The 90,051-nt window shown below is 41.3% G+C and carries 70 protein-coding genes; 32 read left to right on the top strand and 38 right to left on the bottom strand.

The genetic code is table 11. The annotated features are described in order from the left end of the window. Window positions 1–647: 647 nt before the first annotated feature. Window positions 648–974 carry a hypothetical protein gene (locus ACYQ28_RS16720; RefSeq protein ID WP_460052039.1) on the top strand — a complete coding sequence of 109 codons (327 nt, stop codon included), beginning with the start codon at window positions 648–650 and terminating at the stop codon, window positions 972–974. 65 nt (window positions 975–1,039) lie between these two features. Here ACYQ28_RS16720 and ACYQ28_RS16715 read toward each other — a convergent pair whose 3' ends face one another. Beyond that, on the bottom strand, window positions 1,040–1,366 hold the full coding sequence (locus ACYQ28_RS16715; RefSeq protein WP_460052037.1) for a hypothetical protein: 327 nt from the start codon (window positions 1,364–1,366) through the stop codon (window positions 1,040–1,042). 682 nt (window positions 1,367–2,048) lie between these two features. Then, window positions 2,049–2,696: a helix-turn-helix domain-containing protein gene (locus ACYQ28_RS16710; RefSeq protein ID WP_460052036.1), complete on the bottom strand. Its 648-nt coding sequence runs from the start codon at window positions 2,694–2,696 to the stop codon at window positions 2,049–2,051. Between the two features lie 121 nt (window positions 2,697–2,817). On the opposite strand from ACYQ28_RS16710, the gene ACYQ28_RS16705 reads away from it, so the two are divergent. After that, a complete protein-coding gene (locus ACYQ28_RS16705) occupies window positions 2,818–3,108 on the top strand; it encodes a YdaS family helix-turn-helix protein (RefSeq protein ID WP_460052035.1) in 291 nt (96 codons plus the stop codon). 86 nt (window positions 3,109–3,194) lie between these two features. On the opposite strand, the gene ACYQ28_RS16700 is transcribed toward ACYQ28_RS16705, so the two are convergent. Together ACYQ28_RS16700 and gltX are read right to left on the bottom strand one after the other, a co-directional pair. Beyond that, window positions 3,195–5,771 carry a type IV pilus assembly protein FimV gene (locus ACYQ28_RS16700; RefSeq protein WP_460052033.1) on the bottom strand — a complete coding sequence of 859 codons (2,577 nt, stop codon included), beginning with the start codon at window positions 5,769–5,771 and terminating at the stop codon, window positions 3,195–3,197. An 880-nt stretch (window positions 5,772–6,651) separates the two neighbouring features. Then, window positions 6,652–8,139, bottom strand: a complete 1,488-nt coding sequence (gene gltX / locus ACYQ28_RS16695) for a glutamate--tRNA ligase (RefSeq protein ID WP_460052032.1) — start codon at window positions 8,137–8,139, stop codon at window positions 6,652–6,654. Between the two features lie 358 nt (window positions 8,140–8,497). Between gltX and ACYQ28_RS16690 the strand changes: the two genes are divergently transcribed. Next, window positions 8,498–10,456 (top strand): VacB/RNase II family 3'-5' exoribonuclease, encoded by a 1,959-nt coding sequence (locus ACYQ28_RS16690; RefSeq protein ID WP_460052031.1) that lies wholly within the window; start codon window positions 8,498–8,500, stop codon window positions 10,454–10,456. Window positions 10,457–10,686: 230 nt separating this feature from the next. Next, a complete protein-coding gene (locus ACYQ28_RS16685; RefSeq protein WP_460052029.1) occupies window positions 10,687–11,742 on the top strand; it encodes an NAD-dependent epimerase/dehydratase family protein in 1,056 nt (351 codons plus the stop codon). Window positions 11,743–11,992: 250 nt separating this feature from the next. On the opposite strand, the gene ACYQ28_RS16680 is transcribed toward ACYQ28_RS16685, so the two are convergent. Both ACYQ28_RS16680 and ACYQ28_RS16675 read right to left on the bottom strand, forming a co-directional pair. Next, a complete protein-coding gene (locus ACYQ28_RS16680; protein WP_460052028.1) occupies window positions 11,993–12,709 on the bottom strand; it encodes a sensor histidine kinase in 717 nt (238 codons plus the stop codon). After that, window positions 12,709–14,355 (bottom strand): response regulator, encoded by a 1,647-nt coding sequence (locus ACYQ28_RS16675; RefSeq protein WP_460052026.1) that lies wholly within the window; start codon window positions 14,353–14,355, stop codon window positions 12,709–12,711. Before ACYQ28_RS16675 ends, ACYQ28_RS16680 begins: the two co-directional genes overlap by 1 nt. A gap of 177 nt (window positions 14,356–14,532) precedes the next feature. Here ACYQ28_RS16675 and cmoA point away from each other — a divergent pair, with 177 nt between their 5' ends. Both cmoA and cmoB read left to right on the top strand, forming a co-directional pair. Further along, on the top strand, window positions 14,533–15,306 hold the full coding sequence (gene cmoA, locus ACYQ28_RS16670) for a carboxy-S-adenosyl-L-methionine synthase CmoA (RefSeq protein ID WP_460052024.1): 774 nt from the start codon (window positions 14,533–14,535) through the stop codon (window positions 15,304–15,306). 9 nt (window positions 15,307–15,315) lie between these two features. Then, a complete protein-coding gene (gene cmoB, locus ACYQ28_RS16665; RefSeq protein ID WP_460052023.1) occupies window positions 15,316–16,287 on the top strand; it encodes a tRNA 5-methoxyuridine(34)/uridine 5-oxyacetic acid(34) synthase CmoB in 972 nt (323 codons plus the stop codon). A 306-nt stretch (window positions 16,288–16,593) separates the two neighbouring features. Here the strand turns inward: cmoB and ACYQ28_RS16660 are convergent, their stop codons facing one another. From ACYQ28_RS16660 to ACYQ28_RS16650, 3 genes are all read right to left on the bottom strand, one after another. After that, the gene (locus tag ACYQ28_RS16660; RefSeq protein ID WP_460052021.1) at window positions 16,594–18,486 is read right to left on the bottom strand and encodes a DUF885 domain-containing protein; all 1,893 of its coding nucleotides are present in this window, start codon (window positions 18,484–18,486) and stop codon (window positions 16,594–16,596) included. A 903-nt stretch (window positions 18,487–19,389) separates the two neighbouring features. Beyond that, window positions 19,390–19,869: a hypothetical protein gene (locus ACYQ28_RS16655; protein ID WP_460052019.1), complete on the bottom strand. Its 480-nt coding sequence runs from the start codon at window positions 19,867–19,869 to the stop codon at window positions 19,390–19,392. A gap of 984 nt (window positions 19,870–20,853) precedes the next feature. After that, complete coding sequence (locus ACYQ28_RS16650) at window positions 20,854–21,393, bottom strand: flavodoxin (RefSeq protein WP_460052017.1); 540 nt, start codon at window positions 21,391–21,393, stop codon at window positions 20,854–20,856. A gap of 349 nt (window positions 21,394–21,742) precedes the next feature. Between ACYQ28_RS16650 and ACYQ28_RS16645 the strand changes: the two genes are divergently transcribed. Beyond that, window positions 21,743–22,486: a response regulator transcription factor gene (locus ACYQ28_RS16645; RefSeq protein WP_460052016.1), complete on the top strand. Its 744-nt coding sequence runs from the start codon at window positions 21,743–21,745 to the stop codon at window positions 22,484–22,486. Beyond that, window positions 22,483–23,901, top strand: coding sequence for a sensor histidine kinase (locus ACYQ28_RS16640; RefSeq protein WP_460052015.1), 1,419 nt, complete (start codon window positions 22,483–22,485; stop codon window positions 23,899–23,901). The genes ACYQ28_RS16645 and ACYQ28_RS16640 overlap by 4 nt, the downstream gene beginning before the upstream one ends. A 26-nt stretch (window positions 23,902–23,927) precedes the next feature. Here ACYQ28_RS16640 and ACYQ28_RS16635 read toward each other — a convergent pair whose 3' ends face one another. Further along, complete coding sequence (locus ACYQ28_RS16635) at window positions 23,928–24,557, bottom strand: hypothetical protein (RefSeq protein WP_460052013.1); 630 nt, start codon at window positions 24,555–24,557, stop codon at window positions 23,928–23,930. Window positions 24,558–24,922: 365 nt separating this feature from the next. On the opposite strand from ACYQ28_RS16635, the gene ACYQ28_RS16630 reads away from it, so the two are divergent. Continuing rightward, window positions 24,923–25,819 (top strand): GGDEF domain-containing protein, encoded by an 897-nt coding sequence (locus ACYQ28_RS16630; RefSeq protein ID WP_460052012.1) that lies wholly within the window; start codon window positions 24,923–24,925, stop codon window positions 25,817–25,819. Window positions 25,820–25,935: 116 nt separating this feature from the next. On the opposite strand, the gene rluB is transcribed toward ACYQ28_RS16630, so the two are convergent. The 5 genes from rluB to ACYQ28_RS16605 form a co-directional block, all read right to left on the bottom strand. Then, window positions 25,936–26,763, bottom strand: coding sequence for a 23S rRNA pseudouridine(2605) synthase RluB (gene rluB, locus ACYQ28_RS16625; RefSeq protein ID WP_460052010.1), 828 nt, complete (start codon window positions 26,761–26,763; stop codon window positions 25,936–25,938). Between the two features lie 24 nt (window positions 26,764–26,787). After that, window positions 26,788–28,230, bottom strand: a complete 1,443-nt coding sequence (scpB, locus tag ACYQ28_RS16620; RefSeq protein ID WP_460052009.1) for an SMC-Scp complex subunit ScpB — start codon at window positions 28,228–28,230, stop codon at window positions 26,788–26,790. Window positions 28,231–28,232: 2 nt separating this feature from the next. After that, entirely contained in the window at window positions 28,233–29,162 is a 930-nt protein-coding gene (locus ACYQ28_RS16615) for a segregation and condensation protein A (RefSeq protein ID WP_460052008.1), read from the bottom strand. 137 nt (window positions 29,163–29,299) lie between these two features. After that, complete coding sequence (locus ACYQ28_RS16610) at window positions 29,300–29,923, bottom strand: L-threonylcarbamoyladenylate synthase (RefSeq protein WP_460052007.1); 624 nt, start codon at window positions 29,921–29,923, stop codon at window positions 29,300–29,302. 140 nt (window positions 29,924–30,063) lie between these two features. Further along, window positions 30,064–30,900 carry a PHP domain-containing protein gene (locus ACYQ28_RS16605; protein ID WP_460164732.1) on the bottom strand — a complete coding sequence of 279 codons (837 nt, stop codon included), beginning with the start codon at window positions 30,898–30,900 and terminating at the stop codon, window positions 30,064–30,066. Window positions 30,901–31,435: 535 nt separating this feature from the next. Between ACYQ28_RS16605 and ACYQ28_RS16600 the strand changes: the two genes are divergently transcribed. From ACYQ28_RS16600 to ACYQ28_RS16570, 7 genes are all read left to right on the top strand, one after another. Then, on the top strand, window positions 31,436–32,140 hold the full coding sequence (locus ACYQ28_RS16600) for a VC0807 family protein (RefSeq protein ID WP_460052003.1): 705 nt from the start codon (window positions 31,436–31,438) through the stop codon (window positions 32,138–32,140). A gap of 13 nt (window positions 32,141–32,153) precedes the next feature. After that, complete coding sequence (locus ACYQ28_RS16595) at window positions 32,154–32,453, top strand: YciI family protein (protein ID WP_460052001.1); 300 nt, start codon at window positions 32,154–32,156, stop codon at window positions 32,451–32,453. A gap of 111 nt (window positions 32,454–32,564) precedes the next feature. Then, window positions 32,565–33,257, top strand: coding sequence for a TIGR04211 family SH3 domain-containing protein (locus ACYQ28_RS16590; protein ID WP_460052000.1), 693 nt, complete (start codon window positions 32,565–32,567; stop codon window positions 33,255–33,257). Between the two features lie 47 nt (window positions 33,258–33,304). Beyond that, the gene (locus tag ACYQ28_RS16585; RefSeq protein WP_460051999.1) at window positions 33,305–34,003 is read left to right on the top strand and encodes a peptidylprolyl isomerase; all 699 of its coding nucleotides are present in this window, start codon (window positions 33,305–33,307) and stop codon (window positions 34,001–34,003) included. Window positions 34,004–34,034: 31 nt separating this feature from the next. Continuing rightward, entirely contained in the window at window positions 34,035–34,784 is a 750-nt protein-coding gene (locus ACYQ28_RS16580; protein WP_460052040.1) for a pyridoxine 5'-phosphate synthase, read from the top strand. A 62-nt stretch (window positions 34,785–34,846) separates the two neighbouring features. Next, complete coding sequence (locus tag ACYQ28_RS16575; protein WP_460051997.1) at window positions 34,847–35,722, top strand: Rossmann-like and DUF2520 domain-containing protein; 876 nt, start codon at window positions 34,847–34,849, stop codon at window positions 35,720–35,722. Further along, window positions 35,712–36,515, top strand: coding sequence for a TrmH family RNA methyltransferase (locus tag ACYQ28_RS16570; protein ID WP_460051996.1), 804 nt, complete (start codon window positions 35,712–35,714; stop codon window positions 36,513–36,515). Before ACYQ28_RS16575 ends, ACYQ28_RS16570 begins: the two co-directional genes overlap by 11 nt. Before the next feature lie 214 nt (window positions 36,516–36,729). Here ACYQ28_RS16570 and ACYQ28_RS16565 read toward each other — a convergent pair whose 3' ends face one another. Next, window positions 36,730–37,332, bottom strand: a complete 603-nt coding sequence (locus ACYQ28_RS16565; protein ID WP_460051994.1) for a glutathione S-transferase family protein — start codon at window positions 37,330–37,332, stop codon at window positions 36,730–36,732. Between the two features lie 211 nt (window positions 37,333–37,543). Continuing rightward, entirely contained in the window at window positions 37,544–38,749 is a 1,206-nt protein-coding gene (locus tag ACYQ28_RS16560; protein WP_460051993.1) for a benzoate/H(+) symporter BenE family transporter, read from the bottom strand. 1,311 nt (window positions 38,750–40,060) lie between these two features. Here ACYQ28_RS16560 and ACYQ28_RS16555 point away from each other — a divergent pair. The 5 genes from ACYQ28_RS16555 to ACYQ28_RS16535 all read left to right on the top strand — a co-directional run bounded on the left by ACYQ28_RS16555 (window position 40,061) and on the right by ACYQ28_RS16535 (window position 44,160). Next, a complete protein-coding gene (locus ACYQ28_RS16555; RefSeq protein ID WP_460051992.1) occupies window positions 40,061–40,960 on the top strand; it encodes a hypothetical protein in 900 nt (299 codons plus the stop codon). 19 nt (window positions 40,961–40,979) lie between these two features. Then, window positions 40,980–41,495 (top strand): GTP-binding protein, encoded by a 516-nt coding sequence (locus ACYQ28_RS16550; RefSeq protein WP_460051990.1) that lies wholly within the window; start codon window positions 40,980–40,982, stop codon window positions 41,493–41,495. A gap of 4 nt (window positions 41,496–41,499) precedes the next feature. Beyond that, window positions 41,500–41,898 (top strand): roadblock/LC7 domain-containing protein, encoded by a 399-nt coding sequence (locus tag ACYQ28_RS16545; RefSeq protein WP_460051989.1) that lies wholly within the window; start codon window positions 41,500–41,502, stop codon window positions 41,896–41,898. A 19-nt stretch (window positions 41,899–41,917) separates the two neighbouring features. Next, window positions 41,918–42,277, top strand: a complete 360-nt coding sequence (locus tag ACYQ28_RS16540; RefSeq protein WP_460051987.1) for a hypothetical protein — start codon at window positions 41,918–41,920, stop codon at window positions 42,275–42,277. A 551-nt stretch (window positions 42,278–42,828) separates the two neighbouring features. Beyond that, window positions 42,829–44,160 (top strand): amidohydrolase, encoded by a 1,332-nt coding sequence (locus ACYQ28_RS16535; protein WP_460051986.1) that lies wholly within the window; start codon window positions 42,829–42,831, stop codon window positions 44,158–44,160. A gap of 270 nt (window positions 44,161–44,430) precedes the next feature. On the opposite strand, the gene ACYQ28_RS16530 is transcribed toward ACYQ28_RS16535, so the two are convergent. The 3 genes from ACYQ28_RS16530 to purL form a co-directional block, all read right to left on the bottom strand. Beyond that, window positions 44,431–44,745 carry a DUF3144 domain-containing protein gene (locus ACYQ28_RS16530; protein WP_460051984.1) on the bottom strand — a complete coding sequence of 105 codons (315 nt, stop codon included), beginning with the start codon at window positions 44,743–44,745 and terminating at the stop codon, window positions 44,431–44,433. A gap of 282 nt (window positions 44,746–45,027) precedes the next feature. Then, window positions 45,028–45,648: an FKBP-type peptidyl-prolyl cis-trans isomerase gene (locus ACYQ28_RS16525; protein ID WP_460051983.1), complete on the bottom strand. Its 621-nt coding sequence runs from the start codon at window positions 45,646–45,648 to the stop codon at window positions 45,028–45,030. 225 nt (window positions 45,649–45,873) lie between these two features. Beyond that, window positions 45,874–49,764: a phosphoribosylformylglycinamidine synthase gene (gene purL / locus ACYQ28_RS16520; protein WP_460051981.1), complete on the bottom strand. Its 3,891-nt coding sequence runs from the start codon at window positions 49,762–49,764 to the stop codon at window positions 45,874–45,876. A 657-nt stretch (window positions 49,765–50,421) separates the two neighbouring features. Between purL and mltF the strand changes: the two genes are divergently transcribed. Beyond that, entirely contained in the window at window positions 50,422–51,906 is a 1,485-nt protein-coding gene (mltF, locus tag ACYQ28_RS16515) for a membrane-bound lytic murein transglycosylase MltF (RefSeq protein WP_460051980.1), read from the top strand. A 119-nt stretch (window positions 51,907–52,025) separates the two neighbouring features. Here mltF and tadA read toward each other — a convergent pair whose 3' ends face one another. From tadA to greB, 6 genes are all read right to left on the bottom strand, one after another. Next, entirely contained in the window at window positions 52,026–52,508 is a 483-nt protein-coding gene (tadA, locus tag ACYQ28_RS16510; RefSeq protein WP_460051978.1) for a tRNA adenosine(34) deaminase TadA, read from the bottom strand. 5 nt (window positions 52,509–52,513) lie between these two features. Beyond that, the gene (locus tag ACYQ28_RS16505; RefSeq protein ID WP_460051977.1) at window positions 52,514–53,389 is read right to left on the bottom strand and encodes a putative RNA methyltransferase; all 876 of its coding nucleotides are present in this window, start codon (window positions 53,387–53,389) and stop codon (window positions 52,514–52,516) included. Then, window positions 53,386–53,646, bottom strand: coding sequence for a DUF1653 domain-containing protein (locus tag ACYQ28_RS16500; protein ID WP_460051975.1), 261 nt, complete (start codon window positions 53,644–53,646; stop codon window positions 53,386–53,388). The genes ACYQ28_RS16505 and ACYQ28_RS16500 overlap by 4 nt, the downstream gene beginning before the upstream one ends. A 66-nt stretch (window positions 53,647–53,712) precedes the next feature. Beyond that, window positions 53,713–54,537, bottom strand: a complete 825-nt coding sequence (locus tag ACYQ28_RS16495) for a cobalamin-binding protein (RefSeq protein WP_460051974.1) — start codon at window positions 54,535–54,537, stop codon at window positions 53,713–53,715. 227 nt (window positions 54,538–54,764) lie between these two features. Continuing rightward, window positions 54,765–56,018 carry a multifunctional CCA addition/repair protein gene (locus tag ACYQ28_RS16490; protein WP_460051972.1) on the bottom strand — a complete coding sequence of 418 codons (1,254 nt, stop codon included), beginning with the start codon at window positions 56,016–56,018 and terminating at the stop codon, window positions 54,765–54,767. 250 nt (window positions 56,019–56,268) lie between these two features. Continuing rightward, window positions 56,269–56,745, bottom strand: a complete 477-nt coding sequence (gene greB / locus ACYQ28_RS16485) for a transcription elongation factor GreB (RefSeq protein WP_460051971.1) — start codon at window positions 56,743–56,745, stop codon at window positions 56,269–56,271. A gap of 389 nt (window positions 56,746–57,134) precedes the next feature. Here greB and ACYQ28_RS16480 point away from each other — a divergent pair, with 389 nt between their 5' ends. Further along, the gene (locus ACYQ28_RS16480) at window positions 57,135–57,746 is read left to right on the top strand and encodes a flavin reductase family protein (protein WP_460051969.1); all 612 of its coding nucleotides are present in this window, start codon (window positions 57,135–57,137) and stop codon (window positions 57,744–57,746) included. Between the two features lie 86 nt (window positions 57,747–57,832). On the opposite strand, the gene ACYQ28_RS16475 is transcribed toward ACYQ28_RS16480, so the two are convergent. Continuing rightward, complete coding sequence (locus ACYQ28_RS16475) at window positions 57,833–59,086, bottom strand: HD-GYP domain-containing protein (protein WP_460051968.1); 1,254 nt, start codon at window positions 59,084–59,086, stop codon at window positions 57,833–57,835. Between the two features lie 42 nt (window positions 59,087–59,128). Continuing rightward, window positions 59,129–60,325, bottom strand: coding sequence for an amino acid aminotransferase (locus tag ACYQ28_RS16470; RefSeq protein WP_460051966.1), 1,197 nt, complete (start codon window positions 60,323–60,325; stop codon window positions 59,129–59,131). Between the two features lie 229 nt (window positions 60,326–60,554). Between ACYQ28_RS16470 and ACYQ28_RS16465 the strand changes: the two genes are divergently transcribed. Next, window positions 60,555–61,025, top strand: a complete 471-nt coding sequence (locus tag ACYQ28_RS16465; protein WP_460051965.1) for an Lrp/AsnC family transcriptional regulator — start codon at window positions 60,555–60,557, stop codon at window positions 61,023–61,025. Window positions 61,026–61,367: 342 nt separating this feature from the next. Here the strand turns inward: ACYQ28_RS16465 and ACYQ28_RS16460 are convergent, their stop codons facing one another. Beyond that, complete coding sequence (locus ACYQ28_RS16460; RefSeq protein WP_460051963.1) at window positions 61,368–62,828, bottom strand: NAD-dependent succinate-semialdehyde dehydrogenase; 1,461 nt, start codon at window positions 62,826–62,828, stop codon at window positions 61,368–61,370. A gap of 254 nt (window positions 62,829–63,082) precedes the next feature. Further along, on the bottom strand, window positions 63,083–64,003 hold the full coding sequence (locus tag ACYQ28_RS16455) for a LysR family transcriptional regulator (RefSeq protein ID WP_460051961.1): 921 nt from the start codon (window positions 64,001–64,003) through the stop codon (window positions 63,083–63,085). Window positions 64,004–64,292: 289 nt separating this feature from the next. On the opposite strand from ACYQ28_RS16455, the gene ACYQ28_RS16450 reads away from it, so the two are divergent. The 4 genes from ACYQ28_RS16450 (at window position 64,293) to ACYQ28_RS16435 (ending at window position 69,029) form a co-directional block, all read left to right on the top strand. Then, window positions 64,293–64,994, top strand: coding sequence for a CoA transferase subunit A (locus tag ACYQ28_RS16450; protein WP_460051959.1), 702 nt, complete (start codon window positions 64,293–64,295; stop codon window positions 64,992–64,994). Between the two features lie 12 nt (window positions 64,995–65,006). Continuing rightward, window positions 65,007–65,669: a 3-oxoacid CoA-transferase subunit B gene (locus ACYQ28_RS16445; protein WP_460051958.1), complete on the top strand. Its 663-nt coding sequence runs from the start codon at window positions 65,007–65,009 to the stop codon at window positions 65,667–65,669. Between the two features lie 1,622 nt (window positions 65,670–67,291). Further along, the gene (locus ACYQ28_RS16440) at window positions 67,292–67,654 is read left to right on the top strand and encodes a group I truncated hemoglobin (RefSeq protein ID WP_460051956.1); all 363 of its coding nucleotides are present in this window, start codon (window positions 67,292–67,294) and stop codon (window positions 67,652–67,654) included. Between the two features lie 331 nt (window positions 67,655–67,985). Continuing rightward, a complete protein-coding gene (locus ACYQ28_RS16435; protein WP_460051955.1) occupies window positions 67,986–69,029 on the top strand; it encodes a 2Fe-2S iron-sulfur cluster-binding protein in 1,044 nt (347 codons plus the stop codon). A gap of 253 nt (window positions 69,030–69,282) precedes the next feature. On the opposite strand, the gene ACYQ28_RS16430 is transcribed toward ACYQ28_RS16435, so the two are convergent. Further along, complete coding sequence (locus tag ACYQ28_RS16430; RefSeq protein ID WP_460051953.1) at window positions 69,283–70,164, bottom strand: LysR family transcriptional regulator; 882 nt, start codon at window positions 70,162–70,164, stop codon at window positions 69,283–69,285. Window positions 70,165–70,266: 102 nt separating this feature from the next. Here ACYQ28_RS16430 and ACYQ28_RS16425 point away from each other — a divergent pair, with 102 nt between their 5' ends. Further along, window positions 70,267–71,028, top strand: coding sequence for an SDR family NAD(P)-dependent oxidoreductase (locus tag ACYQ28_RS16425; RefSeq protein WP_460051952.1), 762 nt, complete (start codon window positions 70,267–70,269; stop codon window positions 71,026–71,028). Window positions 71,029–71,180: 152 nt separating this feature from the next. On the opposite strand, the gene ACYQ28_RS16420 is transcribed toward ACYQ28_RS16425, so the two are convergent. The 5 genes from ACYQ28_RS16420 to ACYQ28_RS16400 form a co-directional block, all read right to left on the bottom strand. Next, window positions 71,181–71,867 carry a hypothetical protein gene (locus ACYQ28_RS16420; RefSeq protein WP_460051950.1) on the bottom strand — a complete coding sequence of 229 codons (687 nt, stop codon included), beginning with the start codon at window positions 71,865–71,867 and terminating at the stop codon, window positions 71,181–71,183. Between the two features lie 242 nt (window positions 71,868–72,109). Then, entirely contained in the window at window positions 72,110–73,855 is a 1,746-nt protein-coding gene (locus tag ACYQ28_RS16415; protein WP_460051949.1) for a sugar phosphorylase, read from the bottom strand. A gap of 322 nt (window positions 73,856–74,177) precedes the next feature. Then, window positions 74,178–75,401 carry a glycosyltransferase family protein gene (locus ACYQ28_RS16410; RefSeq protein WP_460051947.1) on the bottom strand — a complete coding sequence of 408 codons (1,224 nt, stop codon included), beginning with the start codon at window positions 75,399–75,401 and terminating at the stop codon, window positions 74,178–74,180. 17 nt (window positions 75,402–75,418) lie between these two features. After that, entirely contained in the window at window positions 75,419–76,291 is an 873-nt protein-coding gene (locus ACYQ28_RS16405) for an HAD-IIB family hydrolase (RefSeq protein WP_460051945.1), read from the bottom strand. Window positions 76,292–76,406: 115 nt separating this feature from the next. Then, window positions 76,407–77,342 (bottom strand): hypothetical protein, encoded by a 936-nt coding sequence (locus ACYQ28_RS16400; RefSeq protein WP_460051944.1) that lies wholly within the window; start codon window positions 77,340–77,342, stop codon window positions 76,407–76,409. Between the two features lie 2,099 nt (window positions 77,343–79,441). On the opposite strand from ACYQ28_RS16400, the gene ACYQ28_RS16395 reads away from it, so the two are divergent. The 3 genes from ACYQ28_RS16395 (at window position 79,442) to chrA (ending at window position 86,092) form a co-directional block, all read left to right on the top strand. Further along, window positions 79,442–80,803: a nucleobase:cation symporter-2 family protein gene (locus ACYQ28_RS16395; RefSeq protein WP_460051942.1), complete on the top strand. Its 1,362-nt coding sequence runs from the start codon at window positions 79,442–79,444 to the stop codon at window positions 80,801–80,803. An 864-nt stretch (window positions 80,804–81,667) separates the two neighbouring features. After that, window positions 81,668–84,121, top strand: a complete 2,454-nt coding sequence (locus ACYQ28_RS16390) for a TonB-dependent siderophore receptor (RefSeq protein ID WP_460051941.1) — start codon at window positions 81,668–81,670, stop codon at window positions 84,119–84,121. 759 nt (window positions 84,122–84,880) lie between these two features. Continuing rightward, window positions 84,881–86,092, top strand: coding sequence for a chromate efflux transporter (gene chrA / locus ACYQ28_RS16385; RefSeq protein ID WP_460164731.1), 1,212 nt, complete (start codon window positions 84,881–84,883; stop codon window positions 86,090–86,092). A gap of 297 nt (window positions 86,093–86,389) precedes the next feature. Here the strand turns inward: chrA and ACYQ28_RS16380 are convergent, their stop codons facing one another. Both ACYQ28_RS16380 and ACYQ28_RS16375 read right to left on the bottom strand, forming a co-directional pair. Then, complete coding sequence (locus ACYQ28_RS16380; protein WP_460051938.1) at window positions 86,390–86,890, bottom strand: hypothetical protein; 501 nt, start codon at window positions 86,888–86,890, stop codon at window positions 86,390–86,392. Between the two features lie 182 nt (window positions 86,891–87,072). Continuing rightward, on the bottom strand, window positions 87,073–88,689 hold the full coding sequence (locus ACYQ28_RS16375; RefSeq protein ID WP_460051937.1) for a vanadium-dependent haloperoxidase: 1,617 nt from the start codon (window positions 88,687–88,689) through the stop codon (window positions 87,073–87,075). Window positions 88,690–90,051 lie beyond the last annotated feature (1,362 nt).

The following is a 90,051-nucleotide window of genomic DNA, read 5'->3' as shown; positions in this document are numbered from 1 at the left end:
CCAGCTGAAGTTGAGAAAGCATTTAAATGATAAAAACCTCCTACAGGGTGGTATGAAAATAATTGACCACTACACAGTTAAAAGCTTCGTCGATAGGCTCGCGAAGCTTGTCTAACTTCTACAAACTTCCTTCTTAATTTCTTAATTCGCAATTTATCATAGACAATCCGTATAGCTAAAAGCCCACTGCATCAATGGAATAGATTCAGATTAAAAAAACACTCTTTAATTTATTGCTATTGTCATCAAAACCGATTAGCACTGATTACACCTTACGCTCGAACTCAATATCAAACATGTAAAATTACGAGCTAAAACCTGGGCACACAATGGCAACAATCACAGCACCAAAATAGATAAATGAATACAGGAAATTCTGATTAACCTAGAGTTTCCATTGAAAAAAGAATGTGTAGCCAACCTCAAGAAGTGTAAGCAATTAATATTGGCAAGAAACTTGAAATCGCATTTTCAATTTCTCCACTCGATTCAATCATGAATGAGTTAATCAGAGATTCCCATAGAAAGCATTCTTGTTCGAGCGGAGCAAACTTAACAAATAATTTCAGTTTAGTAAAACTTTAGTTGATGCCCAATAAACTTTATATTTGTTATATTTATGCATTTAATTCAACAGGAATTATCCGATGAAACATCTAGCTCTATTTTCTTTAATTTTTTTATCTATAAACGCTTTTGCTGGAGGTACAACGACGTCTACAATTGACTTCATCCAAATAAATTCCACTGGTAGTTTGCAAAATAGAGCATTTATTAAGCTTCATACACCTGCAACCAATCAACCCGCCTGTGCGACTGATAATCGTTTTACTGTTGATTTAACAACCGATGCAGGCAAATCTATTTTTAGTTCAGTAATCGCAGCTAAAGCGTCTGATCGAGAGATGTTTATCGGCGGAACTGGTGGTTGTACAGAAGGTTTTGAAAATGTTTCTTATGTTCGTTTTTTATGATAGTTACTAAGCGGGTAACACCCGCTTTATTTTCATTAACAATTGTAACCTTCCCCATAACAGAATCATTGAAAATGCCTTGTCGATAGGTAGTGATCCATATAATAAGATAAAGCAGCCAATATCATGTAGAAGTTGATATCGGTTTTGTCGAAGGCGCAGGACATTACCATTAACGTTGCAGCTATGTCGCCGTCGTCTTCTGGTGTTTTTTGCCAAGCTTCTTCAATAAGATCGGACATGGTTAGGTCGAAAAAATCACCTAAATGATTTCGCATTTTATTTTCAATCATTTTTAAGTTGTTCGACATGTCTCTGCTTAATTTAAGATATTCTTCAACCGCGCCTGAAACGTAAGTATCTGATTCAGAATTTTTACAAACTGTTTCCATTATAGGTTCCTATCTGTAATTTTATTAATGTATTGCATTTAAATAAGGGAAATACAAAGCAGAAAATAATGTCATTAAGCCAATAATTGTGGAGTAATCTTGGCTGAACACTTTGATAATTTCGACCTTTTGATCTGGGTAATCAATTCGTCAAGGTCTAAGCATTCAAAAAATAAATTTTAGGAAACTCTGATTAACCCAGAGTTTCCGGTGACACAAGGATGTGTCGCCAATTTCAAGAACGGTAAGTGATTGAAATTGTGAAGAAATTGGAAATCGCATTTTCAATTTCTGCGCTCTGATTAAATCATCGATGAGTTAATCAGAGGTTCCTTTATTTTAAATGTGGTCGATGTTTGTAAATCATAATTCGTGATCAATATTATTTGATATCAATGTCATTAATTGAAGCTTTAATTGTGTTAATAAATATACAAATACCGCTGCAAACTATTTTTCGGCATTCTTATAATTATCTATTTATGTGATTGTTAATACGCTTTGGTAAACACATGTAAAAAAGCGAGCCAAAACTAGATCGCAACACAATGACCACAAGACTTAACCTTATAACTCATAATGTGGTTGCAAATAAATCATACTCGTAACGTTTAGTCAAATAGAATGAACACAATTGCGGTTTTGCACACAATTCTGTCGCCTATTTCTACTTGTTATTGGCCTATCGGCCGATCGGTGTGACGATTCCGACAATTACGCCAAGTATTTTGTGGGTATAAGGATTGTATTCTTGCTGCTCATCGCGGCCGGTTGGATCATCTAACCATACCGATTGGCCGTTAGGTGCTAAGACTTTTACGGTCGGCCCTTTTTCAGGAGCCGATACAATGGCCAGCGATTCTAGAGGTGTTAGGAAAGGAAGGTTTTGCCACTGGTTTTCAATTTTTGCTTTTGAATAATCAACAACCAATATTTGGCGAATTCGCGCGCCAAGTGGTTCGTTAAAGCTAACGATTCCGTTTGACGGCAAACCGAGTAATGAGCGCCCTTCTAGTAAATATTCCTGCAAATAGGACTCAATTTCGACAGAGTTACCGGCAATGAAGGCATCGATTTGATTCCAACGAATAATGGGAACACGTTCGTTACCATACTCACGTTTAGTCTCCGGCTCGCCTTTGCCGAGCGCCAACCATTCGGGATCAACGGATAATGATGACGCCAAGCTAAAGGTCGCACCTGAAACGCCGCGCTTGCAGCTTTCCATGGAGGAAATAGCTTGTTGAGAGACACCCGATTTGTCGGATAACTCATATTGAGATAATCCGCGCAGTTTTCGAGCGTATTTGAGTCGTTCGCCGTAGTTCATCGGCGTAATGTACTACTTTTAGAGTAATTCGACCAACCCTTAGTTAGCTTGACCTTTAAACTACAATATGGGTATTCTTATTCAATACTGTAACGTTTAAGAATCACACCAGGGAGGGTCAATGAGCAGATATGCTTTGGAAACAGCCATTTTAAAGGCTGGAGGCCAAACTCAATTGGCAAGAAAGATAAATCTTGCCATTGATTTAATGATTAAAAACGGTTGTTACAAAGACGAGCGACCACCGCTTAAAGTCAAACAAAATAATATATGGAAATGGTTAAACGATTACAAAGGACCCATTCCACCCGCCGAGTATGTTGTACCTATAGAATTTGCTGTGGGTATACCGCGAGAGAAACTTAGAAAAGATTTATATTTAACGATCATCGACACCAAGATAAAGTATTAATTTCACATCATTATTTACCCAAATTGTGGGAATAATATCTATTGAATACCGTATTTTATGACCAGTTATATTACTGAGTATTTTTATTAGCTGCCAAAACGTTGATCAAACTGAAGCAGCCTAACCCCTAACTGATCAATATCATCGCCTTGGTATTGCTCCAGCAATAGTTCGTAAAGGGTTTGTGCTTTATCCCGTTTATTAATGGCTAAATAAAAATCGATTTCTTTCATTAGAGCAGTTTTTACCTTGTCACTCAATGAATCTCCATCAATCTCAAGCAAGTCATTTTCTGGAGAAATATCGTCACCAAAAGAATAAAATTCGTTAGCTTTTTTATCTTCTACGCGTATAGCGTTTTTTTCGCTACAAATGAGTTGATCTAAATCATCGAGGCCTTCCGGCGATTCAGAACAGTCTAAATGCTCTGCAATCATGTCGGAATCATCGAGGTATTTAATCGTTAAATTGTCATCGATAGTTAATTCCGCTGTTTCCTTTATTTCTTTTAAGTCCTGCCTATCTTTTGATGAAGGTTTTGCTTCTTGACCGGCTAACGCCAGTTCATCCAACAGTTCTTGATCAAGTTGAAACTCTGGGCAGTCGACCTCTTCCAAATTCATTAAATTTTTGGGTAGAGAATCTGCATTAATGATCAACTCTTCTTCGGGAAGAAGCGCTTCTAGCTCATCGAGGTTTGTATCAATTGTATCGACGACATTGTCTTTAAATGTGCTCGCGTTGGCTTTTTTCCTTTGTGATTCTTCATCCAACTTCTGCTTTTTGATGAAATCTCTGGTAACGTTGATTTTTTGCAGAGGATCATAATCGTTAAAAACATCTGCTGGAAACTTTTCGGAGTGAAATGGAATCAGCTTTTCGGCAGATACCGCTTCTATCTCACCCAAGTTATAATTGCCTGATAATTTTTCAGCTCGCGTTTTTTCCGAAGTTTTATCTGCAAAAAAAGTATTGCCAACAAAGCTTGTATTGTTCGCCATTGAGGATTTTTCAAAAGTATCCTTTGGTGTCGTCTGAGTATTATCACTCGCCTGCTTAGATTCTATGCAGTTCAAATTTGCATGAGGCGTGTCGGAAGTCGGCGAATTTTTTCCGTAATGCTCTGCCTGCTCGGTATATTTTTTTTCCTCTGTAATTGAAGTCGAATTTTCCAAATTCGCTAAATTAATGCCAATGTCTGAATGACTAATTTCTTCTATTATTGGGTTTTGTGCATCTGAGTTGTTGTCTTGTGCAATTTCAGCCGGGCGCTTCCTTTTTAAAAATAATATTGCCGACAACATAAACACCAGAGAAGCCACGGCAAAAAAATACCAACCCGATAAATACCATTGATTTTGTTCGCTCTCGGTCACTGAGCCGTTATTGTTTGCGGGTAAATTCAACCTATTTAATGTTGACGAACTTTCTGTTTGCACGTTATTAGCTACAGATATTGCATCTTCACTAGAAACACTTGTATCAACAGTCGCCCTTTGCTGCAAACTTGCTATTTGTTGCTCTTGTAATGCTAAAACCCGTTCCAGCAATTCTTTCATACCGCCATTTTCAATGAGTTCAATACGTTGACGATAATAATCGTTTTCCCGTTTTAGTCGGGCAATTTCTTCTGCGGCAGAATCTATTTGGCTTTGTAAACGCAAAATTCGTTCGGCGGTGGACTCTGAGTTATTTGTGTTCAGCCTCGAATCTTTATCTTCAATTAACGCATAAACATCTTGCTCGCTTTTGGCCGATAATCTTACCCGAGATTCAATAGCGGAAGTATTAAGTGCTGCGATATCAGTATTATTATTCTCTTGCGAGACTATTTTTTTGGCAGCTTGAGTTTCAACTATCGAACGTCGAGTTAGGCCAGCAACGTCTTTTTGACCAGATGCGTGAATATCAACTGGATAAAAATATTCAAGCTTTGGCAAATTAAGTGTTGTACCAACAGACAATGTTGATGGATCGCCATTAATAAAAGCTTGTGGATTGTTCTCTATCAGCCATTGGCTTGCACGTAAGGTTAAACTTTGGCTGGATTTTTCAGTGTAACGCCCCCAATTGCGAGCAATTAAGCTAACAGTATCACCGGGACGAACAACGTAACTATCTTGAAAATCCGAATAATTCTCGGTGTTTTTTGTATCATTAATTTTCGATGAATTATTGCCAGTATTAGCCGTTTTATCGCTTTGGATTTCAGCGGTGTTGTTTGCAAGATTAGTTTCTATCGATACGTTAGGTGTCTCGGGTAATACCGTGTAAACGCGATAGACATTGCCATTGGGCCAAGCCAACTCTATGGCAAATTCTATGAAAGGTTCACGAATAATTTGTTTGGATTGTAAATAAACCTCAACCGAATTGATATTAGATTTTAATTCTACCGACAAAGGAAAATACTGATAGATTTCGGACAAACCCAGTTGCTGCGTTTCTCTGAGCGTTAGTTGCCTGACTTGTATATCATCAATATCAACGTCATTACCAATTAATGTAATAGAAGCTTGTAACGATTCGCCAAGTTCCGCTTTGGCATTTATATCACCTAAGCCTAATGCATAAACCTGTGAACTGCCAGCGAGTGTCGCATACACCAATAAGCGTTTACTTATAGAAATAGCCTCTAATGTTAGCTCATTAGCAGACTTCAATTTTTTTTCGTTTACAGTTAAATCATATTGTGTTGAAGCTCTCTGTTTTTCTGTCAGGAAATACGTTTTTATAAAATGCGCTATCACTTGCTTTAGAAACACCAATAAAAAACCTTTGCTATGTCGATCAATCATTATTCGGAATGTATTTTTACGAAAAACTCTCTCAACCTGAACTGAGGGTAACGCAAGGTTATATGGCTTAGAACCGAGCTTAATCAGGACTTGCTGTATTATTAACAATAGCAAAAGCTCTAAAAATAGCCGGACCAACAAAGGTAAATTCTGTTTAGATCAATAGAATTTTGAATATAGAAATAAGTGTTATTGAAATTGGAAATTAAAACGACAGAAATACAGATTTTTAGGAATTTTATGTATAGGAAACCCTGATTAACTTAGAGTTTCTCGCGACACAAGGATGTGTCGCCAATTTCAAGAACGGTAAGTGATTGAAATTTTGAAGAAATTGGAAATCGCATTTTCAATTTCTGCCCTCTGATTAAATCATGGATGAGTTAATCAGAGGTTCCTATAGGTAACTCCAATTAACCTAGAGTACCCAGTAACGCAGAGAAGCGTCACCAAATTCAAGAACTGCTCGTGATTGAAATTGCGAAAAAATTGCAAATCACATCTTTAACTTCTGTCTTATGATTGAATCGTCGATGAGTTCATCAAAGATTTCTATTGATAGGAATTGGTGATAGGAATTGGTGATAGGAATTGGTGATAGGAATTGGTGATAGGAATTAGCGATAGGAACCGGCGAGTGATGAGAAGTTACAAAAGAAAAGTGGTTATAAAAACGCCGCCACAGCGGCAAGTTGGTCACTGTGGCGGCGATGCATTTTGTGTAGGTAATCGTTAAAACATTAGGTTACGGCAATGTGGCGTATTCTTTTTCGAGTTTTTTCAGTTGTTTTTTACCCAGTTCACCAGCAACAACATTAAGTGCATGTCGTAACCTTGCGCGCGACATGTCTGGACCAAGCAGAGTCATAGAATCAAACACCGAGAAAGACGCGGTGGTACCTGCGATGGCAATAAACAAAGGCGCTAAAAAGTCCTTCATTTTTATACCCATGGCATCGGCTAAACCTTTTAAGGTATTAAACAGTTCATCGCGTTCCCAAACACGCAGAGCCTCAAGCTTCCATAAGGCAAATTGCAATACGCGTTTTAGATCGTCTTCTTCAAGTTTTAATTCTTTAAAACTGTCACTGGTAATGGTCAATTGACCCGATGCCAAAAACGCGACCAGCGGTATAAAGTCGCTGAGGGTATTCATGCGTGTTTGCGCGTGTGGCAATACCTTTAATAGATTGTCTTGGTTTAACGCCCACTGTTGTATACGTGATGCCAATTGCTCGGTTGAGAAGTTTTCGCGAATCCAAAGGCCGTTTAACCAGCTTAATTTGTCTACGTCGAAAATTGGCCCCCCCAAAGAAACGCGCGTTAAATCGAAGGCTTCCATCATTTCAGACAGGCTGAATTTTTCACGCTCATCGGGCATAGACCAGCCCATACGACCCAAATAATTCAGTAACGCTTCTGGTAAATATCCCATGCGTTGGTAATACCAAATGCTGGTTGGATTTTTACGCTTACTGAGTTTTGATTTATCGGGGTTACGCAATAGCGGTAAATGGCACAACGTTGGCATTTCCCAACCGAAGTATTGGTATAACAACTTATGTTTGGGTGCTGAGTTAATCCACTCTTCGCCACGGATAACGTGGGTAATTTCCATTAGATGGTCATCAACCACATTTGCCAAGTGATAAGTTGGTAAGCCGTCAGACTTCAACAAAACTTGGGCGTCGATTTGGCCCCAGTCTAACTCGATGGTGCCGCGCAACATGTCGTCGATTGGACATGGGCCGGTACCTTCTGGAACCATCATTCGCACCACATAGGGCATGCCTTCAGCTTCGCGACGTTGTACTTCTTCGTCGGATAGTTTCAGCTCGCTGGGTTTCAGTGCCGCAAAACCACCGGCGGCACGTCGTGCTTCTCGCAGTTCGTCTAATTCTTCTGGGGTTCGGTAACAGCGAAACGCGTGTCCGGAGTCCAATAATTGTTGGGCGTATTTTTGATAAATTTCGCGACGTTCACTTTGACGATACGGGCCATGTGGGCCACCAACGTCTGGACCTTCATCCCAATCTAGACCCAACCAGCGTAGGCTATCAAATATTGCCTGTTCAGATTCTGAGGTTGAGCGAACCTGATCGGTGTCTTCAATACGCAGCAAAAATTGGCCGCCGTGGCTGCGAGCGAAACACAGATTGAATAGGGCGATGTAAGCGGTACCTACGTGCGGATCGCCGGTAGGAGAAGGTGCTATGCGAGTACGAACGGTCATGGAATAAGGGTTTCCTGAAACTCTAAACAGAATGAAATCAGTGATTATACGGGTGTCGTCAGAGAAGATTAAAGTGTGATCTGAACTTTCGTAAATTTGCCGTAAATTTAATCGGTTTATGACACTTTTACGAACGTCTTTTGCACAATTATTAAAGCGACTGTGTTTTGCATGGATTGTATTAATCTTCAGCAATTCGAGCTGATTTTAGTAAAGATTCGCTAAACCTGAGTTATTAACCGGGCGAAACGCCCTGTTTTCATGCTTCGATTTTGGTATTATGCGCGCAAAATTTAACGCCAGAGAATATGCCCCAGCGCTATAACTCCTTATTTCACCTCAACGAAAAGCAATCCCAATGTTAAATTCCGATGCTCTTAATCAACTGTCTCAACTAAAGCACAGTATTCGCGCCGCTAAAAACCTGGCTCAAGGTACTGTAAGAGGAACAAAAGGCCGATACGGATTTGTTGTACTTGATGACGAACGCGAAGCCTTCCTCGACCCAGACCAAATGAACCGTGTCTTCCCCGGTGACCGAGTAGAAGTTGATTTAAGCACCAATGATAAAGACCAATTGGAAGCACAGCTTGAGAAGTTGATTAAGTCGGAGTTAAAAGAGTTTGTTGGTACTTATTTAGAAAAAGGTAAAGGCCATTTTGTTGTACCCGATGTGCCCTTCTTCAGCCGTTGGGTGTTCTTACCGCCGAAAGGTCGCGGTAAAGCTAAAAACGACGATTACGTGCGCTGTAAAATTACTCACCACCCATTTGAGGATGGTAAAGCACAGGCCAAGGTTATCGAACATATTGGCAGTCGTGACGACCAAAGTATTGAACGAACTTACATTATTAATAAGTTTCAATTGCGTGACACTTGGAACGAAGCCCACCTTAAACAGTTAGAAAGTCTAAAAGAAAACCCGCAACCATTTGATTTGCAAGAGCCACAACGCGTAGATTTAACGCACATTCCATTTGTTACCATCGATTCTGAATCTACCAAAGACATGGACGATGCGCTATTTGCAGAAACTACGGAATCCGGTTGGAAGCTGGTGGTTGCTATTGCTGATCCGAGTTCGGGTATCAATTTGGAGAGTCCACTGGGCCAAGAAGCCTTAGCGCGTGGGCAAACCATTTATTTCCCCGGTAATTCGGCGCCGATGATTCCCAACGAATTATCAGAAGACAGTTATTCGCTGGTAGCTCAAGAAAATCGTCCAGCACTGGTAATTACTTTGGCCATTAATTCCGACGGCAGTGTCGATAATTACGAATTCGCTGTAGCAACCATTCGCTCACACGCAAAGCTCAGTTATGACTTTGTCAGTAGCATTTTGGACGGCGCTGAAGAAGCGAACGACCTTAGCGATGAAGTTAAAGTATCTTTATCTCTTCTAAAGTCAGTTGCGAATGCTCGATTTGAATATCGCCAAAAAAATGCCTTAGTCATGGAAGAGCGCCCAGACTACGAATACAAATTAAATGAAGCTGGAAAAATAAGCGATATTATTCGTGTCGATCGCAACAGCGCACAAAAAGTGGTTGAAGAGGCCATGTTGGTGACCAACGTTGTAGCTGGACAATATTTAGAACAACACAACCTTGCTGGGCTGTTCTCAACACACGCAGGTTTTAGAGAAGATCGTCTACAACAAGTGAATAAGCTGTTGGCTTCAGATCTGGGCGAAGATGCAGACATTGGCGATATTCAATCGCTTGCAAGCTACCAAAAATTAATCTCTGATTTGCAACATCAAGACGACAAATCCACCTTGTTAGCTGTGTTAAAGCGTCAATTGCGTCCGAGCGAATTAAGCTTTGAAGTTAAACCGCACCTAGGTTTAGGTTTTAGCCACTACGCCAATATTACTTCGCCTATTCGTCGTTTTAACGATCTATACAACCACATCATTATTAAGAACTCCTTAGGTTTCTATAAAGCCGAGTCCATCAACGAAGCGCAATTAACAACCCTAAAAGAACAAAACAGCGAAGGTCGCTATGCTTGTCGTCAACTAGAGCAATGGTTAATTTGCCAATACATGAACAATTTTGTCGGCCAAGAATTTGAAGGACAAGTATCTATGATCACCAGCCAAGGTGTTGGTGTTCGACTGAACAAAAATGGTGTTGAAACATTTGTACAATTGCGCGATCGCAAAGACAAAGAACAAAAAATAGAATTTAATCCCGATCGTCTAACATTAAAAGTTGAAGATCAAGAATTTGTATTTGATCAGTTAATTACTGTAAAAATTACTAACGTCGATGTAGAGCGTCGCCAAATTGCCAGCACTCTCGTTACTGCGTAATCAAATAACTGAATACTAAAGGGCCTTACGGCCCTTTTTTTATTGTACGGAATAATATCTCTAGTAAACTCCAATTGGTTTATGCCTAATGAGATCGACGGCCAGATATTAAAGGTACGTTTTTTTAAGTTCTCTATAATTTCAATAAAAGAGAACTCTGATTAAATCGTGGATGAGTTAATCAGAGCGTCCAAACGTCTGCCAGTACTATTCAATAAACGAGACCTGCCATGACACACATTAATAATAACAGCCCTATTCTTGTCACTGGCGCTACCGGATATGTTGCCGGGCATCTAGTAAAAAAACTACTAGCAAAAGGACACACCGTTCATGCAGCCGTTAGAGATCCAGAAAACCTAGAGAAGCTTAAATACCTTAACGAAATTGCCGCACAAACCAGCGGCAACATTGTGTATTTTAAAGCAGATTTATTAAAGCCGGGATCTTATGCTCAGGCTATGAAAGGCTGCGAACTGGTGTATCACACAGCCTCGCCTTTTATGTTGAAAGTTAACAATCCCAAACGGGATCTTATCGAACCGGCATTATTAGGAACACGTAATGTTTTAGAAGAAGCCAATTACACAGAAAGTGTAAAACGCGTTGTTGTTACCAGCAGTTGCGCGGCTATTTACGGTGATAATATCGATTTACAAACCATTCCCAACAAAACACTCACCGAAGAACATTGGAATACCACGGCATCAGAATCTCATAATCCTTACGCCTACTCAAAAACACTGGCAGAGCGAGAAGCGTGGAAAATTGCCAAGGCTCAATCGCGCTGGGATTTGATAACCGTTAATCCGTCGTTAGTTATTGGCCCAGGAATAAATCCGAATGCCACTTCAGAAAGTTTTAATATCATCAAACAACTGGGTGCCGGTAAATTAAAATCCGGTGCGCCCAAGTGGGGTTTGGGTTTGATCGACGTTAGAGATGTTGCCGAAATTCACCTTCAAGCCGGCTTCACGCCATCAGCTCATGGACGTTACATCGCTTGCGCCTACAGCACCGACACCTACGCCATGACACGATTATTACTGGAGAAATACGGTACACGTTATCCAATTCCAAAATCGTGTTTACCAAAATGGTTATTATGGTTAGTTGGGCCACTGGTGGATAACACATTAACGCGAGAAATGATCAGTAAAAATGTAGATTATCCTTGGCAGGCGGATAACAGCAAGGCTACAAAGGCTTTTAACATGAATTATCGCGATCTAAAAACATCGCTGGAAGAATTTTTTCAACAAGCCATTGATAGTAAGCTTTTCTGAGGGTATGAAATTGCTATTAAACCGGATTTATCATCCTCGCAAGGCAGTGTTGTAAATCAAGCTCTAACAATATTATGGAAACTCTGATTAACCTAGAGTTTCCCACGACACAAGCATGTATCGTCAATTTTAAGAACGGTAGGTGATTGAAATTGTAAAGATATTGGAAATCGCACTGTCAATTTCTGTCGTCGGATCAAATCATGGATGAGTTAATCAGAGGCTCTCTTAAATATATTGCGTATAAAACCTACATAGGCAAATACAACGAAAATAATCCGCCGCTGAGCATTTCGCTGTTGGTTAATTTAATATAGCCAGCACTCCCATTGTGACGGTGCATAGCGGCAATTTTCTCGGCAAAATAAATCCCTAAATGGGTACGATCAAGAGAATCCTTTTCGAAAACGTTTTCACGATCACTGTGCAATAGCTTTTCGGGAAATCCTGAACCGTTATCGGCAACGTAAATGTGCAAATAGCCTTGAATGGCTTCGGCGCCAACCAAAATTTCATTTTTTGTGTATCGACATGCATTGATCAGTGCATCGTTGATAATACTTGCCACCAGATCAACATCTAAAAAACCTGTTAAATCTGCTTCGCACACTATTTGAGCGTGTATGTTTTCGGAATCAATTAAATTTTGATTTCTAAGAACTTGTTCCTCTAATAATTCAGCAATAAAGCAATTATCAATGTGTATTGGTAAGCGATTATGCTGCAACCGATACACTGACAATATTTTCACCAAATCTACATTAATTCTTGAGGCTTCGTATTGCACGGTTGCGAGTTGTTTTTTTAACTCCACGGGTAATGTCTGCTTATCGTAAGAAAAAATTTCATCTAACGACGCCATCAACATTCCCATGGAATTTTTCATATCATGCACACTGACTGCAAGCGCTAATGAAAAATCTGCCTCTGTGCTGGCATCAGCGTTGGCCTTTACATTCATAGTCATTAAACCGGTTTTTTATCGAATAAACGTAACTGATGAATTTCGTTTTCTAAGGCTCTTAAGCGATCAAATTGAGCGTCAGATTTAGAGATCCGAGTTCTAACTTTAGATAACGATTTTTCAATATCTTCTACGTATTCTTGACGCACACCATGATGCTTTACATCTTCAACCATAACCTGAATTAGGTTGAGATTTACACCGATATGATTGGGTGATAAACGTCGAGCTTGCAAAAATTGTTGAATAGCAGTGGGATATTCTTTTGCTTGATAAGCTTCGATGCCGCGACGGTTAATTTCAGCGATGTAGCGAGTATTTTTCTTGCTAACAGGGTCATCCAACAAGTCATCAATTTTTGCGAGAGCGTCGTCGTCTTTCGCGTATTTTTTCACAAGAAAATTAAGTTTCTCAGTTGCTTTTTGTTTTTCAGAAGTTGCTTTTAACGCTCGAACATACTCAAGTTCAAAGTCTAGTGAAACATCTTCTTCTGCCACTGTTGCAATTAACATTTCAGACTCTTGAACCAAATTATTTGCCTCAGTCATCTTATTTTGGGCGCTATTTAATTGTGCCAACACACAATTGGTAGTGGCGTGTTGAAGATTATCAATTTTTAATTGACCAATTTTATTCATTAAATATTTTTGCGAATCTTCACAAAAATCTTCGCTAGATTCTGTTACTTGTTGTGCGTATTTCACCGCATTTTGAGAATACAAAACAAATTGATTTAAATCTGAATAAACCGAATTTTGCGCTAATCGCACCACGCGTTTACCCGTTTGAGCGGCAACCAGATAATCATGATTGTCGGATGCAACCTCTAATAATTTATGCTGCCGCAATAACGCCAGTGGTGATATCTGTACAGCTTTTTGCAAAACTTCTTGTTGCTTAAGAAATTGCTCTTGCGATTCATAAAGGTTGGATAAAAAATCGTAACCTCGCATAAAGAAAGGATTGACCTGTAAAAAATCGCCAATCTTTTTCTCGGCGATATCACCCTCACCTTTGGCCATATTCACTTTACTTAAGCCTAATATGGCCCAGTCTAACTCTCTTTGCGCCAACACGGATTGGTAGAGATGATGAGCCTCATCTAAATCTCCAGCGTTGATTAAAGCTTCACCCAACATTTTTTGGCAAATGGGCGAATACGGGCCTTTTTTGCGAATATGTTCCTTACAAAACTCAATGACCGCTGACGAATCTTCCGACTCAAGCGCTTGATACAACGGCGATAGCAAAAATCGTTGCTGTAATATTTTACTGAGCCGTTGTTGCAGGCTCTTGGCGGTAACGGGCTTAGTAAGGTACGCATCAGGCTCAACATCGGCTGCGGCTAAGACAACATTTTTGGTATTTTCGGCCGAGACCAGCATAAAAGCCTGCTGATGATGCAGAATTTTATGAAAACGCAGGGCCTCCAACACTTGCAAACCGGTTTTCCCGGCACCTAAATTGTAATCGGCGATAATCGCTTTGTAGTTACGTGAACGGCACATGCGAATGGCACTTTCACCGGTATTAGCGGTGTCAATTTGCGCAGCTCCCAAGCTATCGAGCATACGCATCAACGCAAAGCGGAATCCCTCGAAGTCATCAACGATCAAAATATCAAGCGGGCCGTCGGATTTTATTGGCATATCAATACAGTCTAAGCAAATAGGTTTCAGTACAAGTTTAGTCTCGACTTAACAATTCGGTAGAATTCAATCACGCTAGAATGACAACCGGTTCACATGCCACTGGCGAGCGGATGTCTAAAACATTAGAATTCCGCCATTTATTAACTCAGACAGACATAATTGCACTGGAAATCAATGCCAAACGATCACGTTCAAGATCCCGACAATCGCGCGAACACAGATACCGTTTTCGCCAATCCGATGGCGGCTATCGATAAGTTTGCGTTCAATAAGGCTGTTGTTGACGTATTTCCTGACATGATCAAGCGCTCAGTACCTGGTTATTTAACAATTATCGGCATGATTGGCGATCTCACCAGTCGATATGTGCAAGCAAATTCAAATTGCTACGATCTGGGTTGTTCTCTAGCGGCAGCCACGTTGGCCATGCGACAAAATATTGGTGAGCGGGGCTGCGAAATTATCGCTGTCGATAATTCACAAGCGATGATTGAACGTGCCCAAAAGATGATGGCCAGAGACCACAGTGCTACGCCTGTGACATTGGTGTGTGACGATATTAATGGTATCGAAATAAAAAACGCGTCGATCGTTGTTTTGAACTTTACCTTGCAATTTATTCCGGTACAGCAGCGCGATAAATTGCTCGCCAACATTTATCAGGGTTTAAATCCCGGTGGCGTATTAATTTTATCGGAAAAAATTGCCTTTGAAGATCAGCGTCACAACCAGTTGATGATTGATCTATACCACGATTTTAAACGCGCTAATGGTTACAGCGATTTAGAAATTTCTCAAAAACGCGAGGCGCTGGAAAACGTATTAATTCCTGAGACATTAAGCCAACATCGCCAACGACTTAAAAGCTCGGGCTTTGATGATGCTGACGTTTGGTTTCAGTGTTTTAACTTTGCCTCAATGATTGCACAAAAAACGACTCATTTATAAACACGACTCATGCTTGAACACTACCAAGATTTAATTAACGAACTGCAAAATACAGAACTGCAAGCTTGGGCCGATGTAATTGCCGAACAAGTTGCCAGCGGCTTAAGTGAACAACGTTTTGGTGATCTCACTGAATGGAAAAAGGCTTTGTACGCCTTACCAAAAGTTAGTAGTGAATTTACTGATTTAAAAAACGGTGTATTTATTGGTGAAAATGGTGATTGCTCGCCAGAAATTCAACAAGAGATTCACGATCGTTTAGCGGATTTAATTCCTTGGCGTAAAGGCCCTTTTCACGTCCACGGTACGCACATAGATACAGAATGGCGCTCTGATTGGAAGTGGGATCGTGTATTGCCACACATATTACCATTGAAGAATAAAACGGTGTTGGATGTGGGCTGTGGCAGCGGTTATCACTGTTGGCGAATGTATGGCGAGGGCGCAAAACGTGTCATTGGCATTGATCCCTCACCGCGATTTGTGGTGCAGTTTGAAATGATCAAACATTTTATCGGCAAAGTTCCTGTACATGTTTTACCCATACCCATGGAAGCTGTACCCAGTGAATTAAATGCGTTTGACACCGTATTTAGTATGGGTGTTTTATATCATCGCCGATCACCCTTCGATCATATAAAAGAATTACGAGATGCATTAAAAAACGGCGGGCAATTGGTTCTAGAAACATTAGTGGTTGATGGCAAATTCGGTTATAGCCTTGTGCCAGAAAAACGCTACGCCATGATGAACAATGTGTGGTTTATTCCCACACCCGAAACCCTAGCCTCTTGGTTAAAGAAAATGGGCTTTAATTCAATTGAGCTGGTGGATTTGAATGAAACCAGTTTTGAAGAGCAACGCCAAACGCCGTGGATGAAATTCCATTCTTTGGAACAATTTTTAGACCCGAATGATCACAGTAAAACTGCAGAAGGACACCCTCGACCTAAAAGAGCGGTTTTTACGGCAATTAAATAGCGTTAAAAAGACTCTGAATTAGTTAAAGGAAACTCTGATTAACCTAGAGTTTCTCGCGACACAAGGATGTGTCGTCAATTTCAAGAACTGTAAGTGATTGAAATTGTGAAGAAATTGGAAATCACATTTTCAATTTCTGTCCTCTGATTAAATCAAGGATGAGTTAATCAGAGGTTCCTAAAGTCGCCTTAACGAATTTTATATAAAAAAACCTCCAATTAACTTATTGGAGGTTTGAACTCTCAATGCTTTTTATAGGAATCGTTAAGCATTGAGAATTTTCATGTTAACAATTAAGAATAAAACCTAGGCTTTTTTCTGAGTTTCAATCCAAGTATCAACAATGTGCTCAAGTACCGATAAAGGTACCGCGCCCCCGCCTAAAACAACATCGTGAAACGCTTTAATATCGAATTTATCGCCTAACTCTGATTCGGCTTTGGCTCTAAGTTCTTGGATTTTTAACATACCAATTTTATAGCTGGTGGCTTGTCCGGGAATGACCAGATAACGGCGAACTTCCGATACGGCTTGTGCCTCTGTAATAGCGGAATTTGCCTTGAAATAATCAATGGCTTGTTGCTCTGTCCAGCCTTTCGCGTGTAATCCGGTATCAACAACCAATCGAATAGCACGCCACATTTCTGAGCCAATACGGCCAAAATTAGACAAGGCATCGGCGTAGGTGCCGGGCATTTCGGTGGCTAATTTCTCAGAGTACAGTGCCCAGCCTTCGGTGTAGGCGGTAAAGCCGGTTTGAGTTCTAAACACTGGAATATCGGTAAGCTCTTGGGCAATGGCAATTTGCATATGATGGCCCGGTAAGCCTTCGTGATAAGCAATAACTTCAAGCTCGCGTTTTGGCATTGCGGTCATATCGGATAAATGCGCGTAATAAACACCTGGGCGGCTACCGTCTGGCGTTGGTGGGAAATAATGCTGAGCAGCACCGTCTTTTTCGCGGAAAGATTCCACACGTTTTACTACCATATCGGCTTTTGGCAGAATGCCAAAGTATTCTGGCAGTAACGATTTTATATTGTTGATGGCAGCGGTCGCGTCGTCTAGATAACCTTGGCGGCCTTCATCTGTGTTTGGGTAATAAAGTCGTTCGTCGTCTTTATTGGTGCGAAGAAATACAAAGAATTCGGCAAGAGAACCTTCAAAGCCAAATTCAGCTTTAACTTGTTCCATTTCTCCACGTAAACGTGCAACTTCTTTCAAGCCAATTTCGTGAATTTCATCAGACGTTAGATTGGTGGTTGTTTGGTTGGCCAATCGCTCGTTGTAGTAGGCTTTACCGTTGGGTAATGCACCAACGCCGTGGGCTTTTTCGCTGGCATTCACTCGATCTTTTTTCTGCCACGCAATTAAACGCTCGTAGGCAGGTTTAAAATCGTTGATCAGGTGTTGTTTGGCTTTTTCGGTTAATGAATCGGCAGTTTTTTGATCAATTTTTCCGTCTTCTAACAATTTATTAATGTTTGATTTAGCACTCGCCCAAACATCACTATCTTCGCCTTCGGTGAAAGGTGCGCCGGTAATAATCGCGGTAGATTCTTCAATAACAGCATCAAAGGCAAAATACGGTGGACGAACGCCTTTTTTCGCAACCTTCATTGAAAAATCGACTAACTGATTTAACGCACGACCCGTTTCTTTTATTCGCGATACGTAGTTTTCCATATCTTCTTGCGATTGAACGGACTGGAAAGAAATCAAAATTTGCGGAAACAATGTATGAATGGCATTCATCTGTTCAAAGACATAGCTGTTGTCTGAGAACTTATCTTGAGCTAGGTTTTGCTCGGCTTGATACACCCAAATATCGTAAGAAACCTTGGCATCTGAACTTAATTTGTTGTAATCAAAGCTTGATTTAAGCTCAGCCAGATTGGCTTTGACTAGCTCTAGATTTTCTTCGAAAGCGGCCTCAGAGAAATCGTCGATCTCACCTTGTCTTTCAGAGCGACCTAAAAAGGTCAGTCCAATTGGGCTACGGAGTATATTTTGCTCGAATTTTTCATCAAACCACGCGTTAAGACGCTCACTCTCTTTTTTAATGACTTCGGCGTCATAAACTTGCGCTACTGCGGAACTGCTGTAATCGGTAGCGGCACTCTTGTCGGGTGCGCCAGCACCTAGGGTGCAACCCATGAGAGATAACGTGGTTAACGCTGCTAATACACTGTATCGCATAAAATTTCCTATATTTTTTTGTCTGAACAGCACTTTATTGGAGAAAACTGAATCAATCAGAACCTCTTGCCGTGCTTTACAATAATCAATTGTTGTCGCTTGCGACTACCAAGACGAGTTATCTTGCGATTAGCCCAAATTACGGGCCAATACTAAGTAACATAACGCGCCATAAAAAATAGATACCTACAGATTTAAAGAAAGCTCTGATTAACTCAGAGATTCCAGCGATACAAAAATCTGACGCCCATACCAAGAACTGTAAGCAACTGAAACCACGAAGTAATTGGAAATCGTACTTTCAATGTCTATCTTCTGCTTGAATCACGGATGATTTTATTAAAACCACCGCTATGACGAGAGTTTGAGAGAAATGGTTTATTCTAATAACATTAATTTACAATACTTTTTGGCCGCTATGACTTTCTGAAAACTGTGACTTTGCGAAAATAATGCACACAAGAGTGCGTAGAAATGACAATTTGGCAATAGAGATTTATATAAGCGCCTAATTTTTCCCACCTTCAGATGCGTATCATGAATAGTGTTTCTGTTTATTTTGGCTCAAATAACGTACTGCAAACCTTTGAACGTATTCTATGAGCAACTCCGATTAATCCCGAGTTTCAGCGGCACGCGAATGCATTGCCCATTCTTAGAATTGTAGGTAACTACAATTACCATGATCGAATCTTGGAGGCGTTAACCAGAAACACCCATAGAACTTGTAAGCCCGTTATTGAATTTCGGCACTGGAATTAAATGATCAACGCAATAAAGAAGATTTTATGTTTTTAGCAGAGCAGAAAATATTCCTCTCCTAAATTATGCATTTGATAGGTAATCAACACTTGCAACTCATTATTTTTAGCTGCATTTAAAAATGAGAAAGGAATAAATAATTTATGGATAAATATCGGGCTTTAAATACGACTCTAATCCCGTTTGTGGAAGAACTTGAAATTGCTTGAGCTTTTCCAAGCGTTCAGTCAGATTTTCGCAGGGTTTCATGTTAACGGCTTTTAGCTTTAGTACATAAGCACCTAGGCTGTTAAAAATCTCGTAATCGTCGATATGATTACTGGCAAATTGCCAATTAGGATAAACGCCGTAATAGACGGCCTCTAACCCATTGCTTTTAGTACGGCAATATAAGGGTAGATTCGGAACGGTTTTAATAAATAAGCTTGCTTTTTCTGGACTTTCAAAGGCCGCTAATTGAATGGTATAGACTTCATCATAATAAGAGGCGTGTGCGCTGAAACTCAATAAGGTTGCAATCATGCATAAAAAGATTAAAACCGATTTTTTTGCCCGTTCAGACAAAGGTAACCACCAAGACCTGAATCTGCGGTGATTAAAAATCGGATTTTTATCAAACATAACCCTTCCCGAGCGACTATATTCAGCTAATTTCTTAAAATCGAACAAATAGATAAAATTTATATCAACTTATAACACAATACAAAAGCTGTGAACTTTATTAGTAATAAGAAATTTCAATAAGTGGAATTATGCGATATACGTATTTGTTTTGATTCATTCTATTTGAGCCAGTTACGGCGCCTTACTGGGTTGTTACCAGGCTGTTTTCGGTAATCATTCCCCTACTGTGCACTTAACGAAGATTACGCAATAAACCATAGTTTTTAAATCGTTAAAGCATAGAATCACAAATTAAACTATAGGAACCGCTGATTAACTCATCCCTGATTTAATCAGAGGACAGAAATTGAAAATGCGATTTCCAATTTCTTCGCAATTTCAATCACTTACCACTCTTGAAATTGGCGACACATCCTTATGTCGCTGGAAACTCTAGGTTAATCAGAGTTTCCTATAGATTCACGAGTTAAATCAGCCAAGTGCATTCAATAAAGGGTGCACTATGGTTTGGCTGATCTACGAATACGGCCGGTTTCTGAAACGTTCAGGAGCTCCAACCATCGGGGAAAATTATCCCGAAAACAGTTGTTTTTCATCTAAGAGAAAAGATCTATTTCAACGCTGGTATTGAGGTGAAATAGCAAAAGAAATCCGTACGTTAAAAAAATATCTGTAGAGAACCTTAATGAAAACCTTGGTAGAAGGCTCCGGTTCACTCAGATATCTTCAATAGCATGCACGCATGCCATCAATTTCAATCATGATCGGTTGTTGAAATTGCGAAGCCTTATATAGCAAACTCTGGCAAACCTAGAATTTCCAGTGACACGGAGATGTGCCGCCAATTTCAAAAATGATAAGTGATTGAAATTGTGAAGAAATTGAAAATCGTATTGTCAATTTCTGACCTCTGATTAAATCATGGCTGAGTTAATCAGAGGTTCTTGCAGGTAATTGATTTAGCCATAATCTAGATTAGTATCAACTCAAAAGATGTAAAGGACCTTTTAATTGAAAGTGATCGGCAATAATTGCACACCAACGGTTAATACGATCGTTGGTTAGTTCTTCCTGCTGATCTTCGTCAATGGCTAAGCCAACAAATAAGTTTTGACCACTGATCTCAGCTTTAGAAGCATCAAATTCATAACCCTCAGTTGGCCATGAACCCACAATATCAGCGCCATGCTCAACGATCACGTCGTGTAGCATACCCATAGCGTCTAAAAAGTAGTCGCCATAACCAAATTGATCGCCCAAACCAAATAAAGCAACAGTTTTACCCGAAAAATCAATGGCTTCGAGATCAGACCAAAATTCTTCCCAATCGGATTGAATCTGACCAAAGTCCCAGGTGGAAATACCTAAGATTAGAAATGGATATTCTGCGAAATCTAACTGAGTAACATCGGCAATGTCGTGCACATCTACATTATCGATGCCCAGGCACTGCTGAATACGGTAAGCAACGTTTTCGGTGTTACCCTCGTCACTGCCAAAAAAAAGGCCAATTTTTGCCATCAAGTCCTCTCTGGGTAAAAACAGTTTTCGTCCGTTAAAGTCTACAGAAATGAAATAAATCAAAAACGGAGGAAGAATTATACGAAACTTTTAGAGTATTCAGCCACAGCCGCTAAACTTAGTATTAATAAAACGAAAATTAACTTGAATTTTTGATCACAATTGTCTTTTAAAAAAGGTACTGATAAAACTGACATCTCAGATACTTTTTTGATATATTCAATAGCTGAAATATAATTTTTTTATATTAAAAATCACTGTTTTCATACGATTTTGTGAGCCAGTGTTAAAATATGTTCATCAAATGTTACCTGGCGCTGTAAATAACTCAGCATCTAGGGCAAAATAGGTGACAAAAGGAATTAGTAAACTTGACGAAGTGATACGCACCATGAACTCAATACTACTTGTCGATGACGACACGGATCTTTGTAATCTTTTAGAAGAGTACCTCACTGAAGAGGGATTTAAAGTCACAACCGCTAACGATGGCGCTGCTGGACTGGCTTTAGCCAAGCAGCACAAGTTTGATGCTATTGTTTTGGATGTGATGTTACCCATTCACAGCGGCTTTGAAGTTCTTAACAAAGTACGCGATTTCTCCTCAGTTCCCATTTTAATGTTAACTGCCAAAGGCGACTCTATTGATCGCATTGTTGGTTTAGACATGGGTGCCGACGATTATCTACCTAAACCGTGCAATCCACGTGAGTTGGTTGCTCGCATAAATGCGGTCTTGCGTCGTTTAGACAAAAAGCAAGATGGTAATCAAAACCCAGATTTTATTCAGGTGAACGGTATTGTCCTCAATCGAGGCAATCGCAGCTGTTCCTATCAAGGTAAAGCCTTAAACATCACCGGTGCAGAGTTTTCTATTCTCGACCAGTTGATGTCAAAGGCTGGCAGCATTCTCAGCAAAGAGCTACTTACTGAACGCGCGCTCAGTCGTAAACTAACGCCATACGATCGCAGCATTGATGTCCATGTCAGCAATATACGGAAAAAGCTTTCGTCTATTGGCGTCGATAAAGACCAGATCATCAATGTTCGTGGTGCAGGTTATATGTTTACCGTTACTGAGCCAGCAGAATGACAAAACTCTACCTAAAAATATTTCTTTATTTTTGGGCGTTGTGTGGCCTGATCTTGTTTTCAGGCCTTGTCTACGACAGTACACACAATCGTACGCCCTTATCTATTTTCTCGTCTGAAAAGAAAACGGTTTCTCCGGCAATGAAATTGTCCGATGACCTTCTTTCTACCGTGGCAGCTCACGACATGGAGTCTTTGTGCATTGCTATGCGCATGAGTCCAGATCGTGTCACACAGCATATTTTCTTAATTGATGAAAATAACGAAGATCTTTTAGCGCGCCCTATTCCCCAGTCACTTGTGCCGATGGTGAGTATGCTGGGTGAAGATATGCGTACCGCGCAAATGGGTTTAAACGTTGGTCGCATGGTCACCTTGACCGATGGCACACAATTAAAAGCCATTACTCATATTCAGGATGAATCCAGCGTTTTCTTTAAGGTGTATTTCCTAAACGCGGTGCCGTGGTTTATTTCAGGCCTGCTTTTAAGTGCAATCGCTTGTTATTTATTTGCTCGCAAGCTTTCAAGCGATGTAAGTAAGTTGAAAAAAGCCACGCGCAGCATTGCCAGCGGTAATTTATCAACACGCATTTCTCCTCAATTTAGAAGCCGCAACAACGAATTCAGTGATCTTGCACGTGATTTTGACCACATGGTTGAACGTTTAGAAATTGCCATGTTGCAACAAAAACGTTTGATTAAAGACGTATCGCATGAACTTCGATCACCGCTCGCGCGTTTGCAAGTTGCCCTAGAGTTAGCCTTCCAACGCAGTAAAGGCACTGTCGATAAAGAACTTACCAACATCAAAAATGCGACCGAGTCTTTAGAAGAAATCATTACCCAAATTTTGTCGATGCCAGTAACCGAGCGCGACACTTTTGAAATGAGCGATACCATTGACTTAGGTGGATTGTTAACCGACTTGGTGAGCAATTGCCAAACAGATGCCAATAACAAGTCTGTACAAATCGTCCAAAAATATTGTTGCGAAGAAATTTTAGTTCAAACTCGCTCGAATATTTTGACCAGTGTTTTTGAGAATATTTTGCGTAACGCTGTGCGCTATACCTATGAAGGCTCAAAAATATTTGTGAAATTGGAGTGTGTTCACAATGGCAAGTGCGCCGCGGTTACCATCACCGATCAAGGCCCAGGTGTTCCCGATGGCGACCTAGAGAAGATTTTCCAACCGTTTTATCGCTCCGACAGCGCTCGTTCACGTGATAAAGGTGGCTATGGTCTTGGACTAGCAATTGCCGAGCGTACCGTGCGTTTACATCGCGGCCAAATTATCGCTGCTAACGCCTCTGACGGTGGATTATCGGTTCAGGTTATTTTGCCAATGACTCAAATCGAAGAACCTGAAGATATTCCGCAAGAATCACCCACTTTTGTTGTTGGCCACGCCTAAACGACTAAACGTTACTTAGGCAGACCTCAGTCGCCTAGGTAACGTTTGTCATCGTAAGACTTTACCAAATCCGGCCACAACACGGTAATCGTCGAAATTGTTGCGCCATTAATAAATCCTTCTGGGAACAGCGACATTCCGTAAAGCCAAAAGTGATCCTCTAAAATAACTTCTAAGCTCCACGCATTAAATATCCAAAATATGGCGTAAGCATTAATCACCGTAAAAATTACTGTGAAGACAGCGCCAAAAAATCCGCCTCCAAGTATAAAAACAAATAAATTGTTAAAAGGAATTCTAGTCACAACCTGCAGTGCAATAATGGCTCCAAACACTGGGTAAGCAACAGACAATAAAAAATTTAAACCCAAGTTATGGAGATCAATGGCCATAACCAGCTGCACGGCAACCAATCCAAAAACACCGGCAATAATCGCTAATGGCAGGCCAAATAAAAATACCGCCGCAGACATCATAGAAAGATGCACGGCTATTACCGCACTCAGTTCAACTTTCAACAACCACACGAATCCCATGATCGAGGAGTACGCAAGCCAAAGCAGCACTCGATGACTGACGGAGAAGAAAGACCGCCAAGGTGCAAATATAAGCGCAGCAAGAACAATGACAGCTGAGGCAATAAACCCGAACCACATCAATGTTATTCCGGGTGAAATAAGAACAAACACGCACAAAACCCAGCGAATCGAATCGCAATAACTATGATAAATACACTCACAAATTCACAATCGGCAAAAATCGACCGCTCTGATCGAGAAGACCGTGTAACTACCTAAAATCGCCGAAAAAATTTGGAGTGAGTTGTCAAAACTTTGTCGAATATTCCAGCACACAGCTTTTGATCGCTGTAAGCCTATGTTTTTAAAGAACTTTATAAAATAGATGTTTGTGGCATAAATCTCGCTCTTAGGCTCTGAAACGACACGATTCTTTATCATTTGCCAAAAACATAACAGTAAATGCGGCAATAAAGGGTCACAGAGAGAACAAGGAAAGATATATGCTATCTTCGACAAATACATCTACAGGCTATAAAAAACGCAACATAACGGCTTTGGTACGCAAATCCGAACAGGCCAGAACAGGAAAAGTGTTGGAGCTTGTTCAAAAGTTGCAGTCGAGCCTCGAAGTCGAAGCCATTTTACCGCATTTATTAGAGTATCTCCGAAATTACATTCCAGATTGCCGACTCTCTTATCGCTACGATGAATTTGAATTTAATCTTGAATTCGAAGGACCCAATCTCGTTCACCAATGCTTTTACCAGCTCAATGTAGACGATATTAATCTGGGTGAGATTCGTGTAACCAACTCAAAAGAGTTTTCTGAGTTCGAATTACAGATTATCGAAGAGACTCTCACTCACCTTTACTTTCCGTTGCGAAATGCGCTTTTGTATCAGCAAGCCATTCGCAACGCTCGCTTGGATGCATTGACCGGTGTGAATAATCGCTTTGCATTTAGTCGGGCGTTTGAAAGAGAGTTGAAGCTTGCACATCGTTACAATAACGATCTGTCGTTATTGATTTTGGACATCGATCATTTCAAATCTGTAAACGATCACTACGGTCATCTTTGTGGGGATATCGTACTGAGAGACGTTGCACAAACAATCAAGGCGGCAATGCGCGAGACGGATATGATTTTTCGCTACGGCGGCGAAGAATTTACCGCAATTCTCCCGAAAACCGACCATCAAGGCGCCCTTGTGATTGCAGAACGAATTCGCAAAGAAGTGGAAGGACTGATCATTAATGCCGACAATAAACCCGTTTCGGTCACCGTCAGCATTGGCATTGGCAGCCTTAAAAATGTTGAATCCAGTGATCAGCTATTTATTCAGGCCGATGAGCATCTGTATTCGGCGAAAAGAAACGGTCGTAACCGTGTTTGCTAATTGATTTGATCACAGTAGACGGAGATGCTCTCGCTGGCTTGAAGGTAAAAATTCAAGCTGCGAGAAGAGAGCTTACCCAAAGATTGAGTGTTTACGGAACAACTCAATCAAAGCAATTAATGACGTTGGCCTTTTGAGCGTAATTTACGACTGTGGCGCAAGTAAGCTTCTTTTTCTTTTGTTGCCAGCGGCTTATAGCGTGGTGGCTCAATGCCAGCGGTCAAACATAAGTCTGCAACTTCTTTCGGTAAAAGCTCGATCCACTGACCAACACGAACGTGTGACGGAATAAAAATATTACCGTAACGCACACGCTTTAGACGGCTGACTTTCACACCTTGAGATTCCCAAAGTCGTCTTACTTCGCGGTTGCGGCCTTCCATGACCACACAGTAAAACCAGCGGTTTCGGCCTTCGCCGGCACCATCGACAACATCGGTAAACTTAGCGACACCGTCGTCCAGCAGCACACCTGAAAGTAAGCGTGCCTTCATGTCATCATCGACATCACCTTGTATGCGAACAAGGTATTCACGATCTATCACCGATGAAGGATGCATCAGTTTATTGGCCAATTCGCCATCATTAGTAAACAACAGCAGTCCGCTGGTATTAAAGTCCAAGCGCCCAACCGAAATCCAACGACCTTGTGATAGACGCGGCAAGCGATCATAAACAGTTCGTCTGCCTTCGGGGTCTGACTTGGAGCAAATTTCGCCTTCGGGTTTGTTGTACAAAAGTACCCGCAGCGGAGATTTTTCGTTATTGGAGGAAACAAGCTTGCCACGAAATTGGAGCTTGTCACTATCACTGACACGATCACCCAATTGTGCTGGACGGCCATTTACCGTGACCAAACCATCTACGATTGCACGTTCCATCTCACGACGGGAACCTAAGCCTGCTCGCGCTAAGACTTTTTGTATTTTTTCGCCTTCTGCCATTGGGATGATCAGTAGTCCTTAAAATTAAGAAGCATCAAATAAAGATTTAACCGGGGGTTTTTCCGGCGCTGATTCCAATTCACCAGAGGATTCATCACTGTCTTGAGTAACAGTGTCTCCGGCGCTATTGGTTTCTGAGTCTTCAAGCTGCGCATCATCGGCATCTTCTGCGGATTCTGCGGATTCTGCTACAAGCTCATCGTTATCTTGTTCGGTTGAAATAACGGTATCGGCTGAATCTTGATCTACCTCTACCACGGTATCTGAATCGTCGCCAAATAGTGACGATGATGCACGGTTGACTGCGTAACCGCTCAAATTATTTTCGTCAGACTCTAAATCGGTTGGTTCGTCATCGAAACACTTATCTTCTGGGTCTGGTTCGGCAAGGTCTGGGCCTGGCTCCGCAAAGTCTGTGTTTGGTTCTGCAAAGTATTCGTCTGAAACCGACTCAGATTCATCCGGTAACTCATCAAGCTGAGAATCATCGGATTCAACCTCGACATCCTCAGAGTTTTCGTCCTCCTCACGGAGGTTTTCGGCTCCGATGGAAGTATCGGAATCATCAAGCTGCTCAAGATTTTCTTCAGCAACAGCGGTGGTATCGTCGATGACTTCATCCGAATAATCAGACTCGCGCTCTTCTAGCGAATCGTCGGCGAAATCACCTGCAAATTCAAATTCAGCAGCTGCAACGTCGTTTATCTCTGAATCTAGATCTTGCGATGGTGCTTGAACATCGGAATCGGATTCAAGTTCTGCATCTGAGCCAAGCTCTGCGTCTGAATTTTTCTGCTCACCATCAACATCTACTTCAGGTACTGCGTTCGCATCAGAAGTCGAGTCGTCGGATTGATCAGCGTCATCATTGTCAATGTTTTGCAACTCTGCATTTAAATCCAATTCGGGATTTAAATGATCGATATCGGCCAATTCACCCAGACTCGGTAATTCTTCTAAGCTACTTAAATTAAAGTAGTCCAAGAATGCTCGGGTTGTCGCGTACAACGACGGTCTTCCGGGAACATCTCTGTGCCCAACAACCTTAACCCACTCGCGTTCGGTCAATGTTTTAATAATGTGAGAGCTCACAGCAACACCGCGAATCTCTTCGATATCACCACGAGTAATGGGTTGTCGGTAAGCGATCAGCGCTAGGGTTTCTAGCAAAGCACGAGAGTATTTCTGCGGCTTTTCTTCCCACAAGCGATTCACCCATGGAGCCGTTTCTTCACGGACCTGAAATCGCCAGCCGCTACCAACCTGCTTAAGTTCAAAGCCACGACCTTCACATTCTAGCGTAATCAGGTCGATGACTTTTTTAATGTCTTCTATTGTGACGTCTGCCGAATCAACATCTTCGGCTTCGGCACTTTCAAATAATGACAACAAGCGCTTTTCGTCTAGCGGTTGTCCGGCGGCGAGTAAAGCGCCTTCAATAATTTTTTTAAGTTGCAATTCTTCCAACGTTATTGCGCTCGCGACTTAACATGTATGGGCCCAAACGGCTCATTTTGAATGATTTCAACTAAGGATTCTTTAATTAGCTCCATTACCGCCAAAAAAGTCACCACAACACCCAACCGACCTTCGCGAACGTTAAATAAACTCACAAACGGCATAAATTGGTTGTGCGAAAGTCTGTCCAAAACCTGAGCCATGCGTTCTCGGGTTGATAGCTTTTCTTTCTCAACCTGATGGCTGGTAAACATATCGGCACGACGCAGAACTTCAGACAAAGCCAATAAAAGCTCTTTCATTTCGACATCGGGCTCAGGACGTGTCAAATCTTTGCTCGGCCCAGAAGCTTTGGCAATATGCACTTCACGACCAATACGCGGCAACGCGTCAATATCTTCAGCCGCCTGTTTAAATCGTTCGTATTCTTGCAATCGACGAATAAGCTGCGCCCGAGGATCTTCTTCCTCCTCTTCCTCAATCGGAGGTCGTGGCAATAGCATTCTCGATTTGATTTCTGCAAGCATTGCTGCCATCACCAAGTATTCCGCGGCCAGCTCAAACTGCAATGCGCTCATCATTTGAACATAAACGATGTACTGACGAGTGATCTCAGCTACGTTGATTTCGAGTATATCGATATTTTGCTTACGTATGAGATACAGCAATAAATCGAGCGGCCCCTCAAAAATTTCAAGGATGATTTCTAACGCATCCGGCGGAATGTAGAGATCTTTGGGAACTTCGGTCAGTGCTTTACCGGCAACGATAGCGAAAGGCATCTCACCTTGAGCAGGATGTGCTTCAACTGTGGCTACAGCCTCTGCAACGCTATTAACCTCTAGCGCGTCCTGACCAGAATCGTCTTCGTTGGTGGGTTCTGATTCTGGTTTCTCGGACTGCGAAGCTGGGTGACCAAACAAATCTGGATCTTCAGTCACAATAGGCCTTTTACGTTGGAAAGTTGCAAGCTGTACCTTGAGGATTTCTAAGAAATTCGGCCGTGCATTATAGCGAGTTCACAGATGTCATCAAACATTGAATGATTGTCCCACCGAAATCCACTCAAAATTGTGGCTTAAAGATCAAAACCCGAGATATCCCCTAAACCTTGTCGCACTAACTTGGGATCATCTTCGGTAAAGTCGATTACGGTTGTAGGCTCCAAACCACAGAAACCGCCATCAATCACCAACTCCAATTGATGTTCTAAAAGCTCACGAATATCGTATGGATCGGTTAACGGCAACTCATCGTTGGGCATAATGAGCGTACTGCTCATCAACGGCTCGCCAAGTTCATTCATTAACGCCAACGCGATTGGATTGTCCGGCACACGCATACCAATGGTTTTGCGCTTTGGGTGCAATAAACGGCGCGGCACCTCAGAAGTGGCCGAAAGAATAAAGGTATAAGGTCCCGGCGTATGAGCTTTAATCGCGCGAAACACCTGATTATTTACCCGCGAATAGGTAGCAAGTTCGGAAAGATCGCGACACATTAAGGTGAAGTTATGATCTTTGCCCAGTTGACGAATTGCACGAATACGATCCAAAGCCATCTTGTCACCAATATGGCAACCCAATGCGTAGGCTGAATCGGTTGGATAAACGACGAGACCACCTTTGCGAATAATGTCTACCGCCTGACTAATCAGACGTGCTTGTGGGTTTTCTGGATGGATCTGAAAAAATTGAGCCATCGACTCCCTCCTAAAATACGGTATCGAACTAATTTTTAAGCTGCTTTAATCGTCCAGATTAATAAGCTACTCACTAAATTTGGGGCTAATTGCGGTTAACGTCGGTGAAAAACACAACCTAAAGCAGAATTTGCAGTAACTCAGCGCCAAGCATTCCACACAGGTTCACAGCCCAGCGGAATGTGTGACGCCACACCGAGTTCTTGCCAGGGCGCACCAGGAGCATGGAAATCACTGCCGGAGGAGCCTAAAAGCTCAAAGCGGTTGGCTAAATCAGCCATGTCACGAGTTTCAATATTACTTTGATGACCGCCACTGACGATTTCAATTGCTCCACCACCGTGACACTTAAATTCATCGCACAATTCACGCAACTTGGTGCGTGTCATCTTATATTTCAAAGGATGAGCAATCACCGCAACACCACCAGCTCGAGTAATCCAATCAACAACAACCGCAACCTCAGGCCAAACTTGCTTAACATCGCCGGGTTTACCCGAGCCAAGATAACGCTTGAATGCCTGAGCTATATTTTTTGCATGCCCTGCCTCAACCAAAAACTGAGCAAAATGCGGGCGGCCCAACTGCTCGCTGGGTGCGTATTTTCGAGCGGCTTCTAAAGAGCCGTTAATCCCAAGTTTGCTAAGCTTTTCAGAGATTTCAACGGCACGTTTTTCTCGCTGCAGAGACATGTATTGCTCTGCCTCTTTAATAACCAGTGATTGAGGATCGATATTTAAACCAACGATATGAATGCCTCGCCCACGCCACTGGCTGGAAAACTCGATACCGGCAATTAACGACACCCCTAAAAGATCGGCTGTTACCTGCGCGGCTGAAAAAGCCAAACAATTGTCGTGATCGGTAATTGCAAGACCAGTAACCTTATTGTCAAAGGCACGTTGCACAAGATCCTCTGGCGATAACACGCCGTCAGAATACGTTGTATGACAATGCAGATCGAAACGACAATTCAAACCTAACCCCAAGACTGGTATACCAATGTGTATTACATCATAAACTGCTAAATATGGATAACTGAGAATGATGATCGACACGCACAATCAGTCTTTCTAAGTGTGGATGAACAAAAAATTACCTAGACGATACTGTTTAAAAGTATGAACTTATTGCACAGCGAGTCGTTCTTAACAGAAAATTTCTGCGCAATAAGTAACGAAATGATTCTGCAATCCTATAAATTTGAACAAGCGACCAGAGCATATATGGGCTAAAAGATAATTCCTTGCTGATTGCGCCAATAAAAACCTTTAAAATACCGGTAATTGATCGTTCTTCGAGCGGTTACTCAGCTGCCCATGTGGATATTTAACGCCACAAAGTAGGATAACCAAGAGAACAACTCGCAGAGATGTTCCAGTATAAAGTTGTGACAACAGTTGCACGACTCCATGTAAAAGTGTTGGATACGCTGCACTGTTAACACAACGCTATAAATTTAAGCGTGTTAATAAAACACCTAATAATGATTGTAATGACCGGATTACCTGAATGAGTGACGCCTCACCCCAGCCCAAAAAAGAAAATATGCTAGTCAACCTAGCATTCAATATCATTTTACCGACGTTTATTCTAATAAAACTCAGTAAAGAACAATATCTAGGCCCAACTTTGGGTTTAGTTTTAGCCTTAGCTTTCCCAATTGTTTACGGAATTTGGGATTATGTAACTCGCAGTAAATTTAACCTGTTTTCGGCCATCGGTATCGTCAGTATTTTGCTCACCGGCGGTATAAGTCTACTGGAGCTCGACCCTAAATACATTGCTATAAAAGAAGCGTCAATTCCGGGAATTTTGGCAATCATTGCTCTGGTTTCAGCGTTTACGCCCTATCCTTTTATCAGGACTATTTTCTTTAACGAAACCGTTGTACAAGTCGATAAAATTAAAAACGCCCTAGCAGAACGTAACAACGAAGCCGAATTCGATAAAACCCTCAAAAACGCAACCTTTCTCGTAGCACTTTCTTTTGTTGTCTCTTCGGTATTGAATTATCTGTTGGCCAAATGGATTGTCATCAGCCCACCCGGCACTGAAGAATACAATTCACAACTGGGTAAAATGCAAATTTTAAGTTATCCCGTCATTGTGCTACCGGCAACAGTAATTCTTATAGTTGCCATGTATTATTTATTTAGAAACGTAACTCGCCTTACCGGTCTTACCTTAGAAGACCTTTTCGCTCAATCCAACTAAGCTTAATTTGAATATGTGGTATACAATTATTTGTGAAGACAAACCTAACACTCTTGATAAACGCTTACAGGCACGGCCTGATCACTTAGCGCGTTTGAATAGCTTAAAAGATTTAGGTCGACTTTTAATTGCTGGTCCCAACCCTGCGATCGACAGTGAAGACCCTGGCACCGCCGGTTTCAGCGGTAGTGTAATTATTGCTGAGTTTTCTTCTCTGGAAGAAGCCAAACTCTGGGCGAGTGAAGACCCTTACTTAAAAGCAGGTGTTTACGAATCAGTATCGGTAAAACCTTTTAAAAAGGTGCTGCCTTAAGCTTACTTGCCGGTCAAACTCAAATTCTGAATTTGACCGGTTTTCTAAAACTAGCATGCAGCCCAAAAATAACCGCGCTGGTATTTTGCTTAATAACCTATTTAAAACCGTATGTTCGTAAACAAAACTATTTATTCGTGTATTTTATCTCTCTTAATTACAACAGCATTTTGCCACTCTGTTTCCGCCGAAACCGTTTACATCACCGATGTCCTCTATATTCCGATGCGCAGTGGTAAGGGCAACGAATACCGCATCATTGAATCTCGACTAAAATCTGGCACTGCCCTTGAGGTATTAGAAACTGATAATGGCGACGGTTGGACAAAGATTCGAACACCCAACAACCAAGAAGGTTATGTTCGCACTCAATACCTTTCTCGCGAAAAGACCGCCAAACTGCAACTCGATAAACTGGAACAAGAGCTAAATCGTCAGAAGTCTGAAAATGCCCGCCTGGAAAAATCACTGAAAGATGTCAGCCAAGCTCAAGATCAGTTAAATACGGCACTTAATGCCTCCCATGACAGCAATCGCTCAACTCTCAGCGAGTTAGAAGAAATCAAACGAGTGTCAGCAAACGCCCTAGAGCTGAACAAACGTCATCAAGATCTTCTTAACCAACATCAAATGCTACAAACACAAATTGACATTTTAAAGGCCGAGAATGCGCGCCTAAAAAGCGATGATAAACAAACATGGTTTATGTACGGTGCCGCAGCGGTATTACTCGGTGTTATCATCTCTGTCTTAGTGCCGGTCGTAAAAAGACCTAAAAACCGTTCCGGCTGGAAAGAATACTAATCATAACAAGAACTGACATCAGGCTAATTTATTAAGGAAGATTTTCAATGTACGGCTCCAACTACAAACAGGTTGCGTCTAAATACCTTACCTCTGTTTTATTTTCGGCGTTTATGGCGTTTGGCCAGAGTGTATTTGCTCAAGAAGAGTCAACTTCTGCCAGCACCGGTGGCGGCTCAGTTCAAGACTCTGAAGTACTGGTTATGCTGGAAACAGACGCAGGTGAAATTGCCCTACAGTTATTTCCAGAATACGCACCCAAAACGGTAGAAAACTTTTTACAGTACGTTGATAGCGGTTTTTACAATGGCACTATTTTTCATCGCGTCATCAAAGATTTTATGGTTCAAGGTGGCGGTTTAACCTTTGATTATTTAGAAAAAGAAACTCTCGACCCGGTAGTTAATGAATCCAATAACGGTTTAAGAAACCTACCCGGCACGGTTGCCATGGCGCGATTCTCCGACCCTAACAGCGCAAACTCGCAGTTTTTTATTAATCTTCGCGCCAATCCACATCTCGATGCTTCTGCAACTCAACCCGGCTACACCGTGTTTGGTCGAGTGGTAGAGGGTCGAAATGCGGTATTTGCAATTGTGGATGAACCGCAGGGTTTGATTCGAAAATACCCAAATGCACCCAATACCCCCGTGCGTATTCTAAAATCCTATCGAATTTCTCCTGATGATCTTGAAGCAATATCGGCTAAAAAAGCTGCCGAAGAACAAAAGACAAAAGCTCAGTAGACACATCTATTGGGCAGCCAACAGAGAGTAAATCATGGCTTTTGCACTGAGCATTAATTTAAATAAGATCGCCTTACTGAGAAACTCTCGCGAAGGCAACTATCCATCGGTCATCGAGCACGCCAAACTCTGCCTCGAAAACGGCGTCGATGGTATCACCGTGCATCCAAGACCTGATCAGCGACATATTCGTCCGAGCGACTGCCTAGAGCTAAAAACCCTGTTAGCCGATAAACCGCAAGAATTTAATATTGAAGGCAATCCCTTTGAAGCAAAACATGGCACTTATCCGGGTTTTATAGAAATTATTCGCGAATGCAAACCAGAACAAGCGACACTGGTTCCTGATCAAGGCAGTCAACTTACCTCCGATCACGGCTTTGATTTAAACGTTTCCGGCCAACCGTTGGAATCCATCGTAAATAAGCTAAAAAGCTGGAACATTCGCGTTAGCCTGTTTATGGACCCCGATAGAGAACAAATACGATTAGCCAAAGAATTGGGTGCCGATCGCATCGAGCTCTACACAGGCCCCTTTGCTCACGCGTATTCGCTTAATGATGCCGACGATATTTTCAAAAAACACTGCGAAGCCGCTCAATACGCAACTGAGATCGGCCTCGGTGTTAATGCTGGTCACGATTTAAATCTAGACAACATGAAGCTGTACAAAACCTTACCAGGTCTTCTTGAAGTATCGATTGGTCACGCGTTTACCGTCGATTCACTCCAATACGGTATGAAGTCAACCATAGAACGTTATTTAGAGTTGTGTCGCTAACAGCGCAAGCGTTTTAACTTACTACCTAAACAGTCTTAATTTTTTAAAGCATGGGTGATTTGTTGAAACCAACACTATCAATTATTGGCGCAGGAAAACTCGGTCAAACCCTTGGAAAATTATGGTTTGATCGAGATTGCGCCACTATCAATCAAGTCATTAACCAAAGCTTAGAATCGAGCCTTGCCGCCATTCAATTTATAGGGGCTGGAACGGCCGAAGATTCGATATATCACCTAGAACCTTGTAACTATGTGTTGATCGCAACACCCGATGCGCACATCAGTCAGATTGCCGAAGAATTAGCCGAACTGCCCTACCCATGGCATGGCACCACCGTATTTCATTGCAGCGGCGCACTAAGCGCCAAAGTACTTAAGCCTTTGGATGTGTTAGGCGCAAAGACAGCAAGTGTTCACCCGATTCATAGCTTTGCAGAACCCCAAAACAGCTTAACTCAACTGCCCGGAAGCTACTGTTGTGCCGAAGGAGCAGTTTCGGCGTTAAACACTCTTAAATCGCTTTTTGAAGCTTTAGAAATGAAATGGCAATTAATTGATGCCGATAAAAAAACGCTCTATCACGCAAGCTTCGTTATTGCCTGCAATTTTTTACCAGCACTTGTCGATTCCGCTTTACAGTGCTTGTCTGAAGCAAATATCGATGAAAACACCGCTAAAAAAATGCTGCAGCCACTCATGCAAGACACCCTCGCCAACATATTTAGAACCTCTGCAAATCAGGCGCTCACCGGCCCAATTGCACGCGGTGATCTAGAAACTGTAGCCCGCCAATTGGCGGCGCTTGAAACGCAGTTACCGAATATTAAATCACTTTATTCAAGTTTAAGCCGAAGCACACTCGACGTTGCCAAACACGAACAGCAACACCCCGACCTATTTACAGAATTTAAAAACCTATTAAAACATGACCAATAAAAGCTCACAGAAAACCGATACGCCGGAATATTTAAAGAAAAAAGCCTTTTTTCAGTCGGTATTAACCATATACGGTCGCAAACCCGTACTCGAAGCATTACAAGACCCAAGCGCAAAACCTTTAAAACTGCATTTGGCCGACTCCAATAAAGATTCCGAAGCAATTACGCAACTCAAAGAGTTAGCGTTAAAAAAAGGCGCCGAAATTGTTTATCACAGTAAAAATGAGTTATCGAGAATTTCAAAAAACGCCAAGCAAGATCAGGGCGTTTGCGTTGATATTAAATGTGACCAATATGTCTCGGAAGATACTTTTTTTGAAGAGCATTTGAAAAAAAATCGTGCGTTGGAGTTTATTGCCCTAGACGGCATCACAAATCCGCAAAACCTAGGCATGATTATTCGATCGGCAGCGGCAGGATTTATCGACGGAATTATTTTGCCAGAAAAAGGCTGCGCTCAAATAGATCCACTAGTCATAAAAGCCAGCGCTGGAGCAGTTTTTAAAGCAAAGATTATTCGCTGTAAAGACTTACACAGATTTTTAAAACGTTTTAAAGAAACGGCATCGGTGAGCATAATTACTTTGGATTTAAACGCATCCTTAGAGTTTTCAACATTAAATACGCTTGAAGGAAATAAAGTATTCGTACTTGGCAATGAGACCAAAGGAATATCGTCTGAAACCAGTGCCTTGAGCGATTACGCAACAAAAATTCCCATGAACAACAATATCGAATCACTCAACGTCGCAATAACCGCTGCATTAATATCTTTTAGAAAACAACTCTAAAAGCGCCGAATAACCTCTGATTTAAATCGCGAAAGATTAATCAGAGGTTTCTCAAACTATTGGAACCTCTGATTAACTCATCCATGATTTAATCAGAGGACAGAAATTGAAAATGCGATTTCCAATTTCTTCACAATTTCAATCACTTACCGTTCTTGAAATTGGCGACACATCCTTGTGTCGCGAGAAACTCTAGGTTAATCAGAGTTTCCTATCAGTCAAGCATTCCTAAATAACCATCCAAAGCTTTAATACGATTTATCCAGCCTTGCACAGCCGGATAATTCGCCAAATCAAAACCACCTTCGTGTGCAACGTGCGTATACGCGTACAAAGAGATATCTGCAATTGTAGGACCGTCACCAACAAAAAATGACTTGTCGCTGAGATGCTTTTCCATCACGTCTAAGGCTTTGTAACCACCAGCTAATTTCGATTTATATTCTGCCAGTCTGTCTTCGGGAAGATTTAAATAAAACTGAATAAATCGCGCTACGGCAATGTATGGCTCGTGGCTGTATTGTTCAAAAAACTGCCACTGTAACACCAGTGCTCGCAAGTAATTATCACTGGGTAAGTACGAAGTACCGTTAGCCAAATAATTTAATATAGCATTGGATTCTGCCAAAATTGAACCATTGTCTAATTCCAAAATGGGAATTTTTCCATTCGGATTTTTCCGAATAAAATCGTCAGTCTGAGTTTCTTTTTTTAAGATATCTACATCAATCCACTGGTGGTTGATATTGAGCAATGCGCACAACAATTTAAGTTTGTAACAGTTCCCAGAATTCAGGTCACCATAGATTTTAAACATAGACATCTACCTCTATTCACATTAAAGACTCTTTCTGTTAAACGCCCAACGCATTAACAGAAAGACATCGCACAAATCAAACACACCGTTAGGCTCGACTAAAATCGAGCAACCCGGAAATCTTTTTTGTAAATTTCCGCGCCATTTGAGCAAGACTCAAATTAATCTAACTCTCTAAAAGAACACCAACTGAATAGAATTAATTAGACGCTTAATTTCGTTTTAGACTTACATAGCGGTGACACAACAGATAAAGAGATCCGATAATAATGGCCCAAAATGCCGAGCCGATTCCCCAATAGGAAAATCCCGACGCGGTAACAAGGAAGGTAACAACTGCTGCCTCGCGAGTTGGCTCGTTACTTAATGCCGTGTTCAAACTATTAGCAATGGTGCCAACCAAAGCCAAACCTGCAATCGCTAAAATAAGCGCCTTTGGTAAAGTTTCGAGCAATCCAACCACAAAAACCGCAAAAGTACCGGCAAATAAATAAAAAATACCCGCCCAAATTGCTGCCCAAAAACGTGTTTTAGGATCAGGATCAGCCTCTTTCGATAAACAAATTGCCGCGGTAATTGCCGCCAAATTAAAAGCAAAACCGCCAAACGGCGCCAAAATTAAACCCGTTAAACCGGTCGCCGAAATTAACGGCGATGATGGTGTTGTGTATCCATTAGCTCTGATTACAGCAATGCCAGGCATATTTTGCGAAGCCATGGTTACCAAAAATAAAGGAATACCAACTCCGATAATGGCGCTTAGAGAAAAACTTGGCGCGGTAAAGACAGGGGTGGCAAATTCAAAGGCTACCGATTGAAAATTAAGTTGACCAAGAAAAAACGCTACCGAAAAACCCACTAATAAAGTCAGAGGCACAACATAGCGAGCACTGAGGGGTTTAACGAGAAAAAAAACGGCAAGCATGCTAACAACTAAAATAGTGTTTGATTCAAGCGAGGTAAAAATATCGACACCAAACTTAAATAAGACACCGGCGAGCATAGCTGCGGCCAGCTGAATAGGAATAACTCTTGTCAAACGATCAAAAATACCCGTAATTCCACAGATAAAAATTAACGCAGAACTGAATAAAAAAACCCCAACTGCTTGAGACATGCTCAAACCTTCAAGGCCTACCACAAGAATCGCGGCTCCGGGTGTTGACCACGCGGTAACAACGGGTTGTTTAAAAAGGTAAGAAAGACCTATACAGGTTATACCCAAGCCAATACCAAGCGACCAAAACCACGAAGAAATAAGCTCCGAAGAAGCTCCCAGTGTAGATACCGCTTGAAACACTATCGCGGCAGAACTTGCGTAGCCCACTAAAACGGCAATAAAACCCGCACTAGCGCGGGATAAACTTAATAACGGCATAGAGCACATCCAATTTAATACAAACTGGAGTGTAAACATTAGGCCGTGAAAAGAGAACCACACAAAAACGATTAAAATTTCACCTAAGAATAGTAACGCAGGAAAAGTGCTTAAGAAATGAATCAAACATGAGACAGTTTTTTAGGTAGTGTTAATAAAATTCAATCTAGATCAATCTGCATAATAATATTCCGATTTATTTATGTGTTAATTCAACTAAGGTTTTAAAAACTTAAACACCTAAACAGGTTTTGATGAAAAAACATAAATAAAGACCCCGTATAAATATTTTATCTATTCATTATCAAGATGATTTTTGGACAGATTCTCGGAAAAATAAAAATCGGTTAAACTCAAAAATGTGATCTGGTAGTCATGACAGTTTCGTAGGTGTAGAAAAAAAATAACAATTCAAACTTTATGCAGACACATTCTAATAATCAGATATTTAGTAATGTCTCGATCAAACAGTGCCATTGGACAGCAATCAGTATTTGAGCAATTTTGTAAGCAATACAATAAGTTGTAACAAAAGTAACAAGTAAAGCTACGACTGTCTTTATGTATGCCTCAGGGTTTAGGTTAATACCTTAAACTCATGCTCAAAAATTATTCACCAGATTATCTTTGCGGATTTAAAGCCCCACACACCAACCTTAGCCATATGCGTATAAAAATAGGTCTCTCTAAGAACAATAAATCTTAAAAAAAGAATTTTCAGGATTTTTTTAAAAAATTAAAACCAAAAAATTATAAATAACGTACAAGATTGAAGATTAAATAAGACAACGGCTATCACGCTAAATAAATTTAAAGAATAATCTGTGCAACAAATTTTTGACCATTATTACCATTTGGAAAGAAATAAAAAATTTTCAGACAAAAAAATGGCCGAATTAAAATAATTTAAAAAAAGTATTTTTTCTTGGAGTTTTAACTTTAGTTGGCACTGTTATTTCAAAAGAAATTCTTTGTGTAGGCAACTAAAACAAAATATTTGAAGTAAAGTCGCGGATAGTAGTTATACTGCGCAGCCAAAATTAAGAACGTAAAGATTGTGGGTATTCAAAATGAAGGCGATTTTTACGCGAGAAAATGAGAACCATTTTCAAGTAAAATTAAACGTTATTAAATTCCCGTTTTAAACGCAGAATTAAACAAATTTATAAGAGCAATTTTAATTAAATTTTTGACTTTTTACATTTAGTTACATTCTAGACACATCTTTTTTTAAGAATTGCTTTTATACTGATGCCCAAGGTTGTGTAAGCTTATTATTCCAAATATAAGCCAACCAATTTAGGGATAACTCCGGTCACGGATATATTGACTTAACGAAAGCACCTGACGATGTATTCAATTAAGAGCTACGGCTTCGGCCCGCAAGAATCAGACGTAATTAAAAAGCAAGTTCGCTTGATCAGCTCTCGGACTGATTTACCTTGGGTTTATGAGGGCGAAGGACTTGACGGAAATATCGTGCTCGCAAAGCAGCACGTTGATGTATTGCCAGGTGCTAAATTAGTTATTGTCGGAACAGTCTCGCCTGCGGATGCAAAAGCCTGCGCAGCCGTATTAGAATACCCAATTCGCATTATGAAATTTCTTGAGTTGCTCGAGAAATTCGCTCCTAAATCAGCTCTGTCTACAGCCCAAGCTGTTGCTAAAATCTTAGAAGACCGTAACGCACCAGATCTTGTCTTGTTGTGCAATCAAGTTCTGGTGTGCTTTAAAAACGGAAATTCAAAAGTCTACATTGAAAAAGGTGGTAAAAAAGACATTATCGAAGCTGTATCCAAGACTTCGGCCAGTGCAATTACCCCTAAAAATAAGATTCCGGTGAAAGACACCTTTTCGTGGTCTAGCTGCATTTCGTCAAAAACCTTGCTGTGGAGCCTAGCGCGTCGAGAAATTGGCTATGCCAAAAGCAATTGGAGCACCGACAAGCCCTACAAACTCGCCAGCTGGCCTCAAGTGAACGAATGGGAACCCAACCCACAAATATTTAAGCTAGCAACATTATACTCTCGACAATCTGTGACTGTTTCTGAAGCCGCTAAAGCCTGCCAGCTTGAAGAAGATCAAGTTAAATCTTTCTTGCATGCTTGCGCTACCTGCGGGATCTCGGTAAAAGCTTCTGAAGTTCATGAAACCGCCTTAAAAGGTGTGAGAGAGCTGCAAAACAAACAATCACTTAATTGGTTGCGCAAGAAGATCAATTCGTATTTCGGTTTAGTTAATGGCAATTAAAGTAATTTTCGTAGGACCGATGGGAGCGGGTAAAACCACTGCCATCGCAGCAATCAGTGATATCCCTCCCGTTGCCACCGAAGCTAGAAACCACGATAAAACCATGCACGTAAAGGCAACAACCACCGTTGCTATGGATTATGGTGAATTGAGCCTCGATGACGGCAATAAGCTTTCCCTTTACGGCATTCCCGGACAAAGACAATTCAGTTTCATTTGGCCTATCGTCTCTAAAGGTGCCTTGGGCGGTATCTTGTTGTTAGATTGCAGTATGAGTGACTGGGCCGAGCAATTTAAATTTTACATTGACTCCTTTCGGTCATTAGCCAATTCCGGGGCTATGGTTGTAGGTCTAAATCGTGTCGAAGAAGACGACAAAGAAACGGTCTCAGGAGTCATCCAAGACTGTTGTGAAAACTTAGAACTAGCACTCCCCTACTTCTTTATGGATCCACGAGATCCACAAGATGTGAATTTATTATTAGAAGCATTAGTGATCAACGCAGAACTCGATCACATACTCCAAGGGGAATAACAACGTGATTCTTCCAGCTGCAACGATTGAAAAAATCAAAGAAATACTAAATTACTCCACTGATATTCGTGATGAAATCGAAAGTCTACTATTATGTACTTCGGATGGTCACGAAATTGCTTGCGCCAGCTATCGAGGCTTAAAAATCGAAGAGGCCAAAGTTTCTGCTATGGCAGCTTCTTTTGCGGGCTTAAGCTTAACAATTGCCGATTGTTGCAATAAGCAAGATGCTTTAGGCGGTATTGTTGAGACGAAAGAAGGCTTAATTATTTGTGGTCTTATTAAAACTCCAGAGGTTGACTTAGTATTGCTTGGAGTATTCGCCAAAGGTGTTCAACACGGACTTGCGCTTTGGAATTTCCGAAATCAACTAAATAAGTTTCGATCTCTACTAAAATCATAAAAAACAGTGGTAATTAATTATGGCAAAAATTGACGAAACCCTAAGACAACTCCTGCAAGTCGATGGCGCAATGGCTGCGGCAGTCGTAGACTACAACAGCGGAATGCTGCTTGGAGGCGCAGGCTCTGGCTTAGACCTAGATATTGCCGCTGGCGGCAACACCGAAGTTGTTAGATCTAAAATGAAAACCATGGCTATGCTTGGTCTTGATTCGCAGATTCAAGATATTCTTATCACGCTAAGTGATCAGCTGCACTTAATTCGCCCTACTCACAAATTAGATGGGCTATTTATTTATTTTGTGCTCGATGCCAAAAAAGCCAACTTAGCATTAGCCCGTATTCAACTTAAAAATGTGGAAGAAAAGTTAGAAATCTAAAACATCTTTTAGATTTTCTACAGCGCACAGTCTCTTGGTACAACTACTTAAGTTGATTTGTGCGCACTCCTATACCTATAACTCCTATACCTATAACTCCTATACTTATATAAGAACCGCTGATTAATTCGGCTCTGATTTAATCAGAAGACAAAAACTGGAAACCCTAAGTTAATCTTGACTTAGTCACATCCTTGTTTACGTTCTATATCCGATAAATTGCGGCCAGAGAGAACAAGTCTTAGCCATTATTTTCGCTATGCTGCAATTTTAATGTCTCAACAACATTCGTTGATTTAATCCAGCAAACATCAAACTGGAAAAAGTAATTACAAATTTTCTTTTTATGATAATTTACTTTCCATTGTATTCACGTCGAATCTTTTGATTAATACTCAATTTCCTTCTTTTATTTCGCCTGCAACTCTACCTGTATACGTCAAAACTCAACAAATTGGGATTTCATTGAAAATCCGGGCATGCTCATCATGTTCGTCTTACCTAGAGTTTAAAAATAAATCTGTTAGATCAACTCATTAGGCCCAGTGATCATGAAGACTATGAAGAATTTGATGACAGCCGTTGCATTGGTAACCGCAGCGACTGCAAGTGTGACACAAGCTGAAAGTCAGCTGTCTACAACCATCCAAAAAGATTATGACTCCTATTTAGACCCACTGTTTAAGCATTTTCACGCCAATCCAGAATTAAGCTTGGTTGAGAACGAAACCTCTGATCGTGTCGCTAAAGAGCTGAAAAAGGCTGGGTTCAAAGTCACTAAAGGCGTGGGCGGAACAGGTTTAGTTGCCATCATGGAAAATGGCAAAGGCCCTCTGGTTATGATGCGTGCCGACATGGACGGCTTGCCGGTTGAGGAAAAGTCCGGCTTACCTTATTCATCTAAGGCCACACAAAAAGATCCCATTACTGGGAATGAAGTACCTGTAATGCATGCCTGTGGTCATGATATGCACATTACCAGCTTGATTGGCACCGCGCGTAGAATGCAAGCCTTGAAAGATCAATGGTCTGGCACCTTAATGCTCGTGGGACAACCAGCTGAAGAACGTATTCTCGGCGCTCGCGCCATGATGGACGACGGTATTTGGGAGAAATTTGGCGTACCCGATTACGCGCTTGCACTGCATGTAGCTGCGGGTTTAGAGGCCGGTAAAATTAACGTGGTAGAAGGCAGCCCTTACGCCGGCTCCGATTCCGTCGATATTATCATTCACGGCGTTGGCGCCCACGGTGCGAGTCCACACGCCGGTAAAGACCCGATTGTCTTGGGCTCACAAATTGTTCTGGCGCTACAAACTTTGGTTTCTAGAGAATTATCACCGCGCCAACCCGGTGTTGTGACGGTGGGTTCTTTCCACAGCGGCACCAAACACAACATTATTTCAGACGAGGCTCACCTACAGTTAACCGTGCGCAATACTAATCCAGAAACTCGTGAGCTTTTATTGTCAGGCATTAAACGTATTGCCGAAAATATGGGGCGTGTTGCGGGTCTTCCTGAAGATAAGTTACCGGAAGTTATTTTCTCTAAAGAAAGCGTACCACCAACGGTTAATAACATCGATTTAGCCAAGCGCCTTAAGAATGTTTGGACGGCAGAAATGGGTGAGACTTCGGTTTCGAGTCTATTGCCTCAAGGCATGGGCGCTGAAGATTTCCCTATGTTCACTACCGAACCCTATATTCCAAGCGTCTACTTTACCGTTGGCGGAACACCTGCGGAAGATTTAGCCGCCGCCGCAGCCGGTGGTCCAGCAGTTGCCAGTCATCATTCACCGTTATTTAAAATTTCACCGGAACCTTCGGTAACAGCGGGCGTAGAAGCTACCGTACTTGCACTTTTGGATTTAATGAAAAAATAAATTAATCAGAGATTTCAGCAACACAAGGACGTGTTGCCAACAGCCAAATGAAAAAAGATTAACATTGTGAAACAGTTAATCAGCGGCTTTTTAAACACTACCAGCTTTGACTTTTACGGATAAATTTGGAAAAAAATAACTAAGGACTTTACTGGTACAAATTTACACGCCCTTTTTTGAAATTTATTTTTAATGGCACGTTAAAAACAGAGAGATTAGAGCAATGATAAAAACCTAAATATTTTTATTATTGTAAATTCAGACTGCTAATTAAGATTCCGAAGCGTCTTTATCACCCACGTAATGCTTAAAGTTTTCGCGATACTCGTCGAAGTTTTCGTGCAAAAACGATCGAAACTGATCGAGATAGAATTTTTTAGCGTCTTTTTCGTCTTCAATAAAATCTGCTTTAGACTCACTGTTATCAGCAACAATAAACGCTCCAAAGCGCGCGCAAGCATACATAAGAGCTTGATGTGCATCACCCGGATTTAAACCTTCTTCGCAGGCAACATTAGTTTGTTCGATAAGGTTATCTACTAAATTCCACAAAAGATTTTCTGTATTGTTATCGCTAGACGACATTTAAAAATTCCGAAAAAATCGTACTTTCAAAACCTGAACACTATGATTTGCAGAAAGCATTTTCCACAAAATCGCAGCCTATTCGCTGATGATCAAACTTAAGGACTCTCTGATTAACTCATCCGTGATTTAATCAGAGGGCAGAAATTGAAAATACCATTTCCAATTTCTGCACAATTTCAATTACTTACCGTTTTTGAAATTGACGACACATACTTGTATTGCAAGAAACTCTAGCTTGTGTCGCAAGAAACTCTAGGTTAACCAGAGTTTCCTTAACTATCAGCCAACAATATCTAACAACTCAACTTCAAAAATAAGTGTTGAGTATGGTCCAATCTTACCGCCAGCACCGCGCTCACCGTACGCTAGGTGATGAGGCACAAACAAACGCCATTTTGAGCCAACAGGCATCATTTGCAGCGCTTCGGTCCAACCTGCAATTACGCCACCAACAGGAAACTCCGCAGGAGTTCCACGCGCTACAGAGCTATCGAAAACAGAGCCGTCAATTAAGGTACCGTGATAATGGGTGCGAACGGTAGACTCACGGGTTGGCTTTTCGCCGCTACCTTCAACAAGAATTTCGTATTGAAGGCCCGAATCTAGAGAAATAATTCCGTCTTTTCCGGCGTTTTCTTCTAGGAATTTTTGACCTTCAGCGCCAAGTGTTGCCGCTTTTGCTTTTTCTTCTTCTGCCATGACTTGCTGGATGACTGCGAATGCAGCATTAATTGCGTCTACATCAACCGCTAATGGCGCATTGTTGCAGCCATCAATAAAACCCGCCACGGCCGCTTCTACATCAAAACCGGTGAACGGTTTTTCTGAAATACGATCGCCCAACTGACGGCCAATACCGTAACTGGCTTTTTGTTCGTTCGTCGAAAATTTATTCGTCATAGCAAACACTCTTTGTCTATTTAAGATTAAAGAGGCAATCAAATTAGAAAATCGAAACTTAAAAAACTTAGCACGAGCCTTAACTCGTCACATTAACGCTTCATCAAAATAAAGCCTTAATCACTAAACTGTTCAAAAAATTAACCGATTTTGATTAACCTACATAAATGAAAACCCAGCCTAAGCTGGGTTTTTGATGTTCAGGCGGCTTGGCCACCTATGGATTTAACCAACAAATACACGCGCATTTCTGAAAATTCTCAGCCAAGGGCCGTCTTCCTGCCACTCATCGGGATGCCAAGAGTTACAAACTGCACGATACACACGCTCAGGGTGCGGCATCATAATCGTTACCCGACCGTCTGTGCTTGACAGCGCAGTAATACCATCTGGCGAACCGTTAGGGTTGGCCGGATAGTTTTCGGTGACTTCGATGCCGTTATCAACATAACGCATAGCCACCGTACCGGAATCGATACAAGCCTGCAAATGTGTGCCGTCGATAAATTCAGCTTGACCTTCACCATGGGCAACAGCTACTGGCATATGAGAACCCGCCATACCTAACATGAGGATTGATGGCGTATTTTCAATGCGTACCAAGCTAGTTCGAGCTTCAAACTGCTCGGACCGATTGCGTACAAAGCGCGGCCAGTGATCGGCTCCGGGAATCAGCGATTTAAGATTACTCATCATCTGACAACCGTTGCACACCCCCAAGCTAAAAGTTTCTGAGCGAGTAAAAAACGCACTGAACTGATCACGCAATTGATTGTTAAACAGAACAGTTTTAGCCCAACCTTCGCCAGCGCCTAAAACATCACCGTAGGAGAAGCCACCGCAAGCCGCAAGTCCTTTGAACTCACTTAAGTCTCGACGACCACTGAGCAGATCGCTCATGTGCACATCGACAGAATCAAAACCCGCTTTATGGAAAGCAGCGGCCATTTCAACATGACCATTAACACCCTGCTCGCGCAAAATCGCAACCTTAGGTTTTGCACCTAGATTTAAATAAGGCGCTGCAATGTCTTCATTAAGATCAAAGGTCAGACGTGTGCTAAGTCCGTCGTTACGGCCAAGAATTCGATTGAACTCTTGTTGCGCACAAACTGGATTATCGCGTAGCGATTGAATACGGAAGCTGGTCTCGCTCCAAAGCTGTTGCAGATAAGACTGAGCCTGATCGAAAATCACTTCGCCGTTAAAACTGATACGAACTTGGTTCTCGTCGTTCAAACCACCCAAGTCGCGAACCATGACACCAGCATCTGCAAAACGAGAGGTAATTGCTGCCAGGTGCTCTTCTTTAACTTGGATAACTGCGCCAAGCTCTTCGTTGAACAGAATCTCTAAAACCGACTCGCCCATTCCCGATAGATCAATATCAAGACCAACGTGGCCGGTAAAGGCCATTTCTACTAAGGTCGCGAACAGACCACCGTCAGAGCGATCGTGATAAGCAACAACTTCACCGTTTTCCAAGCTTTCTTGCATGGCAGTGAAAAAGCTTTTCAGCACGGCAGGTTGATCAACATCGGGAACTTCATCGCCCATCTGACCATAAACCTGAGCCAAGATAGACCCGCCCATACGCAATTGACCGGCAGCGATATCGATCAACAGAAGTCGAGTATCCCCCAGATCAAAACGCAATTGCGGCGTAACGGTTTTACGTACATCGGTCACCGGCGCAAACGCGGAAATAATCAACGATAGCGGCGCAGTAACTGCTCGCTCTTCACCGTCATCTTGCCATGCTGTGCGCATAGACATTGAATCTTTGCCAACCGGAATGGTAATTCCCAATTCTGGACAAAGCTCCATACCAATGGCTTCAACGGTTCGATACAGCTTTTCGTCTTCACCTCTATGACCGCTGGCGCACATCCAGTTGGCCGACAACTTAATGTCTGAAAGAGATTGAATTCGCGCACTGGCAATATTGGTTATAGCCTCAGCTACCGCCATACGACCAGAAGCAGGTGCATTGATCAATGCCGACGGTGTTCTTTCACCCATCGACATGGCTTCGCCGCAATAGGTGTCAAACGAAGAAGTTGTTACCGCACAGTCGGCCACAGGAACCTGCCAAGGACCAACCATCTGATCACGAACAACCTGGCCGGTAATAGATCGATCACCGATGGTTACCAAGAAATTTTTACTAGCGACGGTTGGGTGCTTTAAAACACGTTCGGCGGCTTCGTTAAGCTCAATGTCTTCACAATTAAAAGCCTGGGTTACGCCGCTGTGTTTATAGGCACTGCGATGCATTTTAGGTGGCTTACCAAACAGCAAAGACATGGGTAAATCCACAGGCTTGGTATCGAAATAGCGATCATTGAGCACAATTTTTTGTTCGCTGATCGACTCGCCTACTACAGCAAAAGGGGCACGTTCGCGCTTACAAATGGCTTCAAATACCGAGAGATCTTCCGGTTTAATGGCCATAACGTAGCGCTCTTGAGATTCGTTGCACCAAACCGCCAAGGGGCTCATACCCGGCTCGTCGTTGGGAATTTCACGCAATTCAAATAAGGCTCCGCAGCCGCCATCTTTAGCAAGCTCAGGGAAAGCATTCGACAAACCACCAGCACCAACGTCGTGAATAAAGGCAATGGGGTTATTCGCACCCAACTGCCAACACTGATCAATAACCTCTTGAGCACGTCTTTGCATTTCTGGGTTTTGACGTTGTACAGACGCAAAATCAAGATCTTCCGACGAATTACCAGAATCCATCGATGAAGCCGCACCACCACCCAAGCCAATCAACATCGCAGGGCCGCCCAATACCACAAGCTTGCAGCCCGGAGCGTAGGTTTCTTGATCAATGTGCTCTGCTTTAATGTTGCCGTAACCGCCCGCAATCATTACCGGTTTGTGGTAGCCGCGACGCTCGCCGTCAAAATCTATCTCAAAGGTTCGGAAATAACCGCATAGATTCGGGCGTCCAAACTCATTATTAAACGCAGCCGCACCTATCGGGCCGTCAATCATAATATCCAGGGCCGAAACGATGCGATTAGGCTTACCGTAGTATTCTTCCCAAGGCTGATTAAAATCGGGAATCATCAGGTTAGAGACTGTGAATCCTGCCAAACCGGCTTTTGGTTTAGAGCCCTTACCTACCGCGCCTTCATCACGAATTTCACCACCCGAGCCGGTACCAGCGCCCGGAAACGGCGCGATTGCCGTGGGGTGATTGTGGGTTTCAACCTTCATTAAGATGTGAACATCTTCTGAGTTAAAACCGTAGGATTGATCGCTAGGATTTGGGTAAAAACGTCCGCAATGGTGTCCGGTCATAACCGCAGCGTTATCGGAATATGCAGAAAGCACATTTTCTGAAGACAGTTTGTAGGTGTTCTTAATCATACCGAATAAGGTATTCGGCTGATCTTGATCATTCAAAGTCCAGGTAGCGTTGAAGATCTTATGGCGGCAATGCTCTGAGTTCGCCTGAGCAAACATCATCAGCTCGACATCAACTGGGTTGCGGCCCAGCTCTTCAAAGCCTTTTAATAAGTAATCGATCTCGTCTTCGGCAAGCGCTAAGCCTAACTCTTGGTTGGCTTTAACAAGACTGTCTCGTCCACCGCCTAAAACATCAATCGATGTTGCCGGTGCCGGCGTTCGGATAACAAACAACTCATTAAGCGCGTCAAAACTATCAAAAATACTTTCAGTCATTGGATCAAACAGTTGCTGACGAAGAATCTCTTGCGACTGCAATTGTCCGGTCACAGAATAAACAATCACCCGTTCAACGCGGGCAACGGATTGAAGCCCAACATTTTTGAAGATGTCCGTTGCTTTTGATGACCAAGGAGAAATAGTACCGATGCGAGGACTTACGATGAACTGTTTCGTAAACTCAGAGGCAATACCGGATGAACTTGCGTCTGTTTTTGGCCCGTACTCTAGCAATTTATCAATAATACTGCGTTGTTCTGGGGTTAGGTTATCGCTAGAAAAACCTTCTCGAAATGAGATGACGTGATAGAAATGTGCGCATACTGACTCAACACTTGAGTCCAGCTCTACCAGTGTCTTTAGGAGTTTTTCGCGGCGAAACGAAGATAGGGCTTCTGTTCCAGGCAGGATTAACATTGATTCAAAATGCCTCAGATCGGGGTATAAACGGACAGAACCGATACTAACCATCAGTACCGGAAAATTTAGGGGCGCAATTGTACTTGAATTGAATACCTCTGGCACCCGAACACCGAACGAAATTTTCAACTCATCTGAACATTAAGTTTGGCATAGCAAAGCGAAGCTATTATCAAGATTTAGTTATATAAATAGCCTTCAAGTGAGATTTAACACATAAATTGCACACAATTTCATTACATCGGCTGATTTTAGTTCGTTTTCCATACGGATTTTTGTGTTTTAGCTCAAATCAACAATGAAAATTTTGTCAAAAATGGTTTGCAAAATTCATCACAAATAAACTTTTTTTAAACATTTTTCGTCTAAAAAAGAAACCGAGTTAGAGCTTTAGTTATCAAAAAATATTGATAACCACCAGCTAGGATGGCGCCCAAAGTAAGTAAGTACTATATCAACCGTAATTTTCAAGACAGGAAACATAAGCAGCTTCTAATTTAGTATCAAAATTTTAGACCGCCGCTACTATAATTTTTAATAGCTTTCAAGCTAGCGCTTCTCGTCTCAGACGATTAAAATTCGCGCACTTTTTACCCAGGCTCGTTCAGTTTTGATTAACTACAGTGCAATTACCTTTAGAGAATGATCCGTAAGATGCCTTTTGTCACGTTCATTAAAAGAGCGATTAAGTTTTCGGTTGCCACAGCATTTGTGGCCGGAATCTGTTCGCCCCTATCCGGTAGCCACCTGCCAACTGAACTTGAAAATGTTTATGCAGACGGATTTCTGAACGTTATTTCACGCAACGGTCCTACAACTTATTTCGAAGGCCCACAGGGTTTAACCGGTCTCGAATACGATCTCGCTAAGGGCTTCGCCGATTTTTTAGGCGTTGAACTTGTCATCCAAGAACAAGAAAATTTAAACCGCATCATCGCCAAGGTAGCTCACAAAGAAGCACACTTTGCGGCGGCTGGTTTAACTGCCTCGTCTGAACGCGCGGAGTTTGTCCGGTTCACCCAAGCCTACACCGACGTCAGTGAACTGCTCATCTATAACCGAAGCAATCCAAAGCCAGAATCCTATGAAGATCTTGTCGGCAAAAAAATTCTGGTGATGGCTGGCAGCGCTCACGCCCAACGACTGCGAGACATTCAAAAAAGCCACCCCAAAATCCAGTGGGCTGAGCACTCCGAAGCTGAAATGGTCGATCTAATCGAGATGGTTCACAATGGTGATATCGATTACACCATGGTCGATTCGAACGTATTCTCGCTAACCGAAAAGATTTACCCCAGAGCTGGGGTTGCCATAGAGCTAGAAGGCAATCAAGGTTTAGCTTGGGCTTTCCCGAATCAAGTTGACTCAAGCCTATATCTTAAAGCCCAAGAATATTTCGACTCGATTAAAGAGTCGGGCCAGTTGGCTAGCTGGATGAGCACCTACCAAAACGAAATCGATCTCGATCAAAGTGGCGCTTTGACGATTGCCAAAAAAATTGAAACTCGATTGCCGAACTGGGAAGAACATCTGCGCGATGCAGGCGCTGAATTTAACTTAGAATGGCAATTGCTGGCGGCGATTAGTTATCAAGAATCTCACTGGAATCCCAAAGCGCGCTCACGCACCGGTGTTCGAGGCTTCATGATGCTCACCCAAGCAACGGCTGCCGAAATGGGTGTTACCAACCGCGTTGATCCCGTACAAAGCATCAACGGCGGCGCCAAATATTTTAAAAGTATTTTCGAGCGTATTCCTGAGCGAATTCAAGGCGAAGATCGAACATTGATGGCACTTGCTGCTTATAATGTTGGTATGGGTCACTTGGAAGACGCTCGTATCTTAACCGAACGCGCCGGTGGCAATCCCGACCGCTGGCAAGAAGTGAAGCAATATTTACCTCTGCTTTCGAAACGTAAATACTATCGAACTGTTAAACACGGCTATGCCCGCGGTTGGGAGCCGGTACAATACGTCGAAAACATTCGCCGTTATTACGCAATCATCACGTGGCACGACACCTTCACCAATAATCGTGCATTGGCTGCCGAATCTACAGAATTACATTCTGATGTTCGCCCGGTTACCTTCCAAAACGAAAGCGAAGATCTAGAAGACTTCAACTATCCTCTTCTTTAATTGCGATCAATTTAAGCACAGCGAGAGCTTTCAGTATCATTTGAGCTGATAGAAAATTAAAAACCCGCTTAAAAACAGCGGGTTTTTTAGTGTTGTTGCGAGGTTTGTTTTTAAGAGAATTATTGCTGCGAAGACTGTTTTTGCTGCTTAATTTGCTTTCTCCGCTCGCTAAAAAAGCTGCTGATCAGATTAGAGCTTTGTTCTGCCAAAACACCGCCCACAACCTCAAGGTAGTGATTACCATAGCCTTCATTAATAAGCCGTAATCGACTTTCAATAGCACCAGCCTTAGGTTCTGTAGCCGCGTAGACAAGCCGCTTCACGCGACTGTGAATGATCGCACCGGTACACATTGCGCAAGGTTCTAGCGTCACATACAAATCACAATCGACTAATCGATAATTACCAATCTTTTGAGCCGCTTGCCTTAACGCCAAAATTTCGCAGTGCGCCGTTGGATCACACAAACTGATCGGAGCATTCCAAGCGCTTGCAATAATTTGTTGATCACGAACGACCAGAGCACCTACCGGAACCTCACCGATTTCGCGAGCTTTTTGTGCCAATTCCAACGCTTGGCTCATCCAATATTCATCGTTCATTGCGTTTACGAATCACGCTGACAAACACGAATTAAAAAATCCGCCTGAACATTTTCACAACCTTGATTCTGCCAATCTAAACGTGATTGTTCAGAGCACTTCCAAACCATGGGTGTCATTGACAACAAGTTTGCTCGTACCGCAGCAGTTGTTAAATGCATAGTGAAATTAACCGGAATTAGCTGTACCTCTTTATAACCATTAGGTACCGGCCAAGGTTCATGTTCAATCGCTTTTGGATAAATAGCAGCTCGAAGCTCTTTTAAATGGGTCATTCCGGGAAAAACTTGCAGCCAATATCCCGAATCTTTAAGCACCTTATTCACCTCATCAACACTTGCAGGAGCAAATACTTGTACCACAAAATCCACCGACTGTTGCTTTAACGGAATTGAAAACACACTGGCAACCGCAGAATGTGCGCGAACAAATTTTTTTGCTGCCGATTTAATGGCTTCTTTAGATATATCTAAAAGGTACCAGCGATCTTTGAGTACTGTATTTGTCTGGACAATACTATTAGAAAAATAACCTTCACCGGCACCTATATCCAAACCCGAATTGAGATTTTTATCTGTAGATATCAATTGTTTAATAACATCAGATAGTGTTTCGGCTAACGGCAAATAATGCCCTTCTGTTAAAAAATCGGTTCTAGCACGAATCATGTCTTTTGAATCGCCTGGATTTTTCGAGCCTTTGTTCTGTACGGGCAATAAATTCACGTAACCTTGCTTGGCTATATCAAAGCTATGATTATTCATACACGATAAGCGATTACCCTGTTTTGATACGCTTTCAGACGAGCCACCGGCAGCGGCGTTGGCACCGTCGATTGATAAAGACTGATTGCACAAAGGGCAGGTCCACCAAATACTCATTGAAAACGACTGCTCAACTTTTCCAATTCAATATCCGAGGGAACTCGAATAAATTCAAAGCGCGGCACAGGTTCGTCATTCACCATTACCGATTCGATAAACATTTTAAGAGGACGTACCCAGACATCGTATTTTCCGTACAAACAGCGATAAACCACCAAACGCTCTTCGGTTTCGCTGTGTTTGGCAATGTGCATTACCAAATATTCTTTACCCTTGTAATGTTTATAGATTCCAACTGGAATGGTTTTGGTCATACAATCAAACTCAAATAAATATGTTTTTCTGAATATTGTCATGTTACCGTTTGTCTTGACGAAATCCTAGCGACTGCGAACGGTATCAAGTGCTTGGCAAATCTCTTGAACTCCAACCATAACGCGTGTGGTGTGACGAACTAAATGATCTGCATTAAATGAATAAATATGTTGGTTTGCAACGGCAGAAATCGATTGCCACTTTTGCCAATCCTCTATCCAGTCGGCCGTGCCATCACGCTCATCGGTGCCAATAATAATAGTCGGATTTTTAGCAATGACAGTTTCGATTGAAACTAACGGAGCTTTTGCAATGGCATCGGCAAAAATGTTTTCACCTCCGCATAAATCAATAATGTTGCCAATCAATGTACTGTTATTGATGGTTTGTAAAGGATTATCCCAAACCTGAAAAAAAGTTTTTACGGCTGGCTGATTGGCATAGTGTTTTAATTGATTTAATTGCTGCAAAAAAGATTCTGCTTCTCGATTCGCCATTGCAGATAAACCGAATAAAACACCCAAATTTTTCAGTTCATGAGCAATACTGTCGAGATTTTTAGGCTGCGACCAGTAAATGGGAATGCCTAGCTCTTCAAATACCGATAAGCCGGAATAATTGCTACCATCGGCCCAAATTAAAATTAAATCCGGTTTGAGAGATATAATTTTTTCGATATTTAACGCCTGAAAATCGCCGACGTTCTCAATCAACTGTGCCTGTTTTGGAAAATCACTAAACGCAGAAACACCTACCAAAAAATCACCACCGCCAATCGTAAATACATTTTCCGTTAAATGAGGTGACAAGCTTATCACGCGACGGGCAGGAACTTTCAATTTCAATTGATGATCTAGATCGTCTATCACTACAATTGAGTCAGACTCCATAGGAATTTTTGCCGAGGCCACACTCGAAACAAAAGCGAAAAAGACACAGCTGAGAAATGAAATAGCTCTAAATATTTTTTGCATTAATTATTAACTGAGTAAATCGGTGATGTGTTAGATATTTGAGAGAAAACAGATAACACTCTAAGAAAATTCCCAGAGACAGCTTTTTAACTGCCACCAAGAACAATTTAATTAAAGAACCACTTGATTAAAGAACAACTAGACTAATCGCAAACGTGCTCTTTAAGTGCTTTTTTAACGTCCTTAATTCTTATTTGTCGTAATTGTTCGGCTAAATCTAAGCCACGATAACCCTTATCAAGCAAGGGTTGCACATCAACAGATTTTGCAGCATGAAGAGCCGTTAATAAATATTGTGCCTGCGGATAGGGTTTATTTTCTAACCCTAATCGACCCCGAGCATCAGACTCGCAGGCAGCAATAAATTGCTCAACACGCACCGGACGCCGAAAGCCATCTAAGTCTTCTAACAATCGTAAAACACTGCTCGGCTTCATCTCTTGCAAACAGTGCGCTCGTAAATGATGTTTGGTTACCGCATTGGCCAGCTCTCGATAATCTTTGGGAACTCGCAAACGTTTTGATACCGCGTCGCTGAGTGGTAATCCCAAATTTTCGTGATCAATATGTTTTGGCCATAATTCCCTTGGCGTAATACCTTTTCCTAAGTCGTGAAGTAATACGGCATAGGTAATTAAAGCATCATTAAAAGCCCTACGTGCGTAATCAATGCTTAGCATCACATGTTCACCCGTGTCGATTTCGGGGTGATATTGTGCCGTCTGAGGAACACCAAACAAGGCATCCAGCTCGGGTAATATTTTTCCGAGTGCATCGCAGGCTTTTAATACTCGGAAAAACTCACTGGGGTTCGGTTCGGTCAGTGCTCGCGAAATTTCTTTCCAAACTCGTTCGGGCGTTAATGTATTTAACTCGCCTTGCTGGGCCAGTTGATTCATTAACTCAAGTGTAGAAGCATGAACAGAGAATCCTAAATCTTTATAGCGAGCCGCAAATCGAGCCACACGCAAAACTCGTAGTGGATCTTCGACAAATGCAGGCGAAACATGACGTAACACTTTCTGATTTAAATCGTCGATACCACCGTAGGGATCAACATAGTCACCGCTGTCGTTTTTAGCAATGGCATTAATCGTCAGATCGCGACGAATAAGGTCTTCTTCAAGAGTAATATTGGGATCAAAGTCGCACATAAACCCCTTGTGACCTGCCCCAGATTTGCGCTCGGTACGCGCAAGTGCGTATTCTTCTTTCGTGACGGGATGTAAAAAACACGGAAATTCATTGCCAATTTGTTCATAGCCTAAACGTCGCATTTCTTCAGGCGTAGAGCCAACCACCACCCAGTCGCGATCGGCAACGTTTCGACCGAGCAATTCGTCACGAACCGCACCGCCGACTAAATAAGCTTGTAAATAATGATCGCTTTTATGCACCAAACTTCTAACCTTATATTGTGTTTACACTCGGTATTTATGAAATAACCATCAATACCGAATTTATTCCCGAGATACTCAAGCGCAAGTTTGTTTTAGGAACCTCTGATTAACTCATCCATGATTTAATCAGAGGACAGAAATTGAAAATGCGATTTCCAATTTCTTTACAATTTCAATCACTTACCGTTCATGAAATTGGCGACACATCCTTGTGTCGCGAGAAACTCTGGGTTAATCAGAGTTTCCTTTAATTTTTTGGATATTCTATAGAATTAATCATCCAAACTTTTGAACCCATGTCTGTTTTTACCAGCGCTTCGTCATCCACTTCTTTTTTTAATAGTGCACGCGCCATGGGCGAGTCGATTGAAATATAATCATTGCGATCAAAAATTTCATCGTAACCGACGATTCTAAAACGCTTGATATCACCGTCTTCATTTTCAACCTCGACCCAAGCGCCGAAAAATACCTTACCTTCCTGCTGAGGATGATAGTCAACAACTTTTAAGTGCTCGATAGATTTTCGTAAATAACGCACCCGTCGATCAATTTCACGCAGCCGTTTTTTGTTGTATTGATAATCGGCGTTCTCGCTGCGATCACCAAGACTTGCCGCCCAAGAAACTTTTTTTGTAACTTCAGGGCGTTCTTCTCGCCATAAATAATCAAGTTCTTTTTTTAACGCTTCGAAGCCTTCGCGGGTAATAAGCGGTGTTCTCACAATATCAAACCGTCGGGAAAATAGTTCTAATGTATTTAGGAGCCGTTGATTAACTCATCCATGATTTAATCAACGGACAGAAATTAACAATGCGATTTCCAACTTCTTCACAATTTCAATCACTTATAGTTCTTGAAATTGGTGACACATCCCTGTGTTGCCGGAAACTCTAAGTTAATCAGAGTTTCCTTTAGTATTATAAATACCCATTGAAAATAAAAACTCTTTGTAATTAAGTAACTTAGATAGTCTCTAAGTCGTTAAAGGCTTACTTTCTTGGGGTCATGTTAACAAATCACCGTCATGAATCCCATGGCTTGTAGGCTTGGTTTTAGTACGCTTTTCCGTTAGTGTTTCGACCATTCAAGTTTACCATCAGGAAGGTCACCATGATTTTTAATTTGGACAAATTATCGCCAACGCAACGGTATTTCACTCTGACCCAAAGCATAGTACCGCGTCCGGTCGCTTGGGTACTTTCAGAAAACGCGAATAAATCGTATAACCTCGCACCCTATTCCTATTTCAGTGGTGTTGCCAGTGACCCGCCGTTGGTGATGATCTCTGTGGGTAAAAAAAATGATGGCTCATTGAAAGATACGCGCACCAATATTATTGAGCGCAGTGAGTACGTTATCCATATTCCACACCAAGAAATGGCCCACGCTGTTACCGAAAGTGCCCGTCCACGCCCAGAAGGTGAATCTGAAGTAACCGCGCAAAATCTTGAACTGTGCGAATTTGAAGGTTTTCGCTTACCAAGACTTAAGGCTGCAAGAATTGCTTTAGCGTGTGAAAAATACCGCGTAGAAGATATAACTAATTCGCAAGCAATGATTTTAGGATTAATCAAAGCAGTGTATGTGGATGACGACTTAATTACCGAGTTTGAAGATGGACGCGTAAAAATTGATGCGCAAAAACTGCAACCCATTGGCAGACTGGGTGGCGACGACTACACAGGACTCGGTGAAATTATTACCGTCCCTAGACCGCGATAAACCAACAATTGAGATTCATTAAGGCCATCTATTAAAAAAGATGGCCTTAATTGAATAGCATCCAATCGTGGCGTTTTGCCAATACATTATCGACTGCGAAACATAAGTCCGCGCTGCTGGTATTCTTTGGCGGAGATTCCAAAACTCCCATCAACCAAAACATCTTTAATTAAATACGATCGATTTAATTGCCCTTTTTCGACCTGAGCCAGGTCAACAATTTTTTCTTTAACAGGATTTTTATCGGCGTCGAGCAACACAATTAACTTGGGTAACTGCCGATATTTATGATTGGTTTCAAACACCAAACCCACCTCACCGTTCATTAATTCCACCACAGAACCGGGTGGATAAAGACCAACGGTTTTTATAAATTCTTGAGCAAGTTCTGCATCGAAATGCGTGCCCTTATCTTGGTAGATAATTTTCAGAGCTTGAGTAGCGGGAATGGGCGGTTGATAAACTCTGTCGGCGGTCATGGCATCAAAAGCATCAACAATCGCTATCACCCGTGAGTATCGACTAATTTGAGCATCGTTAAGCCCGCGCGGATAACCTTGACCATCGATGCGCTCATGATGGTTCCAAGCAACGTCCACCGCCTGTGCAGCGCCGCTGCCAGCCGACATTAATAAATTTCGTCCATACACCGAATGACGTTTCATTATTTTCATTTCGTCGTCGGTTAAAGGGCCGGGTTTATTCAGTATCTCAAGGGGAATTTTCATCTTACCGACATCGTGTAATAGTCCACAGATGCCAAGGTCATAGAGCGCGTTTTCGTCGTACCCCAACTGACGACCAAAGGCAATTGCTAGTATGCAAACATTCAAGCAATGCTCTGAGGTATAGCTGTCTCGATCGCGGATTTTAGACATCCACATTAAGGCATCAGAATTTCTCAAAACGCTTTCAACACAGTCGCGAACCATGGTTTTAGCTTGCTGTGTATTAATCACAGAGGTGAGACGAACTTCATCTAACAGGCTTTTGGTCAGCCGTCGCGCATCACGATAAACACCATAAATTCGCTCGTTTTCTTCTCGTACTGGAATTTTATTGATGTAAATGGTTTTTGTAGGAGCCTGCGTTAAGGTTGCGTTTGCGTTAAGAGAGACCCAATGCTCTTCTCTAACATCCACCCAAACGTATTCACTGTATTGCGCAACGGTCTCGATATCATCAATAGATTCGATAAGAAAACCTTGCATAAGAAAGGGAGTTTCTAACCAGTCTTTTTCGAGCTTAGAAACCCACATTCCAATTTTAAGCTCAGAAATGTGGATTTTTTTTGATTGTACTTCGTTGGCAAAGTGGCCGTTGGAATGATGCCTCGGCATAAACGCACCCCTAAGAATCTAGGGCTGCGTTGAGCCCTTTACTTATTTTGCCAAGACTTTTGCGATAGATTCGCAAAGGTACGGCAAGTTATTATTGTTGATGCCCGCTATACTGATGCGGCTGGATTTGGTCATATAAATACTATAGGCCGTTTTTAGCTCTTCGACCTGATTTTCATTGACACCTAAGAACGAAAACATACCGTTTTGCTTTTTAATAAAGTCAAAGTTCGCATCACATCCAGCCTTTTGGATTCCATCAACCAAGGCATGACGCATTTCGATAATACGGCCTCGCATTTGTGCTAATTCTTCAATCCACAAATCTTTCAGAATTGGATCAGCAAGAACGGTTTCAACCAAAGCAGCGCCATGAGCAGGCGGCATAGAGTAAATTTCTCGGGCAACATTCAGTAGTTGGTTGGTCACCAAGGACACTTGTGCAGGATCTTTCACCACAATTGACACGGTGCCGGTACGTTCGCGGTATAAACCAAAGTTTTTCGAGAAAGAATTGGCCAATACCAATTCAGGAAGATTCTCAGCCATATAACGTAAACCAAAAGCATCAGCGTCAATTGACTCGCCAAAACCTAAGTACGCCATGTCGATAAATGGAATCAGACCCCTGTTTTGTACAAATTCGGTAACGATTTGCCATTGCTGCTGGGAAAGATCAGCACCGGTTGGGTTGTGACAACTGCCGTGAATCAGCACAAAATCACCGGTCGATGCGTCTTCTAGAGCGGCCATCATTGCGTCGAAGTCAACTTCGTTCTTGCTGGCATCGTAGTACGGATATTGACGGAACTCTAAACCAGAGCTGCCTAATAAAGGCACGTGATTAGGCCAACTTGGGTCGCTTACCCATATTTTCGAATTTGGATTGGCTCTTTGGATTACTTGCGCAGCAACTCTTAATGCACCACAGCCGCCCGTTGCTTGAATGGTAGCCACTCGATTGTCTTTGATAACCGGGTGATTTTGGCCGAACAATAATTCATTGACCAAGCTAATAAAGCGTTCCGTGCCGCCTGCTGGCAGATAGGCTTTGCTGTTCTCTTCTTGAAGATAACGAATCTCGGCTTCTTTTACCGCTTTCAAAACCGGAGTTAAGCCATTCTGATCCTTAAAAACACCAACGCCCAAGTCAATTTTATTCGGGTTTGTATCGGCACGGCACTGAGCCACTAATCCTAATATTGGGTCGGCCTGAAGTGTCGGTAGTTTTTCGAACATATCTGCTCCAAAGAATTTTTCTATCATGTCGTCAAAATTTCGCCGCTAGATTAGAGTAATTTAGGCAGAAAATCTAAAACATTTTTCAGAAAATAAAATAAAGCGTTTTTTTCGCAAATGTATTAAAAAAGGGAATAATCAACTCGTGGAATTTCTGGTTTATAAGTGAGCATTTTTCAAAACTACTTCTATTATTAGAAAGAAGATTTAGATACACGGACTAAACCGCATGACATCAACCTCCGAGATAGATGAATACGATCGTAAAATCCTTCGCGCTTTGCAAGAAAATGCTGATTACTCCATGGCGGAATTAGGCGAAAAAGTTGGACTATCGCACACGCCCTGCTGGCGGAGAATAAAACGTCTTGAAGCCGACGGAATTATTTTAAATCGTGTTACTTTATTAGATCGCCATAAACTGAATTTAAACGTCAGTTTGCTGGCTCAAATCAACATGACCAAACACGATCAAATAACACGTCAATCTTTTGAACTAGCCGTATTAGACATACGCGAAGTTGTTGAATGCTACTCTACCAGCGGCGAAAAAGATTACGTATTGAAAATCGTTGTGCGCGATTTGGCGGAATATGAAGAACTACTAAAATCAAAATTGTTATCGCTACCCGGCGTTGCCTCTATAAGCTCTAACTTTGCATTGCGACAGGTAAAATACACAACCGAACTGCCGTTATAAACAAAGTATTTCCAACATATCATTAATACACACTGCGGCAGACAGCTCATATTATTAGTATTCGTTACATTGAATTAAACACAAAAAAAGCCCGATGAATTCGGGCTTTTTTACGAACGCTGACTCTACAACACACGTAACATTAGTTTAGGAAATTAACATTAGTTTAGAAAACTCTGATTAATCTAAAACTTCCCACCACAGACGATCGTGTCATCAATTTAAAAACAATCAGCGATTGAAGTTGTGAAGAAAGTGAAGTTGTGACGAAAATAGAAATCGTATTTGCAATTGCTGTCCTCTGATTAAATCACGGCGGAGCTAATCAGAGGTTTCTACAACTTAACTCAAACCACCCAAGCACACATATTTAAGCTCTAGATAATCTTCAATACCGTATTGAGACCCTTCTCGACCAGAGCCCGACTCTTTAACGCCCCCAAAAGGCGCCATTTCGTTAGAAATAATGCCTTCGTTAACGCCCACAATACCGTATTCCAATGCTTCGCTGACTCTGAAAATACGACCTAAATCGCGGGTATAAAAATAAGACGCCAAACCAAATTCGGTATCGTTAGCCATGGCGATAGCTTCTTGTTCGGTTTTAAATTTAAATAAAGGCGCAACCGGGCCAAATATTTCTTCTTTAAATACGCGCATCGAATCATTAACGTGAGTCAACACTGTTGGCTCGTAAAAGCAATTACCCAAATCCGAAGCTTTACCACCAATGGTGACACTGCCACCTTTGGCCACTGCGTCTTCAACTAACTCTGCAACATTTTGCGCGGCTTTTTCATTAACCAGCGGCCCAATATTCACACCGTCTTCAAAGCCGTTGCCCATTTTAAATTTCGCAACCGCTTCAGTGAGCTTTTCGGCAAACTGTTCGTACACACCTTCTTGAACCAAAATACGGTTAGAGCACACGCAAGTTTGTCCTGCGTTTCGATATTTTGAAGCAATGGTTCCGGCAACGGCTGCGTCTAAATCAGCATCATCAAAAACAATCAAAGGTGCGTTACCGCCAAGCTCCATGGATGTTTTCATCACCGTATCGGCGCATTGTTTCATCAACACCTTACCAACGGGTGTTGAACCTGTGAAAGTCAGTTTACGCACGGTTGGATTTGAGGTTAATTCACCGCCAATCTCGCGAGAACTTTTACCAACCACAACATTAAACACACCATCGGGAATGCCTGCCTCTTGGGCAAGTACCGCAATCGCCAGCGCGCTTAACGGCGTTTCGGTGGCGGGTTTACACACAAAGGCACAACCTGCGGCCAAAGCCGGCCCGGCTTTGCGAGTAATCATGGCATTAGGGAAATTCCACGGTGTAATTGCGGCGACCACGCCAACGGGCTGCTTCATTACTAATAAGCGTTTATCGCTGCTTGGTGCAGGAATAATATCGCCTTCGATACGCTTGGCTTGTTCGGCAAACCATTCAATATAGGCGGCACCGTAAGCGATTTCACCAGCGGCTTCGGCAACGGGTTTGCCTTGCTCGGCGGTCAGAATTTTGGCGAGGTCTTGTTGATGTTCCATCATCAAATCAAACCACTTGCGCAGCACATTTGAGCGTTTTTTAGCGGGCCAAGCCTTCCACTCTTGCATGGCTTTTTGCGCACAATCGATGGCTCGGGCGGTTTCGGCGGCACCAAGGCTCGCAACTTCGCAAAGAGTTTCGCCATTTGCCGGATTAACCACAGCAACCGTTGCGCCGCTGTCTGCATCAATCCATTTGCCACCAATAAAAGATTGTGTGCGCAATAAATCAGGTTTGTTCAGGTCGATCATTTATCCTCCTAAAACAGCTCAAATTTAATGTGTATCTATCACAAGCTGTTGTTTTTATGCATTTCGATAAGCTGTTAGTTCAAGCGTTTGTCTGTTGTTGGCCTTATATTTAGCCAATAGTTTCTCAAATTAGCCCGGTCTTAACAGTTAATAAGGTTTTATCTACAAACTAGTCTGAAACAATTACAGCAATTTCAGTAATCATTACAAAAATCACCGCGACAACTCATCGTTACTACCGGTGAAAATAGTAACTAAAGCGAATTACTTTCACCGCTATTTATTTTCAACAAGGTTACTAGAAGATCTCGCATAGCAATGGCCGGTGATGACAAGGCAAAACGGGTGCGATAAACAATGCCAATATCGCGGTTTAGAATGGGTTGATCTAACGCGACGCACACAGCGCCAGAGTCAATCATCTGCTGCTCACACAAACGAGGCACCACACTCACACCAAGGCCCAATCCTACAAGCTGGCCTACCGTTGCTAATTGATTCACTTCGATAGCCGCAGCAAAACCCAAACCACGTGCGGCCAGAGTTTGTTCTACGTACAAACGCAGGCTCGACGGTGCCTGTAAAACAATCAACGGTGACAGTAATAACTCGGGTAATTTGATGCGTGACTGGGACGCCAATGGATGATCTTTAGATACCACACCCACCAGCTCGTCGTTAAACAATTTAATAAAGGTTAGATCGTCGGATTTGCCAGGATTAAAGCAAACACCCAACTCAGAGCGCCCCTCACGCACCTGATCAATCACCGATTCGTTCAAAACGTCGTGCAGTAAAATGTTGATGTTCGGGAACCGGTCTCTAAATTCACGCAATACCTTTGGCAGCACAGAAACCGCAAACGACGGCATTGTAGAGAGAATCAATCGCCCTTGCTTTAGGTTAAAAGCATTAACGACATCGCCCAAGGTTTGTTGCCAATCACCCAATAATCGTTGAGCCGCGGGATAAAACGCTTCGCCCTCAGGTGTTAGATGCACAGAACGCGTGGAGCGAAAGAACAGAGCGCCGCCGAGTGCCTCCTCAAGATTCTTTATCGAAATACTCAACGCCGGTTGCGATAAATGCAATCGCTCGCAGGCCTCGGCAAAACTGCGACTTTGCGCCAGAGCGACAAATGCCGAAAGCTGTTTAATGGTTACATTTAGCGACATAGCGCAATCCTGATTGTGGTGAGCGATCTCTTTAACTGAATAAAAAAGATACTATTATTTTATAAGTTAAATTAAATAATAAGATATTTAAATTTGATAAATGAATCAACTTACCTGATCATGGATTCAAGCCGAGTGACAAACCTCACCATGATCTCCCACACAATTTGAAGAACCATTCGGAGATTTACTTGCCTCAAAAGGTATTGCCACCCAAGCTAATAAGAATAATTAACGCATAAATCCTAAAACTCATTTCAATTTGCAAAACTACTCCTAAGGAGCACTTATGTCAGGTTTTGATAAAGTGGTTTCCAGCTACGAAGAAGCAATGGCTGGTCTCACAGATGACATGACCATTATTGCCGGCGGCTTTGGCCTTTGTGGTATCCCAGAAGGCTGCATCAAACAAATAAAATCCATGGGCGTGAAAGGCCTAACCATCGTTTCTAACAACTGTGGCGTTGATGGCTTTGGTTTGGGAATACTTCTCGAAGATCGACAAATCAAAAAAATGATTGCCTCATACGTGGGTGAAAATGCCCTGTTTGAGAAACAACTGCTCTCTGGTGAATTAGAAGTTGAATTAACGCCACAAGGTACACTGGCCGAGAAAATGCGCTCCGGCGGCGCGGGTATTCCCGCCTTCTACACTGCGACCGGCTACGGCACACCCGTCGGCGACGGTAAAGAATCAAGAGTGTTCAACGGTAAACACTATATTTTAGAAGAATCTGTAGTGGGTGATTTCGCGATCGTAAAAGGCTGGAAAGCCGATCGCTTTGGCAACGTTATTTATCGCAAAACCGCACAAAACTTTAACCCATTGGCGGCAACCGCCGGTAAAATCACCGTCGTAGAAGTTGAAGAAATCGTTGAGCCTGGCGAACTAGACCCAGCGCAAATTCACACGCCGGGCATTTACGTTGATCGCCTCATTCAAGGCACCTTCGAAAAACGTATTGAACAACGCACCGTTCGCGCTAAATAAGGGGAAACGATCATGGCATTAACACGAGAGCAAATGGCACAACGCGTTGCTAAAGAACTCAAAGACGGCTACTACGTAAACCTTGGAATTGGCATCCCAACATTGGTAGCTAACTACATTCCAGAAGGTATGTCGGTGATGTTTCAATCCGAGAACGGTCTGCTGGGCATGGGACAGTTCCCCACCGAAGACGAAGTTGACGCAGATATGATCAACGCTGGCAAACAAACCGTAACGGCAATTCCTGGCGCTTCTATCTTTTCATCCTCAGACTCTTTCGACATGATTCGCGGCGGCCATGTAGACCTTACCGTTTTAGGCGCCTTTGAAGTTGATGTAAACGGCAACATCGCCTCCTGGATGATTCCGGGTAAGCTCGTCAAAGGTATGGGCGGCGCAATGGATCTTGTTGCCGGTGCCGACAACATCATTGTAACTATGACTCACGCCAGTAAGCACGGCGAATCTAAGTTATTACCACAATGTTCCCTACCCTTAACCGGTGCAGGCTGCATTAAGAAAGTATTAACCGATTTAGCGTATCTCGAAATTGCCGACGGCAAATTCCACTTAAAAGAACGCGCGCCCGGCGTAAGTGTTGAAGAAATCATCGAAAAAACCGCAGGCGAACTAGTAGTGCCTGACGTTGTTCCAGAAATGACCTTTAGCGCTTAATACGCTTTTTAGAGCACATGCCTCTGCAATCAACAAGCATGTGCTCTTATCCCACCCGCACCACCGCTTCTCTCATCAACCTTCCTTTAAAATTACTGGTTATCAGTTATTACCTGTGCGGCAATTTGTAGCGCTTCAAAAACAATTTAGTTATTCACACAGCAACAAAGACAACACCAACAAGCATTAAAAACCAACGCTAATATGCAAATAGTCGTCGAATTCTTACTGAGTTTTAAGAATGGTGAACAATAAATTTAACAGGGAAGTTAAATTTTAATCCTATCGATTGCATAAACACCAAATACATCCATCACAGATTCATCGAATTTTTTAAATGTTCCACTGCAAGCGCTAGATTATTCATCGATTCCAATAACCTTTTAAACTCCAGCGGTTAATCCTTCAGCTGTTAGTAAAGTGATCGAGCGTTTAAACAAAATTCCTATTTAGCTAATCGATAAGATAAGTAATATTACTTTTGTAGAGCTATTTATATTTCAGACATAAAACTGTCACCGGACTCTGATTAATCCAGAGTCTGGTGACACAAGGACGTGTCGCCAATTTCAAGAACGGTAAGTAATTGAAATTGTGAAGAAATTGGAAATCGCCTTTTCAATTTCTACTCTCTGATAAAATCATGAATGATTTAATCAGAGGTTCCTATATAAAAAAGCTACTGCCACAAAGGTACTACCTGTAAAGATTACACGTTAAAAACGACAAATAACTTTGAAAACCTAAAATTCAAAGTTCGTATTGATGACAAATTAAAATTAAGACTGGTGTTAGAGAACGGAATAAAGATAACGAAGAAAAAAGACAAAAAAAAGGGCGCTTAAATTAAGCGCCCAAGCAACACCTTAGGGAATGTGAGATAAAATCTCGCTAGGAAACATTGAAAATTAAATTCGGGTTAATTCACAACGTACTACTAAGACTTATGTACTTTTAGATAGTTCAGAAAAATTTTTTATTTTTTTCAGGACTTCATAAAAACTGTTTGAACTTACAGCTAAGGTAACTTTTTCACTGAGCTTCACAGTGAAAAATTGTGTACAAGCTCTGAATAAATTAGACCTAGCGCACAAAACCGATATTCGAATATCGCAATTAATCGAAAATTGCTAATTCGATCTCCGCTCAGCTTCTGTTCATGACTTTCTGAGACAATCACCCAATCAATAAGTTTCTGATAACTGTTTTGAAGATCTAAAAACTATTTCATTCAATTAAGTTGTATGAATATTGAACCAGTCTTTAAAATCCGCAAAATACTGAAGACGAATTCCACACAAACTCGTTAATCTGCAAAACCTCTCGTATTGCGATTTGTTGCCGACAAAGACTACTGTCACTACCTATAACAAAAACGTGTCTAATATAAAGATTATTCAAGTTTATTGAAAAATAATCTTTGCAAACCATTAAGATTCATTTAATATGAATCTTAATGGTTTTAGCCTGAAAGATAATTCCGTCCGATTTCATGAGTTGTTTTTAAGGGAAAGATTAAGACCATAGATTCTTTTAATAACATATTGATTTGCAAATATTCCTCAGCAATATCCGCAAATTCATCTTTATGCACAAAACAGTTTTAAATTTAGGAAATAATCATGAGCGAGATTAGTGTATTTGAGAAGTTAGGTGGAGCAGCCGCAGTAGACGCCGCAGTAGATATTTTTTACCGAAAAGTATTAGCCGATGACCGCGTCAGTCATTTCTTCGACACCATCGATATGGAAGCCCAGCACGCAAAACAGAAATCCTTCATGACCATGGCTTTTGGCGGGCCAAATAGCTACACCGGCAAGGACATGCGAGAAGCTCATAAACATATGCATTTGACCGAAGAGCATTTTGGCGCAGTTGCTGAAGCATTAATTGCAACACTTCAAGAATTAAATGTACCGCAAGAAGATATTAATTCTGTTATTAGCGTTGTACTTACCACCAAAGACGACGTTCTGAACAAGTAATCTTTTATTTTAGGAAACCCTGATCAACCTAGAGTTTCCCTTAACACAAGGATGTGTCGCCAACTTCAAGAACGGTAGGTGATTAAAATTGTATTTTCAATGTCAATACAGTGATTGAATCATAGATGGGTTAATCAGAAGTACCTAAATTCAGACACACTTAAATAAGGTTAGTGAGAATATTCTTTTTTAATTTCATTAACCACTTTTACTGCACGTTTTCATCTCATCTAAATTTTAACAATCTAGACACAACTTCAAATTAGTGTAATTCTCGCTCACATTATTAGCAAAAATTAACTGAACGAAAAAGAGATATATCGAGGTAAAAATGCAAGACAATACAACAACAAAAATTACTTATCTCGATAAAACTGTCGTTAGAAAAGCGCAAAACAGTGTTTTAGAAGCCTTATTAAGTGAGGGAATAATAATTCCAAACAGTTGTAGAGCTGGAGTTTGTCAAAGCTGCCTAATGAAAGCTTCAGATGCGACCAAAAAATATTTACCCAAAGAATCTCAAAAAGGATTAAATCAAGCTGAAATTAAATTAGGTTATTTTTTAGCGTGCAGTTGTTATCCGGAGCATGATTTAAGTGTTGGCTTGCCAGTGCAAAATTTAGAAGCAAATCATCACGTAAAAATACAATCTATTCAAAATCTATCCGCTTCGGTCTATCAGTTATGTTTACCTGAGGTGATCAAATACAGCCCCGGACAATTTATAAATTTATCATTTAACACAAACCAAACAACTTACACACGCAGCTATTCAATTGCCAGTGTGCCCAATTTAGACTCAAATATTATCTTACACGTTAAAAAGCATGACCATGGCGTTTTTGGGCTATGGCTAGAATCAAACCAAGACCTTTCGAAAAATGTCGAAGTAAGCGGCCCTTTTGGCCAGTGTTTTTACACATCTGATTTAGAAGAATTGACAACCGGCTTGTTGTTAGTCGGAATCAGCACCGGATTGGCACCTTTATACGGCATTTTAAGAGATGCTCTACAACAAGGATACGACAAACCTATTCATCTAGTCTTTGGCGCTAAAACAGACGATGGACTTTATCTACTTGAACAACTGAAAGAATTGGCCGACGCAAATAAGAATGTACAGCTTCACTTTGTCACCCAGAAAAGTTTCACACAACAAAGCTCGTCAAATACACCAGCCGTAGACGTTTTAGGCAATGTAGATATTTATGATTACTGCACAAACCTGCCTTTAGATTATTCAACACAGGCTGCGTTTATTTGTGGCGCACAAACGTTTGTGAATAAATTGAAAAAATCACTGTTTTTAAAAGGTATTGCACTTCGCAACATAAAAAGTGATGCCTTTGTGTCTGCCACACAAATAAAGCAATAACATTAATAAAAATTAAGACTTAATCAAAACAACATAAAACCTTGTCGAGATGTACTTAAAAATAAATTTTACCGAAAGCCAATTCTCGTTGCGTTCGATAAATGCCAAAATATCGTTAGCTTCAAGGCTTTAATTTGGTGTGGTGTAGGAATTCGTTATAATTTCTACGCACCTTTTAAAGATTCTTCCTTGCTTCTATTTGCACAATTTTTTCAGTACAAGAAAGTACAATACGCAGTAGAGAAATCGCACATTAGGCATGAAATTCTTTTATTGAAAAATCTAAAAAATTTCTTACTTTAGGCGTCATGTTTTTATGACGATAATAGATCATCGATAACTGACGCTCCCCTAGATGCCAATCGGGTAAAATACGAACAAGGGCACCGGATTCAAGATCGTTTTTCAGCAGCATTTCTGGTTGAATAATAATACCTAAACCTGATTTAGCTGCACTTAGTAACGCATATCCACTATTCATAGAAATCATGCTAAGGGGTTTTACTTCTACCAATCGATCATGATTAAAAAATGTAAGTAATGTATCTGTCGTTTTCGTAAAACCAATCAATTCGTGCTCTACTAATTCAGTGGGTTCATGTGGCATTCCGCGTTGAGTTACATATTCAGCAGAAGCACATACAACCATTTTGTACGGCATTAACGTTCTCTGAATAATTCGACTATCAGGAATTAATCCAACTCGAAACGCCACGTCAATTCCGTTTTCAACAATGTCCAAATTCTGATCCGTTAAAATCAACTCAATTTTAACCAGCGGTGACGATTGCCTGAATTTTCTTAGCGTCGGTACTAACAAACTAACACCAAAGGTGACAGGCGCAGTAACTCTCAGTAAACCTTGCGCTTCTGACGAATGAGCTTCTGCTTCTAAATCGACAAGAGCAACACGTTCAAGAATATCTCTGCACTGTTCAAAGTAGGTTTTTCCAAAGTCAGTTAAGCTCTGCCGCCGGGTGGTTCTATTCAACAAGCGAGTACCAAGGCGAGCCTCTAGAGACGCTATATGCTGTCCAATCATTGCCGGTGTTAACTTAAGCTCCGACGCAGCAGAACTCATAGAGCCAACATTTACCGTAGTCACGAAGGATTTCATCGCTTGGAAAAGATCCATTTGATAGCCATACTTTAAAGTGATTAAAATTTTAGCCTAATTATAAACCCAAAAAGATTAATTATCATAAATGCTCTCTAAGCGTTTAAAACCGAGGGTATTATGATCAATGCACGATTTCGCAATAAAAATATTCTTATCACCGGGGCAGGCTCTGGTATGGGTAAAGCTACAGCGCTCAGATTAGCGGCTGAAGGTGCACAACTCGCTTTACTAGGTAGGCAGCAAGAGCCTCTAGAACAAGTTGCTATTGAAGTGGAAGCCTTCGGCACAAAAGCCTCTGTCTTAAGCTGTGATATTAGTAGTCTCGAATCGCTCACCCATTCAATGAAAAAAATACAGAATAATTTTGGTCATCTTGACGGAGTTTTTGCCAACGCTGGGATTCTTGGGGAGTTTACACCGACACTAAATGCTTCCTTTACGCAACTGGATCAACTCATAAGCACCAACTTAAAAGGAACTCTCGCTACGATACAACAGGCGATACCAATGATGAGCACAGGCTCTATAGTCGTAAATGCATCATGGACAGCATCTGCCGTCATGCCTGGAGCTGGAGCTTATGCAGCGACGAAAGGTGCCCTATTAAGCTTGATAAAGGTGCTTGCAATAGAGCAAGGCCCCAGTAATATTCGAATAAATTCAATCAGTCCTGGTATTATTTTAACGCCAATGGCTGAAGAAGTGCTCGACCCGGAATTATCCAGTAAATTAGCAAACCAATCCGCCCTGAAGCGAAACGGAACACCAGAAGATATTTGTGGAACCGTTGCATGGTTATTGTCAGATGACGCAGCGTTTATTACGGGCCAAGACATTATAATTGATGGTGGTTTTACCATTGGTGGCGTAAGGCTTTAGCTCAAGTTTTTATTTTCTAAACAATGACTCAAGCCTTAATTTTATTAAGGCTTATCTGGTAGCCACAAGAGGTACGCAAGTTTGTGACAAAGAAACCTTAGACGATTCTAGCGATCAGATTTTTTTGTAAAAATACATCGATAATCCTAAATTTACGCCAAATACTTTTCGCGTAATATCATCAATTCATTTTTATAATAGTCGTACAGTCCGTCAATTGCATGCGAACCCAATCGAAAGAAGTCTTCTGGGCTTACACTGGGTTTGTGTATGTTTATGTTTTCTTCGATGCATAACAAAAAGCGATTTATATGATCTTGCAATCCTTCGTGATCCGATATGTGAACCCATAATTGATCGCTGTTGCCTTCTATTTCTTTTACCAGAGACGTTAATTTAGCTCGCTCTATTGGTTCACTATAACCAGCTGCTGCGATACCTGTTCCCAATGCACGAGCTTGGCCTAATAATTCAGCAGTTGTTAAAAGCTCCTGCCATAAATAGGTAATTGATGCTCCAGAATCTACCGAGCGTAACTGAGTAAGTTTATAAATTGAAACCGTATCCGATATTATCAGTAAAATCATTTTGGCGAGCGAATTATGCTGCGCCAAAATATTTCCACCATTAGTTTCATATTGTTGCGCGCTGATTTTTGCCCATTGTTCGGTAATTCTGACCCACCGTTCGCTGGAGATCAGCAATGAACGGCTTTTCTCGAGCGATCCGATGTCTTCACTGATTCTGTGTTTAAGTTCGGCAATTTCGGGAGTTAGTGCGATCACACCCTTTGATGCCCCAAAGCTCAAACCTCGATGACGTTGTACATGAGCTAACATACTTTGAAGCATCTGCAAAATAGACAGGCCAACTTGTTGAGACGATTTGTCCTGTTTTCGCTGAATAATAAACCACAATCCAGTCAAGGAAACGACTAATGAAAAAAATATTGCTACAAATATGATTATTTGCTGAGTCATGTGGTTTTACACAATTTAATCTAAGTTTAATTAGATCCGCAATCCCGTTATCTAATCGTCTTTAAATGCAAGGGCTTTTAAGTTTTCAATACCAACGTTCATCACAGGTTTGTTATCCACAACGTTTGATAAGGCTGAACTTGAATTTGTTCCTCAATAGAATGAAATACCTGATTACTGATTAAATCTTTCCACTCATCGGTACCAATTAAGTTAATGTCAGACAGTGATAAGGTCATTACCTCATCGCTTATATTACTGATACAAAATATGCTTTGTCGTCTATCTATGCTCTGGCGCCAAAAGCCGAATAATTGTTCACCAAAATGCAACGTAAACTGGGTTGCGTTCGGATGAAAAGCAGGCTGTTTTCCTCGCAACTGAATTAATGCTTTAAGCCGTTGGAAAATCTGCGCATGTTGCGACCATTCATTGCTCAGATGATCTACCAATGCATCATAGTCCCATTGGTGACGGTTGATTGAACGATTATGATTAGTGTGTTTGAGCTTCTCGTAATCATTGCCTGTACCCAGCAGGCTGTGTATGTATATTCCTGGTATACCTTCAAGAGAAAGCATAATGGCGTGTGCGCATACAAATCGATCGATTCCCCATTTATCAGGGCCCTTGGTGGTACCTTGCAACGCATCAATCAACGCAATATTTATTTCGTAAGCTTTGTGAACCGAACCATTAACCGAGCGCCAAGAAACTCGCCCCCCAAAGGTCTGCATAGTATTTATTAAGGTATTTAATTCCTCATCTTTGAGTAGACCTTCGGCAGGCCTAAGACCAATTCCGTCGTGAGAGGCGATAAAATTAAAATACGCCGTACCATTTTGCGCCGGCGGCATGCTCATCATCCACTGTTTTAAATATTTACAATTGCCAGTAATCAGAGTGTTTACCAGTAACGGAGGTAAAGAAAAATTATAAATACAGTGCGCTTCGTTGGCATTACCAAAATACGTTAAATTTTCTCGATTAGGGATATTAGTCTCGGTGATAATAACCGCATGTTCGCAAGAGTGCTCAATTAAAGTTCTGAATAAACGAATTACTTCATGAGTTTCTTCTAAATTAATGCAACTTGTACCTAATTTTTTCCACAAAAAAGCGACGGCATCTAAACGAAAAATTCGCACACCATAATCTAGGTACAAACGCACAATCGAAACAAACTCTTTTAATACCTGTATATTTTCAAAGTTTAAATCAACTTGATCATGGCTGAAGGTACACCATACATGTTTGATGCCTTCACTTGTTTGAGTTTCACGAAGTAGTGGGCTAGTTCTGGGCCGCACAATGCCTTCTATATCTTCTTTGGGATCTACTTCAATAAAATAGTCTTTGCCTGGGTCTCTACCCAGTTTAAAATTTTCGAACCACAGGCTACGACTGGAGCAATGATTAATTACCAAATCGGCCATTACCTTGAAATGTTCGACAATCTTCTCAATGTCAGTCCAGTCACCCAAACTCTCATTCACCGTTGAAAAGTCGATTACAGCGAAACCGTCGTCGGATGAATACGGGAAAAAAGGCAAAATATGAACGCTTGATAAAAAATCTTGGCAATATTTTAGCAAGAACTCATTGAGCGTATTTAACGGACGTTCACCTTCTCGTTTAAGACTGTCTCCATAGGTAATTAAAATCGTATCTTTTTGGCTCCAGTGATTGGTATGGGCCACAGGATCGCAACACGATTGATCCAATCGCATAATCTTAAGAAGAGCGTCGGCGAGAGCCTCGTAACTTAAATCGATCTCAACCTGCGAATAGATAAATTCGAGGTGGCGGATGACTTTTTGTCGCAAATGGTTTTCTACGTCACTCATAAACGAAATCAGCTCCTTTGACAGCTGTTACTGCAACTGTGCGCGCAAACTCAACGAAGGTTTGTTATCGATATACCCCAAAACGGTACATTCGACAAGCACAGAAATTGAAAATAACCATGCATGGTGTATTTCCGATGAAAAGACAGGATATAATACTGCACCCAGTTATGATAAACGTGTAGGAAACTCTGATTAACCGATAGTTTCTCGCGACACGAGAATGTGTCGCCAAATGCAAGAACTGTAAGTAATTAAAATTTTCGAATCTACTTGAGTTTACAAAAAATCGGTATTATTCAGGCTTTTCTAAAAGAAAATCTTAACCAAAAAATTCTCGATGATCTTCTTCTACGGCATCTTGAATGCGCTCAAAAATTTCCGGCATAGCGCTAACCACTCGGTTCCAGCTCGGTATAAACGGTGTTGCATAGGTATTTTCTAAAAACACTTGACCGGCCTCAATAATATTTTTAGAAAACATCTCCACCGATTTTTCTTCTTCGTGCAAATCGTGCTGTAATCCGTTCATAATTGCATCATTGTGGTAGGTTTCAACAAAATCTAAAGCAATTCTGTAATACGTTGCCTTAATGGAACGGAATGTTTCTGGCGTAAACACAATACCTTGAGTTGCCAGTTTTCTAAATAATGCTTTGGCGATATCAATAGACATACGAGACAGACCATTGGTCTTATCGTTAAGCGATAGATCTTGATGTTTGTGATCGTAGTTGTCGGCTATATCCACTTGGCACAGGCGGTTGTTTGCATAGTTGCGATGCATTTCAGAGAGCACACCTATTTCAAGTCCCCAGTCACTGGGAATACGCAAGTCTGTAAGTACATCGCGACGAAATGAGAACTCACCTGCCAAGGAATATCGATAACTGTCCATATATTCAAGATATTCCATGGGTCCAATGACCTTTTTTAACGCTCTTAATAACGGCGTCACCAATAGTCGACACACTCTACCATTGATTTTATCCGAGGAAACTCGTGCGTAATAGCCTTTGCAAAACTCGTAGTTAAATCTGGGATTGGCAACCGGATAAATAAGCCGAGCTAAAAGCTCTCGCGTGTAGGTGACAATATCGCAATCGTGCAAAGCAACCGATTCTGCTTTATTGGTTGCCAATGTGTAGCCCATGCAATACCAAACATTACAGCCTTTACCTTTTTCTTTTGGTGCCAAACCAAGCTCACGCAAATCATTGTCGATTGCTTGTAGACGCGGGCCATCGTTCCATAATATTCGGAAGTCTTGTGGTAAATCTTTGAAAAAATTTAAGGCTCTGATGTATTGATCTTTGTCTGCTCGATCTAGACCAATAATAATTTGATTTAAATAAGGTACCTGTTTTAGTTCGGCCAAAATATTTGGCATTGCAGGACCTTCTAACTCGGAATATAAGCACGGCAGAATAAGTCCTAGAGGGCGCTGTTTACTGTATTTTAATAACTCTCGCTCCATCTCTCCCAGTGGGCGCTCGGCCAAATTATGTAGCGTGGTGATAATACCATTTTGATGGAAATCAGCCATGGACAAACCTCATGTAATTAAAAATGCTCTTCAATATCGGCTAATACAAATGCACTCGCCTCGGCCCAGCCCTCTGGTCCTTGGGCTTTTGTGATGTATACATCGCTTAAATGATTTTGGGTTTTTCCAACGATGGGGGGATTGTGCACAGGCGATGAAATTATGACGGGAAAATTCACACTCTCAAGCATAGCAATATCGTTATCGCCATCACCCAAACCAATTGTTAAATATTGTTTTTGGTATTTTTGTGCGTATAACTGTGCCAACCAATTAAGCGCTTGGCCTTTATTAGCTTCACCGCAAATATGTGTGAAGCGACCACCCTTTAACACCGTAGCGCCAGCTTTTCGCACGGCATCACAAAAAGCTTGATATTGGCTCTCATCACCCTGCCAATATACTGGCTCACCAAACGTACGTTGGGATGACAGGGTGGCTTGATCGTAATTTAAACCGGTGAGTTCAGATATTTTTTCGACACTAATCTGTGAAAAGCTCAAAAAATTGTTAACAAAAGGAGTTGATATGGAATTAATAACATGAATCCAGTGTTCTCTGGATTCAACAAAAGAAACAATAAAATACTCGCTTTCTTTGGAAATATTTTTAATCGGTAAGCGTGGTAATAAATTGGAAGCTATATCTGACTCTGAAAATTGGCACGAAGGCAGTGCTATAGCAGCGCCGTTTTCGAATATGAATGGATCTGTATTACCGAGATGACTGCGAATATCTAACAGCTCAAGGAAGGTCTTACTGGTATTAGCAATAACGGGAATACCATTATTGCGCAATTGTTGAAGTGTTGGTATTACTGGTTCATAACTGTAAGTGTAATGATCCAGTAAGGTTCCATCCATATCGGTAAAAAATATTATGTCTCTCACAACAAGCCCGCACAATTAATAATATTTTTAATAATTTCAATCTAAACATATTTTCACACATAAGAACATATTATTTTAAATTTGAGTATGAAAACCATTTTTATGCCGAATTTCTCTAACATCCGGAAGCGGTAATAATTGAGCGTTCAGAATTTAGCTCAAACACTACATCGCATTTTTGAGGTAACAACCTCAACGTATTTTCGGTAATTCTTTGGTAATACTGTATAAATCTTTTTATTTGCTGCGGGCTCATCAATGCCAGTAGTTTTTCTTTGGTTTCTATGCTTCTTTTATCAACATTAACTTCAAGGCTCTTTTTCAGTTTTTGCTCCTGCTCCAAACGCCATTCATATACGCATTCAAAGGAAGGCGCCTTCAACATGACCCAAAAATCAATCCCATTAAAAAATTGCCTGTATTCATGACTGAGTTTTTCATTAACGTATTCTCGCCATGTCATAGAACGGTCTTCAAATTCTTCTAAGTCATTAACTGGCGCATACAATTCGGTTTCTTCTTGAAAGGGAGAGCCCAGGCACCACCCTTCTATAACAATTAAATCGATGGGTGCAGAGACGATACTCCAAGCATCTTTTTCGGCGCGATCATCAATTGACTTATCAAAACGTGGTATTTCAACATTACCATGCCCTTGTTTTAATTGTTCAATAACCGACGTCGCTAATTTGATATCATGGGTTCCCGGTACACCTCTGGTCATCAATAAAGAATGAACAGAATCGGATAAATTTTTACGCTCTTGCTGAGTAAGGTAAAAGTCGTCAATGGACATTGAGACCGAGGATTTTCCATAAAACTTATTGAACACCTCAGATATTAAATTTGATAATGTTGTTTTGCCCGAGCCCTGGCAGCCATTAACGCCCAGCACAAGCGGTCCCTTATTAAATTCCAATTGTGCATTTATTTTTTCAAGGAGGGGCAAAAACCATTTCTTAAACGTATGCAGATAAGTGCTGGGTAAACTACAGCGTGATATGTAGTCGTTTACAATACATTCTAATTTAGTATCAATACATTCACTCACGGTGAATCCTTTTATTCTGATAGAAAGAAAACCGGTAGATATTGAATATCAACCATCAAAACTCTCTGATTTGAAAAAAACACTCAGCAGATTTTGTGCCTAATAATTACACTTATGCATTGAGTCATCACAGGAAGCTCTAATTAATTCAGGGATGTGTTAACTGGAGACCTTTGTAGTAATGACGTTTTATTACATTTTGATCCCATATTAAAATTTGATGGGCTCAATTACAGATTTTATTATCCAACTCGCCATAACTGCCTAACAAAACAACTATTCGAACAAATAGACATCGCAAGATGTAATAATTTATAGGAAATTCTGGATCACTCAACGATTCCGGAACTATAAAAACGATTCCGGCACTATAAAGATCTATCAGTAATTTCAAGCGCCAAAAGTGATTGCAATAGTCGATGAGCTAATCAAGGTTTTCCGTAAGCAATTAAAGTTTAGACTTAAATTATTAGTTTAAATAACAAACTTAGAACAAATGTAAAATTTTTTAGGATACTCGATTAACGAATCTGGCTTTTAATCGGTATTTTTAGATGAGTTAACAATGATAGGTCATCAGCAACACAGCAGTAGAAACTACAAAACAGTGTACATATGCTGTTGATTAATAATGAATGGCGAATATTCGAACAACTTTTAATAGATCAATTTACGAATTTTAAAATAATTTTTATAAAAGAATAAATGGATAAATTTTTTACAGAATGAATAATGAGGTCGGTAGTGCAGAATTTTTAATAAGTATCAACCCGCATAAATGTTTAATGGCCAATATTTGACGGTTTAATAACATTTTGTGTTATGAAAAAACTCGGTGTTAAAGTTATTTTTCGTAAAAAATTAACTTTAAGAATTAATTGACGTACTGCCAATAGAGAAAGGAATATATTTGATTGATTTGCTTACATATAGATGTTTGAAGAAAACAAACATAACCTACATAAAGTAACCTAAATAAATAGGCATAAGATCGTATCAATTTGCAACAATGAATTTTTTTTAAAAATCAGCGACCCTTTTTAATTGTGCTATTTTTAACTGCTTTAATTGTGTTGTTTTTAACTGCAACGGATTCTCAGCTGCAACGAAATTTAACCGATCACGTTTTAATCGAACAGGTCCCAACCGCACACGCATTTAAATTCTATTTTTAATTCTAATCCGTGTTTTTATCTTTGTTACATCTGAATGCATTAGAATTTTAATGTTCTACGTCAATAAAATTGCGTATTCCATTAACACCTCTAATTTAGCTAAAACAGCTCATGTAAAAAACGGGGCCAGTGCACAGCCCCTTAAGAGCAAGCTTCATGAGAGAATACCCTACGAGAAATCTCCTAGGGCACAGTTGTAAGAGCAGGTAGTGTGCCAATACTCTTTGATGGTTTTATTTATTGGATATATCACTCATTTCCATTCAGAAGAATCGATAAAAGACATAAATGTCGCAATTAGATAAATATCTTCAAACCAATTGGTTATCGATCAAACAAACTCAACCCGTCCAGAAAAATCCTCAGAAAGCGTAAATGCTTTAAAATGGGCACCCAAGAACTTAAAAATTATTCAACAGCACCATAAAACTGCACTTTACTTTTCAATCACGAAAATAAATAAGGGATGAAGAACCGCTACAAAATTTGTGCGAATGCCTAAATCTCCAGATAAGTATTGGCTCATATATTTGCCCATGGCCTTATCTTTTTCGATCTCATTAAGATGTCTAGGGTCGAGGCGCTATTTTGAGGCAACACACACCAGCAAAGCACCAGCTTAGAACAGGCGAAAGTTAAAATTCGCATGCCGTAAATCCGTTACTTCAATTTAGGCATTTAGCGCAACACCAAGACAAACTTGCAAAAAAAGAATAAATCGAACACTCTCAGTCTGTTGGCGCCAAGATTTTTGTTTGTTTCGATGAATTAACTCCTAAATATTTAAGTTATTAACTGAGAAAGAATCCTCGGTTCTGTCGCAACAACAAACTCACACCAACCTGCACCATTACTACACAGTTGATGTTTTTTAAGCACCAACTTGAAACCGAATATTTTTAATTTTCTTGACTGTCTACACTTATGAACAAAGACATATTATTTCCTGTCGACTCAAAACCACCGGTATTGCAATCACTCACAGCGGGATTTCAACATGTATTAGCCAGCTTTGTGGGCATCATCACCCCCACTCTGGTTATTGGCTCAACGTTAGGATTGGAAAACGAAATCCCGTATTTACTGAGTATGGCACTGTTTGTATCTGGTATTGCCACCTTTATTCAGGCTAAGGGTTTTGGTCCCGTCGGCTCTCGATTAATTGCGGTTCAAGGCACCAGTTTCGCCTTTTTAGGTGCGTTAATTACGGCGGGATTTAGTGTAAAAAACCAAGGCGGCAACAGTTCTGATATCTTGTCTTTACTGTTTGGCATGTGCTTTGTGGGTGCTTTTATCGAAATTGCACTGAGCCAATTTATTAACACCTTCAAAAAAATAATCACGCCGCTTGTAAGCGGTATCGTCATTATCACCATTGGAGTTTCTCTCATTAAGGTAGGTATTACCGATTTAGGCGGCGGATTCGGTGCCAAGGACTTTGGTAAGCCCGAATACTTGTTAATCGGATTTTGCGTACTACTGACGATTTTTCTCTTAAACCTCAGCTCAAATTATTGGCTGAGACTCAGTTCTATTCTGATCGGAATGCTGGTTGGATCTGTTGTTGGTTATGCTTTGGGAGTTTTTGAATTACAGCCTTTTCAAAAGACCGCCGTGGTCGCGATTCCTGTGCCGCTCAAATATGGGTTCGATTTCGATTGGCAATTGTTTATACCCATTGCCGTTATCTATCTTTTAACTGCCATAGAAACCTCCGGCGACCTTACCGCCAATTCGCATTTCTGCGGCCTGCCTATTAAGGGCAACGATTACCTACGCCGCATTAAAGGCGGCATATTGGCCGATGGCATTAACTCTTCCATCGCTGCGGTTTTTAATACTTTTCCAAACACGACTTTCGGTCAAAATAACGCGGTCATTAGACTCACCGGTATTGCCAGCAGACATATCGGTTTGTACGTCGCGGGAATTTTGGTCTTATTAGGATTATTCCCAGTCATCGGCTCGGTTTTACAACAGATTCCAAAACCGGTTCTAGGCGGTGCCACCTTGATTATGTTCGCGACGGTTACCATTGCCGGTATTGATGTGCTAAGGCAAAACCATCTAGACCGCAAGCAATCGTTAATTGCCGCTGTTTCATTAGGTTTGGGGTTAGGTTCACTGATGGTGCCAAACCTGCTCGAACAGGCACCGAAATTTATCTCTGTATTGTTTTCTTCACCGGTCGCCGTCGCCGGAATCAGTGCCATATTTTTAAGTTTATGCGTGCCCGAAAACACACAGGAAACGATAGAAAACGCGAGTGAAAATAACTCTTTATAAACGAACAATAACCGCCAAATTAAAGCCACCCAGCTTACGTTTTCTCAATTAATATTGGAAACTCTGATTAACCTAGAGTTTCCAGCGACACAAGGATGTGTCGCCAATTTCAAGAACCGTAAGTGATTGAAATTGTGAAGAAATTGGAAATCGCATTTTCAATTTCTGGGCTCTGATTAAATCATGGATGAGTTAATCAGAGGTTCCTATTGATTAACCGTAAGCTTTTGCCACAGAACAAGAAATTCCCCCTGCCGGCTGCGCTGCTCAATGAGGTCGCTGTCACCTTTGCGAGTCTGCGCGTTCATTTCAGAAATATCGTCTCAAATAGCTAACCTCGTATCATCTATCAGCGGTTTTCAACTATTTTTAATCAACAACCTATCACTTGGAGTGGGAAATTCTTTCGGCAAAAAGATCTCTTAGCTCGCCCTTAAAAGCTGAATAGAAATACCGCGCATTGTTGAGGAAACCTGCACTAAGTTCGTTCAGGAATAAATTTTTCGGTCGATTATAAACTTAAGTTTGGTGCATCAAATTCTTGATCAAGCATTATTATTTTCATCGCTGGCTGATAAATATTGCTTGTAACGCCCTAAATTAAAGGGTTTGAGAATACTCAAAATACCTGACCAGATAGACAATTAAGTGGCATTCTTTATGCTTACTGAACATTGGGTTAATGAGAATACAGCGTTACCACTGGCTTTATTTACTGCGATTTAAAGCTCGTAGACAGACAAATCCCATGCAGATCTACGCGCATAAAATGCGAACAGCAAAAAGCACCACCTTAGGAAATATTAATCATCGCAAAAGGCCTTGAAGAACCGGGAATAGGTTCGAACGCTTTTAGGGGGAAACATGAAAAAATCAGTCTTTCGACCAATGCCAATTGCGGCGGCGGTTGCTTTGGCTACCGCAACGACCTTGTGCTCATCGGTAGTTATTGCGCAAACCAATGGCGAAATTGAAGAAGTTATTGTTCAAGGATCGCTTGGCAGCTTACCGGGTGAAGATGTCGAAGTATTCGGCTTCGGCAAATCGTTGTTAAAAACCCCGCGCTCTGCATCAACTGTCAGTGCTGAGCAGCTAGAACGCTTTAACGTTACCGATATCGACGAATTAGTTGCGTTCGCACCAGGTACTTTCACACAGTCATTCTTTGGTGTAGCAGGTTCTTTGGACGTACGTGGTACACCGGGCGAAACCTATTTCCGTGGCGTTAAACGTCTCGACAATCCAGGTAACTACCCTACTCCGATTGGTGCATCAAGCCGTGTTGATATCGTCCGCGGCCCTGCCTCTCCAATTTTTGGCCCAGCTAAAATTGGTGGTTACTTAAACTTTAACCCTAAATCATCCCGCGCTGATGGCGGCCAATTTTTAGAGCAGCCAGAAGGCGAAATCAGCTATACAACCGGTACCTGGGACAAGAGCGTAATTAGCGCAGAAGTTGGCGGCCCGTTAACCGATAACATCGGTTACTACGTATACGGCGAAGTGGAAAACTCAGACAGCTTCTACGACAACACCGCCACCGACCAAACCATCTTACAAGCGTCTTTTGATATGGACGTAAACGAAAACCTACGTTTGCAATGGGGCGGTATGTACCATGATTACGAAGGTAATCAGGTTGCTGGCTGGAACCGTTTAACTCAAGACCTTATTGATAACGGCACCTACATAACAGGCTCACCAACATCGCTGGATACCAACGGTGACGGCAGTATTTCTCACCAAGAATACAACGCTGCGGTTGTAAGCCAATTCGTAGGCTCGGCTAACAATATCAATGTAAATAATTTAAGTCCTGACCTAGCGCTCCAAAACGTTGGTACCGCTCAGCTTGATCGCAGCAACGTATTGGTTGCACCAGACGATACTCTCGAAAACGAAGCCATCACCCTGTATTTTGATGTTATTTATAATGCCGCCAACGGTTGGGAAATTAAAAACCAATTGTTCTACGATGCTTACGATAACCTCAACGAAAACGCCTACGGTTTCTCACAATTCCACGACTCATTTGTAATTGAAGATAAATTGGTTTTTGCCAAAGCCTTTGAAACCGATTCGTTAACAACCTCTGTACAGTTATCTCCGTCTATTCGTTATACCGACTTTAAACACGGTGACGACTTTACCAACGAATTCTTCGATCGCCGTGATTTAACCGGTCCATCAACTGCGCTAGATCGTCGTTTACTTGCTACAAGAATTGATGATGATTACACCGAATACTACGAAGGCAGCTACGCAGACTACGGCTTAGCAGCGCTGGTAGATTTCACCTTTGATTTTGGTTTAAGTGCAGTTCTTGGCGTACGCTACGACTTTATTGATATCGAAAGCCGCACACCGGTTGATAAATTATTATTGAATAACCCAACCTCTGGTTTTGGATTCGTATCAGCCGATGGCCAATTCTTAATAAGCCCGTTTGCAGATCCTGTAAATTACACGGTTGACGATATCACTGCACCAATCAGCGCCGAGAACGAAGAAGACGCCGTTTCTTGGAACGTTAGCTTAAGCTACGAAACTCCAATCGGTTTAATTCCTTACGTAACCTTCTCTGAGCAAACCACCGTTATTGCCGGCCAAGGCGCGGAAATTAATACCGCCAACGTTGCCAGTGGTGCATCGGTGGACTCTTCCACCTTGGAAGAATACGGTCTTAAGGGCAGCTTCTTAAACGATAGCTTGTATTTCGCCTTAGCTTATTACGAGCAAGAACGTACCGACTTTAACGCGCAAGCAATCGTTACTAACTCTGCGGATTTAACCGAAGGTATTGAAGCGGAAATTCGCTGGGTGGTGAACGAAGCTCTGGTATTAACCGCTGGCTATTCAAAAATTGAAGTCACCAACTTAGATGCAGAAGCCAACGGTGGTCGCTTTAGTTTCTTTGGTGCCGAAGATTTACCAGACGGCATTGACCCTTCTCTTATTTACGGCGGCGTTGTGAATGGTATTGCCACTTCACCAACGGCACGTAAAGCGGGTGTTCCAGAAAATATCTACACACTAACCGGTACCTATGACTTTGGTAATGGTTTTGCCATTAACTCAAGCATTATTCGCGCTGACGAAACCTTCTCAGGTTTCTCTCAAGCCGTAGAGCTACCGGCATACACCTTGGTTAATGCGGGTATTTTTTATGAAAATGAAAAATTCACCTTCAGTATTACCGGTAAAAACTTGACCGACGAAGAATATTTCCGTGCAAACTTCCCGAATTTATTCGGAAGCCAAATTGTATTGCCAGAATTACCGCGTCACTATCAAGCCAGTGTTGCATTTAAATTCTAAGAGACTCTGTTAATAGTAGTGCTTTAATAACAAGGATTTGCCTGCAATACCCTAGGTTAAAGTTTCTAATAACCAAGGAACTGCAGGCAGAATCTAGTTAATAGATGAACAATAGCTGTAATAACTTTTTTACTTAATAACGTTCTATTTTCCGTAATTTATTCTGCAATTTGTTTTAAAAAATTACGTAAATTTGCAAAAATATTTTGGGGGATAAACCCCGGAAGAACGTTATAGATATGAAGCATATAGTTTTCTCCAAAAACTGTTGCCACGTTCGTGATCTCTCCTGCAGCCCTCTACTGAGGGCTTTTTTTTATTCAATCTAGAAAATTCCACCTAGTAAGATAACTCCTGCTCATCTGTGTTATTAAGCGTTTATGCTTACGTTTTTAAACATTAGCTTTTAAACACAGTATTTCGATAATTGTGAAATAAAATACTCGTTATAAAACGTATTTTTGGCAAGGCTCACATAAAGCCTGCCTCATAAACGGTTACCATAAAATCACCTATAGAAATTTCTGATTAACTTCGCCATGATTTAATCAGAGGGCAGAAATTGACCCTGCGATTTCGAATTTTTTCACACGTTCAAGCTCTTACCGTTCTTGAGAATAGCGGCACACTTCTATGACACATCTCCATGGCACGTCCCTGTGACACATCCCAATATTGTAGGAAACTCTAGGTTAATCCGCGTTTCCCATTTTAAAATATCACTTCATACTCACAATTCTCACACGCATAGTAAGAGCAATGACAACCCAAAATAAGTCGCAAACATTTTCTCAAGCCACACAGCTGTTTATGACATTTCTTAAACTTGGATGCAGCTCATTCGGTGGCCCTACCGCTCATATAGGCTACTTTCACCGGGAATTTGTCGAAAAAAAAGCATGGTTAAGTGATAGTCAATTTTCTCAATTACTCGCCATTTGCCAATTTTTGCCGGGACCTGCAAGCAGTCAGCTGGGATTTTCTATTGGCTTACATCGACTAGGGGCTTTAGGCGCAGTTTTAGCATTTTTAGCTTTCACGCTACCCTCTGCGCTCATCATGTTTGCGCTGGCTTTTTGGCTACCAGATTCCAATTCCGCCTGGGGCAAAGCACTAATATCCGGTTTAAAAATTGTTGCCTTGGTGGTGGTTGCCGACGCAGTACTAAGCATGAGTAAAAAATTATGCGCGCGCAAAGGTACGCAAATAATTGCCGTCTTATCGCTGTGTTCTTTATTAATCTGGCCGCTTTATTGGACACAAATTATCGTCATCATTATTGCCGCTGGTATGGGTTATTGTTTTTTATCCCCAAATACCAACGCTAATTTTCATACTCAACACTCGATTTGCGTCGCCCATAGCACAAAGATAGGAATAAGTTTCGCTGTATTATTCTTCACGTTACTAGCGATTTTTACGTTACTGAATTTTGATAACGCGCTGTATTTCACGGCACAAACATTTTATAACGCCGGCGCTTTGGTTTTTGGTGGCGGTCACGTTGTGTTACCGCTGCTAGAAAACGCCACCGTTGCTAACGGAGCAATTAACGAAACCGCCTTTATTGCCGGTTACGGCGCAGCACAGGCGATTCCTGGCCCTATGTTTACGTTCTCTGCTTATCTTGGCGCACTAATACCCAGCCAATATCCACCATTGGTTACGGCGGTAATAGCCGTAGTTTTTATTTTTTTACCGGGCTTTATTCTTGTAATTGCCATACTACCTTTATGGAAGACCCTAGCGAATTATTCCTCTAGCCACAAAATCATCGCTGGAATAAACGCATCGGTGGTAGGCATACTAGCGGCTGCGCTCTACGATCCCATATTTACACAAGCTATATTCGATAAAATCGATCTAGCAATTGCAATCTTCGGTTTTACATTACTTACATTACTTCGCTTATCGCCGATTTATTTAGTACTTTGGTGCACAGGCATAAAAATAGCGTTAAATGTACTTTAGAAAAGCCGAATACAGCAGATAAGTTCAGGAGTTTCGAGGAATAGTTGGTGTGAGTAGAGCATCGAATAGATGCTTAGAAATCCGATTAAAATTCTTACAAAATCACTGATTTCTTCAAGGTGAAATTAGCTAGAAACTACGATAATAATAGTGTTGAAATTACTTTGTGTGGCAAATTTGCAGAAATGTACGAGCAAAAAATAACCCTCTAAAGTCATTCGTCTCTAGAGGGTTATCTGGCCAACTTAAGAGTTGAAATTACCTATAACGATAAAATACGCTTAAGTGTAAGTAATGCTAGCTATTCGCTTCAGGCATCATGGCTTGTAACTTGGTGTACTGAGAAGAAATTTCACGCTCTACGTCTTCAACAAAATCAACCATACCGGCTAAAATCGCTGAGTTGTATTCTTCGTCACTGTTACGTAATTCGGTTTCTGCGGCTTTCATGTCAGACAAAGCAGCTTTAGATTGCTTATTTAACTCACTGATGTGAGCCAATTTTTTCATGGCCATTGCTTTGGTTTCTTCAGATGCATCTGGCTTTGCTGCATCAATCAAAGCGCCACGCGCTGCTTTTACGCTCTCATCATAATCATTGATTGCTTCAAATGAACGATGAACGATGGCGTTAAGCTTAATAACGGTTTCTTTGGTAAATGCCGGTTTAAAGTCTTCTGGTAACAGTTCAACAATTTGCTTGCGCTCAACTGTACTAACGGTCTGCTCGGCGATCACTGATTGAGCTGTAAAACCCGCTGCTACGAAAAATAAAATAAAGAGTCTTAAAAATTTCATAATTTGGTGCCTTTGTTATTTGGATGTCCCTATATCTCAACAAACCAGAAACTTGCTCAGATATCCTTTTTTGGCTCAACAATACGCCAATGCAAAACCGGCCCTACTTACTTAAGTAGAGCCGGTGCGATAAGACTATTTATCGACTAACATATTATCGACAAACACAGTCTATTCGGTCATTACTTAAGCTTGAACGCAGAAATGTCTTCAAGTAAATAACGACCAATAGCGGTACCTTGACCTTGACCAGCGGTATCGTCAAAGCTCCAGTGCACACCGTTGTATACACGGCTGATACCATTTTGTTCTTGGGCATCGGTTAGACGCTCAAAACGAACGGGTACGAATGGACGTGGAACGTCTGGGTGGAATGGGTCGAAACCTAAACCATTGTATTCGTCAGAAACGAAAGTAAATGGAGTGTCATCGCCTAACAAATCACGAAGAACTTCGAACGTTACACCACCGAATGCAGCGTGACCACTTGGGTAAGCTGGGAATGGAGGAGTAGGACGAACAGGTTCTTCGGTGTTAATTACAGAAACACCAACTGGATCCCAAGTAATGTCTTTAACGGTATCTGGGTTCAAGTCTTCGCTGCGAATACCGGTAACTGGGCGCCACAAGTTGTAGAAGAATTTACTGTCCCATGCAGCAATACCAACATCAGCCATGCCGATGTTAACCATAGCAAGAGTACGTGCAAGTTCTAGAGGATCAGTAAGACCTTCTGCTTTAGCGATTTGGATTGCGATTTGGTTATAAATACGTGGTGGTACACCGATTAAAGGTACGCCATCGTAGCCCCAGTAGTTACCAATGAAGCGAGTTTCGTCGGTACCAGTGCTAACGGTATTGGTATTGGTAGGAGCACCACCAATAGCTGCAACGCCTGCGTAAGCTTCTGCGTATTCTTCACCTTCTAATGATGGAGGTGGAGCAATACGGAATTGATCGCCAGCGGCCATGAAGAATGGCTTAACGTTACCCCAGTAAGCACCTAGAGCAAGGTTAAATTCACCCGCAGTCGGAGGAGTGTTTGGATCTGGTTGCCATTCACCGATGTTACGAGTGCCGCCGTTTACTTTGGTACCGAAATAAGTAACGTTTGCGCCACCGGCTACACGTCCGCCTTCACCGAAGTCTGCTTCTGCACGGCCAGAACGGTCGCCAGCACGAAGGTCGCGCATTGCTTTAAATGCAGCAATACCTACGTCTTTACCCGCTTTATAGCTAGCTTGGCTGGTGAATGATTTGATACGAGTAACTTCTTCGTCTTTAATTTCTGTTAGACGGGCTTCTTGAGCTGGGTATAAACGCTTAAGAGTGCGGAATGCTGCGAAAGCAACTGCTGCATCAGGAGATGCGTTTGCAGGAGCAACTAGACCGGTAGCAGCGTATGAATTGTATTCGTCTTCAATTGCGTTTAATGCATCAAAAACAGCAACTTGTACCATGGCTAATGCACGACTGGTGCGGGTTGGACCACCTTGGTTAGCTGGAGCTGGTTCGTCTTGAGACGGAGGAGTGTGGTCAAGCGCTACGGTGTCAAGTGCAACGGTGTGCCAGAATTTAACGCGCTCAGATAGGTTATCAACAGAAGAATAAAAATCGTCATAACCAACTGCTTGCAAGCGCCATAGGTTACCGGCTTGGATGGTAGACTTACTTAGTTTACCGATGTAGCCAACAGATTGAGATGTTGATTGACTGCCAGTGGCAGATTCTTCTGCGAATACAGAGCCGGCGGCCATACCCAAAGACGACGCGATTAAAATCGCTGATAGTTTTTTCATCTTCATCATGATTCTTCCCTTACATAGATGATTGAATTGATTTTTTAACGGCGCTACGTAGTTCTTTACGTAACTTTGTAAATTTCGAGCTTAGTCTGTAACACGATCTAAAAACTATATTTCGATATGCGATTTCGAGCTGAACCAAAGTCGGTCAACTTGATAACCGCTGTTGAAAGATAGAGTCAGTAAATTTCAACGAGGGAAATGCTAACACGGGATTTTGCGATGCTGACCTGAATAAAATTTTAAAAAAAACTATCTTATCGATAATTAAAATCTATTGACGTTCATAGTAATTCGAGCAACAGAAATACACTTACAAACGTAAATAAATGTAATTAATGTGGAAAAATTAAAATACAGAAAATTAGATATGTCTAAATTAAAAAACTAATTTAAGATTAGAACTAAGTAGAAAGTATTAAGAAAACGTTTAGAAAAAGTTAAGACGAAAAACGTTTCTTAGTAGTTAAAAAAGAGGAGTTTGGAGAACGATTTTTTGAATTTGGAAAGCTTTGGGCCCGAAATGCGTCGGAAAAACCCCGAAATATTTAAATGTTAAAATCTGCAAAAAGACTAAAAAACAATCATTTCGAACAAAAAATTGAACCGCCTACATTTTTCAAATATCGATTGTTGTTTAACTAACATCTAAAAAAATGTACATACGGCAAAAAATGTTGAAAGTTCAGACAAGAATTATGGAGCTTCATCAGCAACACAATTATCAAAAATTGATAAAAAAATAGCCAACTCTCAGTAGCGAGCAAAAAAATAATCTCGACGCCCATCAATAACAAGAGACATGACTAAAACAATCTAGGCTTAGGCAGTAAATCGGCTGAAATTGCAGCAACTTTTGTAAGGGTATAGCAATTCAAATACTTGATCAAACGACCAAAATATTTATTTTTTAAGAAATGCTCAATTCAAATAAAATATACGAGGCTGTAAAAATAAAAGAAATGTCAATTAACTCAGAGCTTCCTAAAACCTACGCCCTATCCTCAACATCCATAATGAAAAGCAACTGACCTAAACCAAAAGCTGGAAATTACTGCTTTAAAGTGTGCACACTGATTGAAGCAGTAACTAATTGGATTGCGACTTTTTAACAAGCCACTAATTTAACAACAGACCAAACGAAACACTTAACTTCACAGCCAGTATACTAATGAGTCTAAAAAAATAAATCACTGCCAACGTTTCGGATTACTGTTAATTTCACGCTAAGCAGATATAAACCGAAGTTGTCGACAGTGCTATGAATAAAATTACCGAATATAGGAACCTCTGATTAACTCATCCATGATTTAATCAGAGGACAGAAATTGAAAATGTGATTTCCAATTTCTTCAC

It is taken from the genome of Sessilibacter sp. MAH1 (assembly GCF_054658315.1).
The sequence above is the reverse complement of the archived record's forward strand: the minus strand, read 5'-3'. Positions and strand labels throughout refer to the sequence as shown.

Coding starts and splice junctions, on each gene's coding strand:
- ACYQ28_RS16720 (WP_460052039.1), top strand. CDS start 648: ATGAAACATCTAGCTCTATTTTCTTTAATTTTTTTATCTATAAACGCT.
- ACYQ28_RS16715 (WP_460052037.1), bottom strand. CDS start 1,366: ATGGAAACAGTTTGTAAAAATTCTGAATCAGATACTTACGTTTCAGGC.
- ACYQ28_RS16710 (WP_460052036.1), bottom strand. CDS start 2,696: ATGAACTACGGCGAACGACTCAAATACGCTCGAAAACTGCGCGGATTA.
- ACYQ28_RS16705 (WP_460052035.1), top strand. CDS start 2,818: ATGAGCAGATATGCTTTGGAAACAGCCATTTTAAAGGCTGGAGGCCAA.
- gltX (WP_460052032.1), bottom strand. CDS start 8,139: ATGACCGTTCGTACTCGCATAGCACCTTCTCCTACCGGCGATCCGCAC.
- ACYQ28_RS16690 (WP_460052031.1), top strand. CDS start 8,498: ATGTTAAATTCCGATGCTCTTAATCAACTGTCTCAACTAAAGCACAGT.
- ACYQ28_RS16685 (WP_460052029.1), top strand. CDS start 10,687: ATGACACACATTAATAATAACAGCCCTATTCTTGTCACTGGCGCTACC.
- ACYQ28_RS16680 (WP_460052028.1), bottom strand. CDS start 12,709: ATGACTATGAATGTAAAGGCCAACGCTGATGCCAGCACAGAGGCAGAT.
- ACYQ28_RS16675 (WP_460052026.1), bottom strand. CDS start 14,355: ATGCCAATAAAATCCGACGGCCCGCTTGATATTTTGATCGTTGATGAC.
- cmoA (WP_460052024.1), top strand. CDS start 14,533: ATGCCAAACGATCACGTTCAAGATCCCGACAATCGCGCGAACACAGAT.
- cmoB (WP_460052023.1), top strand. CDS start 15,316: ATGCTTGAACACTACCAAGATTTAATTAACGAACTGCAAAATACAGAA.
- ACYQ28_RS16660 (WP_460052021.1), bottom strand. CDS start 18,486: ATGCGATACAGTGTATTAGCAGCGTTAACCACGTTATCTCTCATGGGT.
- ACYQ28_RS16655 (WP_460052019.1), bottom strand. CDS start 19,869: ATGTTTGATAAAAATCCGATTTTTAATCACCGCAGATTCAGGTCTTGG.
- ACYQ28_RS16650 (WP_460052017.1), bottom strand. CDS start 21,393: ATGGCAAAAATTGGCCTTTTTTTTGGCAGTGACGAGGGTAACACCGAA.
- ACYQ28_RS16640 (WP_460052015.1), top strand. CDS start 22,483: ATGACAAAACTCTACCTAAAAATATTTCTTTATTTTTGGGCGTTGTGT.
- ACYQ28_RS16635 (WP_460052013.1), bottom strand. CDS start 24,557: ATGTGGTTCGGGTTTATTGCCTCAGCTGTCATTGTTCTTGCTGCGCTT.
- ACYQ28_RS16630 (WP_460052012.1), top strand. CDS start 24,923: ATGCTATCTTCGACAAATACATCTACAGGCTATAAAAAACGCAACATA.
- rluB (WP_460052010.1), bottom strand. CDS start 26,763: ATGGCAGAAGGCGAAAAAATACAAAAAGTCTTAGCGCGAGCAGGCTTA.
- ACYQ28_RS16610 (WP_460052007.1), bottom strand. CDS start 29,923: ATGGCTCAATTTTTTCAGATCCATCCAGAAAACCCACAAGCACGTCTG.
- ACYQ28_RS16600 (WP_460052003.1), top strand. CDS start 31,436: ATGAGTGACGCCTCACCCCAGCCCAAAAAAGAAAATATGCTAGTCAAC.
- ACYQ28_RS16595 (WP_460052001.1), top strand. CDS start 32,154: ATGTGGTATACAATTATTTGTGAAGACAAACCTAACACTCTTGATAAA.
- ACYQ28_RS16590 (WP_460052000.1), top strand. CDS start 32,565: ATGTTCGTAAACAAAACTATTTATTCGTGTATTTTATCTCTCTTAATT.
- ACYQ28_RS16585 (WP_460051999.1), top strand. CDS start 33,305: ATGTACGGCTCCAACTACAAACAGGTTGCGTCTAAATACCTTACCTCT.
- ACYQ28_RS16570 (WP_460051996.1), top strand. CDS start 35,712: ATGACCAATAAAAGCTCACAGAAAACCGATACGCCGGAATATTTAAAG.
- ACYQ28_RS16565 (WP_460051994.1), bottom strand. CDS start 37,332: ATGTTTAAAATCTATGGTGACCTGAATTCTGGGAACTGTTACAAACTT.
- ACYQ28_RS16560 (WP_460051993.1), bottom strand. CDS start 38,749: ATGTTTACACTCCAGTTTGTATTAAATTGGATGTGCTCTATGCCGTTA.
- ACYQ28_RS16555 (WP_460051992.1), top strand. CDS start 40,061: ATGTATTCAATTAAGAGCTACGGCTTCGGCCCGCAAGAATCAGACGTA.
- ACYQ28_RS16550 (WP_460051990.1), top strand. CDS start 40,980: ATGGGAGCGGGTAAAACCACTGCCATCGCAGCAATCAGTGATATCCCT.
- ACYQ28_RS16540 (WP_460051987.1), top strand. CDS start 41,918: ATGGCAAAAATTGACGAAACCCTAAGACAACTCCTGCAAGTCGATGGC.
- ACYQ28_RS16535 (WP_460051986.1), top strand. CDS start 42,829: ATGAAGACTATGAAGAATTTGATGACAGCCGTTGCATTGGTAACCGCA.
- ACYQ28_RS16530 (WP_460051984.1), bottom strand. CDS start 44,745: ATGTCGTCTAGCGATAACAATACAGAAAATCTTTTGTGGAATTTAGTA.
- ACYQ28_RS16525 (WP_460051983.1), bottom strand. CDS start 45,648: ATGACGAATAAATTTTCGACGAACGAACAAAAAGCCAGTTACGGTATT.
- purL (WP_460051981.1), bottom strand. CDS start 49,764: ATGTTAATCCTGCCTGGAACAGAAGCCCTATCTTCGTTTCGCCGCGAA.
- mltF (WP_460051980.1), top strand. CDS start 50,422: ATGCCTTTTGTCACGTTCATTAAAAGAGCGATTAAGTTTTCGGTTGCC.
- tadA (WP_460051978.1), bottom strand. CDS start 52,508: ATGAACGATGAATATTGGATGAGCCAAGCGTTGGAATTGGCACAAAAA.
- ACYQ28_RS16505 (WP_460051977.1), bottom strand. CDS start 53,389: ATGAGTATTTGGTGGACCTGCCCTTTGTGCAATCAGTCTTTATCAATC.
- ACYQ28_RS16500 (WP_460051975.1), bottom strand. CDS start 53,646: ATGACCAAAACCATTCCAGTTGGAATCTATAAACATTACAAGGGTAAA.
- ACYQ28_RS16495 (WP_460051974.1), bottom strand. CDS start 54,537: ATGGAGTCTGACTCAATTGTAGTGATAGACGATCTAGATCATCAATTG.
- ACYQ28_RS16480 (WP_460051969.1), top strand. CDS start 57,135: ATGATTTTTAATTTGGACAAATTATCGCCAACGCAACGGTATTTCACT.
- ACYQ28_RS16475 (WP_460051968.1), bottom strand. CDS start 59,086: ATGCCGAGGCATCATTCCAACGGCCACTTTGCCAACGAAGTACAATCA.
- ACYQ28_RS16470 (WP_460051966.1), bottom strand. CDS start 60,325: ATGTTCGAAAAACTACCGACACTTCAGGCCGACCCAATATTAGGATTA.
- ACYQ28_RS16465 (WP_460051965.1), top strand. CDS start 60,555: ATGACATCAACCTCCGAGATAGATGAATACGATCGTAAAATCCTTCGC.
- ACYQ28_RS16460 (WP_460051963.1), bottom strand. CDS start 62,828: ATGATCGACCTGAACAAACCTGATTTATTGCGCACACAATCTTTTATT.
- ACYQ28_RS16455 (WP_460051961.1), bottom strand. CDS start 64,003: ATGTCGCTAAATGTAACCATTAAACAGCTTTCGGCATTTGTCGCTCTG.
- ACYQ28_RS16450 (WP_460051959.1), top strand. CDS start 64,293: ATGTCAGGTTTTGATAAAGTGGTTTCCAGCTACGAAGAAGCAATGGCT.
- ACYQ28_RS16445 (WP_460051958.1), top strand. CDS start 65,007: ATGGCATTAACACGAGAGCAAATGGCACAACGCGTTGCTAAAGAACTC.
- ACYQ28_RS16440 (WP_460051956.1), top strand. CDS start 67,292: ATGAGCGAGATTAGTGTATTTGAGAAGTTAGGTGGAGCAGCCGCAGTA.
- ACYQ28_RS16435 (WP_460051955.1), top strand. CDS start 67,986: ATGCAAGACAATACAACAACAAAAATTACTTATCTCGATAAAACTGTC.
- ACYQ28_RS16430 (WP_460051953.1), bottom strand. CDS start 70,164: ATGGATCTTTTCCAAGCGATGAAATCCTTCGTGACTACGGTAAATGTT.
- ACYQ28_RS16425 (WP_460051952.1), top strand. CDS start 70,267: ATGATCAATGCACGATTTCGCAATAAAAATATTCTTATCACCGGGGCA.
- ACYQ28_RS16420 (WP_460051950.1), bottom strand. CDS start 71,867: ATGTTAGCTCATGTACAACGTCATCGAGGTTTGAGCTTTGGGGCATCA.
- ACYQ28_RS16415 (WP_460051949.1), bottom strand. CDS start 73,855: ATGAGTGACGTAGAAAACCATTTGCGACAAAAAGTCATCCGCCACCTC.
- ACYQ28_RS16410 (WP_460051947.1), bottom strand. CDS start 75,401: ATGGCTGATTTCCATCAAAATGGTATTATCACCACGCTACATAATTTG.
- ACYQ28_RS16395 (WP_460051942.1), top strand. CDS start 79,442: ATGAACAAAGACATATTATTTCCTGTCGACTCAAAACCACCGGTATTG.
- ACYQ28_RS16390 (WP_460051941.1), top strand. CDS start 81,668: ATGAAAAAATCAGTCTTTCGACCAATGCCAATTGCGGCGGCGGTTGCT.
- chrA (WP_460164731.1), top strand. CDS start 84,881: ATGACAACCCAAAATAAGTCGCAAACATTTTCTCAAGCCACACAGCTG.
- ACYQ28_RS16380 (WP_460051938.1), bottom strand. CDS start 86,890: ATGAAATTTTTAAGACTCTTTATTTTATTTTTCGTAGCAGCGGGTTTT.
- ACYQ28_RS16375 (WP_460051937.1), bottom strand. CDS start 88,689: ATGAAAAAACTATCAGCGATTTTAATCGCGTCGTCTTTGGGTATGGCC.